The sequence below is a fragment of the Bradyrhizobium sp. SZCCHNS1050 genome, assembly GCF_032484785.1.
Lineage (GTDB): Bacteria > Pseudomonadota > Alphaproteobacteria > Rhizobiales > Xanthobacteraceae > Bradyrhizobium.
On record NZ_JAUETR010000001.1, the window covers coordinates 513509 to 626389 of the forward strand.

Below are 112881 nucleotides of genomic sequence, written 5' to 3' on the forward strand. Positions count from 1 at the left end.
TCAGCTTGACGCCGCGCTCATAGGCCTGGTGATAGGGTTTTGCGCCCTTGAAGCCCGGCAGGAACGAATGATGGATGTTGATGCAGCGGCCCGACAGGCTCGCCGACATCTCGTCCGACAGGATCTGCATATAGCGCGCCAGCACGACGAGATCGGTCTTCGTCTCATCGACCAGCTTCAGGATCGCCTGTTCCTGGTCGCGCTTGGTGTCCTTGGTCACCGGCATGTGGTGGAACGGGATGTCGCCGAAATCGAGCCCGGCATAGGTCTCGCGCGGATGGTTGGAGACGATGGCGGTCGGAATCATCGCGAGGTCGCGGGTGCGCCAGCGATAGAGGATGTCGACCAGACAATGGTCGAACTTCGACACCAGCAGCATCACCCGGCGCTGCCCGGCGCGGTCGCGCATCTGCCAGTCCATCGCAAAGCGCTCGGCGATCGCGGCGAAGCCGGTCTGCAGCGCCGGCAGGTTGACGGCGAGATCGGCGGCCGTGAACACCACCCGCATGAAGAAGTGACCCGTCTCGAAGTCGCCGAACTGCTGGGCATCGAGAATGTTCTGGCCATTGTGGGCGAGGAAGGTCGAAACGGCCGAGACGATCCCGGGACGATCCGGGCAGGACAGGGTCAGGACATATTGGTGGTCGGACATGGCGATGACGTACCGGGCGGATGATATGAGGGGAATGATGCGGCAGGCTTGGCGCCCGTTCGGGCCCTGCTCTACCACCCTCCGCGCGCTTGCGCCAACGCCCGGCGCGGGGGCAGGATGAACAAAACATCAACTCTCAAACTTCGAGCATCGCCATGGCTGACAGGCTGACCGGCAAGCGCATCCTGATCCTGGAAACCCGCGAGGAGGCGCAGTTCTCGCGACTGCTCGCCGAGCAGGGCGCCGACGTGCTGCAATGTCCGATGTTCACGATCGAGGATGCGCCGGACCCGGTGCCGATCGAGGCCTGGATCCGCCGCTGCATCGAGCGGCCGTTCGATGACGTGGTGCTGATGACCGGCGAAGGCCTGCGGCGGCTGATGACCGTGGTGCGCCGGATCGGCCTCCAAGCGGAGTTCATCGCCGCGCTCGGCAAAACACGCAAGTTCACCCGTGGCCCGAAGCCGGGTCGCGCTTTGCGCGAGCTCGGGCTCGAGCCGCAGGTCACGACCGAGAAGCCGACATCCGAAGGCGTGGCTGAGCTGCTGTCGCGCTACGATCTCCAGGGTCATCGGCTCGGCCTGCAGCTCTATCCCGACAAGGACCATTCGGCACTGATCGGCGCCATCAAGGCCGCGGGCGCCGAGGTCGATCCCGTGCTGCCCTACGTCTATGACGCCAAGGCGGCGGATGCGAACATCCTCACCGCGATCGACGAGATGATCGCCGGCAAGGTCGATGCGATCGCGCTGACGAGCTCCGGCCAGCCGCGGCGGCTGTTCGACGTGGCCAGGGCGCACGGCGTCGAGGCACGCCTGCGCGAGGGGCTGGCACGCACGCAGATCGCCTCGGTCGGGCCCGTGGTGACGGAGGAGCTGGCTGCGCATGGGCTGGCGCCGTCGATCACGCCGGCGGGCGAGGCCTATTTCATGAAGCCGCTGATTTCGGCGATGGCCACGGCGCTGGGCGTGAAAGTGCCACGCGCTTCACCAAACTAATGGTGTCGTCCCGGCGAACGCCGGGACCCGTACCGCGTGATGTCTGACATGGGCAAACGGCACATTCCGCGCGTCTCACAGCATTCGGTGGTTATGGGTCGCGGCTCAAGGCCGGGACGACAGCGGAGGGTTACGCTTGCGCGTGCCCCCTCTCCTGCAGGAACGCTTGATACGCGCGCGCGATGCCGTCCTTCAGCGACGTCGTCGCGCGCCAGCCGAGCGCGGCGAGGCGCGACACGTCGAGCAGCTTGCGCGGCGTGCCGTCTGGCCGCGAGGTGTCGAAGCTGATCCGTCCCTGATAGCCGACCGTTGCCGCGACCACACGGGCGAAATCGGCAATCGTGATGTCCTCGCCGGTGCCGATGTTGACCAGCCCGGCGTCGGAATAGGTCTTCATCAGGTGCACGCAGGCATCCGCCATGTCGTCGACATAGAGGAATTCGCGCCGCGGCGTTCCCGTGCCCCAGACGACCACCTCGGGCGCATCGGCGAGCCGGGCCTCGTGGAAACGGCGGATCAGCGCCGCGACGACGTGGCTGTATTCAGGATGGTAGTTGTCGCCGGGACCGTAGAGATTGGTCGGCATCACGTTGATGAAGTCGGCGCCGTACTGGCTGCGATAGGCCTCGACCATCTTGATGCCGGCGATCTTGGCGATCGCATAGGGCTCGTTGGTCGGCTCCAGCGGCCCGGTCAGCATGGCGTCCTCGCGCAGTGGCTGCGCGGCAAGCTTCGGATAGATGCAGGAGGAACCGAGAAACATCAGCTTCTCGGCGCCATTCACATGCGCGGCGTGGATGACATTGGCAGCAATGGCAATGTTGTCGTAGATGAACTCGGCGCGCAGCGTGTTGTTGGCGACGATGCCGCCGACCTTCGCCGCAGCAAGGAACACTACCTGCGGCCTGGCGCGCGCGAACCATGCGAACACCGCCGCCTGGTCGCGCAGATCGACCTCGCCACGCGGCACCGTGAGCAACTCGACGCCTTCGCTCGCCAACCGCCGCACCAGCGCGCTGCCGACCATCCCGCGATGGCCGGCGACGAAGACACGCTTGCCGCGGAGATCAAACGGCGTGGCCACTGCTCGCCTCCCGCCGCGCGGCGCACAGATCGCTGGCGACCATCTCCTTGACCAGTTGGGCGAAGCTCGTCCTTGGTTTCCATCCGAGCTTGTCGCGCGCCTTGCTGCAATCGCCGATCAAGAGGTCGACCTCGGTCGGTCGGAAATAGGTCGGGTCGATCCGCACCACCGCCTTGCCGGACTTGGCGTCGATCCCGGTCTCCTCGACCCCCTCGCCGCGCCATTCGATGCGGCGACCGACCTCGGCGAAGGCGAGTTCGACCAGTTCGCGCACCGAATGGGTCTCACCGGTCGCCAGCACGAAATCGTCGGGCGTATCGGCCTGCAGGATGCGATGCATGCCCTCGACATAGTCGCGCGCATGGCCCCAGTCGCGTTTGGCCTCGAGATTGCCGAGATAGATCGTCTCCTCCAGGCCGGTTTCGATGCGGGCGACGCCGCGGGTGATCTTGCGGGTCACGAAGGTCTCGCCACGGATCGGGCTCTCGTGGTTGAACAGGATGCCGTTGCAGGCGAACATCCCGTAGGCCTCGCGATAGTTCACCGTGATCCAGTAGCCGTAGAGCTTGGCGCAGCCATAGGGCGAGCGCGGATAGAACGGCGTGGTCTCCCGTTGCGGGATCTCCTGCACCAGGCCGTACAGCTCCGAGGTCGAGGCCTGGTAGAAGCGCGTCTGCTTCTCCATGCCGAGAATGCGAATGGCTTCCAACAAGCGCAGGACCCCGAGCGCGTCGGCATTGGCGGTGTATTCCGGACTCTCGAAGCTGACGCCGACGTGGCTCTGGGCGGCGAGATTGTAGATCTCGTCGGGGCGGATCTGCTGCACCAGCCGGATCAGGTTGGTGGAATCGGTCATGTCGCCGTAGTGCAGCAGGAACGGCACGTTGCCTTCGTGCGGATCCTGGTAGAGATGGTCGATCCGCGCGGTATTGAAGGACGATGACCGCCGCTTGATCCCGTGCACGGTGTAGCCGAGACCGAGCAGATATTCGGCCAGATACGCGCCGTCCTGGCCCGTGACGCCCGTGATCAGCGCCACGCGGCCGCTGCAATCCTTCCCCGCCATGCTCACTCCAACACCGTCGCGCCCCCTCGGGCCGAAGTTCCCGGCGAGCAGTCCACAGCCGAAGCCGCCGGTCAAGCTCAACGGAAAACAGGCGTTGGATCAATCCCGTATCGGCGCAACGAAAAGCAGGACCTAATCCCCGTAGCAGCGCAGGCGGTCGAGATCGAGCACCGTCACCCCGCCATACTCCACCCGCAGCAGGCCCTCGCGCTCCAGCGTCTTGAGACACTGATTGGCGTTCTGCCGCGACAGGCCCGACAGCGCGCCGATCTCCTCCTGGGTGATCTCCAGATGGCGGGTCGTATTCGGGTAGAGGATCGGATTGAACAGCGAGGCAATGCTGCGGGCGAGCCGCGCCGTCGCATCCAGCGTGCGGCCGACCTCGACGAGGCCAATGAACTGGCCGAGCCGCTCGTTGAGCTGGGTGACGAGGAAGCGGTTGAAGCCGACGCTGTTCTCGAACAGCCGCATGAAGGTCGGCCGCTCCATCAGCGCGACGCGCGTATCGCGCAGCGCCACGACGTCATAGCGGCGCAGCTCGTTCTTCAGCACGCTGCCCTCGCCGAACCAGGCGCCCGCCGACATGCCGGCGAATGTCGTCGCCTTGCCGCCGCGCGACACCGTGCTCATCCGCGCGAGACCGGTGACGATCCCGGTCCAGTAGTCGAATTGATCGCCGCGAAGGAAGATGTGCTCGTTGGCCGCAAACGACCGCTCGACGATGCCGGCCGCAGCCGTGTCGATTTCCTCGGGCTTCAGATGGCGGGACCAGGGCGCGATGCGCAGAAGGGTATCGGGAGAGATCAAGCCGGCATCTCGTCTCGTCGAAGCTCGCGGCGACCATATTGCATCGCAACAATCCTGCAGTGAATATTGCCTGGGAATTGTCAGGCGCAAGACAATTCCTGATAGCGCTTTCCCCTATCGAGGACCACCGTCTTCGACTCGCGCCTCTGGACACGGACGAGGCGCATCGAGATGCGGCAAAATGCGCCCGCCCGGGTGGCCCGTCATTCGTCGGATGGCGCGGAACCGATGCCCGGGATAGGATTGCACCCAATGCGACGAACTCAACGTCGCGCGACACGATGCCTTGAAGAGCGCGCCAAGCGCCGAAGACAGTTCGGGAGGACGACTTGGACTATACGTTGGAAGCGCGCGGAGTGTCGCTGCGTTTCGGTGGGGTGCGAGCCCTGACCGACGTCAGCTTCGGCGTGCGCGAGGGCGAGTTGTTCTCGATCATCGGCCCGAACGGCGCCGGCAAGACCTCGATCGTCAACTGCATCTCCGGCCGCTACAAGCCGACCGAGGGCCGCCTGTTCCATCGCGGCCGCGACATCACCGGCCTGCCACCGAGCGCGCGCGCCAACATCGGCATCGGCCGCACCTTCCAGAACCTCGCGCTGTTCCACCACATGAGCGTGCTCGACAATATCATGGTCGGGCGCCATCACCTGCTGAAGAACAATTTCCTCACCGGCTCTCTGTATTGGCTCACCGGCGCGCGGCGCGAGGAGCTGAAGCATCGCGAGAAGGTCGAGCAGATCATCGACTTCCTCGACCTGCAGTCGGTGCGCAAGGCGCCCGCCGGCACCCTCTCCTACGGTTTGCGCAAGCGCGTCGAACTGGCGCGCGCCATGGCGCTGGAGCCGCATCTGATCCTCCTCGACGAGCCGATGGCCGGCATGAACTTCGAGGAGAAAGAGGACATGGCGCGCTACATCGTCGACCTCAACGAGGAATTCGGCATGACGGTCGTGATGATCGAACACGACATGGGCGTGGTCATGGACATCTCCCATCGCGTCATGGTGCTCGATTTCGGCCGCAAGATCGCCGAGGGCGACCCGGCCGCCGTGCTCGCCGATCCTCACGTCAAGCGTGCCTATCTCGGCGAGGAGGACGAACTGCTGGTCGATCCCGACGAGGCGCCGTCCATCGCGGAGGACGCGGCATGATGGACTATGCGGGTCGCGTCAAGCAGGCCGACACCTATCCGAAGCTGCTACGGCTGAACGCGAAAGAGCACGGGACGGAGATCGCGCTGCGCGAGAAGAATCTCGGGCTGTGGCGCACCTTCACCTGGGCCGACTACCAGGCGCGCGTGCGCGATTTCGCGCTCGGCATGGTGGAGCTCGGCCTCGGCAAGGACGACGTGATCGGCATCATCGGCGACAACCGGCCGGACTGGGTTGCCGCGGAGGTCGCGACGCATGCGATCCGGGCCATGAGCCTCGGGCTCTATCGGGACGTGCTCGACGACGAGGCCGCCTACCTGCTCAATTACGGCGAGGCGCGACTGGTGTTCGCTGAGGATGAGGAGCAGGTCGACAAGCTGCTCAACCTCGCCGAGCGCGTGCCGGCGCTCAAGCACATCGTCTATTCCGATCCGCGCGGCATGCGCAAATATGACGATCCCAGGCTGCTGCCGGCGGACAAGCTCGCCGAGCTCGGCCGCAACCGGGCGGCGCGCGAGCCCGATCTCTACGACCGCATGGTCGATGCAACCGTCGGCGACGACGTCGCCATCCTCTGCACCACCTCGGGCACGACCTCGCATCCAAAGCTCGCGATGCTCTCGGCCGCGCGCGTGCTCAAGCATTGCGCCACCTATCTCGCCTTCGATCCCAAGGGACCGGAGGACGAATACGTCTCGGTGCTGCCGCTGCCCTGGATCATGGAACAGGTCTATGCGCTCGGCAAAGGTCTGCTCTGCCGGATGAAGGTCAACTTCGTCGAAGAGCCCGATACGATGATGAACGACTTCCGCGAGATCGCGCCGACCTTCGTGCTGTTCGCACCGAGGGTGTGGGAGCAGATCGCGGCCGACGTCCGTGCCGCCGCCATGGACGCCTCGCCGCTGAAGCAGCGGCTGTATCATCTGGGCATGTCGACCGGCCTTGCCGCGCTGGAGAGGGGCCAGCATTCGAGCCTTGCCGACATGCTGCTGTTCCGGGCACTGCGCGACCGGCTCGGCTTCACCCGGTTGCGCTCGGCCGCCACCGGCGGCGCCGCGCTCGGGCCCGACACGTTCAAGTTCTTCCGCGCCATGGGCGTGCCCTTGCGCACGCTCTACGGCCAGACCGAGCTGCTCGGGGCCTACACGCTGCACCCGGCCGACAAGGTCGATCCGGACACGACGGGCGTGCCGATGGCTGAGGACATCGAGATCAAGATCGACCAGCCCGACAGCCAGGGGATCGGCGAGATCCTGGTACGCCATCCGAACATGTTCCTGGGCTACTACAAGGCCCCGGAAGCCTCGGCCGCCGACGTCAAGGACGGCTGGATGCATTCGGGCGACGCCGGCTATTTCAACGAGGCGAAGCAGCTCGTCGTCATCGACCGCATCAAGGATCTCGCCGAGACCGCGCGCGGCGAACGCTTCTCGCCGCAATATATCGAGAACAAGCTGAAGTTCTCGCCGTATATTGCCGAGGCCGTCGTGCTCGGCGCCGGCCGCGAGCATCTCGCCGCGATGATCTGCATCCGCTACTCGATCATCTCGAAATGGGCGGAGAAGAACCGCATCGCGTTCACCACCTACTCCGATCTCGCCTCGCGCAACGAGGTCTACGCGCTGTTGCAGAAGGAGGTCGAGACCGTCAACGCCCACCTGCCGCCGGCGCAGCGCATCGCCCGCTTCCTCCTGCTCTACAAGGAGCTCGACGCCGACGACGGCGAGCTCACACGTACGCGCAAGGTGCGTCGCAGCGTCATCAACGAGAAGTACGCCGATATCATCGACGGCATCTATGGCGGCAAGCCTGCCATCCCCGTCGATACCGTCATCCGCTTCCAGGACGGCACCACCCAGCGCATCCGCACGACGCTGAAGGTGGTGGATCTGGGTGGACATGGCGCCATGGCGGAGGCCGCGGAGTGATGCGCCTTCTGCCACATGAGGTCGTCATGCGCGGGCTTGACCCGCGCATCCATCCTCTTCCGAAAATCTCCTTCGCGATGGATCGCCGGGTCAAGCCCGGCGGTGACGAGTGAGAACGATCATGAACACCGCCTTCCTCATCCAGCTCCTGGTCAACGGCCTCGTCGTCGGAACGCTCTATGGCGTGGTCGCGATGTCGTTCGTGCTGATCTACAAGGCGACCCAGGTCGTCAATTTCGCGCAAGGCGAGCTGCTGCTGATCGGCGCCTGGGTGTGCTGGGCATTGCTGACGAAATATCAGGTGCCGTTCTGGGTCGGCATGCCGCTGACGCTGGTCTTCATGTTCGCGTTCGGCATCGCGATCCAGGTCGTGATCCTCCGTCCGATGATCGGGGAGCCGATCATCTCCGTCATCATGGTCACGATCGGCCTTTCGACCGTGTTTCAGGCGGCGCTGAAATGGATGTTCGGCGTCAACCCCCAGCCGTTCCCGCCAGTGTTCGCCAGCACGTCCGTCGACCTGTTCGGACTTCAAATCCAGACGGTCTACGTCATGAGCCTCGTGGTATCGGTCCTGATGATGCTCGGCATGGCTTGGTTCTTCAAGGCCTCCAAATATGGCCTGGCGATGCGGGCGACCGCCTTCGACCAGCAGGTCGCGCAGTCGCTCGGCATCTCCGTCAAGAACGTGTTCGCGATGGCCTGGGCCATCTCGGCAACGGTCTCGGCCGTGGCCGGTGTTGTCGTCGCCGTGGTCAACGGCGTCTCCTCCGGCCTGTCGGCCTACGGCATCAAGGTTTTTCCGGCGGCGATCCTCGGCGGCCTCGACTCGGTCGGTGGCGCCGTGCTCGGCGGCATCATCATCGGCCTCCTCGAGAACATCGCGCAGTATGTCGACAGCCAGTATCTGCACTGGGGCAATCTGTACGAGATCGCGCCATTCTACGTGCTGATCATCATCCTGATGATCAAGCCCTACGGCCTGTTCGGCACCAAAGACATCGAGCGGATCTGAATCATGGTTGCGCGCTCCACGATACCCGCCGGCGACTTCCGCACCTCTTACGCGGCCGACACCACGATCTTCCCGACCAGAACCAGCCGCAATTTCGCGATCGCCGGCGTGATCCTCCTGTGCTTCGCGCCGCAGGTGTTCTCCGAATACTGGCTGTCGGTCTCGATCCAGATCGGCATCTTCGCCATCGCCGCACTAGGCCTCAACATCCTGGTCGGCTTCACCGGCCAGATCTCGATCGGACAGGCCGGCTTCTTCCTGCTCGGCGCCTTCACCTCGGCCTATATCAACAACACCTACGCGATCCCGGTGTTCTTCGCGATCCCGCTCGCCGGGGTGATCACAGCACTCGTCGGGCTGATTTTCGGACTTCCGGCGGCGCGGCTGAAGGGTCTCTATCTCGTCATCGCCACCCTCGCCGCGCAATACATCCTGCTCGACTTCTTCTCCCGCGCCGAGTGGTTCTCCGGCGGCTCGGTGCCGGCCTCCGCCAATCCGTTCTCGATCTTCGGCTATACGCTGCGCGGCGACCGGCAATATTTCTACGTCGTGCTGGCCTATGTCGTGGTGTGCTACCTCCTGGTCACCAACCTGATGCGCACCCGCGACGGCCGCGCGCTGATCGCAATCCGCGACCACTATCTCTCGGCCGAGATCATGGGCATCAACCTGACGAAGTACCGGACGCTGTCGTTCGGCCTCGCCGCGTTCTTCGCCGGCATTGCCGGCGCGCTCTACGCGCACTACCAGCTGGTGATCTCGCAGGAAGGCTTTGGCATCGAGCGCTCGATCCTGTTTCTCGCCATGATCATCATCGGCGGCACCGGTTCGATCATGGGCACCCTGATGGGGACAGCATTCGTCGTTCTGCTGCCGGAATCGATGGAATGGCTGAGCCACCACCTCAAGGGCGGCGCGATCGACAAGGCGCTCGCGCTCAACAACAACATCACTTTTTTGCGCGAGATTGCGATCGGCCTGATCATCATCGCCTTCCTGATGTTCGAGCCCGACGGGCTGGCGCATCGCTGGCGCCAGATCAAGACATACTGGAAGCTCTATCCGTTCTCACATTGAACTCAACCAACAGGGACCGGCGACAATCCGGCCCGAACGCATCACAGGAGGAAGCACTATGACGATGAAATCATTGCTCGGCTCGGCGGCGCTGGCGCTGCTCGCAGGCGCCTTCGCCTCAACGGCGCAGGCGCAGCAGATCGCAATCGGACATCTGCAGGATCTCTCGGGCGGCACGTCCGACGTCGGCACGCCCTATGGCCAGGCCGTGATGGACACCTTCGCCTGGGTCAACAAGAACGGCGGCATCGGCGGCAAGCAGCTCGCGGTCGACAGCAACGACTACGGCTACCAGGTGCCGCGCGCGATCGCGCTGTACAAGAAGTGGTCGGCCCCGGACAACAAGGTCGCGGCGATCATGGGCTGGGGCACCGCGGACACCGAGGCGCTGACCGGCTTCCTCGCCAACGACAAGATCCCTGACATGTCCGGCTCCTACGCCGCCGCGCTGACCGACCCTGAAGGCACCAGCGGCAAGGCCAAGGCCGCGCCGTACAACTTCTTCTACGGCCCAAGCTACTCGGACGCACTGCGCGCCGAGCTGACCTGGGCGGCCGAGGACTGGAAGTCGAAGGGCAAGCCCGGCAAGCCGAAATTCGTGCACATGGGCGCCAACCATCCCTATCCCAACGCGCCGAAGGCCGCGGGCGAAGCGCTCGCCACCGAGCTCGGCTTCGAGGTGCTGCCGCCGCTGGTGTTCGCGCTGGCGCCCGGCGACTACAGCGCGCAGTGCCTGAGCCTGAAGAGCTCCGGCGCCAACTACGCCTATCTGGGCAACACCGCGGCCTCCAACATCTCGGTGATGAAGGCCTGCAAGAATGCCGGCGTCGACGTCCAATTCCTGTCCAACGTCTGGGGCATGGACGAGAACGCCGCCAAGACCGCGGGCGATGCCGCCGACGGCGTCGTCTTTCCGCTGCGCACCTCGGTGGCCTGGGGCGGCGACGCGCCGGGCATGAAGACGGTGCAGGAGATCTCCAAGATGTCCGACCCGACCGGCAAGGTCTATCGACCAGTGCACTATGTCGCCGCGGTCTGCTCGTCGCTCTACATGAAGGAGGCGATCGAGTGGGCTGCGAAGAACGGCGGCGCCACCGGCGAGAACGTCGCCAAGGGCTTCTACCAGAAGAAGGACTGGGTGCCCGCAGGGATGGAAGGCGTCTGCAGCCCCTCGACCTGGACCGACAAGGATCATCGCGGCACGATGAAGGTCGACCTGTATCGCGCCAAGGTAACCGGCCCGACCGATGGCGACCTCAACGATCTCATGGCCAAGGGCGTGATCAAGCTCGAGAAGGTCAAGACCATCGAGCTGCCGCGCAAGGCGGAATGGGCGGGTTGGTAAGTTGCCAGGCGGCCGCTGAATCAACTCAGCAGCCGCTCCGCACGCCATCGTCATCCCCCGCGAAAGCGGGGGATCCAGTACGCCGCGGCTTCTCCACCGAGCATCGGCGGCTCTGGAATACTGGGTCCCCCGCCTCCCGCGGGGGACGACAGTGAGGTGAACGGATATGGTTGAGACCCTCGATAAGCCCAATGCAAATGCGACCGCGAGCGCAGCCCCCCTGCTCTCCGTCCGCAACATCGAGGTCGTCTATGACGACGTCATCCTGGTGCTGCGCGGCCTCAGCCTCGACGTGCCCAAGGGCGCGATCGTTGCGCTGCTCGGCGCCAACGGCGCCGGCAAGTCGACGACGCTGAAGGCGATCTCCGGCCTGTTGAAAACCGAGGACGGCGAGGTCACGCGCGGCGAGATCATGTTCGACGGCACGCGCATCGACGGCATCGATCCGGAGAAGATCGTCCGCCGCGGCATCTTCCAGGTCATGGAGGGCCGCCGCATCGTCTCCGACATGACGTCGCTGGAGAACCTCAAGCTCGGGGCGTTCACGCGATCCGATCGCGAGGTCAACAGTGACATCGAGATGGTGTTCAACTATTTCCCGCGGCTGAAGGAACGCACCGGCCTTGCGGGTTATCTTTCCGGCGGCGAACAGCAGATGCTGGCGATCGGACGGGCGCTGATGGCGCGGCCGAAGATGATCCTGATGGATGAGCCGTCGATGGGCCTGTCGCCGCTGCTGGTGAAGGAAGTGTTCGCGATCATCAAGGAGATCAACAGGGATCTCGGCGTCACCATCCTGCTGGTCGAGCAGAATGCGCGCGCGGCGCTGTCGGTGGCCAGCCACGGCTACATCATGGAACAGGGAAAGGTGGTGCTCGACGGCACCGCCGACAGCTTGCGCGACAACGAGGACGTCAAGGAATTCTACCTCGGCGGCGCCGGCGACCAGCGCAAGAGCTTCAAGAACCTGAAGAGCTTCAAGCGGCGGAAGCGGTGGCTGTAGCCGAACTCTCTCCTCGTCATGGCCGGGCTTGACCCGGCCATCCACGCACGAGCCGCAACGACGAACGACGTGGATGCCCGGGACAAGCCCGGGCATGACGACCGCAAGATTCAAGGACTGGGTACGATGACCCACTACGACGCCCTCGAAACCCGTGATCCCGCAGCCCGCGAGCAGGATCTGTTCGGGCGCCTGCCCGACGTGCTGCACGCGGCGATGAAGGCGCCGGCCTATGCCGCGCTGCTGCAGGGCATCGATCCCCAGGACATCACGACGCGCGCTAAGCTCGCGCAACTGCCGGTGCTGCGCAAATCCGAGCTGCCTGCCCTGCACAAGGCGGCCCCGCCATTCGGCGGCTTCGTCGCGCAGGCGCCCGGCGCGTTCTCGCGTCTGTTCACGTCGCCCGGGCCGATCTTCGAACCGGAGGCGGCGCACAGCGATCCCTGGCGCGGCGCCCGCGCCCTGTTCGCCTCGGGCTTCCGCAGCGGCGATGTCGTGCTCAACACCTTCAGCTATCACCTCACGCCCGGCGGCTTCATCTTCGACGCCTCGGCGCGCGCGCTCGGCTGCGCGGTGATCCCGGCTGGCCCGGGCAACACCGAGGCGCAGTTCGAGCTGATCGAGGCCTATCGCCCGATCGGCTACAGCGGCACGCCCGACTTCCTGAAGATCCTGCTCGACGGCGCCGCCAGCGCCGGCCGCGACGTGTCCTCGCTCAAGCGCGCGCTGGTGTCGGGCGCGGCGTTCCCGCCGTCGCTGCAGGCCGAGATCAAGGCGCGCGGCATCGATGCCTATCAGGCGTTCGGCACCGCCGATCTCGGCATCGTCGCCTATGAGACCGCAGCGCGCGACGGCATGGTCGTCAACGAGGACCTGATCTTGGAGATCGTCCGCCCCGGCACCGGCGATCCGGTGACGCCAGGCGATGTCGGCGAGATCGTCGTCACCTCGCTCGATCGCCACCATCCCTGGATTCGCCTTGCCCTCGGCGACCTCACCGCCACCCTGCCCGGCACCAGCGCCTGCGGCCGCACCAACATGCGCATCAAGGGCTGGATGGGCCGCGCCGACCAGACCACCAAGATCAAGGGCATGTTCGTGCGCCCCGAGCAGGTCGCCGAGATCGGCAAGCGCCACCCGGAGCTCGGCCGCCTCCGCCTGGTCGTCACCCGCGCCGGCGAGACCGATGCGATGACGCTGAAGGCGGAATGCGCCTCGCCATCAGATGGCCTGCAGGACGCGCTCGCCGCCAGCCTGCGCAACATCACCAAGCTCGGCGGCAGCATCGAGCTGATCACACCAGGCACGCTGCCCAACGACGGCAAGGTGATCGCCGACGAGCGGTGAAGTCCTCGCGTTGTTCCCGTATAGCAGGAAGCCCTGCGCCAGCGGCATGAGCGGGGCGGCCCGCACCGCCCGCACGCAATTGTCGCCTCCCGCGCGCTCTCCTATACAGCCATGTCACGTTCTCTCGGAGTTCGTCCGCATGGCCTTTCCGCGCGCGTCCAAAGCCCTGTCCCGCTTCACCGTCCTCGATTTGACGCGGGTGCGCGCCGGCCCGACCTGCGCGCGGCAGTTCGCCGATTGGGGCGCCAACGTCATCAAGATCGACGCCATGATGGAGGATGGTGGCGAGGCCCTGGGCGGCCCGCGCCGCGGTTCCGACTTCCAGAACCTGCATCGCAACAAGCGCGCGATGACGCTCAACTTGAAAGACCCAAAGGGCGTCGAGGTGTTCATGCGGCTGGCCAAGCGGGCCGATGTCGTCATCGAGAACTATCGCCCTGATGTGAAGACCAAGCTCGGCATCGACTACGAGGCCGTGCGCAACGTCAATCCGCGCATCGTCTATGGCAGCATCTCCGGTTTCGGCCAGGACGGCCCCTATGCGAAGCGGCCGGGCTTCGATCAGATCGCGCAGGGCATGGGCGGGCTGATGTCGATCACCGGCGCGCCTGGCGAGGGCCCGATGCGCGCGGGCATCCCGATCGCCGATCTCTCCGCAGGCCTGTCCTGCGCGATGGGCATCCTCACCGCGCTGCTCGAGCGCGAGGTCTCCGGTGAGGGCCAGTGGGTGCAGACGTCGTTGTTGCAGGCGCAGATCTTCATGCTCGACTTCCAGGCCGCACGCTGGCTGATGGAGAAGGAGGTCGCCCCTCAAGCCGGCAACAACCATCCGACCAGCATTCCGACCGGCGTGTTCAAGACTTCCGACGGCTACATCAACATCGCCGCCACGGGGGGGCGGATCTGGGAGCGGCTGTGCCAGACGCTCGGCGCGCCCGAATGGATCGACAATCCGGACTACGCGACCGCGCCGGCGCGCTCCAAGAACCGCGATGCGCTCAACGCCGAGATCAATGCGCGCACGCTGGCGAAGACGAGCGAGCAATGGGTCGCCGAGCTCAATGCCGCCGGCGTGCCCTGCGGGCCGATCTACGCGATCGATCAGATGTTCGAGGACCCGCAGGTGAAGCATCTCGGCATGGCGCAGCAGGTCGCCAGCGACGACGGCCGCGACATCACGCTGGTGGCGCAGCCCTTCACCTTGTCGCGCACGCCGAGCCGGATGGCGGCACGGCCGCCCGAGTTCGGCGAGCAGACTGAGGAGATCCTCTCCGAGTTCGGCTTCACCGATGGCGAGATCGCCGATCTCCGGCTGCACCGCGTCGTGTGAGCAGGTGCAATATGACCAAGCTGCGGCATCCCGCCGCTGTGGCCCAGATGTCACCACGTTGGAACTTCGACCTGGGCGGGATTGAGGCCAGAGGGAGACCGCGTTAATCTCTTCGCATCAGTTGATCGCGGACCCCTTCGGCCCGCGCGTGTGAGGAGTAGCCTTCCATGAGCGCGACGGAATTGAACGAGTTTCTGACGGCGATGGACATGGTGCGCGACGTCAACGCGGCCGCTCTGAATCACGTCGGCGTTCTGCCGTTCGACGAAACGATGCTCGACAATGAGTCCGACTGGTACCACATGCCGGTTGCGGAGAAGGCCCACTGAGGCTGACTCGCCTCGGGTCCGCGCGCCCGCTGACCTGCATCATCTTTGCTCGAAGCCTTCGTTCCGAAAGCCGGACGGAGGCTTTTTCTTTTCGAGGGCGACGGGATGAGCTGCGAACTCTGATCCACCGAACGCAAAAAAAAGCCCGACGCACGCGCCGGGCAAGGTGATCGTCTCGGGAGGAAACATCAGGGCGCGATGACCAGAGATCAGGCACCGCGCGTGAGCAGAACGATATCTGCCCATGAATGGAGCCTATCACCGCTCTGCCTAAAATGCTGTCATCGCAAAGACACAACCTCTGGAGAAGCACCGGACGGCTTCGAACATCGGTACGATTGTTTTGGTGTTCCCAGCCAAGTCCTATCCACCACAATCCGCGAACCAATTACGGCATGGTCCCAATCAGAAACTCGCAACTGATGCCGATGGTCGTGGGAGCCTCAGCGTGTGGCCTGTTCACCCGCCGCGTTTGGTCTGCTCGGTCCGCGAGGCTGACGCGCAGGGAGAATCTGGGCAATTCAGGTGCTCGTCGCGGTCTATCCGCAGCGTTTGAGGCAGGATCGCTGATGCCACAGCCCATGCTGCACAAGCCCGCCGCATGCGCGCCATTCGGTTGCGGAACGACCACGCACAACCGGAGGCGGAGGCTGGTTCGTATCGAATGTTGCACGACGGTCACAGGCAGCGACGAACTTAGGCCGTCTCGAAATCCACCCAAAAAATCACAGTACCCGCCGAGGCGATCTTGGCTGCGATATGCCGTCTGGCACGATTGGAGGCGCCTGACGGCGCCTGCACGACATGGATTCAATCGCGAAGATGCAAAGGCTGACGTGCTGATCGCAAACCGATCCGGTCCCCATACGGTCTCGCGCTCGAGGCGGTTGTGCTGGTTGTCAGCGGCCGCGCTGGTCACCCCGGTGCTTGCGGCGGCGCCAGCCGTTGCGCAGGCCACCAGAGGCGGCGCCGGCGGCAGCAGCCAGGACACCTTCGCCAATGGCGGTGCCAGCTCGGCCACGGCCGTTGGAAATGTCGGCGCCAATGCACCTATTCCTACCCGAGGCGGCGGCGGTGGCGGCGCCGGCACACTCGGCGGGGCCGGCGGCAGCGATTCGACCGGTGCCGCACCGGGTGGCAGCGGCGGGATCGGTCCGGGCGCCAACGGACTAAGCGGTCAAAGCGGCTTCTCGATTCACAGCGGAGGCGGAGGTGGCGGTGGCGCACATGGCGCCGTCGTAACCACGGACACGAGCAACTCCGCAGCGCTGTCCGGCGGCAATGGTGGACGTGGCGGCGCCACCACCGGGGATTTCGGCGGTGGCGGCGGCGGCGCCGGCGGATACGGGGTGGTCGTCGATGGCAACGGGCTCACCTACAGCAATGGCAGCAGCATCACGGGAGGCAAGGGCGGCAATGGCGGCGCGGCTGCCTCGCTAAATGTCGTCGTGAATGGCTGGGGCGGCAATGGCGGCCAGGGCGGTTACGGTATCTTTCTGACGGGAAGCAGCGTCGTGCTGAACAACGCCGGCACCATCAAAGGCGGTGGCGGCGGAAATGGTGGTGACGCGCCATCCAGCACCCAACCGAATGCGAGTGGCGACGGTGGTAGTGGTGCCGCCGGCGTCGCCTTCGCCGCGGGCGGCACGCTGATCAACTCCGGCACCATCACCGGCGGCGACGCAGGCGTGGCCGGCGCGACGGATACCAGTCACTCCGGCACGGCTGGAACGGCCGGTACGGGCGTCATCGGCGCCAATCTCGCGATCATCAACAGCGGCACGATCTCGCGCGGTAACGGCTTCGGATTGTTCGCGGCCCCCGCCGCCATCAGCTTCACCGGCGGCAGCAACGTGCTGGAGATCTGGGCGAGCTCGATCATCAATGGCAACGTCGTCGGCACCGGCACCGATACGTTCCGGCTCGGTGGCGCCGCGAACGGCAGCTTCGACGTTTCCACGATCGGCGCGACCGCACAATTCCAGGGCTTCTCGAGTTTCGTGAAGACGGGCACCGCGACCTGGACGCTGACCGGCACGACGACCGCGGTTACGCCGTGGAGCATCAACCAGGGCGCGCTCGCGGTGTCATCAGATGCCAATCTCGGCGATGCTTCCGGCAGCGTGTCGTTCGGTGGCGGCACGCTGCAATATCTCGCCGGCTTCAGCTCCAGCCGGACCGTGACCCTCAATGCCGGCGGCGGCACGTTCGATACCAACGGCAACAACGCGACACTCAGCGGGACGATTTCGGGCACGGGGGGGCTCACCAAGGTCGGCGTAGGCATCCTGACCTTGTCAGGCACCAGCAGCTACACCGGGGCGACGACCATCGACGGCGGCGTGCTCGACGTCGAAGGTGCGATCACGAACACCTCTGGGGTGACCGTGAATGCCGGCGGCACGCTGACGGGTGCGGGTCTCGTCGATCCGCCGATGACGGTCGGCATCAATGCCGGCGGCACGCTGGCGCCGGGCAATGGCACCGCCGGCTCGTCGATGACCATCGTCGGCAATCTCGCCTTCCAGTCCGGTGCGTACTATCTGGTGCAGCTCGATCCGACCACGGCCTCATTCGCGAGCGTCACCGGAACGGCCACCCTCGGCGGCGCCACCGTCAACGCCGTGTTCGGCACCGGCGGCGGTTATATCGACAAGCGCTACACCATCCTGACCACGAGCGGCGGCATCTCGGGCGGCTTCGGATCGGTGGTGAAGACCAACCTGCCCTCCGGCTTCAAGACCAGCCTGAGCTACGACGCCAACAACGTCTATCTCGATCTGATCCTCGCCTTCGCCGTGCCCGGCGGACTCAACGGCAATCAGAAGACGGTCGGCGATACGCTGTCGGCGTTCTTCGATCGCACCGGCGATATTCCCGTCGTGTTCGGCAAGTTGAACCAGGCGGGCCTCACGCAAGCGTCCGGCGAGAGCGCCACCGGCGTGCAACAGACCACGTTCAACGCCATGAGCCAGTTCGCCAGCCTGCTGACCGATCCCTTCGCACAAGGTCAAGCCAGCGGCGGGGGCGCGATCAGCTATGCTGACACATCCCGCAAGCGCACCGATGCTTTCGCGATGCTGACTGACGACAGGCCGGCCGAGTTTGCGCAGCGCTGGAATGTCTGGGCGGCGGGCTTCGGCGGCTCGCAAACGACCAGCGGCAATGCAGTCGTCGGCTCCAACGATACCACCAGCCGCATCGCCGGCACCGCCGTCGGCGCCGACTACCGGATCGCACCGCGCACGATTGCGGGCTTCGCGCTCGGCGGCGGCGGCACCAGCTTCAGCGTCAACGGCCTCGGCTCCGGCCGCTCCGATCTGTTCCAGGCCGGCGCCTATCTGCATCATCATATCGGCCCGAGCTATCTGAGAGCGGCCCTGGCCTATGGCTGGCAGGACGTCACCGCGGATCGCACCGTCACCATCTCCGGTGTCGACCGGCTGCGCGCGACCTATCAAGCCAATGCCTGGATCGGCCGCATCGAGGGCGGCACGCGCTTCGTCGCTCCCATAGGCGGCATCGGCCTGACGCCTTACGCGGCTGCGCAGGTGACGAGCCTGCGCCTACCGGCCTATGTGGAGCAGGCCATCTCCGGCACGTCGACCTTCGCACTGAGCTACACCGGCAAGACCGTCACCGACACACGCACCGAGTTCGGCCTGCGCACCGACAAGTCCTACGCGCTGGCAGACGGCGCGCTCACCTTGCGCGGCCGCCTCGCCTGGGCGCACGACTTCAATCCCGATCGTTCGGTCGCGGCGACGTTCCAGACGCTGCAGGGCGCAAGCTTCGTCGTCAACGGCGCCGCGCAGGCGCGCGACTCCGCGCTGACGACGACCTCGGTCGAGATGAGCTGGCAGAACGGCTGGAGCGCCATGGCGACGTTCGAAGGCGAGTTCTCGAGCGTCACCCGTTCCTATGCCGGCAAGGGCAGCGTGCGCTACTCGTGGTAGGAGCGGCGTAGCCGATCGAGCGCAGGCGTCCAGCTGGCAGGGGTGATCAGCGACAACCGTACTAAGCCTCGGCCTTCGCGGCCGGCGCTCCCGACTTGCTGAAGGTCGCGATCACACGATCGATCAGCGGCCAGAACAGCAGCACGATCGCCAGCGTCGTGATGGTGCCCACCAGCCCGTTCGCCCAGAACACCTTCATGTTGCCGCCGGAGATGATCATCGACTGCCGGAACGCGTCCTCGGCACGGCTGCCGAGCACCAGCGCCAAGGTGAACGGCGCCAGCGGGATCTTGATCTTCTTGAAGACATAGCCGACGACGCCGAAGCCGAGCATCAGCCAGACGTCGAACATCGCGTTCTGGATCGCGTAGGCGCCGATGGCGCAGGACACCACGATCATCGGCGCCACGGCCGCGAACGGCACGCGCAGGATCGAGGCGAAGATCGGCACGGTGGAAAGCACGAGCACGAGGCCGACGACATTGCCGAGATACATCGAGGCGATCAGGCCCCAGACGAAGTCCTTGTGCTCCACGAACAGCAGCGGGCCGGGATTGAGGCCCCACACCATCAGGCCGCCGAGCAGGATCGCCGCGGTGCCCGAGCCGGGGATGCCGAGCGCCAGCATCGGCAACAGCGCCGCCGTGCCTGAGGCATGCGCTGCGGTCTCAGGCGCGAACACGCCCTCAATGCGTCCCTTGCCAAAACTGTCCGGATTCTTGGAGAATCGCTTGGCGAGGTTGTAGCCCATGAAGGAGGCCGCGATCGCGCCGCCCGGCGTGATGCCGAGCCAGCAGCCGATCACCGAGGAACGCAGCAGGGTCATCCAGTATTTCGGCAGGTCCTTCCAGACGGCGAGCACCGTGCGCAAGGAGATCGCGGCGGCGTGACCGCGCAGCGCCAGGCGTTCCTCCATCGTCAGCAGGATCTCGCTGATGCCGAACAGGCCGATGACCGCGACCAGGAAGTTGATGCCGCGCAACAGATCGGTCGAGCCGAAGGTCATCCGCAACTGACCGGACACGGTGTCCATGCCGACGCCGGCAAGCAGCAGGCCGAGCGCCATCGCAATGACCGTCTTGTGCTTGTCCTCGCGTCCCAAGCCCACGAATGAGCAGAAGGTCAGGAGATACACGGCGAAGAATTCAGGCGGACCGAACTTCAACGCAAACGACGAGATCCAGGGCGCCAGGAAGGTGATCAGCATCACCGCGACCAGCGAGCCGATGAACGACGAGGTGAAGGCGGCCGTCAGCGCCTCCGCCGCCTTGCCCTGCTGCGCCATCGGATAGCCGTCGAAAGTGGTCGCCACCGACCACGCCTCGCCGGGAATGTTGAACAGGATCGAGGTGATGGCGCCGCCGAACAGCGCGCCCCAGTAGATGCAGGACAGCATCACGATGGCCGAGGTCGGGTCCATCGAGAAGGTCAGCGGCAGCAGGATGGCGACGCCGTTGGGCCCCCCCAGCCCGGGCAGCACGCCGACGAAGACGCCGAGCACGAGCCCAACCATCATCAGCAGCAGCGTCTTCCAGGTCAGGAGGACCGCGAACCCGTGCAGCAGCAGACCCAAGGCTTCCATGATTTCATTCCAACTGTTTCCTCGTCATTGCGAGCGCAGCGAAGCAATCCAGAGTCGAGTGCGCAGCCCTGGATTGCGTCGTCGCGTTGCTCCTCGCAATGACGGCGGAGAGACCGGTGTCAGTACCCGAACGCCGCTTCGAGCGGGCCCTTCGGCATGATCACGTCGAACACGACATCGAACGTCACGAACATCACGGCGCTGAACAGGAACGCCGTGAGCAGCGATTTCCAGATCGCGATCTTGCCGACGAGACGCATGAACCCGGCGATGAGCAGGAAGCTCGCGACATAGATGCCGAGAAACTGCATGGCGATGCAGAACAGCAGCGTCGGCACGAACACCGCCATCACACGGCGCAGCTGCGCGCGCGTCACGAAGGTCTCGACCGCTTCTTTGCTGGACAGAAACGCCGCGCCGATCCCGTAAAGGCTGGCGCCGCCGAGGATCACCGACAGATAGAACGGAAAGTAGCCGGGCTCCGGACCGGTCGAGTCCCAGGACGCGCCGGTCCGCCAATTGTCCCAGGCGAGTACGGCCGCGAGCGCGAGCAGCAGCAGCGAGACCGCGACGTCGACGGTCCGGGTGGAGGTGACGGCCGGAGAATTCTCCTCCGGCGCGGTCGGATCGTCGACGGCAATCTCGAGCTCAGCGTTGGACATCGATCCTCCTCATCCCCTCGCCCCGCCCAGCCTCACTTGGCGACGAAGCCGGCTTCCGTCATCAGCTGCTTGTTGAGCGAGCCGTCCTCTTCGAGGAACTGCAGCATGTCCTTGCCGGTGAGGAAGATCGGCTTCAGCGCCTGCTTCTCCATGTAGTCCTTGTACTCCGGTGTCTGCACCAGCTTGCTGAACAGGTCGACGTAGAACTCCTGCTGTTCCTGCGTCACCTTGCCCGGCAGGAACATCGCGCGCAGCATCAGGTATTGCACGTCCAGCCCCTCCTCCTTGCAGGTCGGAATGTCGTTCCAGGACTGCGTCTCCGTGACCTTGGTCGTGTAGGAGATGCGCTCCTTGTCGAACACGCAGAGCGGACGCACCTGGCCGGCGCGCCAGACTTCGAGATTCTCGGAAGGATTGTTGACGTTCGCTTCGGTGTGCCCGCCGACCAGTTGGGTCGCAGCCTCGCCGCCCGACTTGTAGGGCAGATAGGAGAACTTGGCTCCGGTCTTCTTCTCCATGAAGACCGTGAGCACGTGATCTTCGCGCTTGGAGCCGGTGCCGCCCAACTTGAACGGCGAGCTCGACGCCTTGGCAGCCTCGATGAACTCCTTCACCGTCTTGGGGCCGTTGACGTTGTCCCACAGCACGAACTGATCGAGTGCGATCACCGCGACCGGCGACAGCTCGTGCCAGTCGAACGGCAGCTTGGCCGACAGCGGCAGCATGTAGATCAGCGAATAGGCGATCAGGATCTTGTTCGGATCGCCGTCGCTGGACTTCATGTACATCAGGGCTTCGGCGCCCGACGCGCCGCCCTTCAGCGACACGACAACCGGCTGCTTCAGAAGATTGTTCTTCTGAATGGCAGCCTGCATCATCCGCGCCATCTGGTCTGATGCACCGCCAGCGCCTGCGGCGACGACAATCTCGACCGGCTTGGTCGGCTCCCAGCCGGCAAAGGCGGGCGCAGTTGCAAAAAAGGCCGCCGTTGCGGCCGCGATCTTGATGAGTTTGCGCACGTGTTTTCTTCCCCGTTCGAAGCGCCAGCTTGCATCCTACCAGGATACTGCTGGCTTATTGTGGTCAGTTCAAGAACACAAGCATGATGCGGCCTCATGTTCCTCGGCATAAGGTCGCAAGCACGGCATTGGACTACTTGCCTTTCCAATTCGGCGTCCGCTTGTTGAGGAACGCCTCCATCCCCTCGCGGAAATCCTCACTCATATAGGCGCGCAGGATCAAATCCTCGCCCTCGTCCCGCGACAGGGTCCGGCGAATGCGGCGCACCGCCTCCTTGGTCACCTCGAGGGTGATCGGCGCGTGCGAGGCGATGAGCCTCGCGGTCTCCAGCGCGCGTGTCTGCAGCGTCTCGACGTCAGGCACGATCTCGTTGAGCAGACCGAGCGCGAGCGCCTCCGGCGCCTCGACCAACCGTGCCTTGAAGATCAGATCCTTGGTGCGCGCCGGTCCGATCAAGGAGACCACGCGCGAGATGTTCGACATCGACAGGCAGTTGCCGAGCGTGCGCGCGATCGGAAAACCGATACGTGTCGTCTCGGTGCCGATGCGAATGTCGCAGCAGGCGGCAATGCCGGCGCCGCCGCCGGTGCAGGCGCCCGCGATCGCCGCAATCACCGGCACACGGCACAGCTCCAGGGTGCCGAGCACGCGGTCGATCCGCGCCTCGTAGTCGAGCGCATCCTGCGCCGTCTTGAAGGCGCGGAATTGCGAGATATCGGTGCCGGAGGCAAACGCCTTGTCGCCGGCCCCGGTCAGGATCAGCGCCTTGATCGACCGGTCGGCATTGATGGCCTCGCAGATCGAGGCCATCCGGTCGTACATCGCGAAGGTCATCGCGTTGCGCGCCTGCGGCCGGTTGAAGGTGATCTTGGCGATGCCGTCGTCGACGGCATAGATCAGATCGTCGGAGCCGGTCACAGGCGCGGTCATCAGGCCACCTTCGGGATTGGCGCCGCCTCGCGCGCCTTCAGGACGTCCATTGCCGCGAGCACGCCACCGGCACGATGCGGCACATTGGCGAGCGCAAGGCCCATCTCGACGCCGGCGAGCGTCCCCATCAGCATCAGGTCGTTGAAATGACCGATGTGGCCGATGCGGAAGACCTTGCCCTTGATCTTGTTGAGGCCGGTGCCGAGCGACATGTCGAAGTTTTCCAGCACCGTCTTGCGGAACTGATCGGCGTCGTGGCCTTCGGGCATGACCACGCCGGTCAGCGCCGGCGAATGCGCCTGCGGATCGGCGCATTGCGTGTCGAGGCCCCACGCCTTCACGGCGGCGCGCGTCGCAAGGCTGTGGCGGCGGTGGCGGGCGAACACGTTCTCGTGCCCCTCCTCCTCCAGCATCTTCAGCGCCTCGTTGAGGCCCATCAGCAGATTGCAGGCCGGCGTGTACGGGAAGGTGCCGAGCTTGTTGAAGGTGATGATCTCCTGCCAGTCCCAGTAGGAGCGCATGCCGGGATTGGCCTTGGCGGCGGCGAGCGCCTTCTCCGAGACGGCGTTGAAGCCGAGGCCCGGCGGCAGCATCAGGCCCTTCTGCGAGCCCGCGACGGAGACGTCGATGCCCCAGGCGTCGTGCTCATACTCCATCGAGCCGAGGCCGGAGATGGTGTCGACCATCAGGAGTGCCGGGTGGCCGGACCGGTCGAGCGCCTTGCGCACCTCGAGCGGCGGCGTCAGGCAGCCGGTCGAGGTCTCGTTGTGCACGACGCAGACGGCCTTGATCTTGTGCGCCTTGTCGTCGACCAGACGCTGCTCGATCGCCGCGATGTCGGCGCCATGACGCCAGTCGCCGGGGATGAAGTCGACGTCGAGCTTGAACTTGTCGGCGATGCCCCGCCACAGCACAGCGAACTGGCCGGTCTCAACCATCAGCACCCTGTCGCCGGGCGCGAGCGCGTTGACGATCGCGGCTTCCCACGCGCCGGTGCCCGACGACGGATAGATGATCACCGGCTGCTTGGTGCGGAAGATGCGCTGGCTGGCCGCCAGCACGGCGAAGCCGAGCTCGGCGAACTCGGGGCCGCGGTGGTCCAGCGTCGGCATGTCCATCGCGCGCAGCACGCGGTCGGGCACGTTGGTCGGCCCCGGAATCTGAAGAAAATGCCGTCCCGTGTGCACAGTCATTGGCGTCCATCCCCGGTCATTTGGTTGGTGCGCGGACGTGGCATGCCACGCGCTGGCCGCGCTTTTCTCCCGCCGGACCGCTGGCGTCAACAAAGAAGACGCAAGCACCGATCGCTTCGGGCCGACATCCCTCAGATGCACACAAACCCCCTTCTTCTGTGCAGTGCGGCATAGCGGGACGCCCCAGCTTGCTGCACGCGGTTTGGCCTCATTTCACCGCCGCAAGCTGGCGCGGCGCATTGCCCTGCGATGGCTCATCCAGCAGTACCATCGCGGCATCGACACCGCCCGCGCGATGCGGCACGCCGGCCGCACGCAGCCCCATCTCGACTCCGCTCAGCGCCGCCATCAGGGTCAGCGCATTGCACTCGCCGAGATGGCCGATGCGGAACACCTTGCCCGCGACCTTGGACAGGCCCGAGCCGAGCGACATGTTGTAATTGTCGAGCACGACCTGTCGGAACTGATCGGCGTCATGGCCCGGCGGCATCAGCACGGCGGTCAGCACCGGGGAAAAATCCTTCGGCTCCTGGCACAGCACCTCGAGACCCCAATGCTCGACCGCGGCGCGGGTCGCGGCCGCAAGCCGCTGGTGGCGCGCGAACACCTGGTCGAGCCCCTCCTCGAGCAGCATCGCAATCGCTTCGCGCAGGCCATAGAGCAGGTTCGTTGCCGGGGTATAGGGGAAGAAGCCGTTCGCGTTCAGCTTCAGCATGTCCTCCCAGTCCCAGAACGAGCGCGGCATCTTGTTGGCCTTGGCAACAAGGCGCGCCTTGTCCGAGACGGCGTTGAAGCCGAGCCCCGGCGGCAGCATGAAGCCCTTCTGCGAGCAGGATACGGCGACATCGACCTTCCACTCGTCGAAGCGGAAGTCGGCCGAGGCGAGACCGGAGATGGTGTCGACCATCAGCAGCGCCGGATGCCTGGCGCGGTCGATCGCGGCGCGCACCTCACCGATCCGGCTGGTCGCGCCGGTCGAGGTTTCGTTGTGCACGACCATCACCGCCTTGAGCCGATGACCGGCGTCGGCGACCAACGCCTCCTCGATGACGGCAGGGTCGACGCCACGGCGCCAGTCGCCGGGAATGAAGTCGACCTCGATTCCCCACCGCGCCGCCATCTGCCGCCACAGCGTGGCGAAGTGGCCGGTCTCGACCATCAGCACCTTGTCGCCCGGCGACAACGTGTTGACGATGGCAGCCTCCCATGCGCCGGTGCCCGAGGACGGATAGATGATCACCGGGCTCGTGGTCTTGAAGATCGCCTGCGAGCCGCCGAGCACGGCCTTGCCGAGTTCGGCGAACTCGGCGCTGCGGTGATCGATCACCGGCATATCCATCGCCCGCAGCACCCGCTCGGGCACCGGACTCGGGCCCGGAATATGCAAAAAATGACGGCCTTGGGGACGGGTCACGACAGAGCTCCGGGCAACGACGGCATTCTGGCACCCATGATTGCATTCAATCTTTCAGCATGCAAGAGCTTAACCGCATGCACGTATGAGGTCGACCACATCTGTAACTACCGCTACAATGCGTAAGATGAGTTCCACGATTCCCGATATCGAGACGCCACCCTTGGCAGGGCCAAGTGGTCGATCCGTGCCTGCGCGGGACGAGACCTCGCTGCATGACGAGATCCTGGCGCGGCTGCGCGACTACATCGTCGAGGGCCATGTCGCCGACGGCGGACGCCTGTCCGAGCGGCAGCTTTGCGAAATGCTGGGGGTGTCCCGCACCCCCTTGCGCGAAGCGCTCAAGGTGCTCGCAGCCGAGGGGCTGGTCGAGCTGCTGCCCAATCGCGGCGCCCGGGTGCGCCCGCTCAGCGCCGCCGACATCCACGAATTGTTCGACCTGATGGGAGGCCTGGAAGGCCTCGCCGGACGCCTCGCCTGCGAGAAGATTTCAGATGAAGCGATCGCGGAAATCGAGCAGTTTCATCATGATATGTACGGATTCTACATGCGGCAGGACATGCAGGGTTATTTCCGCATGAACCAGTTGATCCACCGGGCGATCGTCGACGCCGCCGCCAACGCCACCCTTCATGCGACCTATGAGAGCCTGGCGGGCCGCATCCGCCGGGTTCGCTTCTCCGCCAATTTCGCCCGCAAGCGCGAACGCTGGAGCGAGGCCATGCGCGAGCATGAGCTGATCCTCGATGCCCTGCGCCGGCGCGCCGGAAGCGAGCTGTCCGACATCCTGTTCCAGCATCTGCGCAACAAGGGCGCGGCTGCGATCGCGTACTTCGCCGAGAGCCAGCCGCCGCTGGCGGGAGCCAAGCCAGACAAGGTCGAATAACGCCGGGGATTGCCCAAATTTGCATGCAATCAGATTGACGCATTTGCGGAAATGAATGACACCGGGCGGAACAGCGCCCGCCGGACGACAGCCGGGCCCGACCAGGGATCACCATGCCGAACGCCAAAGCCGGTCCGTCCAGGCTCGAACAGAAGCTCCGCGCCGAGATGACGGGCGACGTCTTCTTCGACCGCTTCAACCGCGGCCGCTACGCCACCGACGCCTCGTTCTACCAAGTCATCCCGGCGGGCGTGGTCGTGCCGCGCACGATGGACGAGGCGCTGCGTGCGCTCGCCATCGCCCGCGACGACGGCCGCATCGTCACGCCCCGCGGCGGCGGCACCTCGCAATGCGGCCAGACCGTCAACGAGGGGATCGTCGTCGACTTCTCCAAGCACCTGAACCGCATCGTCTCGCTCGATGTCGAGGGGCGGACCTGCGTGGTCGAGCCCGGCATCGTGCTCGACGACCTCAATCGCCAGCTCAAGAAGCACGGCCTGTGGTTTCCGGTCGACGTCTCCACGGCGTCGCGCGCCACGATCGGCGGCATGGCCGGCAACAATTCCTGCGGCGGCCGCTCGCTGCGCTACGGCACGATGCGCGACAACACCATCGCCATCGACGCCGCGCTGGCCGACGGCACGCTGGCGCATTTCGGCGAGGTGGCGCGAGACCTTCGTGACGTCAGCGCGCCGGAGAGCGCGCGCACGCTGTTTCGCGACATGCTGGCGCTGGGCGAGCGCGAGGCCGCGGAGATCGCCGACAGATTTCCCAAGGTGCAGCGCCGCGTCGGCGGCTACAATCTCGACGCACTGACGCCGCGCAACGCCGCCAACAACCTGGCGCATCTGCTGGTCGGCTCCGAGGGCACGCTGGCCTTCTCCACCCGGATCGAGCTCAAGCTGTGGCCGCTGATCCGCACCAAGGTGCTCGGCGTCTGTCATTTCGGCAGCTTCTATCAGGCGATGGATGCGGCCCAGCATCTGGTCAAGCTGAAGCCGATCGCGGTCGAGCTGGTCGACCGCACCATGATCGGGCTGGGCCGCGACATCGCGATGTTCCAGCCGGTGATCGCGGCGGCGGTGCGCGGCGATCCCGACGCGATCCTGGTGGTCGAGTTCGCGGAGGAGACGAAGGACGAGAACCTCGCCAAGCTGAAGCAGCTCTCCGAGCTGATGGGTGATCTCGGCTTCTCCTGGAGCAACGAGATCAGCAAATGGGGCGGCGTCGTCGAGATATCAGACCCTGTGCTGCAGACCGCCGTCGCCGACTTCCGCGCCGCCGGCCTCAACGTGATGATGTCGATGAAGGAGGCCGGCAAGCCGGTGTCGTTCGTCGAGGACTGCGCCGTGCCGCTGCCCCACCTCGCCGACTACACCGCGCGGCTCAACGAGGTGTTCGCCAGGCACGGCACGCGCGGCACGATGTACGCGCACGCCTCCGAGGGCTGCCTGCATGTCCGCCCGGTGCTGAACCTGAAGCTGGAGAAGGACGTCAAGGCGATGCGCGCCATCGCCGAGGAAGCTTTCGCCATGGTGCGCGAGTACAAGGGTTCGCATTCCGGCGAGCATGGCGATGGCATCGTGCGCTCGGAATTCCATGAGCAGATGTTCGGCAGCCGCATCGTCGCCGACTTCAAGGAGGTCAAGCAGCGCTTCGATCCGGCGAACGTGCTCAATCCTGGCCGCATCGTCGATCCACCCAGGATGGACGACCGCTCGCTGTTCCGCTATCCGCCGGACTACCGCATCGACGACATCAAGCCGGTGCTCGACTGGTCGGCCTATCCGGGTGCCGCCGGCGGCTTCCAGGGCGCGGTCGAGATGTGCAACAACAACGGCGCCTGCCGCAAGCTCGACGGCGGCGTGATGTGCCCGTCCTATCGCGCCACCCGCGACGAGAAGGATGTCACGCGCGGCCGTGCCAATACCTTGCGGCTCGCGATCTCCGGCCAGCTCGGTCCCGGCGCGCTGTCGTCCGACGAGATGATGGAGACCTTGAAGCTCTGCGTCTCCTGCAAGGCCTGCCGCCGCGAGTGCCCGACCGGCGTTGACATGGCCAAGATGAAGATCGAGGTGCTGGCGGCCCGGGCGACGACGCATGGCCTCACGCTGCGCGACCGGCTCATCGCCTATCTGCCGCGCTATGCCGATATGGCTGCCCGCATCGCGCCGCTCGTGAACCTGCGCAATCATGTTGCGCCCCTGCGCGTGCTGATGGAGCGCGTTGCGGGCATCAGCGCCAAGCGCAAGCTTCCGGCCTTCCGCACCGACACCTTCCGCGTCGACGCCGACGCGTTCGGTCCGGCTGATGGCCCCGAGGTCGTGCTGTTCGGCGACACCTTCAACCGCGTCTATGAGCGCGAAAATCTCGACGCCGCGCTGCGCGTGCTGATCGCCGGCGGCTATCGCGTCTACGTGCCCAAGCCGGCCGATGGCGGCCGCGCCCTGTGCTGCGGCCGCACCTTCCTCTCCGCCGGCCTCGTGGACGAGGCCAAGTCCGAGCTGCAGCGCCTGGTCGAGACCTACGCGCCGTTCGCCTCGCGCGGCGTGCCGATCATCGGCCTCGAGCCAAGCTGTCTGCTGACGCTGCGCGACGAACTGCTGTCGCTGCGCAACGACGCCACCGCGAAAACAATCAGCGCACACGCGCTGCTGCTGGAAGAGTTTCTGGCGCGCGAGGCCGAGGGCGGCCGGCTGGCGCTGCCGCTCGCCCCCCTGCCCGGTAAGGCCTTGCTGCACGGCCATTGCCATCAGAAATCCTTCGCCGCCTTCAAGCCTGTCGAGCAGGTGCTGCGACTCATTCCGGAGCTCACGGTCGAGACCATCGAATCCTCCTGCTGCGGCATGGCCGGCGCGTTCGGCTATGGCGCGGAGACCTACGAGGTCTCGCTGCAGATGGCGGAGGCGTCGCTGCTGCCCGCCGTGCGCAACGCCGACGCCGCAACGTTCATCGTTGCCGACGGCACCTCCTGCCGCCACCAGATCCAGGACGGCGCCGCCCGCGGTGCCGTTCACGCCGCGCAGCTCCTGGCGATGAGCCTGGAGCGGGCGCAAGCATCAACGTAGGTCACGAGAGACCGGACGCCGCGGAGCGCGACCTCAATGTTCGTCATTGCGAGGAGCGAAGCGACGAAGCAATCCAGACCTTTTCTTACGTCCTGGATTGCTTCGCTTCGCTCGCAATGACGGATGATAGAGCCGACTTTTCATCACAAATCGCAAAGGACACGGACATGACCGATCTCAAGCTCGACGCCGCTCGCAAGATTCTGGATGCCACGCTCGCGAAGGGCATCGAGAATAAGCTCAAGCCGCTCGCCGTGATGGTGCTCGACGCCCGCGGCTGCCTGAAGGCGGCCGCCGCCCAGGACGGCACCAGCCTGATGCGGGCCGAGGTCGCGCATGGCAAGGCTTATGGCGCGCTGGCGCTCGGCCTCGGCTCCCGCGCCCTGTTCCAGCGCGCCCAGGAGCAGGCCTATTTCATCGACGCCGTGAACACGCTGGCCCAGGGCCGCATGGTCCCGGTGCCCGGCGGCGTGCTGATCATGGACGGCACGACGCTCGTCGGCGCCGTCGGCGTCTCCGGCGACAGCTCCGACAATGACGAGATCTGCGCCGTCGCCGGTATCGAGGCCGCCGGCCTCAAGGCCAATCCGGGCTGAGCTCCGGTCGCACCCGCAAAGCTCAGCGAGCTTTTCCGTCCCACAATCTCGAGGGGGCTGGCCGCCCTCTCGGAGCCTGATCGATCATGCGTCGAATTCCACGGCTCAGATCGCGGCTGACGGAGAATTCATTCGGCCGGCTTGACCGGCCCGAAACATTGCCGGCTGCAGCACGTTTGTATGACGGGGCGCGTGGAGAACCGGACATGCCTCGCAGACGAACTCGCACCATCATCATCACTGGCGCCTCCGCCGGCGTCGGCCGTGCCATCGCGAACCGCTTCGGCGAGGCCGGCGATCGCATCGGCCTGATCGCGCGCGATGAGCATGCGCTGCGCGACGTCCAGCGCGAGCTGCAGGCGCGGTTTGCCCATACCGAATACGAGGCCGTCGATGTCGCCGATGCGCAGGCCCTGTTCGACGCTGCCGAGCGGCTCGAGCAGCGCCTGGGTCCGGTCGACATCTGGATCAATGACGCCATGGAAACGGTGTTCTCGACCGTGGCCGACATCACGCCGGAGGAATTCCGCCGCGTCACCGAGGTGACCTATCTCGGTTTCGTGCACGGCACGATGGCGGCGCTGCGATCGATGCGCCGGCGCGGCGAAGGCCGCATCATCCAGATCGGTTCGGCGCTCGCCTATCGCGGCATTCCGCTGCAGGCGGCCTATTGCGGCGCCAAACATGCGATCCGGGGCTTCACCGACTCGCTGCGGGCCGAGCTGATGCACGAGCGCTCAGGCATCACGCTCTGCATCGTCGATCTGCCCGCGGTGAACACACCGCAATTCGACTGGGCTCGCGCGCATCTTGCGCATACGCCACGGCCAATGGGCCGGCCGGTGGAGCCTGAGGTGATCGCTGACGCCGTCTATCGCGTTGCCGATGGCGGCTTCCGCGAATATTGGATCGGCTGGCCGACGCTGCTGACGATCCTCGGCAACGCCGTCGCCCCGGCCTTGCTCGACCGCTACCTCGCCGCCAAGGCGATCGCCGGGCAGCAGACCGACGTGCCGCTGGTGCCCGACCGCACCGACAATCTCGATCACCCGGTTACACGCCTGCACCGCACACGCGGCTCGTTCAGCCGCGGCGCGGCCCTGCACGCGATGCTCGTGCCCGGCGATGTGGCCCGCGCCGCGACCGTCGCAATCGGGGCCGCTGTCTTCTTTGCGCTGGGAGCGACGCTGAGCCGGCGGGGGTGGCGCTAGGCCGCGCGTTGCAACGCGGTGCTTGCGTGACACCGGCGAGATGCGCTTCTCTGCTCCGCGCTATCCATTCCCATCCGGAGCGCCTGCATGACCATCGAAAGCATCAGCGCGATCACCATTGCCACCCACGATATGGCCCGCGCAGTCGCCTTCTATCGCGCGCTCGGCTTCGACGATATCCCATATGGCGGCGCCGACGGCCCGTTCACGACCTTCCGCATCGGCACTGGCTATCTCAACCTGATTGTCGTGCCCGAGGATAAGCAGTGGAGCTGGTGGGGCCGCATCATCTTCCATGTCTCGGACGTCGACGCCGTCTACGCCAAGGCGCTGGCTGCCGGCTTCTCGCCCTCCACCGCGCCGCGCGACGCCGAATGGGGCGAGCGCTACTTCCATCTCACCGATCCCGACGGTCACGAATTGAGCTTCGCGCGGCCGCTCGGCAAATGAGCTAGCCGAGTTCGAAAGTGGTGACGCCGAACAGCCGCTCGATGCGTAGTGGCGCGATCGGGCGGGTGTACATTCGCGCGGTCTCGAACACCGGCTTCAGTCCGAGACTCTCCGCCAGCGCCACCGCCTCCGGGTTGATCGCCGGCACATCGAGGAAGACCTCGGAGTCGCCGATCTCGCTCAGCAGCGCCGAGACGATGGCCTCGGCATCGGCCCGGCTGTGCGCGACCAGCGGACCGATCTTAGAGCCGGTGCGGCATGGCCGGATCACGCCCCAGGCGGCAAGCGCGCCATCGCGGATGACAGCGCGGCCGACATGGCCGGGGGCTCCGATCCAGGCCTGCAGGAACGCGCGGCGCGGCGCCGGAAACACAGCCGCATCGGAGGCCTCGATATCGGCCAGCGGCACGTCGCTCAGCGCAACGAAGTCCGATCGCGCAGCAGCCGGCAGCACCGTAGCGGCCTTCCCGCCGTAGCGGACATTGGCATAGGCATATTTGAAGCCGGACTTTCGATAATTGTCCTGCTGCGCGACGACACCGTCGAGGCCGACGACACGCGATCCCGCATGCGCCATCGCAGCCTGCCAGAGCCGCAGGCCATAGCCATGCCCGCGCAGATCAGGACGTACGATGTAGAAGCCCAGAAACGCGAAGCGTTCGTCGTAGTTGACGCAGGACACCGTCGCGACCGGCACACCGTCACGTTCGGCGATGAGAAATCCCTGCGGATCGACCGCGGAAAAGCACGCGGCGTCGGACAGGCCGGGATTCCAGCCCTCGGCCGCCGCCCAGTCGAGGACTAGTGGAATCTCGTCAGGCCGCATCGTTCGGATGAGGAGGCCGTCGGCTGCATGGGACGAGGTCATGTCCTCATCCTCATGCCTTGAACACAGCCCCGCATCAGCAACGAGGCCTTGACTGAGGCCATCTCCACTGCTCCTGCTTCACCGTCGGCATTGCCGCGCCGATGAGACGTCGTACCACCGAGGTCGATTTGACAGCCCTTCTTAGCAGAGACATCGCGCAAAGTCCGCCTCCCTCCGTCGCGACCACCGACCGTCTTGTCAGCCTCGACATCCTCCGCGGCCTCGCGTTGTTCGGGGTGATGGCCATCAACGTCGTATTTGAGTTCCGTATCTCGATCTTCCAGCAATTTCTGCCGGCAACGACAACGCATGAGACCGGCACAATCTTCTTCGGAGGTTCATTGTCGCCAAAGATGATCGATCTGCTGTGGACCATCATCGGCGACTCGCCCTTCAATCGCGCCATCGAAGATGGTCTCGCGCGCGCCGTCTCCATGAAGGCGTTTGCCCTGTTCTCGCTGCTGTTCGGCATCGGGCTGGCCATGCAGTTCGACCGGATCGCTCCGGAGCGACGTATCCCCCTGCTGCTCCGGCGGCTGCTCGTCCTGCTCGCGATCGGCATTTTGCACCTGACGCTGCTGTAGAATGGTGACATCCTGACCGAATATGCGCTTGCAGGACTGCTCGTGCTGCCGTTCCTGTTCGCGCCAAGCTGGCTGGTGATCGCGAGCAGCCTCACCCTGCTCGGGCTGTACTTCACCGGCTGGCTGATTCCCGTGCTGCCGCTACCAAGCTCCTCTTGGATGATGCAGCATGTCGTCGATGCCAATCGCACCTATGCCAACGGCAACTTCCCGCAGATCCTCGCCCTCCGGCTTTCCGAGATCAGCGCTATCGCGCCGCTGCATCTGTGGATCTTTCCGCGCACGCTCGGACTTTTCCTCGCCGGCATCGTCATCTGGCGATCCGGCCTTCTGCGCGATATGCCGCATCACCGCGTCATGCTGCTGCTGACGGCCCTGGCCGCACTCGCTGTCACGATCGACGCCGGCGCATCGCTTGCGACTGTGAGCCTGGCGCTTGCCTATGGCGCGCTGATCCTTTCGGCTGCAAGCACCATCTGGGGCGCCGGCCTGCTCGGCTGGGCGGCTCCCGTCGGCCGGATGGCGTTCACCAACTATCTCATGCAGTCCGTCATCTTCGGCGTCGTGTTCTACGGCTATGGCCTCGGCCTGTTCGGCCGGCTCAGCGTCTCGCTCGCACTCGGCATCGGCGTGGCTGTCTATGTGCTCCAGATGATCGCGAGCTGGTGCTGGCTGAGGCTGTTTCAGTTCGGCCCCATCGAATGGCTGTGGCGCAGCCTGATGTACAACAAGCTGCAGCCGATGCGGCTTCGGCCGCACTCCTGACGCGACTTTACCCGTCGGGTTACTATGTCGCACCCCGACGGGTGTTGCGCCGTCGGGCAAATCAGCTGCACATTTCCCGGCGTCACGGCCTACGAGAGGGGCGCCTCGCGATCGTCACGAGCGTTGGGCCGGTGATGCGATGGCCGTCGCGGCATCAGGCGCGTTTGCGCAAGACGACTGGTGGCGTGGCGGACGGCGAAGTCGTGTGGTCCTGACATCCCGACGCTGATGTCAACTCGCGACGAGGCTTTGCTTCGCGCGGGGATGGTGGCCAGAAAGCCCGGCGCACCAGGGAGACCACGTATAAGCCGTAAGCCCGTCGCGCAGGGAAGGCCGGTAGTTGCGGCCAAACCTGTGGTGACTGCCGCCTGCTTTTCTTCCTGCAGGCGGGCCATGGGGGCGGCGAGCTTCCGGCCTTCCCTGCGCCCTCTTCGTTCAGAGGGCGAAATCTGACGCAAGACTCGGACGCGAAGCGTCGCGAGATCGCGGATCCATGTATCACCCTATGTGGACAAATAGTGTTGGAGCAAAGAACCTTTCCACCCCTCCACTGTCATCGCCCGCGAAAGCCGGCTATCCAGTATTCCAGAGGCCGTGGTCATCGAACCGGGAGGCCTCGGCGTACTGGATGCTCCGCCTTCGCGGAGCATGACAGCGGCAACAACAGAGCCGCCGTCACACGCTCTACCCGCAGCGAGCTACTTCCCCGGCCACACCGGCTTGCGCTTCTCGGCAAACGCCCTCAGGCCCTCCTTGGCATCCTCGGTCATCGCCAGCAGCGCGATCTGGCTTTCGAGATAGGCGATGGACTCGTCGAACGACATCGAGGCGATAGCGCGCATGGCGTATTTGCCGCGGCGGATGGCGGTCGGCGACTTGTCGACGATGCGGCCGATCAGCCAGTCGATCTTGCCGTCGAGCTCGGCGGCGGGAACGACATGGTTGAGCAGCCCGGCAGCCTGTGCAGTCTTGGCGTCGAACGGCTCGCCCGTGAGCGCCCATTCGTTGACGAGACGCGGCGGCGCGATACTCTGCAAGAGGCTCAGGACCTGCATCGGGAACACGCCGACCTTCACCTCCGGCAGGCCGAAGACGACGTGATCGGCTGCGACCGCCATGTCGGTCATGCACAGCAAGCCCATGCCGCCGGCCATACAGACGCCGCCGACGCGCGCAATCGCCGGCTTGGTGGAATTCTGCGACAGCCGGAGCAAGTCCGCGTAATCGACATTCGGGCGGGAGAAATCCATCGCGAAGGCCGCGCCGGAGTTCTGCAGGTCGGCGCCGGCGCAGAACGCCTTGTCTCCTGCGCCGGTCAGCACGATCACGCGCACCTCGGGATCGTCATGTGCCGTGCGATAGCCGCGCGAGATCCCGGCGATCACGTCGCCATTCAGCGCGTTGCGCTTCTCCGGACGATTGATGGTGATCCAGAGGGCCTGCCCGCGCTTGTCGAGAATCACGCTGTCGTCGGTCATCGCCTTGCCTGTCGCTTGATGTCGGATGCGAGATTGTCGCGGGATAGCTGCCGCGGGCAAGGAAAACTTGCGTCAAGAGGCCGCGCGGCGGCCGATCTCGGCGATGACCCCGTGCAGCAGCGGACGCACCGGCTCGAACTGGCCAGTGCGCAGGAACGCGATGGTCTGCCGGAACGACGTCGGATGCACCAGCAGGCCCATGTGCGACGCCTTGATGGTGGTGTGGTCCGTCATCCCGGCGAGCTTGCAGCTCTCGACGGAGACGCGGCCGTCGTTCGGCCACGGCAGCAGGAACAGCCCGGCGATCGGATCGAGGAAGCGGTTGCCGGCGATCACGCCGATCTCGTAGTCGGCGGGTGGCAGAGAGGCGAGCGTGACGTCCTTCGTGGTCACCAATTGCAGGCCGGCTGGACCGAAATAAGCGCGATAGAGCCCGACGTTCTGCAGCCGGTCGGCAAGCTCGCTGCCGCCATTGGGCGTTCCCAACATGACGACACGGCCGAGCCGCGCCGGCCGATGCTTCGCAATCGCGACCCGTGCCAGCAGCCCGCCCATCGAGTGGGTGACGAAGTGGATCGGACCGTCGATCCTGGCTGTGAAATCGGCGATCGCCGGGCGGATGTCGTCGGCAAGAAACTCGAGCGGTTTCTTGCGGCTTTCATAGTCGAGGTTCAGCGTCGCAAAACCTGCGCGCTGCAACCGCTTTTCCAGTGGACGCAGCATCAATGATCGGCCGGCGATGCCATGCAGCAGCACAACCCCCGCGCCGCGGGGGCCACTGTGCTGAGAACGCCGGCGCAGCGATGCGATCACGCGACTTCCCGCTCCTCCGGCTCGCGCTCCGTCGTAGCGGTTGCCGCACTCGCCTCGGCAAGTGCCTTGGCGCCGACATAGTCGGTCTTGCCGGAACCGAGCAGCGGGATCTTGTCGACCACCATCACGACGGCCGGCACCGCAAGCTCCGGCGCACCTTGGCCTTTGGCCTGGCGCTGCATCGCGGAGCGTTCGGCATCCTTCTGCGTCGTGATCAGCACGATGCGCTCGCCCTTGCGCTGATCGGGGATCGACACCGCGACCGAAGCCGCCTGCGGCCACAAGGTCGCGGCGATCTGCTCGACCACCGTCAGCGACACCATCTCACCGGCGATCTTGGCAAAGCGCTTGGCGCGGCCCTTGATCGTGATGAAGCCCTGCGCGTCGATGGTGACGATGTCGCCGGTGTCGTGCCAGCCCTCCGGCAGCGCCTCGAGCACGCCGGGATTTTCGGCCCTGACATAGCCGAGCATGACATTGGGCCCCCGGACCGAAAGCCGCCCGCCCTCCTCGATGCCCGGCACCTTGTCGAGCCGGTACTCCATCAGCGGCGACAGGCGCCCGACGGTGCCGACCCGGTTGGCCATCGGCGTGTTCATCGCCAGCACCGGCGCGGTCTCGGTGACGCCATAGCCTTCGAGCAGGCGGATGCCATAACGCTCCATGTAGATCTGCCGTGTCCGATCCTTGACCGGCTCGGCGCCGGCGATGACCAGCCGCAGCGTGCGGAAATCATAGGCATGAGCGGAGCGTGCGTAACCAGTCAGGAAGGTGTCGGTGCCGAACAAGATCGTGGCGCCAGTCTGATAGATCAGTTCGGGCACGATCCGGTAATGCAGCGGCGACGGGTACATATAGATCGGAATGCCCGCCAACATGGGCATCATCATGCCGCCGGTGAGGCCGAAGGAGTGGAACACCGGCAAAACATTGAACACAAGATCGTTAGCGTTGGCATCGACCCTCGCCAATGCCTGGGCGGCGTTCGCGAGAATGTTGCGATGGGACAGGACGACGCCCTTTGGCGTGCCTTCGGAGCCGGACGTGAACAGAATCACGGCGGGGTGGTCGGCATTGCGGGCGACGCGCGGCCTGGTGCCGTCGATCATTCCCTTGATCTTGTCGGCCAGGCTGACCGAGGCCTTGACGTCCTCGAGATAGACCAGACGGGCCTGCCCCTCGATCGCCGCGATCAGCTTGTCGAGCTTGCCCTTCTCGATGAAGGCCCGCGACGTCAGAACGGTCGTGACCTGCGCCGCCTTCATCGCCGCCAGCACGTTCACCGGGCCGGCGGAGAAGTTCAGCATGGCCGGCACGCGGCCGATCGACTGCAGCGCCATGAAGACCACGGCGACGCCGGCGGAGTTCGGCAGCAACAGGCCGATGTTCTCGCCCACCATCGTGCCCTGCTCGAGCTTGCGGCTGAGCACCTGCGAGCCCAGCAGCAGCTTGCGATAGGTCAGCTTGGTGCCGAGCGGATCCTCGATCATCACCTTGCCGGTGTCGTGGTCGCGATGGGCATGGGCGAGCGCCTCGAACAGCGTTCGATCCAGCATTGCGTTCTTCACCATGGCTTCGATCATCACGTCCTGCAGCGCAGCGCCAGCTGCATTGCGGCGGGTCTTGCCCTTGAGAGCCGCATCGATGGTGAGCTTCACCGGCGGCAGGATCGTCACCGTCACCTTGGGAAACCACGAGCGCTTGATTTGGCCATCCTTGAGATAGCTGAGATGCGAGCGCTGCGCGCCCTCGATGCGGATCGGCACCACGACGGCGTCGGCCTTGTCGGCGATCATCGCGGTGCCGTCATAGACCTTCATCAGCGAGCCCGACACCGTGATGCGGCCCTCTGGGAAGATCACCACCGGTTCCTGGCTGGCGACCAGCTTGATCAGATCGCGAGCACCGAGCGGCTTGGTCGGGTCAATCGTGATGTGGCTTACAAGTTTCAGGAAGACCTTCGCCCACCAGGCCTTGGAGATCCCGGTGTCGACGGCAAAGGTGGCATCGATCGGCAGCACCGCGTGGAGCAGCGGACCGTCGATCAGGCTGACATGGTTCGGCGCGATCAGCATGCGGGTGCCGGCCGGCGGCAGGTTCTCCAGCCCACGCACCTCAGTGCGGAACAGCGCGCGGAACAGCATCGCGCCGAAGTCGCGCACGCCCTCCCTGCCCCATTTGTTGAGCACGAACCAAACGGCGCCGAAGCTCGCCAAAGCCAGACCGAAGAAGATCCAGGCGATCGAGAGGCCTGCGGCCTGCAGACCGGCCACGCCCAGCGAGCCGACCACCATGAAGGCTGCCTGCAGCACGTTGCCGGCAGCGATGACCCGGGCGCGCTCAGTCGGCTCCGACCAGGCCTGCACCGCGGCGAAGGCAGGAACCACGAACAGGCCGCCACCAAAGGCGAACACCGCGAAATCAATCAGCATGCGCGCTCCCGCCCAGGAGCCGACGAAGGCGAGCGGCGAGAGGTCCTTCGCGGTCGCTGTCGTCCCGATCGTCCAGGACAGATCGAGACCGAGCACGCCCATGAGGATTGCGCCGATCGGCACCAGCGCGAGATTCGGCCTGACGTGGCTGAGATGCGCCGCGAACAGCGAGCCGATGGCGATGCCGATCGCGAAGACGGCGAGGCACAAGGTGACCACCCCCTCGGTGCCGCCGACGACATCCTTGACCAGCGCGGGCAGCAGCGACAGCACGACGGCGCCGACCAGCCAGAACCACGACACGATCACCATGCCGTCCCACAGCCGGGGCATGGCATGCAACGACTTCAGAAGGTGCGAGGTCGATGTCCAAGGGTTGGCCGTGATGCGCAGATCCGGTGCCGACGGCGAAGTGTGCGGAATGCGCGACGCCGAAGCCCAGGAGATCACCGCGAGGCCGATGACGGCGAGAGCGACCCATCCCATATGCGACGAGCCGGAGACGAGCTGGCCGCCGGCGATGGTGCCGATCAGGATGGCCATGAAGGTCGCACCTTCTACCAGCGCGTTGCCAGTAGCAAGTTCACCGACCGTCAGTTGATCCGGCAGCATGGCGTATTTCACGGGGCCGAACAGCGCGGCGATGACACCGAACATGCCGAGGGCGACGAACAGAAGCGGGATCGAATGCAGAAAGAAGCCCAGCGCCGCGAAGCCTGCGGCGAAGATTTCCGCGAACTTGAGCCGGCGCGCCACGATTCCCTTGACGTATCGATCCGCCAGCTCGCCGCCGAGCCCGGACAGGATGAAGAATGGGAAGATGAAGACGGCGCCCGCCACGGTCACAAGCGCGTCGCCATGCGTTGCCACGGCGCCGTAGAGCAGCATGATGACCAGCGCATTCTTCAGAATGTTGTCGTTCAGCGCCGAGGAGAATTGGGCCCAGAACAGCGGGGCAAAACGACGCGACGACATCAACTGCTTGATCATGATCGATTCCTGGTGTGCTGCAGCGGCTTGGCCGCAAGGACCGCAAGAGCCTTGGTTGGTGATGAAATGAGGTGGTGCCGGTGATGCATCCCGTTAGACGCGGTCATGCGGTTTCGCGTTCTGCTGTTGGTCGCCGACCAGCACGAAGAGTAGCGCGTAGGTCGTGTGCAAAAGGCTTATCCAGACCTGTAGGAGCTGGAGGGGATGTATGGAACGCAAGGACATGGTGACCGCTTCGTTGCGCCTGAGATGGGGATTCGAGACAAGGTCAGGTCAGTTCGCTCAGGTAGCGGAAGCAGCCGAATAGGCCGCCACGGCGAAGCCGGCGCCCTTCGCGCCCGGCGGCACGAAAAAGACGTTGTCCGGCCAGCCGCCTCGCTCGTCGCGCAGCGAGCAGACCGGCAACATCACAGGCATTTGCGATGCGCTCGACGCGCGCCGTCAAAAGGTGAGACGCGGACCGCGCCAGACCGTTCAGCATCACCATGGGATTGATCGAAAAAAGTTGCGGAGCGCGAGAGCTGAGAACCTGCATGGGACTTCTCCACGTTTTGAGCGTTGCTCAAAATGCTTACAACAAATTTGAGCGACGCTCAAGCGGGGAATGCAAGAGGCCCGATAAAGGTAAAATAATCCTGTGAACGGCCCGCTCCTAGGCGTGAGAGGTGAATAACGCCTTGGAATCAAAAGGGATGTTGATAACTCGGCTTTTGCCGAGCTGGTCAGCCCGCCGATTTGCGCAGCCAGACCTTGTTGTCGTGGAAGGCAGCGCCCCCGATCGGAGCGACGGTGTCGGCTGCGGTGAGCACATTGATGCCCCGTCCACCGATATGGGCGCGATTGGGATGGATCGATTCGGCGATCAGCACCCCGCGTTGAACTCCGTCGAACAGCCGGGCGGCAAGCGAGGTCTGTCCGCGCTCATTGCCGAGCGTGACGATGTCGCCGTCGACAATGCCGAGCGGGGCTGCATCCAGTGGATGGATCATGACGGAGGGGCCCCCTTCCCGCGCCTGCGACGATGGCGTCTCGTTGAAGGAGGTGTTGAGGAACGAGCGAGCCGGACTTGTCGCAAGCCGGAACGGATGCTGCTGATCGACCTCTTCGGTCACCGCCCAATGGTCGGGCAATGACGGCATGCGCTCCGGATTGCCCATGACGCGGCCGAATGGCGGATGAGCCCAGTCGGCCTTGAAGTGGAATTTACCGTCCCTGTGCGCGAAACCGTCGAGATAGTGCGAGGTGCGAAAGTCCGGCTGAAGGTCACGCCAGACATCGGCCTCGAGCCCGGCGATATCGCCATGGCCGCTCTTCTTCAACGTCGCATCGATCAACTCGCGCGGCGACATCTCGAAGCCCGGATGCACCGCCCGCAACCGGCGCGCCAGGCCCTGCAGCACCTCATGATTGGACCGGCACTCGCCGGGCGGGTCGATCAGCTTCGGTCCGACCGAAATGTGCTGATGGCCGCCGCCGTAATAGAGATCGTCATGCTCCATGAACATCGTGGCGGGCAGCACGATGTCCGCCATCTGCGCCGTCTCGGTCATGAACTGCTCGTGGACGGCGACGAAAAGGTCTTCGCGCGCAAATCCGTTGCGAACCAGCTCCTGCTCGGGTGCCACCGTCATCGGATTGGTGTTCTGGATCAGCATCGCCTTGACTGGCGGGCCGCCACAGAGGGCCACCGCGTCTCCCGTCAGGATGCGCCCGATCTGGGACTGATCGAGAAAGCGAGTGGAATGATCCACGGCGTCGTGGCCCTCGATGATGGACTCGTCGAAATGCCACAGCGCCGCGTTGTTGAAGAAGGCACCGCCTCCTTCGTATTGCCAGGCGCCCGTCACCGCGGGAATGCAGGATGCCGCATGCATCTGCGTCGCGCCGTTCCTGCTGCGGGTGAAGCCATAACCCAGTCGGAAGAAGGTCCGCTTCGTCTCGCCGACCAGACGGGCGAACGCCTCGATCTCGGCCACGGGAACGCCAGAAATCTGCGATGCCCATTGCGGCGTCCGCGTCTGCAGATGCGCTTCGAGTTCCGCAGGACAGTCCGTGTACTTCTCCATATAGGCGCGGTCGGCAAAGCCATCGCGAAACAGCACGTGCATCACGCCGCAGGCAAAGGCGCCGTCGGTGCCCGGGCGCAGGATGATCTTGATGTCGGCCTGCTTCATCGTCTCATTGTCGTAGACATCGATCGCCGCGATCTTGGCGGCCCGCTCTTTTCGGGCGCGCGCGGCATGAGTCATGACATTGACCTGCGTGTTCACCGGGTTCGTGCCCCAAATCACGACCAGGTCCGAGAGCGCCATCTCCCGCGGATCGACGCCGGCGATCTTCCCAGTGCCGATGGCAAAGCCGATACGCGCGACATTGGCGCAGATCGTCGAGTAGAAGCGCGAATACTTCTTCACATGGGTGAGACGATTGAGGCCATCGCGCATCACGAGCCCCATCGTGCCCGCGTAATAATACGGCCAGACCGACTGAGCGCCAAAGTCGCGCTCCGCCTGGAGAAATCGCTCCGCGATCTCGTCCAATGCCTCGTCCCAGGAGATGCGTGCGAATTGCCCTGAGCCTTTCGGACCGATGCGACGCATCGGATGCATCAGCCTTTCAGGATGATGAATCCGCTCGGCATATCTCGCGACCTTGGCGCAAACCACGCCAGCCGTATAGGTCTGCCGTTTCGAGCCGCGAACGCGGCCGATCGTCTTCCGATCGAGCACTTCGACGTCGAGCGCGCAGGCCGACGGACAATCGTGCGGGCAGGTAGAATGGCGGATATCGACCCGAGTCTGCTGGTTCATGCCCGATTGGTAGCATCAAAGAATGCATCCGCCGAGAGCATTCGCGAGGCATTCGCACGAACGAGATTCGTGCATGTCTGCTCCACCGCAGATTTGCTTCTGGATGTGGACAAGTCGCCGCCGACAACGGCCGATCCGGCGTTAGGAGCGAGATGAAGACGGCAAGAAAAGACGATAGGCTCTGTCGCGTGCTCGTGGTTGCTGCCTGCGTACAGCGCAGTGCACCATCGCGAGTCCTCAGCTGACGGCAATTTCGATTGCAAAGCCAGTTTCATATATTAATATATCAGCTGAGGAAACGAAGATGTCCGGTCGACCCCCGAGGAAATTGGCCGCAGCGCCACGGCCCGTGGTCGCCCGCATGCGCCGCAATGGTCGCCCCCGCGGCGCGACAGCAGCGTCACGCATCTACACCGATCTCAGGTCCGAACTCGTGTCGCTCGTGCGCCTGCCGGGCGAACCGATTTCGGAAGCGCAGATCGCGACGGCCTATGGCGTCAGCAGGACACCGGTCCGCGAGGCCATTCTGAAACTCGCGGACGAAGGGCTGGTCGAGATCTTTCCGCAGTCCGGCATCTTCGTCTCGCGCATTCCGGTCGCAGCACTCCCCGAGACCATCATCATCCGAAAGTCTCTCGAAGAGACGACCGCACGGATGGCGGCCGAGCATGCGACATCGAGCCAGTTGCTCAACCTGCATGCGACCCTCGAACGTCAGCGCGAGGCCTGCGCCGCAAAGGATCGCGAAGCCTTCCACCAGGCGGACGAGATGTTTCACGCTGGCATCGCCGAGGTCGCCGGCTATCCCGGGATCTGGAAGCTGATCGTTCAGGTCAAGGTTCACGTCGACCGCTATCGTCGACTGACCCTGCCGCAGATCGGACGGATGGCCGAAGTGATCGCAGAGCACGAACCAATTCTCCAGGCCATCGAACGGCGCGATCCGGATCGTGCCAGGGCTGCCATGGCGAGTCATCTGGAACGCCTGCTCGACGACATCTCTGAAATTCAGACCAAGAATCCAGAGTATTTCGATCAACCAGGCTAACGAGATGATCGCATCGAACCTTGCGGCGACACGATCATTCCGTCGGAGAGACGCCATGAAAAGACGCGATTTCATCAGACTGAGCGTGGGCTTTGCGGGCGTTGCAACGCTGCCGCCGATCTCGGCCGCCCTTGCGCAATCGAAGGCGGTGTTCAAGGCATCCGACGTTCAGCCGCCGGGTTATCCGACGGTTGCAGCAACAGAAAACCTCGGCAAGAAGCTTGCAGCGGCAACCAACGGCAGGCTGTTGATCCAGATGTATCCCTCCGCTCAGCTCGGCGGCGAGAAAGAGACTATCGAGCAGACCCAGATCGGGGCGATCCAGATACTGCGGGTCAGCGCCGGCGCGCTCGGCCCGATCGTCGACGACGTCAACGTCGTCAACATGCCCTTCCTGTTCAAGAGCATCGAACATTCTGAAAAGATGATGGACGGTCCGATCGGTCAGGACCTTCTGGACCGCGTCAGCGCCAATGCCAGCGCAAATCTCGTCGCACTCTGCTGGATGAATTCTGGCGCGCGCAGCATCTACAACACCAAGAAGCCCATCAGGACGGTCGAGGACGTCAAGGGGCTCAAGATCCGCGTGATCGGCAATCCCATCTTCATCGACATGATGAACGCGCTCGGCGGCAACGGCGTCGCGATGGGCTACGATCAGGTCTTCAGCGCGCTGCAGACCGGCGTGATCGACGGGGCCGAAAACAATCCGCCGAGCTACGTCTCCAGCAATCATTACACGGCCGCGAAGTACTATTCGCTCACCCAGCATCTCGTCATTCCGGAAATCCTCGTATTCTCGAAGCGGTCCTGGGCAAACCTGTCGACCGACGACCAGACCTTGATCAAGAAGTTCGCGCGCGAAGCGCAGATGGAGGAGCGCGAACTCTGGAAGGCCTACGAGCGGGAAGCGATTGAGAAGGCCAAGGCCGGTGGCTCCGAGATCGTCGAAATCGCCAACAAGGCGCCGTTCCAGAAGGCCGTGAAGCCGGTCTGGGACAAATACGGTCCGAAGTACCAAGAAATGATCAAGCGCATTCAGGACATCGCATAGACCGCACGCTCGGTTCGGACGATCAGGAGGCTTACGATGGCCGGACTCTATCGCCGGGCGATGGATGCACTGTATCCCGCTTGCGTCATCGTGGGCGTAACGGCGCTCGTGCTGATCTCAGCCGTCATCCCTTGGGCGGTCTTCACCCGCTACGTCCTGAACGGCGCCGCTTCCTGGCCCGAGGCGATGGCCGTCCTGTTGTGCTGGTGCCACCAAGCCCTAACGCCGTCCTTCACGCGCTCGCGACCGGCGGGACGATCTCGATCAGCGCGCTGTTCATGGCGGGTGTATTCCCGGGGCCGCTGCTCGGCTTCTCGCTGATCCTGCTCTGCATCGTGATCGCCTATCGCGAGGGCCATCCCCCACGGCCAGCGGGTCCGGCCAAGGATTTGGTCGTCCGCCGCCCCCCCGAAATCCAGCTCGCCGCCGGCGAGATACGGCCATCATCGGCTAGGTAGGACGCCGGAAAATGCCTCGCCGCCCCTACTCGTCTTCGTCTTGACCAGCCTCCGCCAATCCGCGTAGCGGCTCGGGGTTCAGAAGCACGATCGCCCCGTGCTCGAGGCGGACCCAGTCCCGCGCGGCCCATGCACGCAACTGCTTGTTGATGCTCTCCCGCGTCATGCCGACCATTTCGCTGATCTCCTGCTGCGTGATGGCAATGGTGCGGCTCGCGGCATCCAGCTTGCGCTTGTCGGTCAGGCCGAGCAGCGCACTGGCAAGGCGGCGGGGAAGATCCTGAAGGATGACCTGCTCGACCTGGTCGCTGGTCCAGCGCAGCCGATCGCAAAGCAGCTCGATGAACTTCATTGCCAGCACCGGCTGGCTCTTTACGAACGGCAGGAATTCGCGCCGATCGATGACCAGGATCTCGCAGTTCGTATTGGCCGTTGCATCGGCTGTACGTTCTCGTCCGTCGAGCACGGCGACTTCGCCGAATATCTCGCCGGCGCTGATCAGGTTCAGGATAGCATTGCGGCCGTCGGGCGACGAGACACTGATTTTGACGGTGCCACTGATCACGGCATACAAGCTCGAGCCGGGATCGCCTTTTGAGAAGATGGTTGCACCGCGCTTGAGCGATGTCGGCTTGGCGTAGCGGCAGAGCTGATCGACCGCATCAGCCTCGAGTTCACGAAAAATCGGATGCTGACGCAGCACCGACAGCTTGCCGTTGTTGGTAGGTCGGACGCTCGCCCGCTTTTCCTCAGCCACACCGCATCTCCCAGGCGTCCGAATACCGCCGCCCAAGGGAGAGGTCCAAAGCCGGTGGCCAAAGCCCCGCGAATGTCAGGGGACTATGGACACGCCTACAGCCACCAGCAAAGACGATCCCTCAGACTTGCGACCACCGATCCTCGATTTCATTGCACCTCGGAATACGGCAGATCGGCGGATTGTCCAGGAAAATGCGGCGAACGCTCAACGGCAAAGCCATGTGCCAATCGACGCCGGAGGCGTTTCCGCCGCAGATACGGGCCCGGCATACATTGTGCAGCGCGTGGGAATCGTCCAGCCGCCCCGTCGGACCAGCAGCGCTACTCTTCTGAGCGCAAGATGCCGCAGTCCAAGGGCAGCCTGTACCTCACACCCGATGCCTTGTCTGTGAATCAGCCCAAAGCAGGACCGCGGCGAACCCGACAAAGACCCCCACAACTGCAAAGCTGACCAACATAGCGTCGAGCGGCATGTCTCTCTCCCCTGTTCGAGTTTGAGATACAGTTCCCTACCGGCTGCGCGACAGTCCTTGATCCAGATCAATGCAATGCGGATTTCGCCAACGATGTCAGGCAGCAGCCATTGCTTCGGCTCGTGCCGAGTCCCGAAGCGAGACGCCCCCGGGCAGGATCGCGATGATGCCCTCCCGTTCGAGCTTCGTGAACGTTCGACTGACGGTCTCGATGGTGAGCCCGAGATAGTCAGCGATATCCTGCCGACTCATCGGCAACGGTACCATGTTAGAGGGCCCCCGAAGCTCCACCAGCCGATCCCTCCAGCCAACGAGGAATGTCGCGACCTTCTCCTCGGCTGATCGGCGCCCAAGAAGTACCATGTGATCACGCGCCTGATTCAGCTCCTGCACGGCCAGTTCGTTCATCCGGCGCAGCAGATTCGGCTTGTCCTCGGCAAAGCGTCCGAACGGTCCCTTCGCGAACTGGCAGACGGTGACGGGACCGATCGCGTCAGCCGAAAATCCGTGCCGTTCCTCCGTCGTCATGCCGACGAAGTCACCGGGGAGCGCAAATCCGACGATCTGCCTGCGTCCGTCGGGGAGAAGCTTGTAGAGCCTCATTACCCCATCCAATAAATTGTAGAAGCAGGACGACGTGTCTTCCTGCGCGAAAACCGTCTCGCAGGTCGCAAAATGCGCTCGGCGGCTGAGGTGCTCGAATTCGCGCATTTCGAACTGGTCGAGCGACGCACAGACACTGAATCCCCGCACGGCACAATCGGCACAGGCCTGCCCGTGGAAATCGATTGCAACAAGAGACGTCTTCATACGGGGGCTCCGGTGGGCCAAGCGCAAAGAGAATGATTGCATTCTAACGGACGCTCGAAGTTCCGATTGATTCAAATCAAACGAACCAACAATCCGGGCCCTATCGTGGCCGCCACTCCCAACCAATGGATATCGTGAATGCAGCGGCTTGTTCTGTGCCACCTTCTCGCCGCGATTGCGTTGGCGACCCCGTCATACGCGACGTCGACGGCGCAGCAACGCGGACAGGCTTTCGCGAAGGCCCACTGCGCACGATGCCACGCCATTGGTCGAACGGGAGATAGCCCGTTCGAACCGGCTCCTCCGTTCCGAAGCCTCCATCTCCGCTACCCGATCGAATCTTTGGGCGAAGCGCTCGCGGAGGGGATCATGACTGGTCACCCGGCCATGCCCCAATTCCAGCTTGCGCCGCCGCAGATCCACGATCTGCTCTCGTATTTGAAGAGCTTGGAATAGCCCGATCGATTCAGAGCGCCTGTATCGTCCAGGTCAGAATCGATTTGGCAATCCGGCCGAAGGCCTCATCGAAGGCGGACACGGCATCAGCAGGATCAAGCCGGGCAACGGGCTGGCTTTCGCCAAACAGCCGAGACGCGATGGCCTTGCCGTTCTTGTCGACGAGGCGAGCCGACAGGCCAATTTCCACCGCGGCGGTATCGCCATTGATCCGGAAACGGCGGACATCGATCAGCAGCTGAAAATCCGGCTGGCCCAGATCGGATGTCCGCAGCGGAGCGTGGGCCACATCGTAGTTCTCGAAGGCATCGATCAGACGTGATTGCAACAACTTGGGGATGCTGTCAGCCCACAGGAAATCACCGAACCCGGGGTAGTCCTTTGTGGGCGTGAACAGCATGCGCTGAGTCTGCAGCATCGCCACGGCCGTGGGCTCAGGTATCGAGAGCTGACCCTTGATGGTCTTGTTGACCGGCCCCAGTTCTCTTGGCGCGCTCAGATCATAGGTGACTTTCTGTGCTGGAGCACCGCCTCCCGTCATTTTCTCCAGACCCGAGACGATTCCATCGAGCTTGCCGGTATTCCGCGCGAGGCCGTCCGAGAATGTCTTGAGGTTAGCGATCGTATCTTTGAGCGGCCCGGCATTCTCCGCAAGAACTGCGTCGACACGCCGCAGGGCGTCCCGGGCGGCCTGCGTCATGCTTTGTCCGGCGCCTGGTTCTGCAATCAAGGTCGATACGGCACTCGCCGCTCCTGCAGACGCGCCGCCCTCCAGCGCGATCACCGGCACTCCGGTCAGCCCCTGAAATTCCAACCCTACTTTGGTGTCGGCGCGCACCGGGGTCGTCGACGCCACGGAAATCGTTGCGTTGACCCGACGCGGATCGTTCGGCGCCAGACCGAGCTCAGTCACCTCGCCGACCCGGATTCCGTTGAACAGAACGGCAGCCCCGACCAGCAGGCCGGGCACCGAGCCCTCGAACTGCACGTGATAGGTCGTGCGAGGCCCGAGTCCTCCGGTGTTGTTGAGCCAGTAAACGAAGCCAAAGATCGCGACGATGGCCGCCAGCACGAAGCCGCCGATGACAGCGAAGGGCGCACGGGTTTCCATCTTTCAACTCGCTTTTGGTTGCAGCATCTGGGATCGCTTGCCGTGAAAATAGGCTTTGACCCATGGATGTTCTGATCGGAGGAGGTCGCTCATAGGACCAATCGCCACGATCCTGCCATCGGCCAACGCAGCGACACGGTCGCAGACCGTGTTGAGGCTGGCGAGGTCATGGGTCACCATGAACACCGTCAATCCCAACGTCAGCTGGAGCGTCTTGATCAGGGCGTCGAAGTCGCCGGCGGAGATCGGATCGAGGCCGGAGGTCGGCTCATCAAGAAATACGATCGCCGGATCGAGAGCGAGGGCGCGCGCCAGCGCGGCGCGCTTCGTCATGCCGCCGGATAGCTCGGCTGGGAATTTATCACCGTCCTCTGCGCGAAGGCCGACCATTTCGAGCTTGGCTATCGCGATCTCATCCATCAACTCCTGCGACATCTGCAGGCTCTCGCGCAGCGGAAACTGTACGTTCTGTTTGACCGTCAGTGACGAGAACAGAGCACCCTGCTGAAACAGAATTCCCCAGCGCTTCGCTGCAGCCTGCGTCGTCCGCTCCTCGGCGCCCCCAACGGTTGTCCCCATGACCTCAATGGTCCCGCTGCGCCGAGGAATGAGTCCGATGATCGTCCGCATCAGGACGGATTTTCCGCCGCCTGACGCGCCAACCAACCCGAGAATCTCACCGCGACGAACGTCGAGCGAAAGATTGTTCAGAACGAGCTGCCGGCCGAACCCGACAACGAGATCGGTCACGCGGATCGCGCTGGACACGCCAAGATCATCCATCGCTACATTCCAATGGACGCAAAAAACACGGCGAAAAGACCATCGAGCACGATGACCAGGAAAATGGATTTCACCACGGATGTCGTAGTCTGTTGCCCCAGCGATTCGGCACTACCTTTCACACGAAGTCCCTCACTGCAGGCAACAATGCCGATCACCAGGGCCATGAACGGCGCCTTCAATATTCCCACTTCGAAGTGCGTCACCGAGATGGCATCGTGTAGCCGGGCGATGAAGATTGCCGGTCCCATCCCGCCATAGAGCTGGGCCACCAGCCCTCCTCCATACAGGCCAGCCATCGAGCCGATGAAGGCGAGAATTGGCAAGGTCAAGATCAACGCAACGATACGGGGCAGAATCAGCACCTCGACAGGGTCAAGTCCCATCGTCACCAGCGCGTCGATCTCCTCGCGCATCTTCATCGATCCAAGCTCGGCCGTGTAGGCGCTTCCCGACCGCCCTGCCACCATGATCGCGACGATCAGAACGCCAAGCTCGCGCAGGACCAGAATTCCGACCATGTCGACGACGTAAGACTCGGCACCGAAACGTCGAAAATGGAAGATCCCCTGCTGGGCGATGATGGCGCCGATCAGGAATGTGATCAACACCACGATTGGAATGGCCTGCCACCCGATGCGGTACATCTGATAGACGAGGGAGGTCACGCGCAGAGATTGAGGCCGGCGCAGCGTGCGCAGCAGCGCAAAGAACAGCGCGGCCAACATGTCCAGAAACACCTTGATGTCCTGGGCGGCCCCCAGACTCGAACGACCGAGGTCGGTGAGTTTGGCGAGGATCGGGTTCAGTCTCGGTGCCGGCTCGACGACTCGTCGATTGACCTGCCGGACCTCCTCGACGAGGCCGATGTAGTTTTCTGCTACCCCGATCATCTCGACCCGACGATCGCCCGCAGCAGCCCGGCGGCCGAGCTTCTCAAGCAACCAAGCACCGACGGTATCGATTTCGCTGACGGCCCCAAGATCGAGCTTCACGGCGGTCGCGCTGTTGATGCTGTTGCCGACAGAGCTGGTCAAGCTCTCGAGCTCTGCCACGTTCAGGGACACCCATGATCCGCTCGGACGAAGCTCGAGCACATCCTCCGTCGTCGCCGCGGTCAGTCCCGGATGAGCACGCAATTGGATGTCTCCCTCAGTCGGCGTGCCGAGGCACACCCGTTCCTAAATCGCGCCGATCTGCCTCGCTTGATCTGCGTCAATCCCGTCAGCGCAACGGGTTGAGCGAAATCAAGCATCGTGCCGAGCTACGTTCTACAGTGATTTTGACGCAAGGACAAAACATGGCCATCGACCCGACGACCCTCCGGACCGAGCTGGAGAGCCTGACGCGAGAGCTAAGCCAGCTGTTGCGGGGCGCGGGTACGCCGCGTGACAACCCGGACGCGCAACCAGCCGCCGGAATGCTCGCTGCAGCGATCGAGGCGCTAGACATGCGTCTAAGCGAGACAGACGTTCAGGTGGAACGAATGATCAGGGATCGTCCGATCGTGGCGACGGCTTCGGCCTTCGCCCTCGGGCTTGCCGTTGGCCTCCTGCTGCGGAGAACTTAAGTGGATACCGAAAATGTCGTTAAACATTTACGCCTTCTCTGGCGGACGGACCGGGTCATTGCCGACATCAGGCTTCGGCACTTGCTCGTCGGGCTTGGCCTCCGGGCCTTTGCGGCGCTGATCGCCGTCTTTGGCCTCCTGATGTTCGAGCTGGCGGCTTATCTTGCATTGGTCCAGGTCACCTCCGCGGTCGTGGCAGCCGCGGCACTCGGAGCCTGCAATATCGCGATTGCGGCGATCCTGCTGATCATCGCATCCCGTGCACCGTCCGGCCGGGAACTCGAACTAGCCAACGAGATTCACTCCTCGGCGATGGACTCGCTGCAATTGGAAGCACGAGCTTTGCAGTCCCGAATCTCGAGCGTGGTCAACCATCCGCTCAACAGCCTCATTCCGCTGCTCATCGTTCCCATTGCGACGATGATCATCAGAACTCTCCGCTCGCATGGCGCTTCCGAAGGCGAGGCGGCGAGTCCGCCGTCCAATGACGACCACCATCCGACCTGAACCGATGGACCGGGTGAGAGGACACCGAAGATCTGAGCTTAGAGCCTGAGTTTGACATTGCAAAGGTCGCGCTCGGTTGGATCGGTTTTGACCTCGAAACCGAGATTCCTACACATCTCCAGCATGACGACATTCTCCTGCAGGACGTCGCCGGAGATCATCTTCAGGCCCTCCGACTTGGCGTATTCGATGATCAGCTGCATCAATGCCCAGCCGAGTCCGCGTCCCTTGAGATCCGACCGCAACAGGATCGCGTATTCCCCGCTCTCGTAGACCGAGTCGGAGTGAATCCTCACGACGCCGACCAGTTCGTTTGTCGCTTCATCGAGAGCCACAAAAGCCATCGCGCGCGCATAGTCGAGCTGCGTCAGGCGCGCGATGAACTCGTGCGTGAACTCCTTCATTGGAGCAAAGAATCGAAGACGCAGGTCTTCCGCAGTGACATGCTTGAGGAACTCATGAATGGTTGGCTCATCCTCGGGTCGGATCGGCCGCGCAAGGATCCGCCAGCCGTCCTTGACCTGGAGATGCCGTTCCCATTGGCTCGGATAGGGCCGAACGGCGAAATTCGACGGACCAGAGCCTTTGAATTTCGGCGGAACCCTGCCGACGGCGACGCGCGCATCGACGGCCATGACGCCGCTCTCGTCGGCGAGCAGCGGATTGATATCGAGTTCGCGAATCTCCGGAACGTCTGCTGCAAGCTGCGCAAGCTTGACCAGCACCAGTGCGACTGCATCGGGCTTGACCGCTGGGACATCACGATAGGCGCGCAGCAATCGTGAGACGCGCGTCCGCTCGATGAGGTTTCGCGCCAGATGGAGATCGAGCGGAGGCAGACCGAGCGCCTTGTCGTTGATGATCTCGACGGCGGTACCGCCCCTGCCGAACACGATCACGGTTCCAAAGGTCGGATCGTCGGCAATGCCCATGATCAGCTCCCTCGCCTTGGCGCGGACGATCATGGCTTGCACGATCACGCCGGAAATCCGTGCGTCGGGCCGAACGGCCTTCGCGCGGGCCATGATCTCGTTCGCGGCGTTACGCACGGCCTCGGCCGTAGTGAGATTGAGCACGACACCGCCGACGTCGGATTTGTGAATGATATCTCTCGACAAGATCTTGAGCACGACAGTTGTGCCTTGAGCGAACAACTGCTCCGCATATCCGACCGCCTCGTCGACCGAGGACGCAGCGAACGTCGGCACCATCGCAATATCATAGGCCTCCAGCAGGCGACTGATCTCGACCGGATCGAGCCAGGTCCGCCCGTCGGCGAGGGCTGTCGCTACAATTCTGCGGGCTGCCTCGACGTCGGGCGCAAAAGAGCTCGGCATGGCCGGCGGCACAGCGGCAAGCGATTCGACCACCTCCCGATGACGAACGAGATGCATGAAGCCGCGAACGGCATCATCCTCCGTTGGGTAGTTCGGAATTCCTGCCCCGCTCAAGGTCTCGATGACCGACTGCTCCGCACCGACCCATGCCGCCAGAACCGGCTTTGCCCAGCGCCGGTGTTGCTTTCGATAGGTACTGACGAACTCGGTGACAGCCGTGGCAATGGCGCTCGCGGATGCAATCGCGGTCTGAACGTTCATGACGAGAATTGCATCGTTCGCTCGATCGGCGAGCAGCGCCTCGAGCGCGAGCGTGTAGCGTGCGGCGTCGGCATCGCCGACAATGTCGACCGGGTTGGATCCGGACCAGGTCGGCGGCAGGATGGCGTCGAGTTTGTCGTGGATGACCGGCGAAAGTGCGGCAGGCACGCCTCCGAGCTCGACCAGTCGATCCACGGCGAGCACGCCGATCCCGCCGCCATTCGTGAGAATGGCGAGCCTCTTGCCCATGGGCGACTCCACCCGCCCCAGCGTTTCGGCGCAGTCGAACAACTCGCGCAGATCGGAGACCCGCAGAACGCCGGCCCGGCGAAAAGCCGCATCGTAGACGGCATCCGCTCCCGCCAGCGCGCCCGTATGTGTCGCCGCAGCTTGCGCACCGACGGCACCGCGGCCCGATTTCACAACCACAACCGGCTTGACCCTTGCCGCCGCTCGCGCCGCGGACATGAACTTTCGAGCGTCCTTGACGGCTTCGATGTAGAGCAGGATCGCGCGGGTCCCACCGTCCAGCGCGAAGTGGTCCAGTAGATCTGCGAGATCGACGTCCAACTGATCGCCGATCGAGACGATTCCAGAAAACCCAACACCGCGCTGAGCAGCCCAATCTACCATCCCCGCCGCGATAGCGCCGGACTGTGAAATGAGCGCCAGGCTGCCTGCAACCGGCATGTGCGCCGAAAAGCTCGCATTGAGCTTGATGGTCGGCATCATGATGCCGAGACAGTTCGGCCCAATGAGACGCATGCCGTATTTCTGCGCTGCCTTCTCGGCCTGGTCAGCGAGCGACCCCTCTCCATGCCCGAGACCCGAGGTAATGATCAGAGCCCCTGCCGTCCCCAACGCGCCTGCGCGATGAATGAGATCCGGGATCGAAGGGGGTGGCGTCGTGATCACCACAAGTTCCGGCACAAACGCCAATTCGGCGAGACTGCCAACGGCTGCGATGTTGGATATTTCCCGATAGCGGGAATTGACCAGGCCAAGCTTGCCCTCGAACCGCGCCTTGACGATATTGTCGAGAATGGCCTTCCCTACCGAGTTCGGTCGCGGACTCCCTCCGATCAGAGCGATGGAGCGAGGCAAAAGCAGGTTCCGCAATCGGTAGGTCGACATTTGCACGTCCAACATCAGTTGGTGAAAGGCGGGTGAATCCCGGAGATTGATCTTAGTTTCAATCCGCAGCGGGTCTAGCGCGACTTATCATCCCAGCATAGTGACGGATGCAATACCGCTCCGTTCCCCGACCGCACCTGCCGGCTCTGCTCGGTAGGCCGCAGTATTCGAACCAAGTCCTTGATGAGCATCAAACGATTGCCGGGCTGATTATCTTATTACCCTGCAAATTCGTCCGGGAGGCATCTCCGATGCGAGCGATGGTTCTGCGAAAGCCTGGAGCGCCTCTGCAGCCCGAGACACTCGCGGACCCCGATCCTGGTCCCGGTGAGATCCGCGTCAAGGTCAGGGCATGCGGTGTGTGTCGCACTGACCTGCATGTGTTCGACGGTGAGCTTCCCGACATCCGGTATCCGATCATCCCCGGACACGAGATCGTCGGTCATGTCGATCAGATTGGTCCTGGTGTGACGACGCACAGGCTCGGCGAGCGGGTCGGAATTCCATGGCTGGGGCATACATGCGGCCACTGCACGTTCTGCGCACTTGGTATGGAAAATCTCTGCGACCAGCCGACGTTTACCGGCTATACGCGCGATGGCGGCTATGCGACCCACACCGTCGTCGACGCAAATTATGCGTTCCCGCTCGGAGGTCTGGAGGACGACATCGCCACCGCACCGCTGTTGTGCGCCGGCCTGATCGGCTGGCGATCCCTGGTCATGGTAGGGAACGCCGAGAGGCTTGGCATCTACGGATTCGGCGCGGCCGGTCACATCGTTGCCCAGGTGGCCCGCTGGCAGGGGCGCCAGATCTATGCGTTCACCCGCGAGCACGACGAGGCTGCGCAGGATTTGGCGCGCCAACTTGGCGCCACATGGGCCGGAGCGGCGGGCCAGCGTCCCGATGTTGCTCTGGACGCGGCCGTCATCTACGCGCCGGCTGGCGAGCTTGTTCCGGCCGCTCTGCGGGCTGTTCGGAAGGGCGGCCGGGTGGTCTGCGCAGGTATCCATATGAGCGACATTCCGACGTTCCCGTATTCCCTCCTCTGGGGAGAACGCCAGGTGGTGTCCGTCGCCAACCTGACGCGGCAAGACGGTCTCGATTTCCTGCGAGTCGCGCAGCAGGCTCAAATACGGACCCATACGACGCCCTATCCGCTGTCCGACGCAAATGACGTTCTGGCTCGCCTGAGGCGGGGTGACGTCGTCGGCGCGGCGGTGCTCATCCCGGACTTTTGAATTGAACGCGGCAACACCGCCCATGGCATCACCATCCGATCAGGAACTGGTCTTCTCCTTCTTGGGCAATACCGCCCGACATCCAGGTGTCCGCCGGATCGACACGCACGCGGCTTCCGTGTTTCTGATCGGCGACCGCGCCCTGAAGATCAAGCGCGCCGTTCGGCTGCCATTTCTGGACTATTCGACGCTCGATCGGCGCAAGGCCGCGTGCGTAAAGGAAATGGAGATCAATCACCCGTTTGCTCCGGACATCTATCTGCGTGTCGTCGCCATCACCAAGGCGCCAGACGGGTCATTCGATGTCGGTGGATCCGGCACTCCGGTCGAATATGCCGTCGAGATGCGTCGCTTCGATGACAGCCAGACGCTTGATCATCTTTCTCGCCGCCAGCAGTTGGACGTCGGATTGGGCGAGCGTCTGGCAGAGACGATCGCGGCGTCGCATGCAGTCGCCGTTCGGAGCTCCTCCAATCTGTGGACGGACTCCATTCCAATCTGGATCGACGCATTCGTCGCCAGCTTTCGGACAGTCTCGCGATTTGGCGAAACGGAGGTCGAAGAACTCCGCGTCCTTTGCCACTCGGCCTTCGCGCGGCTCCGCCCCCTGCTCGAGCAACGTGCAAAGGACGGGCACGTGAAACGCTGCCATGGCGACCTCCATCTGGCCAACATTGTCCTCATTGACGACAAGCCGGTGCTGTTCGACGCCATCGAGTTCGACGACCGAATAGCCACGATCGACGTCCTGTACGACCTCGCCTTTCCACTGATGGACCTCTTGCACTTCGCGCAGCCGGTCGCTGCAAGCCACCTCTTGAACCGCTACCTCTCGACCGCGGCGCCCGACCAGACCGGAGGATTGGCTGCTCTGCCTCTGTTCATGGCGATCCGGGCCGCCATCCGTGCACAAGTCTTTGTCGCAAGGTTCGACCGCCTTGATGCTGAACACTCGGACGCAGATCGCTCCACAACGATCGAGACCGCAGAGAGCTACTTTCAACTTGCGCGCAGCCTGATTCGGCCGGCGGAGCCGAGGATGATCGCGGTCGGAGGCCTGTCGGGAACGGGGAAATCTGCGCTCGCCCGGGCTCTCGCTCCTCTCTTGGTTCCTCCACCGGGAGCAATCGTGTTGCGCAGCGATGTGCTGCGCAAGCAACTGTCTGGCGTGAAGGAAACCGAACGCCTCCCAGCTGAGGCCTATACGCCGGAATCGAGTGCACGAGTCTATCGAGAGTTGACGACGCGGGCCAGCCGCGTGCTCTCACAAGGTTTCACGGTGATCGTCGACGCCGTGTTTGCACGTTCGGATGAACGGCAGGATATCCATGATCTCGCGAAACGGCTGAAGGTGCCCTTTGCCGGCCTCTTCCTCGTTGCAGATTTGCGCAGCCGGCAGGAGCGGATTCACCATCGAGTCGCCGATGCGTCCGATGCAACGGTCGGGGTTGCCGAGGATCAGGAACACTACGATATCGGCGGTCTCGATTGGCTCCAGGTCGATGCGTCAGGCACGGCTGAGACGACATTGGACCGAAGCCTTTCATTGCTCCGGGCCAGCGCCTAAGCCCGACGGGATGGTGCTCCTTGGCCGCAACATGCGGCGATCACGTGTGCACGTAGTCGCCCGGCGCGTCTCCAAGATCATTCGAACGATCTGTCCCGACTTGCGGCGGCGCGCCCGGCGCTCCCGACTGCTGTCCGAGCCATGTTGTCCAGGCCGGCCACCACGATCCCTCCAGCTTTGGAGAGCTGCTCTGCCACTCGTCCGGCCCGAGATAAGGAGCGTCGGCAGCCTTGGTCCGCATCTGATGGGAGCGCCCCTGCTCGCCCGGCGGCGACACGATGCCGGCATTGTGGCCGCCGCTCGCGAGCACGAAAGTGACGTCAGCATCAACCTCGTAATGGACCTTGTACGTCGATTTCCAAGGCGCAACGTGATCACGCAGCGTCCCGACGACGAACATCGGCGTGTGGATATCGGAGAGCGAAACAGGCTTCCCCTCGACCCGATACCGCCCCTCGGCGAGATCGTTGTTCAGGAAGAGCTTGCGCAGATATTCGGAGTGCATCCGATACGGCAGCCGCGTCGCATCTGCGTTCCATGCCATCAAGTCGCTCGGGTTTGCGCGCTCGCCGAGAAGATAGTCGCGCGAGACACGAGACCAGATCAGATCGTTGGAGCGCAGCAATTGAAATGCGCCCGCCATCTGGGTGGTATCGAGATATCCACGCTCCCACATCATGTCTTCGAGAAAGGCGACCTGGCTTTCATTGATGAAGAGCGTCAGCTCTCCCGCTTCCGTGAAATCGGTCTGGGCCGCAAACAGCGTGATTGTCTTCAGACGCTGGTCGCCATCCCGTGCCATGGCTGCCGCCGTGATCGAAAGAAGCGTTCCCCCGAGACAATAGCCTGCGGCATGGACCGGCGTATTCGGAATGATCGTTCCGATCATGTCCAGGGCAGCCATGACGCCCAGCGAGCGGTAGTCGTCAAACGCAAGATCCCGGTCTTCCGCTCCGGGGTTTCGCCAGGAGATCATGAAAACCGTAAAGCCCTGGTCGGTCAGGTATCGGACCAGCGAATTGTGCGGCGACAGATCCAGGATGTAATACTTCATGATCCAAGCCGGTACGATCAGGACCGGCTCTGGTCGCACCTTCTCGGTCGTCGGCATGTATTGAATCAGCTCAATCAACTGATTGCGAAGCACAACCTTGCCCGGTGCGGTCGCGACAGTCTTGCCGACGACGAACTCACCATTGCTCGATATCTTTCCCGGCTGCATCACCTGCATGATATCGGCGAGCCAGTTCTGCCAGCCGAAGATCAGGTTCTCGCCACCGCTTTGAAACGTCCTTTCCAGAACTTCCGGGTTGGTCGCTGCAAAGTTCGATGGCGCTAAAATGTCGAGCAGTTGACGAATTGAAAAGTCAACGACGGCTTCGTTGGCGGGGTCGACACCACGAATGCCGGTGGTCGCCTTGTGCCACCAATCTTCTCCGAGCAGGAACGCCTGGGCGAACAAGTTGAACGGTTGGGCCGTCCATTGCGGCTTGGAAAAGCGATGATCGTTGGCCTGCGGCCTGATCAGATCCCAAGGACCGCGATTGGGATCCGCAAAATGCAATGACCGTTCGGCAACCAGCTTCGCGCCGTTCCAGGCGTCTCGGACGATCTCGATTTGACGCTGAGGCGCAGCCGCCAGATGGCAAACCCAATCCAGATACGCCATCGACAGAGCAGCCGGCGATATCCCCGCGGTGAGTCGAGCCAGCATCGCGCTGAACGCCTTGTCCAGCTCGTGGTCCTCGCGCCGAAATGCCCCGGAGCCCGCGTCGGCTTCCTGACAGAGCGACCTTGCGTTCGATGCAGCGAGCCCCCCCGCCGGCTTCAAAGAGGTCTCTACGGAGACAACGGCCTTGCTCCGGTCGTTGTCGGTTGTTCTCTCACGCTCCCGCGCCTCGAGACGCGACACACCCGCACTCTTCAGTTTCGCCACCGTTGCCCCATAAGATTCACGCTGGCATCAATCAGGCGTTGCCCGTGCTTGAAGAGTCGATCGCAATCCCGCCTGACGAAATCAATCTGATGCCGTCCACATTCCTGAACCATCGCCTGGATTCCCGTCACGGAATGCACGCCAGCCAGCTTCGACACGAACTCGGCCAGCAGATGCGTCTCCGTGCGCGCGCGATCCAGCACTTCGTTGCTGGCAAACAGAACCTCCTCCATGACGATCTGCTGCGAACCAACTAGCAGCTCAAGTGCGTGCTTGTTGGAGAGAGCGACACGTTCGGACAGTTCGGCCGTTTCGTCGGCCAGGATCTTGGTCCCGGAGAACTCGGACATAGGCACCTCTCCTCGCGCTGGATCAGATTGCCTTATAGCTGCAATTCAATGCCAAGACCTTGAGCTGCGTCAATGACGGCGGCGGCATCTCCTTTGACCTGCGTCAATTCAAGACCGTCGCAGCGGGTTACTTTTTCTTAGCTTTTGACATTGGAGTTCGCCATGCGCGCCCATCAGATCATGACCCGTCCCGTCATCACTGTCACCCCTGACACTTCCATCGTGGATGCGGCAAATATCATGCTTCAACGGCACGTCAGCGGCCTTCCAGTGGTCGACCCCGGCGGGAAGCTGGTGGGCGTCGTCTCGGAAGGCGATTTCATTCGCCGAACGGAGATCGGCACTGGGCGAAAGCGCGGCCGCTGGCTGCGATTCATTCTCGGGCCCGGAAAGTCGGCCGCCGACTTCGTCCACGAGCATGGTCGCAAAGTGTCAGAGGTGATGACCAAGTCTCCCTTGACGATCACCGAAGACGCCGCGCTGGCTGAGATCGTGGAACTGATGGAAAAGAACCACGTGAAGCGGTTGCCCGTGGTCAAGGGAGACCGGGTGATCGGCATCGTGTCACGGGCGAACCTGCTGCAAGCGGTTGCCGCGCTCGGGCGGCAGGTTCCAGATCCAACGGCCGACGACGATCACATCCGCAACCGCGTGATCGACGCCCTCGAGAAGAACGACTGGTGCCCGTTCGGATTGTCCGTCATCGTCAAGGACGGTATCGTTCATCTGAGCGGCGTCATTACCGAAGAGCGGTCGCGGCAGGCGGCGATCGTTGCCACCGAGAACATCTCTGGCGTCAAGAAGGTGCATGATCATCTGTGCTGGGTCGACACCATGTCGGGCATGTATCTGAACTCACCGGAAGACGATGAGATGGCCAAAGCCGGCTGATGGCTGCTGAGGACGCTGCCGCTCTTCTTCCGTGTCCGGCACCAGTGACGATGCCTTAGGCTCCCGGATCGTTGCGTCCGAACGCCCCTACCTGACGCAGGGCTTCGATCTCCTGCTCGGTGTACCGAAGCCTGTCGCGCAGAATTGCGGCCGTATGCTCTCCCAGCCGCGGCGCCGCCGTGGGCTCGACGGTCGGTGTGAGCTTCATGGTGATTGCCGGCTCGACGTTGGGTATCGAGCCTGCCGTCGGGTGCGGAATACGACAGGTGCGGTCGCGCATCCGGACCTCGGCCGCGTTGAACGCCTGCTCGACCGTTCGAACGTGTCCAACCGGAACTCCAGCCTGGTTCATCCGAGATATCCAGACATCCATCCGTTCCGCGGCAAGGATGTCGGCGATGAGGCCGCGCAGTTGCGCACGGTTGACCCATCTCGCTCTTCGCGTGGCAAAGCGAGGATCGCTCAGGAGATCCGGACGACCAAGTACCTCCGTTGCCAACCGGCGGTAGAGTCGATCGTTGGCACATGCGATGTAGAGCGGGCCATCTGACGCTTCAAAGACGCCGACCGTCGGAGAGTCGTTCGGCGAATTGCCCGTTCGCGTGGGGTTCACGCCGCTCATCAAATACGCCATTCCGGAGAAGCCCGTCATCGCCAAGGCGATGTCGAACAGCGCCACTTCGACGTGCTGCCCGCGACCGAGCCGCTGCCGGGCGGCAAGTGCCAGCAGGATGGCATTGCAGGCGGACATGCCGGTGGCCAGATCAACGATCGGAGGACCGGTCCGCACCGGCGGACCGTCGGCGAAACCGTTGAGGGACATGAACCCGCTTTCCGCCTGGGTGATTGGATCGAACCCTGATCGCCACGCGAATGGACCTGAGCGTCCGTAGGCCGAGATCGAGCAATAGATCAGCCCGGGATTGGTGCTGGACAGCGTTTGATAGTCCAGCCCGAACCTCTCCATGACGGACGACGAGAAATTCTCCACGACGATGTCGGCCTTGGCGATCAGCGCACGAGCGACGTCTCTGGCCTGCGGTATCGTGAGATCCAACACCATGCCGCGCTTGTTCCGATTGAGGCTGAGGAACGCCGCGCTCTCTCCGCCGAGCTCGGCGTGCTCGTATGCGCGGGTATCGTCTCCCGTGAGCGGCTGCTCGATCTTGATCACCTCGGCGCCGAAATCGGCCAGCGTCTGTGTGCACGCCGGCCCTGCGACAACGCGCGTGAAGTCGATCACCAGCAGACCCGCCAGCGCGGTTGGCGCGTCAGGCGGCCGTGGCGCACGCTCTGGCAGGGTGACCTCGGCCGGCATCCCAGAGTCCTTCCCGCTGCTTTGATCGTCTGAAGCGATCTTCCGTTAACTGCCGGGCGCGGCTTGTCTCCAACGTCCGACAACGCATGGTTAGCTCAACGACAGCCGCAAAAAAAGGCCCGGGTCGGAGCTGTCGGACCGGCTTAATTCTGCTGCAGCGCAATGCACTCCGCATAAGGCGTCGGTCGACAGCTCACCGGCCGATCATCTTGCGCCAATAGAGCGAGTTCCCCCAGGCCCAGGGCCGGCCCGGTTGGAACAACACATATCCGCACCGAATGAAATTGTTCGCGGAGACGATGTTGCAGGTCGTGTCCGAAACGATGCAATCCAGGCCCGAGCGACGCGCGCGCAGTTCGATCGCACGCATCAGCCGCCGCTGCAGGCCGTAACCACAGCGCTCTTGGAGAACACCAACCCTCGAAAGATAGGCTATGCCTTTGCCGAGGGATGACGGCACCATTCCGGCAAAGGCGACGGGCCGTCCGAGCTCGGTCGATATCCACCATTGTCCGCTCTCGAAATCGGGCAGAGGCGCGCAATCGAGGAATGTGCGCGCATGGAGCTCCTTCAAGGTGTCGAGGACGTCAGGCTCGCAAGCGTCGACCTCCCTGATGCGGAAGCGGCGGCCTCGCCGTGAGATCCTGGCTGGCACGGCATCACCTTCCGAGCACGACTTTGATGCCGAGCCAGATCGCACCGATCAGACCGGTCGCGATGACCGTGATGACGGCCTTGAACGTATAGCTCTGAGCCTGCTCCACGCTCTTGCGCCAGCGCCGCAGGTGCTGGAAATCGGCTCTCATTTCGGTGATCGTCTTCGACATGGTCAAGTCCGGTATCATGGATGGTGAATGCGAGGTTGGTGATCGTCACGAGATCGCATCGGCGGCTGCGATCATCACCAGGCCGATCAGGGCGAGCGCGATGAGATAGGCGGTCATCTTCCTCTCTCTCCTGGGCGAAGGAAAAGTGCGGCAGATCGCAGCCGAACGCGCGATCGTTTCAGGCGCGAACCCTATCCCTCGGCTCAAGCAAGGGACCGCTGCGGGCGGAGCGACGGTCGCCACGCCCACGCGCCGGCCCGTTCGCGCGGGCCAGCGAGTAACCGGATGTTCGAAGTTGTCTTCGCGCCGGCGCGGCGATGAATTGCCGGCGATCATGGTCGACAGCCGATGCCGGCCTGCGCTGCTCACGTCAAATGCCCGCGGACAACCCGGCATCAAATTTTCGGAAAATTCGATAATAACACTATGCCGGTGATTTGCCCGACGTGTCAAATTTGATCGAAATGCAGCAGTCAGGCCTTGCGATTTCGATAACCGCCGCTCCAAATCCGGTCCGAGCGAACAAAAAGCCCGCTGCCGAGTTCGCGGCGCGGGCTCTATGATTTCTTCGACGATGGCAAAATGCGCCTGATTTGCCCGACGTGTCAAGCGCAGATAGTTGCGCCGGCCGGCAACGCAACTTCAGCCCGTCGGGCGCGGCCGGCGGAGGAGATCTTCCGATGTATGTCGTTGCGGTCGTGCTCGCCGGCTTGTCCGCCCTGTTCTATGTGGCGAGCCAGCACCAGCTCGGAGCGGTCGGCGCCGATGTCTGTCAATATGGCAGCCTGTTCTGCGACAAGCCGCACTACATGATGACGGGCGCGTTGCTGGCCGCCCTCTGGGGCAAGTTCGTGAGCATGCGCTGACACGAGCCGGCGCGAAGCTTCGATCAACCCGTCAGTTCTTGATCGCGTAGAGCGGCGTTCTCACCGTCAGCTGGTAGACCGGCTTCGGCGCCCAGGCGATCTGCGCGGTGATGCCGAACAGCCGGTTGTCGTCATCGTCCATGCGGTCGAGATCCAGCCTGACCAGCGGCTGCGTGTAGGGCGCGATCGGCGTGACAGCAAGCAGCTGCGCACCGCCGAACGACTGGAGGCCGACGCGCGCGGAGACCTTCCAGTTGTTCTCCCACTGATAGAAGCTGCCGACATAGCCCGCCGTCGTGCTGCCGACATGCGCTAGCACTGAGTCGACCTCGACATGGGTATATTGAACGCCGGCGAGCCAGCCTTTCATCTCATCCGGATCGAGCGCGTATTTGGCTTCGATGACGGTGTTGAACGAGGTCGTCGCCAACGGCGCGTCCGGCACCGACCGGGTCAGCGTCGACTGCAAGGTGAGCGTCGGAAGCGCGCCGCCGTTCTGCTGATAGACATCGGCCTGGAAGCCGAGGAACCAGCTCGTGACCGCCACGTCGGACCAGCCGGACAGGCCGTTGTACGACGTGCTGCCGGTGAAGCCCGCGTAGAGCGACAACGCGTCGCCGAGATCGACCGTGAGCGGAACGTCGACGCCAAGGCCCTGGTTGGTCGGAGCCGACAGTTGCGGCCGTCCTGGCAAGGCTGGACGGTCGAGCAGCTTGCGCAAGGTCGCGAGCTGCGACAGAGTTCCGAACAGGGAGGTGTCGCCAAGGCCCGTCGACAATGCTCCGCCGGGCACATAGGCGTAGTTCGTGCGGAAATCGATGTAGACGTTGGCAAGGCCCGGCGCCGGCGCGTCCGCCTCATCGTCCTTGGCAAGGGCGCCGCCGCTCGTCACCAGCGCCGCGCCCGAGACAAGAGCGAATATCCGCCGCTGCGCCCGACCGCCACGCAGCCGCCATTTCTCGTCTGCCATGAGACTTCCCCCGGAGACCGAAAATACGCCGGTCCGGCGCGATCCTTCAAGTGCGGATCGCGCGAGGCCCACCATGGTCAGGGGAAAGCTGCCGCGGTTCTCATGCCGACGACGCCGGCTTCGCGCCTGCGGCTCGCGCGGCCATGACCTGCCGCAGCACGCGCGACAGCTCGTCGACCGAGTAAGGCTTCTGGATCAGGCTGAAACCGTGGCGGTCGCCGTCGGCGAGGACATGGCTGTAGCCGCTGTTGAGCACGATCGGGATCATCGGCAGCCGCCGGCGGATTTCCTGGCCGAGCGTCACCCCGTCCATGCCGGGCATCACGACGTCGCTGAGCACGAGATCGAAGCTCTCGGGATCCTCGTCGATCATCCGCAACGCATCCGTTCCGCTGCGCGCGAGCACCGTTCGGTAGCCGAGATCCTCGAGCAACTGCGTGGAGAACTCGCCGATTTCCGGATTGTCCTCGACGACCAGCACGTTCCAGCGCGCGGCGAGCTGTTCGAGACCCTGCTCGCTCCGCTCGCGCGGTCCCAGCGGCTTGTGCGTCAGCGGGAGCAACAATGTCAGCTTCGTGCCCTTGCCGAGCTCACTGTCGACCAGCACCCGTCCGCCGGACTGATGAACGAAGCCGTAGACCTGAGACAGGCCGAGGCCGGTGCCGCGCCCAACCCCTTTGGTGGTGAAAAACGGCTCGAAGATCCGGTCGATCTGATCTGGAGGAATGCCGGATCCGGTGTCGCTGACGGCAATGGAGACGAACGACGACTGCCCGGACCGACCGTCCTCTCGGACGATCTCGCCGCGAATGGTCAGGACGCCCTGCCCCTCCATCGCATCACGCGCATTGGCGACGAGGTTCACGAGCGCCGTCTCGAACTGATTGATGTCGACGTCGACCGGAAGCGGCCGCAATGCGAGGTCGAGTTCGATCACGGCCGGCGCTCCGAGGACGGTCTGCAGCATCTCTTCGATCCGCTCGATATGCCCCGCGGCATCGAAGACGCGGCGCTCCATCGGCGTCCGCCGCGCGAAAGCGAGCAACTGTCCGGTGAGCTTGGCGGCGCGATCCGCCGTGTCCGAGATCGCATCCACGTAGCGCCGCATGCGCTCCGGGGACAGCTGGCGCCGGCGCAACAGGTCGGCCGACGACCGGATCACGGTCAGCAGATTGTTGAAGTCGTGCGCGACGCCGCCGGTGAGCTGGCCGATCGCCTCCATCTTCTGGGCCTGGCGGAATGCCTCCTCCGCCTTGCGCCGTTCGGTCAGCTCGACCGCCTCGGGCACGATGGCGGCCACCTGTCCGGTCTCGTCCCGCACCGGCCGCATCTGGAAGTCGAACCAGCGCGAGCCGCCGACCGGCAGTTCGAGCTGCAGCTCCTGGCGCGCCCCGTCGCCGCGAGCGACGGCGTCGACCAGGGATCTGATCACCTCGGGCATGCCGGGCGTACCCGCAAACCACGGCGTCTCCCAGAATGGCAGCCCCGCGACCTCGTGCAGCGGCGCAGCGATCGCTTCGAGCGAGGTCGCATTGGCGTCCAGAAGCGTCCCATCGGACGAGAGCAGCGCTTGGAACGTGTAGCTCGCCTCGAAGATCGTCCGCAGCCGCGCCTCCTTGGCCTGCAGCTCCGCGGTACGCTCGGAGACCTGCGTTTCCAGACGCTCGTTCAGCTCACGCAGCGCGATCTCGGCCTCGTGCCGCACCCGCGACAGATCGATATTGGCGCGCACCCGCGCCAGCAGCTCGCGCGCGCTGAACGGCTTGGTGAGATAGTCGCTCGCCCCGGCATCAAGCCCCTCGACCTTGGCCTCCTCTCCGGCGCGCGCCGACAGCATGACCACAGGAATGTCGCGAAGCTGCGCATCGCTACGCAGCGCTTTCAGCAGGCCGAAGCCGTCGAGCCCCGGCATCATGACGTCGGTCAGCACGAGATCGGGGCGGCGCTGTCGGACGGCCTCCAGGGCCGCCATGCCATCGCTGACCGCCTCCACGTCATAATCCTCGCCGAGCAGACGGCGGACGTAGTCGCGCATATCAGGATTGTCGTCCGCGAGCACCACGCGATCACGGGCCGATGCCGTCGCGGAGCGAACTCCCAGGTCGTCGGATGATGACGGGTGAGGAAGCTCGAACGGCACACCGCCGTTCAACCACCCGAGCGCCTCCTCGATGTAGGCTTCGGCACGGACGTTGGTAACGGCCAGGACACGGGAAGGTCCGATCTGGCCCGCTGGCAGATGCGCCGAGCCTAGCGGAATTCGCACGGTGAAAACCGAGCCGCGACCGAGCTCGCTGTCTACAGCGATCTCCCCTCCATGAAGCCTCACCAGCTCCTGCACGAGAGCGAGACCGATGCCGCTGCCCTCGAAGGATCGGCCGCGCGCGCCTTCGATGCGACGGAACCGTTCGAACAGGTGCGGCAGTTCACTGGGCGGGATGCCGGTGCCGGTGTCGCGAACCCTGAGCTCGGCATGATTGCCGTCAGTGGACAAGCCGATCGACACCGCGATTTCACCTTCGAAGGTGAACTTGAACGCATTCGACACCAGATTGAGAACGATCTTCTCCCACATGTCGCGGTCGACATACACCGGCTCGGACAGGGGCGTTGGGTCGATGGTGAGGCGCAGGCCGGCAGGATCCGTCGCCGAGCGGAAGTTGGACACGAGCTCGGCCGTGAAAACCGCAAGATCGATCGGCTCGAAGTGCGCGGTCATGCGGCCGGCCTCGATGCGCGAAAAGTCGAGCAGAGTGTTCACGAGCTTCAACAGGCGAATGCCGTTGCGGTGGATCAGGCTGAGGACGGATCGCGCGTCGGAGGTGAGTTGGGCCTCGTCGCGGCCGAGCAGGTCTTCCAGCGGGCTCAACATCAGCGTCAGCGGCGTGCGAAACTCGTGGCTGATGTTGGAAAAGAACGTCGTCTTGGCGCGGTCGATTTCGGCCAGCGCTTCCGCCCGACGCCGCTCTGCCTGATAGGCCCCGCCATTGCTGACGGCCGCTGCAATCTGCCCCGCGACGAGGTTCAGGAAGCGGGCATAGCTCTCGTCGTAGAGACGGAACGGATTGAGACCTGCGATGAGGAATCCGCCCCGTCCGGCTTCCCCCGACGCGGGCAGCGGAAGCACAACGGCGTGCTGTGGCGGCTGACGCCATCCGCCGGTCGGAAAGCTGAGGCCGAACCGCCGCGGAAGGTCACGAACCAGCACCGCATCCTGCAGCTTCAGCGCTTCAGCCAGAGGCCACGTTTCTTCCGGCTGAATTCTCAGCCTCGGCTGAACGGCAGGATGATCGCGGTCGATGCCGGTCAGGGCCTCCAGTCGCGCCGCCTCGCCGTCCGGGTCGGTCATGTAGATCATTGCGAACGGCAGGTCGCGCGACTCCCGCGCCAAGGCGTCCGCGCAGCTTGCGCAGGCCTGATCGATGCTGCGGGCCCCGGCCCCGGCATTTGCCAGTTCGCGTAGCAACGAGAGCTGGCGCTCGCTGATCACGCGCTGAGTGTCATCGGTGTTCGCGCAGAAGATTCCTCCGGGTGATCCATCGTCGTCCGGAATGGGACTGTAGGAAAATGTGTAGTACGTCTCCTCGGGAAAGCCGTTGCGCTCCATGATCAGGAGTTGCGCCTCGACATAGGTGCCCTGATCACCGCCGCCGGCCTTGGCCAGCAACGGACCGATGTCCTCCCAGATCTCGTGCCAGACTGCAGAGATCGGTCGGCCGAGAGCCCACGGATGTTTGCCGCCGATGATGGTCTTGTAAGCATCGTTGTAGAGATAGATCAGCTCCCTGCCCCAACCGATCCAGATCGGCTGTTGGGATGTTAACATGATCCTGACGGCCGTCTTCAGGCTCTGCGGCCAACGCGCCGGCGGTCCGATCGAGGTGCTCTCCCAATCGAACCGCAACATCAGTCCGGCCAGCTCACTGCCTCCGGAAAAAAGCCTCTCGCGCTCGGCCATGCCGAGCTCCTGATCATGCCCTGTTTGCCGCTGGTCCGGCACGCGCTCCCCCTGGTCGAAATCCGACGTGATCTGGAACGCTGGTAATCTCCTCCGGTTCCGGAGCCGGGAACAAAAAGGGGTCGTGCGACTTCGAGAGACATACACCGCCGGGGGAGCGCTGCCATGGCCACGACCATTGCATCTGAACCGAACAAGCCGAAACGGTCGCTCTGGAGCGTATTCCGGCTGTTGGGTCCAGGTCTCGTGACCGGTGCCGCCGACGACGATCCGTCGGGAATAGCGACGTACTCCCAGGCCGGCGCGCAGTTCGGCTACGGGCTGTTGTGGACGGTCTTTCTGACAGCGCCTTTCATGATCGCGATCCAGCTGGTGAGCGCGCGCATTGGCCGTGTCACCGGCAAAGGGCTGGCGGCCAACATCACCGCGCTTGCGCCACGCGGCATCGTCTTCGGCCTCGTCGCGCTCCTGGTCGGCGCCAACACCTTCAACATCGCAGCCGACATTGCGGCGATGGCGGAGTCGCTGTCGCTGGTGATCGGCGGTCTCAATCATGAGCACGCGCTGATCTTCGCCGCCGGCTCGACGCTGCTCCAAGTATTCCTGCCCTACCGCCGCTACGCACCCTTCATCAAGGTGCTGACCCTCAGCCTGTTCGCCTACGTCGCGACCGCCTTGATGGTCAAAGTGCCCTGGAGCACGGCGCTGCTCGCGGCGGTTTGGCCCAGCTTCTCGACGGAGGCCAACTATCTGCTGACGGTGGTGGCTGTGCTCGGCACCACCATCAGCCCCTACCTGTTCTTCTGGCAGGCCTCGCAGGAGGTCGAGGAGATGAACCAGGGCAAGGTCGACCGTCCCTTGCGCGAGCTGTCGAAGAAGGACCACCCCGACCTCCGACGGATCAGGATCGACACCACGATCGGCATGATCTTATCGAACGCGATCGCGTTCTTCATCATCGTGACGACCGCCACGGTGCTGCACGCGCATGGCATCACCAGGATCGACTCGGCGACGCAGGCCGCCGAAGCCCTGCGCCCGCTCGCGGGCGACTTCACCTTCCTGTTGTTCGCGCTCGGCATCATCGGGACCGGTATGCTGGCGATCCCGGTGCTGGCGGGCTCGGCGGCATACGCCGTCGCCGAGATCTTCGGCTGGCACGCGACCCTGGAGGCCAAGCCAGACGAGGCGGTCGGCTTCTACAGCATCATCGCTGCCGCCACGATCATCGGCTTCGGGCTCGGCTTCACCGGCATCGACCCGATCCACATGCTGGTGTGGAGCGCCGTGCTCAACGGCATCGCCGCCGTGCCGATCATGGCGATGATGATGGTGATCGTGTCCAATCCCAGGCTGATGGGCCGCTTCCGCGGACGGACCTGGCTGATCGCCCTGGGGTGGATGGGGACAGGTATCATGGCCATCGCCGTGCTGGCGCTGCTTTGGTCATTCGTCACGGGCCGCGCCTAGCGGCCATCGCATTTTCCTCTGCGTGGGCTGCAACGCAGTTGCACAACGTCATTGGTGCAATGCGGAACGTAAACTGTGTTAACAGTCCCGTTCCCGCCATCCCGCCGCGATTGATGCCGATCAACGCCGGGCGCGCTCCGGTATGGCGGTGCTCGAACAAAGGACCTCGGAGACTGCCTTGACCCAGCCGCAACGCATGAGCGCATCGACGCTACCCCCCTATTCTCCGCGCGGACTTGCGCTGCTGCGCGATCCGCTGCTCAACAAGGGCACCGGCTTTACCGAGCAGGAGCGCGATGCGCTCGGCCTGCGCGGCTTCCTGCCCGCCGGGGTCATGTCGATGCAGGCCCAGGCCGAGCGGATCCTGGTCAATCTTCGCAGCCTGTCCAGCGACCTCGAGAAGTACGTGGCACTGAACGCACTGCATGACCGCAACGAAGCGCTGTTCTTCCGGGTGGTCTGCGACAACATCGACGAGATCCAGCCGCTGATCTACACGCCGACCGTCGGCCTCGCCTGCCAGAAATTCGGCCTGATCTTCCAGCGTCCGCGCGGCCTGTTCATCTCGGCCAATGACCGCGGCCGGATCGCGGAGATCCTCGCCAACTGGCCGTATCGCGCCAAGCTGATCGTCGTCACCGACGGTGAGCGCATTCTCGGGCTCGGCGATCTCGGCGCCAACGGCATGGGCATTCCGGTCGGCAAGCTGTCGCTGTACTCGGCCTGCGCCGGCATCCATCCGGAAGAGTGCCTGCCCGTCATGCTCGATGTCGGCACCAACAACGAAGAGCTTCTGGCCGACCCCTACTACATTGGGCTGCGCCAGAAGCGCCTTACGGGCGAAGCCTACGACACGTTCGTCGACGAGTTCATGACCGCGGCCCGCGCCGCCTTCCCGGGCGTGCTGATTCAGTTCGAGGACTTCGCCAATCACGCCGCATTCAAGCTGTTGCACAAATATCGCGACGACGCCTGCGTCTTCAACGACGACATCCAGGGCACGGCGGCGGTGGCGCTTGCCGGCTTGTTTTCGGCGCTGCGCATCACCGGCGGCAAGCTCCGCGACCAGACGGTGCTGTTCCTCGGGGCCGGCGAGGCGGCCACCGGCATCGCGGATCTCGTCGTCTCCGCCATGATGGCCGAGGGCCTGTCCGAAGCAGAGGCGCTGCGGCGCAACTGGCTGACGGACTCGCGCGGCCTCGTCATCAAGGGGCGAGAGAACCTGCACGGCCACAAGCTGCGCTATGCGCACGACCAGGCGCCGATCGCAGACTTCCTGACCGCGATCAGGACGCTGAAGCCGACCGCGATCATCGGCGTGGCGGCCGTCGGCGGCGCCTTCACGCCGGAAGTGCTGCAGGCCATGGCCGAGCTGAACGAGCGACCCATCATCTTCGCGCTCTCCAACCCGACCTCGAAGGCGGAATGCTCCGCGGAGTCGGCCTATCGCTATACCCAGGGCCGCGCGCTGTTCGCCTGCGGCAGCCCCTACGATCCGGTCAAGCTCGACGGCAAGACCTTCGTGCCGCGCCAGGGCAACAACTCCTACATCTTTCCCGGCGTCGGCCTGGGTGCCATCGCCAGCGGCGCGCGGCTGGTGACCGACGAGATGTTCATGGCCGCCGCGCATACCCTGGCGAACTGCGTCACCGGCGCCGATCTCGAGCAGGGCAGCCTTTACCCGGCGCTGCCGCGCATCCGCGAGGTGTCTGCCTATATCGGCGCCGCGGTGGCCGGCGTTGCCTATCAGAACGGGCTCGCCACAGGGCCTGCGCCGAACGATCTGCTCGGCTTCGTCGAGTCGAAGATGTACGACGCCCGCTACTGAGCCCGAGATCGCGGATGCCTCGGGCTCACCGAGGTCGAGTGAGGAGGCATCCGCTCTATTGATCCGGAACGATCGCATTGCTCGGCGTCGGCCGGTCCGTGATCTGCTGACCGAACAGGCTGGCGACCAGTTCGACGGCGACGCGCGCGGTCTTGCCGCGCTCGTCGAGGAACGGGTTGAGCTCGACGATGTCGACCGAACGGACCAGGCCGGAATCGTGCAGCATCTCCATGATGAGATGCGCCTCGCGATAGGTCGCGCCGCCCGGTACGGTCGTGCCGACGCCGGGGGCGACCTCGGGATCGAGGAAGTCGACATCGAAGCTCACATGCAGGACGCCGTTCCGCGCACGAACCTTGTCGAGGATCCGGCGCATCAGCACGCCGACGCCGAATTCGTCGATGGCGCGCATGTCGGCGATGCTGATACGCCGGAGACGCAGCAGTTCCTTTTCCGCTCTGTCGATCGAGCGGATGCCGAACAGCTCCAACTGATCTGGGGTGATGGACGTGCGTGCCTCGTCGCCGAGCAGACCATCGAGACCCGGCTCGCCGCACAAGAACGCGGCGGACATGCCGTGCATGTTCGCCGTGATGGTGGTTTCAGGCGTGTTGTAGTCGGCATGTGCGTCGAGCCAGAGCACGAACAGCTCCCGCCCGATCTCGCGGCAATGGCGCGCGATCCCGTTCACAGACCCCATCGACAGCGAATGGTCGCCGCCGAGGAACACCGGGATGGCGCCGGTCTGCGCCAGCTCTTGACTGCGACGCGCCAGCACCCGCGACCAGCGCTGGATCTGGCGATAGTGCTTGGCCTTCATCGGCGGCTCGTCAACCTGCTCCGTGATGTCGGCGATGCCGACGTCGCCGTAGTCGGTGACGTCGAGCCCGAGGCTTTCCAGCACGGTGACGAGACCTGCGGTGCGCAGCGCAGCAGGCCCCATCAGCGTACCGCGGACCGACGCGCCGAGATCGATCGGCGCACCAAGGACGGCGATGCGATGTGGCGCTGTAAGGTCTGGAGAAGCCAAGACGGAATCCTTTCATCGACGGCCGGTCGCCCAGCGTAGCGCGATTTTGCACCGCATGCTTCGCCAGCGACGTCTCGGTCCATGGGAACCAATCGCATCAGCCGGCATTTTCAGGAGCATTACATTCGCCCTCGGCCGAATCGCGTCGGCACGGGGGTGCCAATCCGACGAGCCGCGGCAAGAAGGCAACGACAGTGAACAGCGAAACGTTCGAAACACCTCCACAGCCGGGCGTTGCCGAACGCGCGCTCGACACCGCGACGGACATGTCACACACACTCGGCGAGGTGGTGGGCACGCTGGGAGCGGCCGTCGACCGACTGAGCGAAGCGGCAAGGGCCGCGCGGCGGCCGGGGACCGCCCTGTCGACCATCAGCGCGATCACCCGCGAGGCGCCGCTCGCGAGCCTGTTCGTCGCCTTCCTGCTCGGGGTCACCGTCGCACGCCGGCGTTGAGGAGCGGTGGTCAGAACAGCCGCGGCCCGCGCCGGTCGAGCTGTGATTCCCATGTCAGCAGCGTGGCCGCGATGGTCATGATCGCGATCCCGGCGACACTGATCAGCAGCTGCATCGCCAACCCGCTCGCCACGTCGGTCAGAATGACCTGGCCGAGGAAGGCCAGCAGCACACCCTGGCAATAGATCGGGAGCGAGTTCTCGCCGCACCTGATCATGGCCGTCATCAGCGGACGAATCGGCCCCTTCCAGTCCCGCGGCGCCAGCCGCGACACCACGAAGGCAAGCGCCAGGAAGTGCAAGAGCCGCACCGGCGCCAGGTGGCTCTTGTAGATCGGATAGATCAGGCCGTTGATGGCCGACGGGATCAGGTTCTCGAGACTCTTGAACTCCCAGCTGAGCGCCATCAACAGGCTGAACGCGAGATAGGTGATCGCCACGATCAACAGCGCTCGCGAGTCGAGGAGCGGACGCAGGCGCGTGGTGCCGGCACAGCCGTACCAGGCGCCGATCACGAACAGGAACTGCCAGGCGAACGGATTGAAATACAGTTCGCCGCTCGGCCACGCCGGCACCTGCCAGCTGAACAGCTGAACCATCATGTAGAGCAGGAATGAAAGCACCAGCGTCAACGTCGCGCTGGTGATCATCAGCCACAGGATGACGGGAAAGCAGATGTGCAGGATTGCGAACGTCAGCAGGATGTCGGTGTTGACGGGCGCGAATTGCAGCAGCGCCACATGCACCAGCGTGGGCCCGGGCTCGCGAAAGAAGAAGCCGGTGTTGGTCTCGTCGACGAAGCGCGTGCCGCCGCCGATCACCCAGACCAGCGCCGCATAGGCGAGCAGCAGCACCAGGAACGCCGCATAGATCTCCCAGGCGCGCCGCAGCGCCCGCACCACCGTGGTCGCCCAGCCCTGCTTCGGCAGCGCTCCGCCATAGGCGAGCATGCAGGTGTAGCCGGAGACGAAGACGAACACCTCGGAGGTGTCGCTGAAGCCGTAGTTGCGCAGCGTCAGCCACGCCAGCGAATTGTCCGGAACATGATCGATGAAGATGAACCAAAGGGCGAGCCCCCGGAACGCGTCGACCCGGAGGTCACGACCTCGGTTGCCGTTGCCGGCTGCCACGCTATCTGTCTTCGCCAGCTCTTGATCATCGGCAAGCAAGATGGACCTCGTCTCGGGATGGCGGACTAACATCGACTCCGGCATGTCGTGCCTTGATATCTCCTGCCGGCCATCGATCGGAACTCGAATCCGCCACACGCGTCGTCCGCCCTTCTGGCAGATTTCGGGCCCTTGAACGCAGCCCCCGTCTGCGTCTTCAGGCTGCCCCGCGATTTCCGCCGATTGTGCACGGCCGATATCCGCACCGGAAAAGTGTGCACGGAAGCCGGGCACCTGCGGAACATTGTCGGCATGGTGGTGTTAACCCTCTAACCACCGCGGAGCTGGCAATTGTTCCAGTCCCGTATTTGCCCGGATTGATTGTAGATTGGTTAGACATTGACTTTGAGTGGAAGTGTTGACAGGGGGGGTTCCGTGATCCACCGAGGTGTTCAATATACCGTCGTGGCGACTGCTGAACCGGACATTTGGGAATGGCGGTACGAGTTTGGCGATCAGATCAAGACCGGACGCACCCAGACCAGACTCGCTGCGCTCGCAGCGCGGCGCGTGAAGTCGAAGATCGATGCGGCCCTCCGTGCGGCCCAGACGGGTTCCGTGTCCACGGTAAACGTTGCCGAACGGATCGGCAGGGCGAAGGCCGCATCGCATAGCCTGACCTGACATTCTGTCCTCCGGCAGTCCGGCACGCGCCGGTCGCCTCATCGTCTGTTGAGACAGATCAAGGCATCGATGCCGGCATTTGTCATGTTCAGATGATGGAAACTCTCGTTTTTCGCTGCTCCCAGACGGGATCGAACGTTCAGATCGACTTGGCCGCACCGGTTCTTGCCGACCAGTTCGATGCCTATGAGGCGGCCGCATGCCCAGCATGTGGCGGTACGCATCTCGTCAACAGGCTGAGCGGAAAGATGCTGAGCGACAGGGAGGGCTCGACATGTCCTACGTTGCGGAAGAGTTGACGATCACCGCCTCGACCGACGTGTCTCGCCCGGCCGATATGTCTTGGCTGCGCCGCGCGACCGCGCTCCTGAAGGCAATCGTCAGCCGGATCGACCTGTCCCACTTTCCCAAATCATGCTGTAATTGACGTCGAGATTCATCGACGTGCCGCGCGTGCCTGCGAGACGGAGCCGCCAAGACGCTCCTCTCCGGGGGCGAAACATTCCTTCGTGAGCCACCCGCCGTCACTCCGGCGAGGTATGCCACCACTCGACAGACAAAGATCAGGAGTTCCTTGATGCACGCCTCGGTGATGAGAGTTATGGCGATCGCGATCGCAGCTGCGGCGTCGACACCGGCCTGGGCCGCCGATCCGGATCACGGCGGAGATCTGGCCCGTCGCTGGTGCGCCTCGTGCCACCTCATCGAGGGGACGCAGAAGCAGGCCAGCGCGGACGTTCCCTCCTTCGCCCAGATTGCTCAGAGAACGGATTTCACGCCGGAGAAGGTCGCGTTTTTCCTGCTCGACCCGCATCCGAAGATGCCAAGCTTCCCGCTCAACCGGCTGGAGGCAGCCGACATCGCCGCCTATATCGGCAGCCTGCGAAGATAGGGCTGGGCTCTTTTTCGCCCGTCTCGTCCGCTCGCATCCATTCGGCGGCAGCGCTGCCGCCGAGCTCCGTCCATGCAGACCGTCGCTCCTGCGACGGCGAGGCTCGCGCTTCAGCTCTTGGGCTCGGTCGCCTTGCTCGCGGCGGACATGATGCTCGCCGTGATCGTCTTCATGTGTTCACCGGCGTTGGTGAACTGGCTGCGCAGGAACTCGGACTGGATCCGCATCGCCTCCTCGAGCTCGGTGGCGTGAACCAGCTTTCGAGCGTGCTCGAAGGCCGTCTTGATGTTCTGCTCGGTAAGAGTGAGCGCCTGCTTGGACATGTCGGCGGCAGGCCCGGGAACTGTGCCGATCGACTTGCCGGCTGCGTCGAAGAACATCTCGAATGCTTTTTCAGCCTGCGAGATGGTCTTTTCGGCCAGGTCCCGCAGTTCAGCGGGCACTTCCAGTTTGGTTTGGGTCATCGTTGCTTCCTCCACGACAGATCCAACTACCACATCCGACTCCCTGCGTCGCCGTACAAATGGATGCGGAGGAAAGCCGCCAGCGGCTGTCAGAATGCGGCTATACGTTGACGCGCAATCTGCAAAGCGTATTCGATCGAAGCGAGGTGACGATCATAGATCCGTCGCGCGCGCTCGTCCGCAACAGGCCCGAGAGCTCTCGCGCATGCTGCAGGGCAAGATCGAGGAGGAGGACAGTTTTTCTCGCATCCTCCCTGACGCTGAATGCACCGACTCGCACGGTGTCCATGAGGCCAGCACCGGCCACCACAACCACCGCCTTCTGCTCAGCGCTCGCAAAGGCGGCCTCAGGAGAGAGTGTCCTCGTGCGAAAGGGAACGATGTTGGTCATTGGCCTTTCCCCTCGGCGGAGGCGGATCTGCATCAAATTTTCAGCATTATACACATGGCCTTTTACGGAAGGCTTTGAGCGCTCGCATAAGGCATGGCCGCACCGGCCTCAAAGCGAGCGGCGGGATTGACCCGAAAGCAAAGGAAAGGGCGCCGAGTCCGGCGAGTCTTGTCAGCCCCGGTTGCGGCAAGCGCCGCTCAGCCCGAGAAGCGGCGCCGATACTCCGACGGCGACACACCGAGATGCCGCAGGAACGCCCGCCGCATGCGCTCGTCGTCGCCAAAGCCCGCCCGTTTGGCGATTTCGACCACGTTTTCGATCTGGCGGCTTTCGAGTAGGAGGCGCGCCGTCTCGACCCTGAGCGCCTCGACTCCCTGTGCCGGGGTCATGCCGGTGCGGCTGACATAGGTGCGCGCAAAGGTGCGCGGCGTCATGCCGGCTCGCGCGGCCAGCGCCTCGACCCGCAAGTCGCTGGCGATGTTCTCGATGATCCAGGCATGCAGCGCACTGAACCGACCCTCGACGTCGGACGCCTGCGCCGCCAGGACGGTCGAAAACTGACTCTGGCCGCCAGGACGTTTCAGAAAGACGACGAGCCGGCGCGCCACGTCGAGCGCGATCGTATGGCCGAAATCCTCCTCGATCATCGCCAGCGCGAGATCGATGCCGGCGCTCACGCCTGCGGATGACCAGACCCGGCCATCCTGCACAAAGATCGCGTCGGGCTCGACCTTCACGTTCGGAAAACTGTCCTGCAGACGGGGGCAGTAGCGCCAATGTGTCGCGGCCCGCCTGCCCTCCAGCGCGCCGACCCAGGCCAGCGCAAAGGCGCCCAGGCAGACGGATGCGATGCGCCGGGCACCGGGGAGCACCTGGCCGATCCACTGCATCACCATCTCGTCCTGCCGCAGCTTCCAGATGCCGGGCCCCCCCGGGATCAGCAGCGTATCGACCTCCTCAGGCTTCAGGGACGAGAGTGGCGCAGTGTCGATCATCAGGCCGACATCGGTCGGCACCAGTCCGCCCTCCTTGGACACGTAGCTCAGCGCATAGCCCGGCCCTGGCAGCTCGATCTCGCTGAGTTCGGCGAACACCTGCGCCGGGCCGGAAACGTCGAGCAACGTCACTCCGGGAAAGGCAAAGATGGCGAGCCGCCTTTCGGCACTATCTCGACGCACCGCAGCACGCCGGGGAGAGTTGGCAGAATTCGAGGGCATATTGTCCTTTAAGCCATCGGAGGACCGCCTGTATAGCTCGACCTTGCAGTGGTGGAGTTCACGCGATGTCGCGCAATTTGGACGGTCGATACAGGACCATCGCCTCGCCCTGGGACGACTACACCGTCTACAGCTTTTCCGACGCGTCGGAGATCGAGCTGCCTGATCGGCAGCCGATCATGGATGCAATGAATTCGATCATTGCAATTAACTGGAAAGCAATCGAACCGCATTGGACCGCGGCCTCGTCGCCATTCACCGGCAAATACGGCCTCGTTCTGGTCTACGATCACGTCGGACTGGTCGCGTTCTCGGTCTATCGCGTGATGACCATCGCGCAGCGGCCGGCCATTTATCGCAGTGGGACCGAAGTATTACCCGCACATCAGGGTCGTGGCCTGTATGGGTTCTTTACGTCGCAGATCCTCAAGCATCCCGGCTCGGCCACACCCGGCGAAGAAATTCTTTACGGATGGCGTACGCGCAACCCGATCGTGTGGGCTGCCAACGCCAAGATCTGCGAGAGAGTCGCGCCGTCGCTGCTCGATGAGACGGCGGATGCCGAGTTGCAGGCCGCCTGCGTCGAGATGTGCGCGACGATCTATCCGGGCAAACCGCTCGAGGTGCCCCGCATGATCATGCGCGGCGCCTACGGACACATCCAGCACATCAGGCAGGACTATCACGGCAGGGCCTCGCTGGTTGAGACCGCGATGTCGCGGATCATCCCGGATTCCGCCGACGCCCTGTTCTCCGTCGGCTATGCGAGGGTGTGATGGCGGCGCTCGGACAACAAGCGGTCGCATCCTCTCCGCTCCGGTTCCTCGATCGCGCCTATGTTGCGTGGGGTACGGTCGCGCTCGCCTACGCCGTCGCCTTCCTGCAGCGGATGTCGCCGCAGACCGTGGGCCTCGACTTCATGCGCGACTTCGGCACCGACGCCTCCGGCGTCGCGATGCTCGCCTCCAGCTACTTCTGGGGCTACACCTTGATGCAGATCCCCGCGGGCGTTCTGGTCGACCGCTACGGTGTGAAGCGCGTCGTGCTGTGCAGCATGACGGCGTCGGTGCTCGGCAGTGCCGCCTTCGCCCTGTCGCCCACCCTGCTCGACGTCTTCGTCGCGCGCGTGGTCGTGGCCTGCGGCGACGCGCTGGTGTTCACGGCGCTGCTGAAGCTCGTCGCGCAGAGCTTTTCCGACCAGCGTTTCGGCTTGATGTCCGGCATCTCCCAGGTGTCGGGCTATGTCGGCGGCGTCCTCGCCACGACCCCGCTCGCCGCTGCGGTCAGCGGCTTCGGCTGGCGCGCCTGCTTTCTCTTCATCGCCTGCGTCGGCGTCGCGAACTTTGCCTGCGCGTTCGCGACCTTGAAATCGGCACCGGCGAACTACACCAGCCGGACGCTGAAGAGCGTCCTGGTCACAAGCTGGCATGCGCTCGGATCGGCCGCGACCTGGGGCTGCGCCATGAGCTTCGCTGCCCATTTCGCGGTCGTGACCACGCTCGCCGGGGTATGGGGCATCCCGATGGTCGCGCATTATTTCAGCATCTCGCCTTCGGCGGCCGGCGGTCCCCTGCTCGCTTTCATGGTCGGCAACGCCATCGGATCGGTCTTTCTCGGCCATGCCGCGGACCGGATGCAGTCGCTCAATGCAGCTCTGATCTCCATCACCTTGCTGCGCATGCTGCTCGTCGTGATGCTGTTGCCGGCACTGGCGCACAGCTTCGGCTTCTTCTATGTCGGCGCGGTGTTCGCCGTGCTCGGTCTGGTGGCCGGGGGCACCGTGCCGCTGATCCTGAAAAGCACCAAGCATCTCTACACGGCGGAGCGCATCGGCGTCGGCGCATCGATCAATACGACGGCCGCCGGCATTTTTGCCGGACTGGCTCAGCCGGTGATCGCCTTTGCCATGGTGAGTGCGAGCGGCCTCAACCCCGACATCGGATCAAGCCTGCGCAGTGCCGCCAGCGATTCCGGCTACGCAGCCCTGATCGAAATTCTCGTTCTGATGTCGCTTCCTGGACTCCTTGGGCCGCTGATGATGAGGCGCAAATTGATACTTCGTACTTAAGCATAAGAACAGAGAGGGTCAGTATGTCGCGTTTGTATTTGAGAAGGGACGAAGCCCGATCCGGCCATCAGGCCGGCACCTGGCAAAGTGTCCTGTTTTCGGAATTCGAGGCTCAGATGAGCAGCGAAGCAAGACCCTTTCCGTGCGTATTCGGCGTCGCGGGCTATCGTCACGATCAGCTTCGTTATCTGTTTCTCGACCCCATCGACATCGACGTGCTCGGCCAGCAGCTCGCCTTGTTCGTCTCGGAGAGCCGCTCGCACGGACCCAACACCTCGCTGGTGCTGTTCACGCGCCCGCGCCCGGTCCAGACCATCAACTCTTACTACAAGAAGTTCTGGCACATCCTCGATCAGCTGGCGCGCGTCGACAGCCAGCCGTGGCCCGCCGAAATTCCCGAGACCGTCGATCATCCGATGTGGGAGTTTTCGTTTGCCGGTGAGCCGATCTTCGTCGTCTGCAGCACGCCCGCGCATGTGATGCGGCAAAGCCGCCGCTCGAGCGCATTCATGCTGACCTTCCAGCCGCGCTGGGTGTTCGAACGGATGCTCGGCACGGAGGAGGCGGCCGCCAAGGCCTTCGGCGAGGTGCGCAAACGGCTGGTCCCGTTCGACACGACGGCGCCTTCGCCCCAGCTCGGACGCTACGGCAATCCGGAGGGCCGGGAGTTCAAACAGTACTTCCTCTACGACGACAACCAGCCGCCGCCGGCCTGTCCCTTCCACAAGCTGGCGCAGACCAAGCCATCGTCCATTGCAGACAAGGAGCAGGCCGCATGACCCAGATCATCGCTGGAACGAAGACCAGCTTCGCGATCGATCCCGACATCCTGGCGCTGTTGCCGACGCAGGGCTGCATCGAGCTGCAGCACGATGCGGCCGGCAAGGTTCACGCCTTCCATACCCACCCCGTCGACGAAATCCTCGTCGTGATCCAGGGACGACTCACGTTTCGTTGGGAAGGCGGCGAGCGCATCTGCACGGCCGGCGACAAGATTCTGCTGCCGGCCGGGACGCTGCACGAATCGGAAGCGCTGGATGATGCAATCTATGCGATTGCGACGCGACCTCCCGCAACCATTGCGGGTAGTCGGGAGGGATGAGCTCAGGACAGAGGGCGATCGGTCTCCGAAAGGGACTCCGCGGTCAACCGCTCGACCATCTCGATCACCTCGATGCGCTGGCCCGGAGCCAGCTTCAGGAATGCCTTCAGCAGACGAAGGCTTTCCAAGGCTTCGCTCGATGGGGCTCCGAGCTTCGTGTGCAGCTCCGCGATGAATGTTGAATTCTTCATCTCGCACCTTTGGCAGGAAACAGTAATGCCAGTCCTTAGCAAACGTGAAGGCCTTGCACGCAAGGTAGATACTGCAGCAATCGAGGCTGAAAGTCTCGGTCTGACGACTGCGACCCTGATCCTCAGGATGGCCCGCCTGGAAATCGACCGTGCGGAACCCGACGAGGTTGAAAGTATGCCAGCGAACAACTCTTGCAGCAAGCCGAACTGACCGGTTGGTTGATTTCGGCGTCGCAATTTGAGCCTTCTGGCAGTTTCTGGCTGACGATACCAGTGGAAACGGTCGTTTACCGAACGAGGCGGGGGGATTACGGCAGCGGTAAGCTTGTCCTCCACATTAGAGGTCTTCTATAGTTTGCTTGGGGGGAAGAATGGGTTGCGGATCTCGCTCGGGATCCGTGCCCACTCCCGCGACACAGCGGCTGCAGGAAGACCATGCGCACTTATTATTTCGATATGAAGGATGGCATTCCGACCAGAGACCGGACCGGCCTGGAATTTGCGACGAGTGCAGGGGCGATCGAGCACAGCCGGGATTTGGCCCGGCGCCTCCGGCACGACCCGCGCATCACCGACCGCAGGCTGTCCATCGTCGTCGTCGACGAATCTGGCGCGGAGGTTCACCGCGAGCCGGTTTATCCGGCTGCAGTGAAAGCCAGCCTGTCCTGATTTCTTCATAGGCGTGCCGGCAGTGACTGCGCGCTGACTGCTTTTTCTACTTTTCGTAGAGGAAACGAAAAGCCGAACAACTCTTGAGTGTGCATATCGGGCACGCGATCGGGCCGCTTCCGCAGCAAGAGCACCTTGAGGGCTAGACGCCCCGCCGGTCCACTCCACCGGCTCTCCCCTTCCCTCGGCCGCCAACGAACGCCGCCGCTGCGCCACCGAGGGCCTATTGCTGCTTCTCCCAGAACGAGAGCAGGCCCTGGGAGGCCGAGCCGCCGATCACGCAAGGGATGCCGACGGCGACCTGCCCCAGCGCGGCGGCCGAGACACAACCGAGCGCAAGGGCGCCGACGCCGAGCTGTCCCCAGAAATCCATGTTGCGCCGGGCGTCAGAGCCCCTGGTCTTCAGCTCCTCGACGGCGGCGACGGCATCCTTGCGGACGGCGCCGAGCTGCACCGTATCGGCGGCCTCAACCACCTCCCTGAGCGGCTCCTTGACCGGTCCCGACTGCCGCGCCAGCTCCTCCCGGAGATAGTCGCGCAGGCTGGCATCGCGCACCGAATAGCTGGCAAGCGTATAGCGCGCCATGCTGCCGATCGTCAGCTTGTCGACCGTGTCGCGGCTCTTCGACCACGGCAGCATCTGCACGATGCGCTGGATCGGTACGCGCGAGCCGGTTGCGAAGTAATAACCCCAGAGGATGTCGAGCAGATCCTGGTGGGTCGCGTAGCTGAGCCGCGTGTCGAGCTTGCGCTCCTCCTTCTTGAACGGATTCTGCGTCAATGCGCCACGCAGCTTGTCCATCACGCCAGGCTTCGTTTCCTCCAAGGGGATGTCCATCAAGGTCGGCTGTGCGCCGCTCAGATAGCCGTCGATCATCACGCGGCGGCCCGGCATCTTCGGCGCGACCCTGCGCATGAGATTGCGCCAATCCGGCAGACCCGAATAAGCGATGGCACGCACGACCACCCACTCCTCCTCGGGAGGCACGGGAAAGAAGCTGTTGACGAGTTGTTCGGCCTTGGCGGGATTGGAGCCGATCGCCCCCGCGATGAAGCCGAGATAGATGCCCGCGTTCTCCGGCTCCTTGAACGTCTGCGAATGAAACAGCACCCGGACCGCCGCCGGCACATGGGCGTAGTCGGGTTTGGTGCGATAGTTGTAGATCCAATTCTGGACGACACCGAGCGACGCGCGTGGGTCGATCTCTGGGACGACCGCAGCAGCAAGGGCTGATTGAACGAAAGTGCAAGCGATGAGGGCCAAGGCGATCGCGCGCATGGTCTGCTCCCGACAAACGTTCGCCGCATCAGCATCTGCTGGCGCGTACGGATGAGGACGATGCTGCACGTCGTTTGAATCGACTCTGCGTCGATTCTGCGGCCGCGCCCAGTTCCCTGCTGGCCACCCTTCGCAGGCGTGATCGCAGGCCCCCGAGTCTCCACGGCCTCGACATGATTTGGCCGCCCACCGGCTTTTGCATCCCGGCATGACGAGCAGGCAGATGCGCGCATGTTGACCCAAAACAGCCGTCACCGCGGAGACAGCAGATCGCGACACGTCGCATTGATCGTTGCGACGCTGTCGGTGCTGACGTCCGCGCCGCCGGCGGTGGCGGGCGAAGCCCTTGCAGTACAGGGCAATCGGCGCGTCGATGCCGACACCGTGCGATCCTATTTTCGCGCTGACGCCAACGGGCGCTACGACGCCGCCGCGCTCGACGCCGGCTTGAAGGCGCTGGTTGCGAGCGGACTGTTCGACGACGTGAAGATCAGCCGCGCCGACGGACGGACCGTGGTCCGCGTCTCGGAAGCAAAAGTGCTCGATCGCGTCGCCTTCGAAGGTAACAAGAAGGTGAAGGATGCGGAGCTTACGGGCGCGGTGCTATCAAAGCCGCGAGCCGGCCTGCAACGCGCAACTGTCCAGGGCGACGTCGCCCGCATCATCCAGGCGTATCATCGTGCGGGACGCGACGACGTCCGCGTCGTCCCGGAGATCATCGATCGCGGCAACGACCGCGTCGATCTCGTCTTCACCATCACCGAAGGCAGGAAGACGCCGGTCAGGGCGATCAACTTCACGGGCAACCGCGCCTATGGCGCCCGACAATTGCACGCGGTGATCAAGACCTCGGCCACCAACGTGCTGAGCTTCGTGACCGGCGGCAACGTCTACGACGCAGATCGCGTCAACGAGGACCGCGAGCTGCTGCGGCGATATTACCGTGACCACGGCTACGCCGATGCCGAGGTCACGAACGTGAGCGTCGACTATGACGCGGCAAATGGCGGCTACAACCTCACCTTTGCGATCGAGGAAGGCGGACTCTATAAATTCGCCGCAGTCGACGTCTCCTGCAACGTGCAGGGGCTGGCCTGCGACCGCCTGCGCACATTGTTGCTGACGCAGCAGGGCGACACATTCGACCAGAGCAAGATCGACAAGACCTCGGACGTCCTGGCGGCCGAACTTGGCAAGCTCGGCTTTCCGTTTGCGCAGGTCGAGCCCAGGATCGATCGGCATGCGCAGGATCGGCAGGCCGACGTCACCTTCCAGATCGAGCAGGGACGGCGCAGCTATGTCGAGCGCATCGAGATCCACGGCAACACGCGCACGCATGACGACGTGATTCGACGCGAGTTCGACGTCAGCGAAGGCGACGCCTACAACAGGACGCTGATCGACCGCGCCGAACGTCGCCTGCGCAACCTCAACTACTTCAAGACCGTCAAGATCTCGACGCGGCCGGGCTCGGCCAGGGATCGCGTGGTGCTGGATGTCGAGGCAGTCGATCAGGCCACCGGGGACTTCAACGTCTCCGGCGGCTATTCGTCCACGGACGGATTGCTCGCCGAGATGAAGATCGGTGACCGCAACGTACTCGGCACCGGCAACACTGCGCAGGCCACTTTCACCTACGGCCAGTTCGCGCGAGGCGCCAGCCTGTCCCTCACCTCGCCCTACGCCCTCGGCCGAACGACACCCGGCATGGAGCTGTTCGCGCGACAGAGCATGGTCAGCACATTCCAATCGTTCGGCAGCAACACCTATGGCGGTGCCCTCACCCTGGGCATGCCGGTCAGCGAGCAGACTGCCATGCTGTGGCGCTATTCGCTCTACGACCAAAGGGTGGTGCTCGCGCCGGGGATCTCGCCGGCGGCGGTGTCCCTGCCGGTTCGCCAGGCGGTCGCAGCCGGACGGCAGACGGTGTCCTCGCTCGGCAATACCGTCACCTACAGCTCGCTCGACAACAACAAGGTGCCGACCAGCGGCATTCGTTCGCAGTTGACGCAGGATCTCGCCGGTCTCGGCGGCGACGTTCGCTTCTTACGGACCACGGGCGACGTCCGCTATTATCGGTCGATCAACAGCGACCTGACCGGCATGGTGCGCGCGCAAGGCGGCTATATCACCGGATGGGGCGGCCAGCAGGCGCCGCTGCTCAACAGCTTCTTCGGCGGTCCCACCATGGTGCGCGGCTTCGCGCCGGGCGGCTTTGGGCCGCGCGATCTGACGCCAGGATCGACGATGGACAATGTCGGCGGCAGCCTGTTTTGGGCGACCACGGCGGAGCTGCAGGGCAACATTCCCGGATTGCCGCAGGAATACGGCCTGCGTGCATCGGCCTTCGTCGACGCCGGAACCGTGTTCGGCTATCGCGGCCCGACCCAGAATGTCCAGGTGGCGAACAGGAACGTGCTGCGCTCCTCGGTCGGCGTCGGCATGACCTGGGCATCACCGTTCGGACCGCTTACCGTCGACTACGCGGTCCCGATCAGCAAGGCGGCGCACGACGTCGTGCAGCCGCTCCGTTTCAGCGCCGGCGGCTTCTGAGCCGACACCACAACATGGACGGAGCGCCGCGTCACGTCAGTACGGACTGTAGTAGTAACCGGGCGGCCCGTAGTACGGACGAACATAATATGGCCGCGGTGCGTAGTACACCCGTGGCGGCCCGTAATAGCCGGGTCCGGGATAATAGCCGGGCCCATAGTAATAATAGTCGTCGTGCTGATGCGCGGCGATTGCGCCGATGGTGCCGATCATTGCACCCATGATGGCCAAGCCGGCGGCTGGATTGCCCCTGTAGACGCGGCGATAGCGCCGACGAGCGCTGAGATCGGTCAAATCGCCGGCTGTCGCCGTCGCGACCACCGGCTTGTTGGCCGGACCCGCCGCCCGCTCATGAGCTGACGCCGGCGCGCTTGCCACCACGGCGATGGCCGCGACGGCCGCAATCGCGATTTTTCCACCGGCCGAAGGAGATCGATATTTCCCGCTGAACATGGCATCACCCTTCACTTCACTCGTTCCCAAATACAACATGCCCGGGCGTGCAGCTTGACCTGTGTCAACTCAGGGACCACCCCGGCCGTCCGGCGGCACGTACGCATTCCGCAATCGTGCTTAGACGCGACGTCACGCCCCCTGGTTCAGCCCACCGCCGCATCGATTTCTTCGAACCGACGGCCCCCCGTCGGGAACCAATGGCTGCACACCGACGCCGTCCATCATGCCGTCGGCAACAGGAGTTCTCATGCCTTCCAGACTGACACGCCCATTCTTCAGCGCCGTCGCCGCGCTGGCGCTCACCGCTTCGATGGCGAGCGCCGGGGACAGCGCGACCTCGCTGTTCAAGGTGGTGACCGTCAAGGACGAGATCGTCATCGGTCTCAATAGCGAAGAGCTGGCAACGATCGGCGGGAACGATGCCAGCGCCGTTGCGCGCGCATTGGCGCAGAAAGGCGACCTCTCAGCCTGGCAGTACAACGTTCATCGCGGCCCGAACGGCGAGCTGCAGATGGCACCTTCGGCCAAGATCGGTCTGCTGTCGCATGCCTCGCTGCGCGTCGAGCCCTACAGCACCACTTATGTCGTGACGCCGCATCCCTGAGGGAAAACGATTGTCCGACCGGCGCTCGTACCCGTCGACGACGGAACGAGTGCCGGTCGTACCGGCCGTTAGCTCTCGCCCCGATGGCCCGATCGCACGGCCCCATCGCATTTCCTGGAGACCCTGTCGGTGGACAACCCGTAGACCACGGCCAGCCGGTCCAGGCACTCCTTGAAGCGCCGGGCAAAATAATCATTCCAGCGCTGGCTGGCGAGCCCCCGCTTGTGTCCGACCTGCTCCATGGTCAGGCCGTGCACCAGGACGTCATGGGTGATCGCCGCGCCGTCGGCGCCGAGCTCGCGCTCGGCGCGGTTGAGCCGCAGCACCGCCTGCCTCTGGCCTTCGGTGACCGGCTCACGCCCGCGGGCGCCGTCAACGTGCTCGCGCGAGGGATCGACCGCCTGCGGGCCTCGCTCGGCCCGCTCCCAATCGTTCTGGAACGCCCGTCCGGCCCGGTATTGGGCGTCATCCAGCTGCTTGTGCGCGTGCAGCCGGCCGAGCGGGTCGCTGCGGACCGATCGCAACGCGACGATCTTATCGCCGGGCTCGAGCGCCAGCGGATCGTCGATCTCCACGGGAATCACGTCTGCATTTCGCGGCAGGTCGTGAGCTCTGCGGTCGTGGGTCTTGGACATGCGATGGGGCTTGCTGCGTCTGGGGCGCGCCATGTCTCGTCTCCGGAAATTGGATGGGGTCGGTTCGGGTCGGGTTTGCCGCGCTCTACGCGGCCGCGACCAGCCGCAGGATCAAGGGGCCGGCGGGACGCACGGCGGCCTCCTCGGGCGGAAGCCGCGTGAGATGGTAATGCGGCGTGCAGTAGCAGGAGCCGGGCTGGCGCGGATGGCCACAAAAGGTGATGGGATCGTCGTCCCGGTCGCCGCCATAGGGATAGCGGCAATCGTTGCGCTTGAGCTGGTCCAGGGACAGCAGGCGCGGGCTGATGCCGACGCAACGCAGCTTGACGGCCGCGGCGGGCTTCGCCGGGGACGGCATCGGCCGCACCGCCGCGTCGGCGCCTCGCCGTCCGGTTCGGGGCGCCGCGGACATCGACCGGGGCGCGGATCGCGCGGCTTTCGGCCCGCCCGGCGCGGCCAGCCCGATCCGCTTGCCGCGGCCAAGCGTCGCGTTCCGCGTATAGGCGGTTCCGAACTGCGCATTGAGGGCGCGCGCGATCTCGGCATAGGACCGCCCCTGGGCATGAAGCTCGCACAGCATCTTGGAATGCTGGTCTGGCCAATCTGTGGATTGCATTCTCGCCTCTTCCTTCTGGGTCGGGGCCGCCGGATCCGCCGGCTCACCCGACGGCCAAATCTTCCGATATTCCGAAGAAAAAGTCAAGCTTGAGTTCTGATTATTCGAAACATATAATCCCTTCCGAGATTCGCAAAAGAGGTCAAAGCCATGTTGGACGTTGCCATGATCGAGCGTGCACTCGAGAAGCCGGGAAAGACGAAAGGAGGGTTGGCCCGCGCCATGGGCGTGCGGCCGGGCGCGGTCTCCGAGATCCTCGGCGGCCAGCGCCTGATCAAGGCGGCCGAGATTCCGCTCATCACGGAATATCTGGAGCTCAATTCCGTCCCCATCATGGGGCGGGTCGGCGCCGGCTCGGTGATCGAGCCGGATTACGAGCAGGTGCCCGTCGAGGGCCTCGGCGAGGTCGCCCTGCCCTTCCCGATCTCCGAGGAGACCATCGCCTTCGAGGTCACGGGCGATTCGATGCTGCCGAAATACGAGAATGGCGACGTGATCGTGGTCTACCGCGAGCAGCGGCACCCGCTGTCGAGCTTCTACGGCGAGGAGGCGGTGGTACGCCTCAAGTCCGGCGAGCGCTACCTGAAGACGATTGAACGCGGCAAATCGCCGTCCGTGGTCAATCTGAAGAGCTTCAACGCCAAGCCGATCGTGGGGGTCAAGCTGGACTGGATCGGCGAGATCTTCGTCACCCTGCCACGCGGCCAGATCTCGCGGATCCGCGCCAAGGCGGCCGCCAAGTCGCGCGCCCGCGCGGCGAACAAGTAAGACTCGACGCCGGATGCAGGGGGAACGCCGCGGCGTTCTCCCTGCATCCCGCCTCCAAGGGAGGGTAGGCCCCGCGCCTGTGGCGCCGTCGTGATCAACAATTCTGAGCGACATATGGGGATGTGCGTCCTTAGCCTCGCGGCGCCCAGGCGTCCGAGTGATACAGTGGTCTCACCCTCTTCAAACGAGAGGGTGCAGGGAAGGCCGGACCTCGACTGAGGCCCGTGGCCCGCCTGCTCAAAAAACGCAGGCGGCAGGTACCACAGGTCCAGCCGGAACGATCCGGCCCTCCCTGCGCGATGGTTTTCACGGCTGCTTCGCGTTCTCCCCGGTGCGCCGGGCTTGTTGGTCACCGTCACCCACGCGGCGCTGTCAGCGCCGGCGCAGGCTTGATACCGGCATCGGGGTATCAGGACCACGCGACTTGACCGTACGAGCCGGTGTTGTTCGTCGGCGCGAATGACCACGCTGCAAACCGGCTCGCCCATCACTCCCCGCCTCCACGTGTCGTGACGACCGCGATACGCCCCTCTCCATGAGGCGGGATGCGCGTAGACAATCATGAATTCTGAAAAAGAGAAAGAAGAATCTTTCGGCCCGGCGGGCCAGACCGGGGCAATGCGTTGAAGCCTCGCCCAAAACAAGCGTTTCCGCACACGTCGTCTGCAGGCGATCGAAGGCCATGAACGGACCATCGTGCGGGCGCATCGACCCTGATTCGCCCGACGGGCGTGACGCCTTGCCACCAGCCGCGCCCGGCGCCCGGATCAGTCCTCGACCCGCAGCTCATCGCGATGGACGTAGCAGTCGGCATTCGGAGGCGGCGGTGGGACAGGCTGGTCTTCCGCTATCTCGGCTCCAAGCGGTGACCCGCCCCGACGATCCACGGGCCGCCAGCGAGCGGACCCGCTGTGCCATCGCGTCATCGCCGACGTCCGGCCGGCGTTGACGACGTCGCGCAAGCGGATTGATCCCGATCAACGACCAGGCGCCGCGCCGGAGCAAACTCATCTTCAACCTGTGGCTGCACAGGCAGGACATGGGGGAAACGCCATCATGGGAAACGCCATGCGGAGATATCTTCTTGCCTTTACCTTGGTGATCGCCGCACTCGGCTTCACGTCGTCGGCGCGTGCGGGATGCTGGCCGAACGAAAACTTCCACCTCGTGTGCTGGCTGGATACCTATGGAACGGCGTGCGAAGCGCACCACGCGCTGACCAGCGTCAGAGCCGTGCTGTATCCAGAGCCGCGCTACTCGTACTATGAATTCGAGGTTTCGCACTGGTGGACGGCCCACAAGACCGTGGCCTGTCCGCCGAATCAAAAGACGACGTTCAGCGGTGTCTGGGACCGGGAAACCGGAAAGGCGGAGGAAACGGCAACCACCGGCATTTCGTCGGTGACGAGGCGAGTCTATTGCAGCAACAATCCCTGGACGGGCCAGGGGCCGCCGACGGTGCCGATCTGCTCATATCCGGCCGATGATCCGAACGTGGGACTGCCCGTCACCTCGGCGATGCTCACGCAAAGCCAGCGAGACGATCTGCTTCGCGTTCAGGAGCCGTTGCATACCCGTTGCCAGCAGATCAAGCCACTCGAGGACGAGGTGTCGTGGCTGAACGGTCGCCCCATCGTCGAGGTGGTCGCGTCCCATCATGAATATCAGAAGCTCGAATGGCATCTGTGGTTCATGGACTTCGGCGAGTTCGGACCGTGGCATGAGGTCGCGGCACCGAAGCCGAAGGGCCCTTTGATCTGGAAGGGCACGACCTATACCGAGCGCCGCATTGCGACATCGAGGCACAGATATTGGCTGAACAAGCCCGGCCGCTGGAAGGTGGTTGCGAAGCCGAAGCCGACCGCGGCGGCGGCGCAGGCGATCCCGATCAGCGTGACCACCGAATGTCCCGGCGCGACGTTCAACGTGCAGTGATGGGCGATGACGCGGTCTTCATGGCGTGCGGGAACATGCTTCCGCACGCCACGTCACATCGCCTGGACTATTTCTGCGGCTGATTCCGGTGTGGTCATGGCCGCGCAGGCTGGGGATGGAGTCGGTGAGGCGAGGATGGACCGAATCAGCCTTGACAAAATTCTGATTTAAAGAAATAATGGAGCGATCACAGTCAGCCGAAGGCGAACCGGCGCTCCATGCAGTATTTCGTCGTGATGATCGACTACGGCCGGCGCGGACGCGAGGCCGTGGTCGATCCCGAGATGACCCGGCGCGACGTCGTTGCGCGCATCGCGTCGGGGGAATATTCGAACGTCAGCTTCATCCACGAGATCGTCGACCGGTCGGTTGCGGACGTCACGGCCGATATCATGTCCGAAGCCGCCCTGCCCGAGATCGATGGGCGGGACGCCGACCTGCAGGCCGCCCGGTCCGATCACCTCCGCGACCTGCGCAAGCACGAGCGGGTTTGACCCGGCTGCGCCGGCCCTATCGGGATCTCGCGACCGGAGGACGCGCCAGATCAGACCAGAAAGACCGTCGAGCCGGTCGTCTTGCGTGCCGCGAGATCGGCGTGAGCCCGGGCCGCCTCCTTGAGCGGATAGGTCTGGTTGACCTCGATCTTTACCGCGCCAGATTTGACCACGTCGAACAGCTCGTTGGCCATCGCGACCAGACTCTCGCGCTTGGCGGCGTAGGTGAACAGCGTCGGCCGGGTCACGAATAGCGATCCCTTCTGGGCGAGCAGCCCGAGATTGAGCGGATCGACCGTGCCGGAGGACTGGCCGAACAGCACCGCGTAGCCGAGCGGCGCGAGGCAATCGAGCGATTTCAGGAACGTGTCCTTGCCGACGGAATCATAGACCACGGGCACCTTCTTGCCGCCGGTGATCTCGCCGACGCGCGCGACGAAGTCCTCCCGCGTATAGATGATGGTGTGCTCGCAGCCGTGGGCCTTGGCCAGCTGCGCCTTGTCATCGCTGGATACGGTGCCGATGACGTGAACGCCGAGATGCTTGGCCCACTGGCTGAGGATGAGGCCGACGCCGCCGGCGGCGGCATGCAGCAGGATGGTCTCGCCCGCCTTGACGCGGTAGGTCTGCCGGATCAGGTACTGGGCGGTCAGGCCCTTGAGCATCATGGCAGCGGCGGTCTTGTCGTCGATCTCGTCGGGCAGTTTCAACAGCAGCGCGGCCGGCATCAGCCGCGCCTCTGAATAGGCGCCGAGCGGCGACGAGCCGTAGGCGACCCGGTCGCCCACCTTCAGGTCCGTCACCCCTTCGCCCAGTTCCTCGATCACACCCGCGCCCTCGCTGCCCAGTCCGCTCGGAAGCTGGACCGGATAGAGCCCGGAACGATTGTAGATGTCGATGAAGTTGAGCCCGACCGCCGTGTGGCGGATACGCGCCTCGCCGGGGCCGGGCTTGCCGACCTCGATCTGCTCCCAAGCGAGAACCTCGGGACCGCCGGTCTTGTGGAAACGAATGGCGTTCGTCATGGGTTATCCTCCCTGTCGGATCGCGCGACGCTGCGCCGCTCGGCCGCGCGCCGGCCCCCCTTGCGGGCCGTTCGAGCTTTGTTTTTCCGCGACCGAACCTCGGTCATCCGTAGCCGCTGTCGGCTCGGTTTGGCAATCGGCTTTGCCAGCCGGCACAGGAACAACGTTCACCGTTCCAGCGTTCATCGGCCATAGCGTGGAGTCCGAGCCCATGCCGCCCAAACGACGCAGCGCAGTAGTCAATCCGGCCATGCTGATCGAGCTGGCCTGCCACACCTTGATGGGCATCGCCATGGGGCTCGGCTTCGCCTTCGGGCTGACCCAACTGGATGCGTTCGGCATCTCGACCCTGATCGCCCACAGTGTCGATCCGCACGCGACGCTCGTGATCTTCGTCGGTGTATTGACGCTGTCCTTTGCTGTCGGCGCAACGCTGACAGGATTCGTATTCACGATGATGGAGGAGAGATAGACCCGACGCGCGCCCAGCTTGTCATATGCGCGTCGCGCAAACCATGCAGATGGACGGCAGGTTCGACCGGCGCGGAGATGACGAAATGGCCGGACTGCTCGGTGCAAGCGATCCGCGGCTTCGCGAGGCCCGCCTCGGATCTGTGGGCGATGTTACACCGTTGGGCGCGCGGCCCTCATGAACGGCTGGCTAGCTCTGTTCGCGGCCGGAGCTCTCGAGATCATCTGGGCGCTTGGCCTGAAGCATTCCGACGGCCTGACGCGCTTCTGGCCCAGCGTCGCCACCGTGATCGCCATTCTGCTCAGCTTCGCGATGATGTCGCTCGCGCTGCGCTCACTGCCGTTTGGCACCGCCTATGCGGTATGGACCGGGATCGGCGCGGCCGGGAGCATCCTCGCCGGCATGATCCTCTACAGCGAGCCGGCGGACCCGACACGGCTGATCTGCCTCACGCTGATCATCACCGGCATGATCGGGTTGAAGCTGAACTCGCCGGTCTGACACCATCGACGACCTCCGGCAGGAGCGCGACAGCTCGACGCTGCCGAACACGACCAGGGCGAGCACAAACGGCAACAGGTGATAGAGCGCGCGGAAGATCAGCAGCGCCGCCAGCAGGCGCTCCTGGTCAACGCCGCCCAGGCCCAGCAGGATCGTTGCGTCGAACAGGCCGATGCCGGCTGGGGCATGGCTGGCAAATCCAAGCAAGGTCGCGGCAATGAAGACCGCCATCAGCCGCGCGAGGTCGATGCCGAGTTCCGGCGGCATGAGGACGTACATTGCCAGCGCCGCGGCGCTGAGCTCGAACAGGCCGACCACGATCTGCAGCAGCACGGCGGGCCCGGACGGCAGTCGAACGGGCCAGCGCGCACTTCGCCGCCCGGGCCAGCTCCACACGACGAAGGCGGCAACGGCGCAAAGCAGTGCCGCGGCAACGAGACGGTTGATCGCCGGCGGCCAATATTCCATCCATCCGAAGGCATCCGGATCGATCATCAAGCTCAGGCCGAGCGCGGTGAGATTTCCGAGCCAGAAGGTCAGGCCGGTCAGGAAGCTGATATTGGCAATGTCGATCGCACCGAGCCGGTACGGCGCGTAGATCCGATATCGCACCAGCGGCGAGACCAGCGCGACCGCACCGATGCCGTGCGCGATCGGGTAGCTCGTGAAGCTGCCGAGCGCGGCGGCGCGATAGGGAATGTCCCGGCGGCCGATCGTCCGCAACGCGAACAGGTCGTAGAGCGTGAGGCTGGCGTAGGAGAGGACGATGAACGCCAGCGCCATCGCGATCAGATGAAGGTCCGTGGCCTCGACGATCGACAGAACATGAGCAAGGTCGAGCTTCTTGACGGCGCGTGCCAGGACATACACGGCCGCAGCTGCAATCGAGAGGCTCAAGGCCAGTCCGCCCAGACTGCGCAACCAGATTCTGCGGTTCGATCGCAGCGGCGGAACGTCGGTCAGGTCAGCCATTCAACGTGTTTCGCTTCAAACATGCGCCGGCCGATTCGAGCAGGACGATGGCGCCGTTTGACACACCGATGTGACAGCGGCGTTACCGTTGTGCGCTGCCCACATGGCTTAATTATCTGTTAACGACGGACGATCGTTCACCGCTACCAACACGGCGAGCTGCAATGCAGCACCACATTCGCGATCATTCAAATTTGAATTAATCGCGGGCGGGTTCGAGCGTAATGACGTGGACCGTATCAGTACGGATGCATGAAGGTCGCATCTTCGTCACGCGGACTTTCTAAGACGAGTGCCGGACGTCAACATTCGAGGCAGCATGAACGCGGAATTCGAACACGAACTCACGCCGGACCAATGGGAGACGCTGAAGGCGCTTCGCATTCCCGCGCGTGAACGCCGCAGGCTGAACGGCATGATTGTCGACGAGCTCACTGCATTTGGACTCGCCTCCATCGACAATGGCGCGGCAACACTCACAATGGCCGGCCGCAAGGTGCTCGTCAGGGGATCCTCACGCCTGCTCGATGTCGCAGCCTGATCTTTAGGAGCGCGGCCTCCCCTTTTTTGAAGAGCCGCGCTCCGAATTCACCACATCGATTTCCGCGCACGCTCGGGCCACTCGCGATCGTACGCCGCGCCGTCGATGTCGTTGGCCGTCATCGCCGCAAGGATCTGTCCCGGCGTAGGCAGTTGCTGCGGGTCGACCCGCTTGTCCGGGTTCCAGAGATCGGCACGAACGATCGCGCGCGCACATTGGAAGTAGATCTCTTCCACCGTCATGACCAGGACGGAGCGCGGCAGCTTGCCTTCCATCCGGAACGACTCCAACAGATCGGGAGCGGTCGACAGGTGACCGTGCCCGTTCACACGCAGCGTGTTGCCAGATCCCGGAATCAGGAACAGCAGCGCGATCCGCGGATCGCGCACGACGTTGCGCAAGGAATCCACGCGATTGTTGCCGCGGCGATCCGGCATCATCAGCGTCTTGTCGTCATGGATGCGGATGAAGCCGGGAAGATCGCCGCGCGGCGAACAGTCGAGACCTTCGGGACCACACGTCGCCAGCGCCACGAAAGGCGACTTCTCGATCATGATCCGGTAGTGCGGCGTCACGCGATCAGCCACCTTCGCCGTCGATGCCAGCCCCGTCTCGCCATAGATCGCCTCGAGCTGCTCAATCGTGGTGATGATCGACATGGCCGCTTCCTCCCTCGGATCCGATCGGTTCTGCGTCGATCGGTCGCTTGATGATGTCCGCCAGCCTGTGACCGTGCGGCTCGGGATCGCCGACATTGACGATCGTGACGTCCGCCGCGGTGTCTTCGCTCACCGCCCGGTGAAGACGCTCACCGATATCGCCGTCACTCGGACGGTGCCGCTTGCCGAGCCGTTCGGCGAGAACATCCGCCGGCGCAGTGATGGCGACGACGATGACGTCGGCATAGTCCCGGCGCGCGGCGGGAATGATCGTTCGCGAGACGTTCACGACCACGATGCGGCCGGCCAGGATGTCATTCTTGATCGCGCGCGGCACGCCGTAGTCGTGTCCGTGGGCCTCCCAATGCAGCGCGAACTCACCGGCGCTGAGCGCCTCACGAAAAGCGGACGCGCTCATCTCGAGATTATCCTCGAAAGCCGAGGCCTCGCGCGTGACGATCCGCCGCGGAAAAACGATCCGGTCGTCGCCAGCGCATTCGCGGCGCGCCACATTGAGCAAGGTGTCCTTGCCCGCGCCGCTCGGCCCGACCACCAGGATCAGGCGGCCGGGACCGAGCTTCGCGGGCGTCTTCGCCGATGCAACCTCGGTTTCGCTCATGCCACCCGCTGTCCTTCCCGCCAGACGCTGCGCACGACCGACAACTGGCCCGCGACATGGACGCGGATCAGGTCCGCACGCTTGCCCACCGCGATCTCGCCGCGATCATGCAGGCCGACGGCGTCCGCAGGGGCCTTGGTGACGGTGCGGACGGCCGCCGCAAGACCGATGGACGGCACCCGCTGCGGCAATTGCAGCGCGCCCATCAGCAGGCTCGACGGGACGTAGTCCGACGACAGAATGTCGAGCAGGCCCTCGTGCGCCAGGTCCACGGCGGCGATATTGCCGGAGTGAGACCCGCCGCGCACCACGTTCGGAGCGCCCATCAGAATGCTGATGCCCGCCTGGTGAAGGCCCCGCGCGGCTTCCATCGTGGTTGGAAACTCCGCGACTGCGATGCCGTCCTTGATTGCATCGGCGACGTTCTCCTCCGTCGTGTCATCGTGACTGGCCAGGGGCACGTCATGGGTCTTCGCCAGTGCAACGATGTCGCGCATGTTCGGCGCCGCATAGGCCTGCTGATAGGCGAAGCGGCGTGCGAACATCACGTCGAGCTCCGCATCGGTCTTGCCGCCGCTCTTGCCGCGATAGTAGTCGCGCAGCTTGCCTTCGTCGCGAAACTGGCGCTGCCCGGGCGTATGATCCATCAGCGACATCAGCCGCACATCCGGACGCCCCGCCAGTTGCCGCGCCTCCTCGACCACGGTCGGCATCGGCACCTCGCAGCGCAGATGCAGGAAGTGATCGGACCGCAGCAGCCCGCCGTCGCGCGCCGTCGCGATCGCTTCCGCGAGCACATTGGCCTGGCCGTCGACGCCCTCGGCGCCCTCCTCGCTCCACACCCGCAGCGAATCCAGCACCGTCGTGATGCCCGCGGTCGCAAGTTGCCCGTCATAGGAAATGACCGCAGCAACGGGATCCCAATAGACCTTGGGGCGGGGCACGAAATGCGCCTCGAGGTGATCGGTGTGCAGTTCGACCAACCCGGGCATCAGCAGGTCGCCGCCGGCATCCAGGCTGCCGGCCGGCGCCGCCCCCTCGCCCAGTTCCGCGATCCGGCCTCCGGCGATCGCCACCCAGCCCTGCTCGACGACCCGGTCGGCGAGGACCAGCCTGGCATTGCCTATCACGAGATCGGACATGTTCGCGCTCATCTGCAATTTGTCCCTTTACGCCGCCGCGGCGAATGTCATGACGTCGACCATGCGATCCGCAATCTGCGCACGGATATCGTCATCATGCACGATCGCGAGCATCGCCACCCCGTCCTTCTTCTTCGCCGCAATCAGGTCGACCACGACCGCACGGTTCGCCGCATCGAGCGACGCGGTCGGCTCATCGAGCAGCAGCACCGGGACATCGGAGATGAAGCCGCGAGCGATGTTGACCCGCTGCTGCTCGCCGCCCGAGAAGGTCGATGGCGGCAGCGACCACAGCCGCTCGGGAATGTTCAGCCGCCGCAGCAGTCCCCCCGCCCGCACCCTCGCATCGTCGCGCGGCAGGCCGGCCGCGAGCAGCGGCTCGGCAACGACATCGAGCGCAGGGACGCGCGGCACCGCGCGCAGGAACTGACTGACATAACCGATGGTCTGCCGCCTCGCATGGAGGACAAGGCGCGGCTCGGCGCCGGCGAGATCGGTCATCTCGCCGAGGTGCCGGACGCCGATGCGTCCGCCATCGCAACGGTAGTTGCCGAAGATCATCTTCAGGATCGACGACTTGCCGGCACCCGACGGTCCCGACAACACGACGCATTCGCCGGCCTTGACCTGGAACGACACGCCGCGCACCACGGGCAGCGATATGCCGCCCTGCAGATGCATGGTGAAGGTCTTCTCTGCATTCTCGACATCGATCATCACGGTCATCGCATTGGGCCCAATTGCATCATGGCGGCAGGATCGAGGACACGAGGAGCTGTGTGTACGGCTCGCGCGGATCGTCGAGCACCTGGTCGGTGAGGCCGGTCTCGATCACCCGCCCCTCCTTCATGACCATCACACGATGAGACAGCAACCGCGCCACGGCCAGATCGTGGGTCACGACGATGGCGGCGAGGCCGAGCTCGTTGACGAGGCTGCGCATCAGATCGAGCAGGCGCGCCTGCACGGACACGTCGAGTCCTCCGGTCGGCTCATCCATGAACACGAGCCTGGGCTCGGTCACGAGATTGCGCGCGATCTGCAGCCTCTGCCGCATGCCGCCGGAATAGGTCCGCGGCGCATCGTCGATGCGGGCAACGTCGATCTCCACGCGCGCGAGCCAGGACGAGGCGGTCTGCCTGATCCGACCGTAGTGATTCCAGCCGACCGCCATCAGCCGCTCGCCGACATTGGCGCCGGCGGAGACCGCCATGCGCAGGCCTTGCGTCGGGTCCTGATGGACATAGCCCCAATCGGTGCGGAACAGAAAACGGCGCTCCGCCTCGCCAAGGCCGGCAAGATCGCGCAGCACCCCGTCCCGCATCCGATAGGACACGCGGCCCAACGTCGGCGCCAGTTGCGCCGACAGCATCTGCAGGAGTGTCGATTTGCCCGAGCCGGACTCGCCGACGATGGCGAGCACCTCGCCGGGATAGAGCACGAAGGAGACGTCGCGGCAGGCTGCCAACCGGCCGTAGCTCTTCGCAAGCCCTTCCGCGACGAGCAGCGGCTGATCGGATGCGCTGATCATCTCAGCCATGGGCGCTCTCCTTGTGCGGGGCGGCGCTCTGCTCGCCACGATGTCCGGACGCCTGGCGGCCCTCGCAGTAATCGGTGTCGGAGCAGACGAACATGCGGCTGCCCTTGTCGTCGGTCACGATCTCGTCCAGGTAGGAATCCTCCGCGCCGCACAGCGCGCAGGGGGCATCGAACTTGTAGCGCGTGAACGGATGGTCCTCGAAATCCAGCGAGACGACCGGCGTATAGGGCGGAATGGCATAGATTCGCTTCTCGCGTCCCGCACCGAACAATTGCAGCGCCGGGCAATTGTCCATCTTGGGATTGTCGAACTTCGGCGTCGGCGACGGATCCATCACGTAGCGCGCATTGACCTTGACCGGATAGGCGTAGGACGTCGCGATGTGGCCGAAGCGTGCGATGTCCTCATAGAGCTTGACGTGCATCAGGCCATATTCGGCCAGCGCATGCATGCGGCGGGTCTCGGTCTCGCGCGGCTCGAGAAAGCGCAGCGGCTCCGGGATCGGCACCTGATAGACCAGCACCTGCCCCTCGTGAAGCGGCGCCTCGGGAATGCGATGCCGGGTCTGGATCACGCTCGCCTCTTCCGTCGACGTCGTGGTCGCGACGCCCGCGGTCTTGGCGAAGAATTTGCGGATCGAGATCGCATTTGTCGTATCGTCCGATCCCTGATCGATGACCTTGAGCACGTCGTCGGGACCGAGAATGGCGGCGGTGACCTGCACACCGCCGGTGCCCCAGCCATAGGGCATCGGCATCTCGCGGCTCGCGAACGGCACCTGATAGCCGGGAATCGCGATCGCCTTCAGGATGGCGCGACGGATCATCCGCTTGGTCTGCTCGTCGAGATAGGCGAAATTGTAGGTCGGCGCGCTCATTCCGCAGCTTCCTTCAATTCGGGAACGGCATTGGCCTCGGCGAATTCCTGGCGCAGCTTGCGCAGCAGGCCGAGCTCGGACTGGAAGTCGACATAGTGCGGCAGCTTCAGATGCTCGACGAACCCGGTCGCCTGCACGTTGTCGGAGTGCGACATCACGAACTCCTCATCCTGCGCCGGCGCGACCGTATCCTCGCCCAGCTCGCGTGCCCGCAAGGCGCGGTCGACCAGCGCCATCGACATCGTCTTGCGCTCGCTCTGCCCGAAGGCGAGACCGTAACCGCGCGTGAAGCACGGCGGCTCGGTTGCCGATCCCTTGAACTGGTTCACCATCTGGCATTCGGTCAGCTCGATCGATCCGAGCGGCACCGCGAACCCGACCTCCTCGGCCACGAACTCGACCTCGACTTCGCCGAAGCGGATTTCGCCGGCAAAGGGATGGTTGCGGCCGTAGCCGCGCTGGGTCGAGTAGCCGAGCGCGAGCAGAAAGCCCTCATCACCGCGTGCGAGATTCTGCAACCGCAGATCACGATCGGCGGGAAAGCCTAGGGGATCGCGGGTGAGATCGCCGACCGGCGCGCCAACATCGGCTTGCGGCGACGGCTCGATCAGCCCGTCCTGGCCGAGAATATCGGTGACACGTGGCGTCGGCGCATTCGGCGCCTCGGCACGGGCCGGCGGCTCCGGCTCGGCGGCGGCCGCCAACTGCGGATCGAGCAGCCGATGCGTATAGTCGAAGGTCGGCCCGAGCACCTGGCCGCCCGGAATGTCCTTGAAGGTCGACGAGACGCGCCGCTGCACCCGCATCGCACCGGTGTCGACCGGCTCGGTCGCACCGAAGCGCGGCAGGGTCGCGCGGAAGGCACGCACCAGGAAGATCGCCTCGATCAGATCACCGCGTGCCTGCTTGATTGCGAGCGACGCGAGCTCGCGGTCGTACAGCGAGCCCTCGGCCATCACGCGATCGACGGCAAGCCCCAACTGCTCGGAGATCTGCGCCAGCGAAAGTTCGGGCACATCGCGATCACCCCGGCGTTCATGCGCCAGCAGCCGGTGCGCGTTCTCGATGGCGCGCTCGCCACCCTTGACGGCAACATACATGCCTCACTCTCCTGCGGAAACGAGTCGGGTCGTTCGCGAGATGGCGACGATGGACGAGCCATCGACCAGCACCACATCGACACCACGCGGAAACAGCTTCTCATTGATCGACAGCCGCTCGAACAGATCGGCGGGCGCGACCGTTGCACGGAACGATGTCGCCCCGTCGATGCCTGGACCGCGCAGCTTGAACGCCGGCCCCTCGGACAAGCTCGGCACCTGCAGGATCAGCGTCGTCGAGCGATCAGGGTATTCAGCACTGCCGAGCGCGAATGAATTCAGATCAGGCAGCGCTTCGGGGTCCGCCGCCACCGCAAAGCAGGCGAGCGCGGCATCGGCGACGATCGGCGCCCCGGTGTGAAACTTGAGCCAGGCGCCGACCTCGGGCGTGCCGGCGAGCGGCGCATCGAGCCAGATCGGCGTATCGTGATCGAACAAGGTCAACGCGATCGCGGCAGCACCAGGCATCAACGACGACGGCCGGCCGACATCGCCCTCGACCTGCCGCACATTGCCCGGACGCGCCATGGCCTCCATGACGGTACGGAAGGTCGATTGCGCGGACAGGACATTGTCGGCGAAACCAGGCTGCAGATCGGAAGCGGCAGCAGCCATCAGCCTTCTCCTCGCACCATCGTATAGAAATCGACACGCGTGGCCGCAGCCTCCTCCGCTCGATGCTCCCGCGATGCGCGCATCAGCTCCTGCAGCGGCGCGACCACCTGAGTCTCGATCGATCGCGCATGGCTCGACGACTGGATCATCGCGTCACACAGCGCCATCAGACGCGCCTTGCCGGCGTCTCGTCCGAGCACATAGCCGAACCCGACCTCGCCGCTCTCCAGCCGTACCGCGGCGCGCGACACCGTCGCTTCGCCGACATTGAACGGCGCACCATCACCGCCGATCCGGCCCCGCAGCATCACGAGACCATTCTCCGCCGGACGCAGGTCGCGATACTCAGGCAGCGCCAGTCCGTCGAGCCTGGCGCGGATGTCCGCATGCGAGGCATGCGCCAATACCCGCATCGCCGTCCTGCGCCGGTCCTGCATCGCGGTCTCGCCTTCCATCTTCACCCCGAACTTGCTATCGCGAAGTTGTCTATGTTAATAGACAACTTCGTAACGAAGCGCCATGACTGTTTGATGACATGGGCGTGATTTTCAGGTCGTGCAGCGGAGAACCGCAGATGAGCATGCAGGGCGCCGACTCGGGCGTGGCACTGTGGCGCCGGGTGGCCGACGGCATCGAGCGCGACATCGCCGACGGCCGCTTCGCGGCCGGCACCCGCCTGCCCGGCGAGACCGAGATCGCCGAAACCTACCGCGTCAACCGTCATACGGTGCGTCGCGCGCTCGCGACCTTGGCCGAGCGCGGCCTCGTGCGCGCCGAGCGCGGCAGCGGCACTTATGTCGAAGCGCCTCGTCTGTCATATCCCCTGAGATCGCGAACCAGGTTCTCCGAGATCGTGGGCGCCGGCGGGCGCGAGCCGCGCGGACAGTTGATCGCAGCGTCCGAAGAGTCGGCGACGCGCGAACTCGCGCACGCGCTCCGACTGAAGACGGGGGCGCCGCTGGTCCGAATCGAGGCACTGCGTCTTGCCGACAAGACCCCCATCTGCGTCAGCACGTCCTGGCTGTCGTCCGAGCGATTTCCCGAGGCCGGCCACATCTTCGCATCGCTCCGCTCGATGACGGCGCTGCTTGCGCATTACGGCATTCGCGACTATCGCCGCGGCGCGACCAGGATCACGGCGGCCATCGCCGACGCGAGCGACGCCGCACGGCTCGACCTCGCGCTGGGCCGTCCGGTGCTGGTGGTCGACAGCACCGACATCGATGCCGATGGGACGCCGCTGGTCAGCAAGCGCTCGCGCTTCGCGGCGGAGCGCGTGACGTTCGAGGTCGAGAGCTAGACCAGACCCCGCCGCCTCGCTTCGTTCTTGCGCCCTCAGTCGATGAGCGTGCCGTCCTGATTGAAGAACGGATGCGGCCCGTCGAAATCCCCGATCGGCACCTGATGCGTGACGACCGTTCCAAATCCCGGTCCTGGAAACCAGGCATGAAGGTGAAAGGCCGGTGGCTCGATCCGGAAGGATGGCGGACGAAGCTCGGCCAGGTCGAGCGCGACGGCATGGTTCGGTGCCGGGCAGATCGTGCAGGGGATGCCCGCAAACCGGGTCAGCGTCGCGCGATGAACGTGACCGCACCCGATCAGTTGCACCCGCGGATGGCGCGTGAGGACGGCCGCGAGATCGTCGGCGTTGCGCAGGTTCTGCCGGTCCATGTGCCAGATGCCAGTGGCGAACGGCGGGTGGTGCAGAAACAGCAGGGCCGGCCTTTCGCTGGATCCGGACAGCGCGGCGTCGAGCCATTGCAGACTCGCTTCATCGAGCTCGCCATGCGGATGGCCGGGCACGCTGGAATCGAGCAGAAGCAGATCGAGATCGGCCAACTCTACGCACCGGTTCAGCGGACTGGTGGGTTGACCATGCAGAGCGCCCGGAAACGCCGCGCGCATCAGCTCGCGTGAATCGTGATTGCCGGGCACGGCGACGAATGGAGTTTCGAGCTCGGCGAGAAGATCCTTGAGATGATCGTACTCGGCCGGCGACGGCGTATCGACGAGATCGCCCGAGATCACCACCAGATCGAGCTTCGGCTCGAACCGGTTGAGCTCCGTGATGCAACGGGTCAACGCGCGCGCCGTATCGACGCGGCGGTAGGCGAGCCGGCCGGGCGCCTTGATGTGCAGGTCGGATATCTGGGCGATGACGACGGGGCTCTTGGTCATCAGCAGATCAGCCTTTCTCCGGCAACAGCCGAATGGAGTCCGTTGCAATCCGCAGGCCGATCCGCTCTCCCGCAGCGACCCTGATCGAATTCGGCGCGTCCACGGTCAGTGCAATTGAGGCGGCGTCGCGGACGATGATCCGCTGCCGGTCGCCGACAAAGCGGACGCTGTCGACGACGCCAGTCAGACTCGATGCCGCGGCATCGACGATCCCGATCGTTTCCGGCCGAACCATCGCCACCGCCAGGTTACGTGGACCGGGATCGGCGATCGGCTGCCGACCTCCCGGCAGAACGAGCTGGGCTCCGTCGATCGGCGCCTCGATGATGTTGGCCGCGCCGACGAACTCCGCGACGAATCGATCGGCGGGCGAGAAATAGATCTCGCGCGGCGTCCCGATCTGCGCGATGGCGCCCTTGCGCATCACGACGATGCGGTCGCCGAGCTCCATGGCTTCGGCCTGGTCATGCGTGACGTAGATCGCCGTGATGCCGAGCGTGCGCAACAAGCCGTTGAGCTCGCCGCGCAGGCGCTCTCGCAAGGCCGCATCGAGCGCGGTGAGCGGCTCGTCGAGCAGCAGCACGCTCGGCCGTATCGCGACCGCGCGCGCCAGCGCGACGCGCTGGCGCTGGCCGCCCGAGAGCTGATCGATTCGCCGATCTTCGAGGCCGGCGAGGTTGGTCAACGTGACCAGCTCTGCGACCCGCGCGGCGCGCTCCGGCTTGGGCACGCCGCGGATCTTGAGCCCGTAGCCGATATTGTCCGCGACGGTCATGTTGGGGAACAGCGCGTAGGATTGAAACACCATGCCGACATTGCGCTTCTCGATCGGCTGCCTCGTCAGATCCTTGCCGCCGAACAGCACGCGCCCGCCCGCATCGGGTGTTTCGAGCCCGGCCACGATCCGCAGCAGCGTGGTCTTGCCGCAGCCGGACGGCCCCAAAAGCACCAGCGTCTCGCTCTGCGCGATGTCGAGCGTGGCGCGCGCAAGCGCGCAGGTCCCATCGGCAAAGGTCTTGCCGCAATTCTCCACCTTGAGGGCGGCTCCATGCCGGGTCATCGTGCTCACCTCAGGCTTCCTCTCTCGCCGATCCATTGCATGGCCACCAGCAGCGGGATGATCATGACGAAGAAGATCAGCGTGTAGGCGGACGCGACCTCGAGCCGCATCGATGCGTAGCTATCGGCAAGGCCGACCGGCAGTGTCTTGGTCAGCGGCGTATGCAACATCCAGGTCAGGTTGAATTCTCCGAGGGATAGCGTCACCACCATGAGGCTGCCCGCCAGGATCCCCGGCGCGGCATTAGGAACGATGACATCGATGAAGCGGCGCCATGGCGCGGCTCCGACCGATGCGGCACCTTCGTCGAGCGACTTCACGTCGATCGTCGAGAACACCGCCATGACGGACCGCACCATGAATGGCATCGTAAAGTTCACATGGCCGGCGAGGATGAACAGCCATGAGCGGCGGAAGCTTCCCGCCCCGCCATAGGTGAGCAACAGCGCGAGCGCGATGGCGAGCCCGGGAATCGCGAGCGGCAAGGTGATGATTTCCTCGACCAGCCGCGCCAGCCGTCCGCCGCGAACGTACAGCGCATAGGCAGCGGGAACACCGACCACGAGCGTGACCGCCAGCGTGCCCAGCGCGATCAGGATCGATGCCATGATCGTGCCCGCGTAGAGCTCCCAGACCTGGGCCACCCACTGCAGCGTCACGCCGGACTGAATGCCGCGGAAGTAGTTGACGGTCACGCCCGCGGCGATCGAAAGGCCGGCCGGCACGGCCAGGAAGGCGGCGACCAGCAGTGTGAACAGCAGTTGAAGGATGAAGATGGCCCTGTCGCGCACGTGCCTACCCTGCCGCTGCCACCGAGCTGCCGGCGAAGGAGCGCGCCAATGCGAGCATCAGCCAGGTCATCAGGCCAAGGCCGACCGAGAGCGCCGCCGAGGTGGCCAGGTTTCCGGCCAGCGTGAATTCCGTGTAGATCAGCATGGGCAACACGTCGATGTTCGTGGCCAAGGTGAATGCCGTTCCGAACGCGCCCATCGCCGTCGCGAACGCGATCGCGCCGGATGCGATCAGCGCCGGCGTCAGGGCCGGCAGGATCACGTCGCGCAGCACGGCCCAGGGGCCGGCACCGAGCGAGCGCGCGGCCTCCTCCAGCCCCGGGTCCAGCTTCTGCGCGGCAGCCATGATCGTGAGGATCACCCGCGGAATCGAGAAATAGAGATAGCCGAGGAACAGCCCGTAGATCGAATAGGCGAATACGAGCTTGTCGCCGGTGAGCCGGGACGAGACCTCGCCGATCAGCCCCTGACGGCCAGCCAGAAGGATGATCATGAAGCCGACCACAACGCCCGGAAAAGCGAGCGGAAACGTCAGGATCGCAACCAGGATCGCGCGGCCCGGAAACCGGTGACGCTGCAGAAACAGGCCGGCGATCGTCGCGATGATCAGGGTCGCGATCGTGGTGGCCGCCGCCAGCGCCAGCGTGTTGAGGAGAGTCGTGCGGTAGCGCGGTTCGAGAATGATCGCGAGATATTCGGTCAGACCGTGCGGTCCCTCAGCGCCGGTCGCGAGCAGCCTCGCCATCGGCAACAGGAAGAATGCCGCGGTGACGGCTGCCAGGGGCAGCAGGCAGAGCCGGACGAAGGATTTGTGCGACATGTGATCAAGTGCACCTCCGCCGGATCGTCTCCGGCGGAGGCGCGGTGCTCCTTCAGCGGACTTCGGACAGATAGCGATCGACGAAGCCCTTCTGCGCAGCTTCCATATCGCCCCAGTTCACGCTCTTGGCGCGGGCGTAGTCGCTGTCCGGCAGGAACTTGTTCTTCACCGAGTCCGGCAGCTCGATCGGGCGCGCCGGACGCAGATAGGCATTGGTCCAGATCGCCTGGCCCTTGTCGGAGAGCAGATAGTCGATCACCTTCTTCGCCTTGTCCTTGTCGGGCGCGTTCTTCACAAGGCCGACGACATAGGGAAAGACCACCGAGCCTTCGCAGGGAATCACGAACTCGAAATTGCCCTTCTCGGTATATTTCGCGCGGTAGGCGTTGAAGTCGTAGTCGAACAAGATCGGGATCTCGCCCGAGACGACACGCGCATAGGACGTCTGCTTCGGCACGATCGGATCGTTCTTGCGCAGATCCTTGAAGAACGTAAGGGCTGGCTCGAAATTGGCCTGCGAACCGCCGAGCGCGAGGTTGACGGCAACCGCGCCGACATAGCCGACGGCCGCAGAGCTCGGATCGAGGTAGCCCACCATGCCCTTGTAGTCGGGTTTGAGCAGGTCCTTCCAGCAGGCCGGAACGGGCTTGCCGCCGAGCGCGTCCTTGTTCACGAACAGACCGAGCGTGCCGGAGTGGATCGTGGTCCAGTAGCCGTCCGCATCCTTCAGGCCGGCGGGGACCTGATCCCAGTTTGCGGGCTTGTAGGCCTCCAGCGCGTCCTGCGTCTTCGCCTTCATGCCGAAGGTGACGCCGAAATAGCCGATGTCGCCGACCGGATTGCTCTTCTCGGCGAGGATCTGCGCCAGCGCCTGGCCGGAGTTCTTGTTGTCGTGTGGAATGTCGTAGCCGAGATCGGTCTTGATCGCCTTGAGCATCGAGGCCCAGTCGGCCCATTCCGGCGGGCAGTTGTAGCAGATGACGTCCGCGGCTTTGGCCGGCTGCCATGATGCGGCAACACATAGCGCGAGCAGCGCGAGAACGAGGCGAGTAAGCTTCATGAAGACGGACTCCGTATGTCCTGGCATGGCAGCCAGTTCCGGAGCTTCCCCTAAAGGCGGCACATGAAGGATTTGCGACAGTCGGTGCAGCACACACAGCCGGCACTGCATCCTGATCGTTCGTAGGCGAACGATCGCAACCTTCGGATGCCGCGTTGTTCAAGCAATGGCGCGGCGGCCGATGATCGCAAAGCGCAGCTTGCCTGAGATCCAGTCGATCACAGCCACCGCCACGAGGATCATCAGGATCAGGAACGACACCTTCTGCCATTCCAGCACGCGGATCTGCTCCGCCAGCTGCAGCCCGATGCCTCCCGCGCCGACGATGCCGATGATCGTCGCCGAGCGCGTGTTGGATTCGATGAAGTAGAGCACCTGGCCGGCAATCACGGGAAGAACCTGCGGCAGAAGGCCGAAGCGGATCTCATGCAGCGGGCTGCCGCCGGCAGCGCGAACGCCCTCGACCTGCCGCCGGTCGGCGCTCTCCATCGCCTCCGAGAACAGCTTGCCGAGCGCTCCGAAATCCGAGACCGCAATCGCCAGCACTCCGGCGAACGGCCCGAGGCCGACGACATTGATCCAGACCAGCGCCCAGATCAGTGTGTCGACGCCACGAATGGTGTCGAACAGGCGACGCACCGGAAAACGGAAGATCGCCGACGGGATGATATTCCTGGCTGCAAGCAGGCTGACCGGAAGAGCGAACACGGCCGCCAAGGTGGTGCCGAGCACCGCGATCGAGAGCGTCTCGCCGAGCGCCTTGAGATAAATCGGAAGCGATGAGCCGGGATCCGGCGGCAGCATCATCCGCGCGATCCAGCCGAGCTGGCCGAGGCCGGACAGCATCCGCGACGGCGAGAAGTCGAGATCGACCAGACCGAAGACGAAGATCGCCACGGCCAACGCCAGCACGAGCGGCGTTGCAAGGCGTGCGGACAACGGCCGATTGAAGATCTGCGGATAGCGCTCGGCGAGCTGCTTCGGGTCGGGTGAGCCGGAGATACTCATGTGCGGGCCTCCGAGCCGAACAGGCGGCCGCGCAGCCAGCCGGTACCGATGTCGATCAGGAACACGGTGACCACGATCATGACAAGAATGGCGCTGACGTCGGAATAGTAGAACTTGCGGATCGCGACCACGAGCTCCTGGCCGATGCCGCCGGCACCGACGAAGCCCATCACGGACGCCTCGCGCACGTTGATCTCGAACCGCAGCAGCGTGTAGCTGGAGAAGCCGGCGATGACCTGAGGCAGCACGGCAAAGCGCATGCAGGACAGCCAGCTCGCGCCGGTGGCGCGCACGCCCTCGACCGGCTTCATGTCGGCGTTTTCGACGACCTCGGAGAACAGCTTGCCGAGCGCACCGCTCGAATGAAGGGCGATGGCGAGGACGCCCGGGATCGGCCCAAGCCCGAAAGCAATGACGAAGATCAGGGCGAACACGACGCTCGGAACGGTGCGGGCGAATTCCAGGAGCCGGCGCACCGTGAAGCGGATCCACGGCGCGGGCGAGGTGTTCTCGGCGGCGAAGAAGTTGAGACCGAATGCGACGAGCATTCCGGCCATCGTGCCGACGTAGCTGATCAGCAGCGTCTCTGCCAACAGCTTGAGCCACTTCCTGAAGCCCCAGAACCATTCGGGCAGATTGGTCCAGACCCGCTGCCCGTCGTCGAGCGTGAAGATGCGATCGAAGTAGCTGATGAAGTTGCCGAAGTAGGTATAGAACGTCCGCGGATTGACCTCGGCACCGATGGCCGCGGCGAAGAGCACCGCCAGGAATACCATGGCGGACAGGGCAAGACGCAAACGGCGGCGCGAAACGGCCCGCCGATAGGTCTCGTTCAGAGCCGCAAGCTGCTGGCTCGGAAGGATCGAAACGGCAACAGCCATCGGCTTCGTGCTGCTCTTGGTTCGGACGTGCGAGGGATTCTTCAACGGACGAGCCGGGCCCCACGAGACCCGGCTCACCATCGATGGATCGTCGATCAGGACGCCTTCTTGCGCAGGCTGTCGACGAATTTGATCAGGTCGATCGTGCCATCCCAGTCCTTCGTCGTGGCAGGGTGGAAGCCCTTCTTCTGGCCGTCGGAGAGACGGTCGAAGGCGGCCTTGTCCTTGATCGGCGCATCGAAGAAGGCCTTGGCGATCGCCGATTTCAGATCGGCCGGCAGGTCGGTGTTGTAGGCGTAGGGGCCGTTGATGATCGGCGCCGACTTGTGAATGATGCGGAAGTCGTCCTTCTTCATCGGCGAACCGTCAGCGTTCTTCAGCATGCCCTTGGTCAGCATCTGCGCCAGCGTCGAGTCGTTGTCGCTCGTCCATTGGTTGGCCGCGATGTCGACAGTCCCCTGCGACAGGGCCAGCACCGCGTTCTCGTGGCTGCCGGTGAAGACAACCTTGCCAAAATACGTCTCGGCGTCGGTCACGCCCATCTTGTTGAGCTCGAAGCGGGGCACGTTGTTGCCCGACGTTGAGTTCGGATCGACGAGGCCGAGATTCTTGCCCTTGAGGTCTTCGACCTTCCGGTACGGGCTGCTCGCCTTGACGAAGAACACCGAATAGTAGCCGGTGCTGCCGTCGGAGTTGATGTCGTTGGCGAAGGCATCGGTCTTGACCCCGGTGAGCCGGGCGCGGGCGAACGAGGCCGAACCGTAGCTCGCGATGTGGATGTTGCCGGCGCGCTGGCCTTCGATCACGGCCGCATAATCGTTGGCGATGCGCAGCGTCACCTTCACGCCCAGCTCTTTCGAGAGATAGTTCACGAAAGGCGTCCAGCGCTCGGTGACACCCGAGGCGTTCTCTGCCGGGACCACGGCGAAGGTCAGCTCAGGATACTTCGCCTTCCAGTCCTCGGCTGACGCCGAGGCCGTGAAAGCCAGCGCAGCGACGCCCGCCAGAACGATGCGACGATTGATCATAACATGCCCTCTTGTTGCAGTAAGTAACAGGTCTCGCCCCCGCGCCATGCGGAAGCTCGAGCTTGCAGAAATCCGCGTCTCAGGCCACGGCCGCTTCGCCGAGTACCGGCACCGTTGCCGCCGGTGCCGGATGGATCGAACCCATCACCTCGTCCGCCTCGAGATCGTAGAGTTCACGTGCGATCTGCGCCGTCAGCGCCGACGGCACGTCGTCGAACACGATCCGTCCGGTCGCCATGCCGATCAGGCGATCGCAATAGCTGCGCGCCAGATCGAGCGAATGCAGATTGCAGACGACGGTGATGCCGAAATGCTTGTTGATGCGCAGCAACGCGTCCATCACGATCTTGGTGTTACGGGGATCGAGCGAGGCGATCGGCTCGTCTGCGAGAATGATCTCGGGGTTCTGCACCATCGCGCGCGCGATCGCGACGCGCTGCTGCTGCCCGCCCGAGAGCTGATCGGCGCGCTGCGCGGCGAGGGAGGCCATGTCGAACTGCTCGAGCGCCGACAGCGCCATGGCGACATCCTCCGCTGGCCAGAGCTGCGCCAGCGAGCGCCACGACGGGATTTCGGCCAGTCGCCCCATCAGCACGTTCGTCAGCACGTCCAATCGGCCGACCAGATTGAACTGCTGGAAGATCATCGCCGAGCGCGCGCGCCACTGCCGCAGGTCACGGCCGCGCAGCGCCGTCACGTCGAGATCCTTGAAGAGGATGCGGCCGCCGCTCACCGGGCTCAGGCGATTGATGGACCGCAGCAGGGTCGACTTGCCGGCGCCGGAACGCCCGATCACGCCGACGAAGCTGCCCGGTGCAACAGAGAAGGATGCATTGTCGACTGCGGCTTTCATGCCAAAACGGCACGTCAGGCCATCCACCACCAGCATTGAATTCTCCAGACGCCTCGCTTTGGCCTATCGCTAACGTCTGGATTCTACAGTTATGTGACAGCGACACTGCGGCGCCACATCCGTCCACACGCTGGCCGCAGTCATGCAGATGTCACGCCTCTGTCATAAGGGAGATCCAACACCCTCACAGGCGTAGAGACAGGACGCGAGATGGCCGGCAAGTCGCTTTCGATTGAACCTACCGTTGACCCTTCGGCCAAGCTCCAGGACGTGACGCTCGGCGCCTATTGCGAGATAGGCGCCCGCACCATCCTGCAGGAGGTGACGATGGGCGACTACTCCTATGTGGTCAACGATTCCCAGATCACCTACACGAGGATCGGGAAGTTCTGCTCGATCGCGGCGATGACCCGGATCAATCCGGGCAACCACCCGATGCAGCGGGCGACGCAGGCCCATTTCACCTATCGCGCCAGCGCCTATTTCCCAGGAGAGCCGGACGATGCGGAGTTCTTCGCCTGGCGGAGAGAGCATCATGTCCAGATCGGACACGATGTCTGGATCGGCCATGGCGCGATCGTGCTGCCGGGCCGCAACATCGGCACCGGCGCGGTCGTGGCGGCCGGCGCCATCGTCACCAAGGACGTTGCGGCCTATACCATCGTCGCCGGCAATCCGGCGCGCCCGATCAAGCGCCGGTTTCCGCGCGAGGTCGAGCAGCGGCTGCTGGATCTGGCGTGGTGGGATTGGAATCACGAGGCGCTGCGCGCGGCGCTGCCGGATTTCCGCAAGCTCGCGATCACCGCGTTTCTCGACAAATACGAGGCTGCCCTCGACGCACGCGTCTCGGTGCGGCAGAGTGCCGCCCCATGACCGATATCTCCATCTCGCGAGGCCGCTGCCTCGTCGATACCGACTTCGTCGACACCTCCTTGATCATATCCGGCGGCGTGATCGCCGGCATCGGGACACCGGGACGCCGGTCGGGTCTCGAACTCGATGCGGAGGGGCTCACCGTGCTTCCCGGCATCGTCGACATTCATGGTGATGCGTTCGAGCGCCAGATGATGCCGCGCGCCGGGGTCGATTTCCCGACAGACGTTGCGCTGATCGACAGCGACCGCCAGGCCATCAGCAATGGCATCACCACGGTCTTTCACGCGACGACCTGGTCATGGGAGCCGGGCCTGCGCAGCGCCGACAATGCGCGGCGCCTGCTCGAATCGATCGAAGCGCTGCGCCCGCGGCTCGCAGCCGACACGCGCTTTCATCTGCGTCACGAGACCTTCAATCTCGACGATGAGGAGGAGATCGGCCGGTGGCTCGCCGACCGGCGCGTTGACCTGTTCGCCTTCAACGATCACATGGATTCGACGGTGGCGAGTCTGGACAAGCCGCACAAGCGCCAGCGCATGGTCGACCGCACCGGCCTGCCCGGCGCGGAGTTCGACCGGTTGGTCGCGCGCATCGCCGCTCGCGCCGACGCCGTTCCGGCCTCGATCGCGCGGCTGGCCGAGATCGCACGCAAGGCTGGTGTCCGCATGCTGTCGCATGACGACAACAGCCCGGCCATGCGCAAGGCGTTTCGCAGCCAGGGAGTGACCATCGCAGAGTTTCCGGTCAATGAGGAGACCGCGCGCGAGGCCGCTCAAGGGGACGACGCGATCGTATTCGGCGCGCCCAACGTCGTCCGTGGCGGCAGCCA

At 64.3% G+C, this 112881-nt stretch carries 109 protein-coding genes (2 of these 109 only partly in view); 50 read left to right on the forward strand and 59 right to left on the reverse strand.

Annotated features, from left to right (window positions below):
- Positions 1-652, reverse strand: partial view of a formyltetrahydrofolate deformylase gene (purU, locus tag QX094_RS02325; RefSeq protein WP_315738990.1) — the 5' portion only. The gene continues 212 nt to the left of window position 1, outside the view; only the first 652 of its 864 coding nucleotides appear in the window; the start codon lies at positions 650-652; its stop codon lies off the left edge, out of view.
- Between the two features lie 155 nt (positions 653-807).
- On the opposite strand from purU, the gene QX094_RS02330 reads away from it, so the two are divergent.
- Positions 808-1650 (forward strand): uroporphyrinogen-III synthase, encoded by an 843-nt coding sequence (locus tag QX094_RS02330; RefSeq protein ID WP_316187625.1) that lies wholly within the window; start codon positions 808-810, stop codon positions 1648-1650.
- Between the two features lie 130 nt (positions 1651-1780).
- Here the strand turns inward: QX094_RS02330 and QX094_RS02335 are convergent, their stop codons facing one another.
- The 3 genes from QX094_RS02335 to QX094_RS02345 form a co-directional block, all read right to left on the reverse strand.
- Positions 1781-2734 carry a GDP-L-fucose synthase gene (locus QX094_RS02335; RefSeq protein WP_315753578.1) on the reverse strand — a complete coding sequence of 318 codons (954 nt, stop codon included), beginning with the start codon at positions 2732-2734 and terminating at the stop codon, positions 1781-1783.
- A complete protein-coding gene (gene gmd, locus QX094_RS02340; protein WP_315768775.1) occupies positions 2718-3800 on the reverse strand; it encodes a GDP-mannose 4,6-dehydratase in 1083 nt (360 codons plus the stop codon). The genes QX094_RS02335 and gmd overlap by 17 nt, the downstream gene beginning before the upstream one ends.
- A 132-nt stretch (positions 3801-3932) precedes the next feature.
- Positions 3933-4607, reverse strand: coding sequence for a Crp/Fnr family transcriptional regulator (locus tag QX094_RS02345; protein WP_315753574.1), 675 nt, complete (start codon positions 4605-4607; stop codon positions 3933-3935).
- A 329-nt stretch (positions 4608-4936) separates the two neighbouring features.
- Between QX094_RS02345 and QX094_RS02350 the strand changes: the two genes are divergently transcribed.
- The 10 genes from QX094_RS02350 to QX094_RS02395 all read left to right on the forward strand — a co-directional run bounded on the left by QX094_RS02350 (position 4937) and on the right by QX094_RS02395 (position 19088).
- Positions 4937-5758 carry an ABC transporter ATP-binding protein gene (locus QX094_RS02350; protein WP_315712912.1) on the forward strand — a complete coding sequence of 274 codons (822 nt, stop codon included), beginning with the start codon at positions 4937-4939 and terminating at the stop codon, positions 5756-5758.
- Complete coding sequence (locus QX094_RS02355) at positions 5755-7686, forward strand: long-chain fatty acid--CoA ligase (protein ID WP_316187626.1); 1932 nt, start codon at positions 5755-5757, stop codon at positions 7684-7686. Before QX094_RS02350 ends, QX094_RS02355 begins: the two co-directional genes overlap by 4 nt.
- Positions 7687-7807: 121 nt before the next feature.
- Positions 7808-8701: a branched-chain amino acid ABC transporter permease gene (locus QX094_RS02360; RefSeq protein ID WP_316169711.1), complete on the forward strand. Its 894-nt coding sequence runs from the start codon at positions 7808-7810 to the stop codon at positions 8699-8701.
- Between the two features lie 3 nt (positions 8702-8704).
- Positions 8705-9778, forward strand: a complete 1074-nt coding sequence (locus QX094_RS02365) for a branched-chain amino acid ABC transporter permease (protein ID WP_315712915.1) — start codon at positions 8705-8707, stop codon at positions 9776-9778.
- A gap of 58 nt (positions 9779-9836) precedes the next feature.
- The gene (locus QX094_RS02370) at positions 9837-11123 is read left to right on the forward strand and encodes an ABC transporter substrate-binding protein (RefSeq protein ID WP_316187627.1); all 1287 of its coding nucleotides are present in this window, start codon (positions 9837-9839) and stop codon (positions 11121-11123) included.
- A 166-nt stretch (positions 11124-11289) separates the two neighbouring features.
- Positions 11290-12126 carry an ABC transporter ATP-binding protein gene (locus QX094_RS02375; RefSeq protein WP_315712917.1) on the forward strand — a complete coding sequence of 279 codons (837 nt, stop codon included), beginning with the start codon at positions 11290-11292 and terminating at the stop codon, positions 12124-12126.
- A gap of 126 nt (positions 12127-12252) precedes the next feature.
- Positions 12253-13473, forward strand: a complete 1221-nt coding sequence (locus QX094_RS02380; RefSeq protein WP_316187628.1) for a phenylacetate--CoA ligase family protein — start codon at positions 12253-12255, stop codon at positions 13471-13473.
- 139 nt (positions 13474-13612) lie between these two features.
- A complete protein-coding gene (locus QX094_RS02385; RefSeq protein ID WP_315753562.1) occupies positions 13613-14803 on the forward strand; it encodes a CaiB/BaiF CoA-transferase family protein in 1191 nt (396 codons plus the stop codon).
- A gap of 167 nt (positions 14804-14970) precedes the next feature.
- Entirely contained in the window at positions 14971-15132 is a 162-nt protein-coding gene (locus tag QX094_RS02390) for a hypothetical protein (RefSeq protein WP_315712919.1), read from the forward strand.
- 896 nt (positions 15133-16028) lie between these two features.
- Entirely contained in the window at positions 16029-19088 is a 3060-nt protein-coding gene (locus QX094_RS02395; RefSeq protein ID WP_316187629.1) for an autotransporter domain-containing protein, read from the forward strand.
- 61 nt (positions 19089-19149) lie between these two features.
- On the opposite strand, the gene QX094_RS02400 is transcribed toward QX094_RS02395, so the two are convergent.
- The 6 genes from QX094_RS02400 to QX094_RS02425 all read right to left on the reverse strand — a co-directional run bounded on the left by QX094_RS02400 (position 19150) and on the right by QX094_RS02425 (position 25889).
- The gene (locus QX094_RS02400; RefSeq protein ID WP_315712921.1) at positions 19150-20670 is read right to left on the reverse strand and encodes a tripartite tricarboxylate transporter permease; all 1521 of its coding nucleotides are present in this window, start codon (positions 20668-20670) and stop codon (positions 19150-19152) included.
- Between the two features lie 119 nt (positions 20671-20789).
- The gene (locus QX094_RS02405; RefSeq protein ID WP_315712922.1) at positions 20790-21332 is read right to left on the reverse strand and encodes a tripartite tricarboxylate transporter TctB family protein; all 543 of its coding nucleotides are present in this window, start codon (positions 21330-21332) and stop codon (positions 20790-20792) included.
- Between the two features lie 32 nt (positions 21333-21364).
- On the reverse strand, positions 21365-22351 hold the full coding sequence (locus QX094_RS02410) for a tripartite tricarboxylate transporter substrate binding protein (protein WP_315825115.1): 987 nt from the start codon (positions 22349-22351) through the stop codon (positions 21365-21367).
- 133 nt (positions 22352-22484) lie between these two features.
- Positions 22485-23282 carry an enoyl-CoA hydratase/isomerase family protein gene (locus QX094_RS02415; RefSeq protein ID WP_316166149.1) on the reverse strand — a complete coding sequence of 266 codons (798 nt, stop codon included), beginning with the start codon at positions 23280-23282 and terminating at the stop codon, positions 22485-22487.
- On the reverse strand, positions 23282-24475 hold the full coding sequence (locus QX094_RS02420; RefSeq protein WP_315753552.1) for a pyridoxal-phosphate-dependent aminotransferase family protein: 1194 nt from the start codon (positions 24473-24475) through the stop codon (positions 23282-23284). Before QX094_RS02420 ends, QX094_RS02415 begins: the two co-directional genes overlap by 1 nt.
- Positions 24476-24683: 208 nt before the next feature.
- Positions 24684-25889 (reverse strand): alanine--glyoxylate aminotransferase family protein, encoded by a 1206-nt coding sequence (locus tag QX094_RS02425; RefSeq protein WP_316187630.1) that lies wholly within the window; start codon positions 25887-25889, stop codon positions 24684-24686.
- A gap of 127 nt (positions 25890-26016) precedes the next feature.
- Between QX094_RS02425 and QX094_RS02430 the strand changes: the two genes are divergently transcribed.
- From QX094_RS02430 to QX094_RS02450, 5 genes are all read left to right on the forward strand, one after another.
- Entirely contained in the window at positions 26017-26775 is a 759-nt protein-coding gene (locus tag QX094_RS02430) for a GntR family transcriptional regulator (protein ID WP_316166147.1), read from the forward strand.
- A gap of 113 nt (positions 26776-26888) precedes the next feature.
- Entirely contained in the window at positions 26889-29843 is a 2955-nt protein-coding gene (locus QX094_RS02435) for an FAD-binding and (Fe-S)-binding domain-containing protein (RefSeq protein ID WP_316187631.1), read from the forward strand.
- Between the two features lie 167 nt (positions 29844-30010).
- The gene (locus QX094_RS02440; protein ID WP_316174092.1) at positions 30011-30439 is read left to right on the forward strand and encodes a GlcG/HbpS family heme-binding protein; all 429 of its coding nucleotides are present in this window, start codon (positions 30011-30013) and stop codon (positions 30437-30439) included.
- Between the two features lie 206 nt (positions 30440-30645).
- On the forward strand, positions 30646-31650 hold the full coding sequence (locus QX094_RS02445; protein WP_316187632.1) for an SDR family oxidoreductase: 1005 nt from the start codon (positions 30646-30648) through the stop codon (positions 31648-31650).
- 87 nt (positions 31651-31737) lie between these two features.
- The gene (locus QX094_RS02450; protein WP_316174093.1) at positions 31738-32100 is read left to right on the forward strand and encodes a VOC family protein; all 363 of its coding nucleotides are present in this window, start codon (positions 31738-31740) and stop codon (positions 32098-32100) included.
- A gap of 1 nt (position 32101) precedes the next feature.
- On the opposite strand, the gene QX094_RS02455 is transcribed toward QX094_RS02450, so the two are convergent.
- The gene (locus QX094_RS02455) at positions 32102-32968 is read right to left on the reverse strand and encodes a GNAT family N-acetyltransferase (RefSeq protein ID WP_316174095.1); all 867 of its coding nucleotides are present in this window, start codon (positions 32966-32968) and stop codon (positions 32102-32104) included.
- A 101-nt stretch (positions 32969-33069) separates the two neighbouring features.
- On the opposite strand from QX094_RS02455, the gene QX094_RS02460 reads away from it, so the two are divergent.
- Together QX094_RS02460 and QX094_RS02465 are read left to right on the forward strand one after the other, a co-directional pair.
- Positions 33070-33552 (forward strand): hypothetical protein, encoded by a 483-nt coding sequence (locus QX094_RS02460; RefSeq protein ID WP_316187633.1) that lies wholly within the window; start codon positions 33070-33072, stop codon positions 33550-33552.
- A 42-nt stretch (positions 33553-33594) separates the two neighbouring features.
- Positions 33595-34317: a DUF418 domain-containing protein gene (locus QX094_RS02465; protein ID WP_316187634.1), complete on the forward strand. Its 723-nt coding sequence runs from the start codon at positions 33595-33597 to the stop codon at positions 34315-34317.
- Between the two features lie 698 nt (positions 34318-35015).
- On the opposite strand, the gene QX094_RS02470 is transcribed toward QX094_RS02465, so the two are convergent.
- From QX094_RS02470 to QX094_RS02490, 5 genes are all read right to left on the reverse strand, one after another.
- The gene (locus tag QX094_RS02470) at positions 35016-35795 is read right to left on the reverse strand and encodes an enoyl-CoA hydratase/isomerase family protein (RefSeq protein WP_316174099.1); all 780 of its coding nucleotides are present in this window, start codon (positions 35793-35795) and stop codon (positions 35016-35018) included.
- 72 nt (positions 35796-35867) lie between these two features.
- Positions 35868-36605, reverse strand: a complete 738-nt coding sequence (locus QX094_RS02475; protein ID WP_315753624.1) for an esterase/lipase family protein — start codon at positions 36603-36605, stop codon at positions 35868-35870.
- The gene (locus tag QX094_RS02480; protein WP_316169721.1) at positions 36605-40030 is read right to left on the reverse strand and encodes an acyl-[ACP]--phospholipid O-acyltransferase; all 3426 of its coding nucleotides are present in this window, start codon (positions 40028-40030) and stop codon (positions 36605-36607) included. Before QX094_RS02480 ends, QX094_RS02475 begins: the two co-directional genes overlap by 1 nt.
- Before the next feature lie 268 nt (positions 40031-40298).
- Positions 40299-40565: a hypothetical protein gene (locus tag QX094_RS02485; RefSeq protein WP_315753528.1), complete on the reverse strand. Its 267-nt coding sequence runs from the start codon at positions 40563-40565 to the stop codon at positions 40299-40301.
- Positions 40566-40752: 187 nt separating this feature from the next.
- Entirely contained in the window at positions 40753-42840 is a 2088-nt protein-coding gene (locus tag QX094_RS02490) for a molybdopterin oxidoreductase family protein (protein WP_316169722.1), read from the reverse strand.
- Positions 42841-43201: 361 nt separating this feature from the next.
- Between QX094_RS02490 and QX094_RS02495 the strand changes: the two genes are divergently transcribed.
- From QX094_RS02495 to QX094_RS02505, 3 genes are all read left to right on the forward strand, one after another.
- Positions 43202-43888 (forward strand): GntR family transcriptional regulator, encoded by a 687-nt coding sequence (locus tag QX094_RS02495; RefSeq protein ID WP_315713634.1) that lies wholly within the window; start codon positions 43202-43204, stop codon positions 43886-43888.
- Between the two features lie 55 nt (positions 43889-43943).
- Positions 43944-44942 (forward strand): TRAP transporter substrate-binding protein, encoded by a 999-nt coding sequence (locus QX094_RS02500; protein WP_315825123.1) that lies wholly within the window; start codon positions 43944-43946, stop codon positions 44940-44942.
- Between the two features lie 206 nt (positions 44943-45148).
- Positions 45149-45400, forward strand: a complete 252-nt coding sequence (locus QX094_RS02505) for a TRAP transporter large permease subunit (protein WP_316169723.1) — start codon at positions 45149-45151, stop codon at positions 45398-45400.
- 25 nt (positions 45401-45425) lie between these two features.
- Here QX094_RS02505 and QX094_RS02510 read toward each other — a convergent pair whose 3' ends face one another.
- On the reverse strand, positions 45426-46157 hold the full coding sequence (locus QX094_RS02510; RefSeq protein WP_315712940.1) for a Crp/Fnr family transcriptional regulator: 732 nt from the start codon (positions 46155-46157) through the stop codon (positions 45426-45428).
- A gap of 571 nt (positions 46158-46728) precedes the next feature.
- Complete coding sequence (locus QX094_RS02515) at positions 46729-47442, reverse strand: helix-turn-helix domain-containing protein (protein WP_315712941.1); 714 nt, start codon at positions 47440-47442, stop codon at positions 46729-46731.
- 138 nt (positions 47443-47580) lie between these two features.
- Here QX094_RS02515 and QX094_RS02520 point away from each other — a divergent pair, with 138 nt between their 5' ends.
- The gene (locus QX094_RS02520) at positions 47581-47898 is read left to right on the forward strand and encodes a cytochrome c (RefSeq protein ID WP_315825125.1); all 318 of its coding nucleotides are present in this window, start codon (positions 47581-47583) and stop codon (positions 47896-47898) included.
- Positions 47899-47908: 10 nt separating this feature from the next.
- Here QX094_RS02520 and QX094_RS02525 read toward each other — a convergent pair whose 3' ends face one another.
- Genes QX094_RS02525 through QX094_RS02535 form a run of 3 tightly spaced genes read right to left on the reverse strand, consistent with a single transcriptional unit; the run spans position 47909 to position 50931 of the window.
- Positions 47909-49009 carry an ABC-type transport auxiliary lipoprotein family protein gene (locus tag QX094_RS02525; protein WP_316159259.1) on the reverse strand — a complete coding sequence of 367 codons (1101 nt, stop codon included), beginning with the start codon at positions 49007-49009 and terminating at the stop codon, positions 47909-47911.
- A gap of 3 nt (positions 49010-49012) precedes the next feature.
- Positions 49013-49792 (reverse strand): ABC transporter ATP-binding protein, encoded by a 780-nt coding sequence (locus QX094_RS02530; RefSeq protein WP_315712944.1) that lies wholly within the window; start codon positions 49790-49792, stop codon positions 49013-49015.
- A 2-nt stretch (positions 49793-49794) separates the two neighbouring features.
- Complete coding sequence (locus QX094_RS02535; RefSeq protein WP_316169724.1) at positions 49795-50931, reverse strand: ABC transporter permease; 1137 nt, start codon at positions 50929-50931, stop codon at positions 49795-49797.
- 161 nt (positions 50932-51092) lie between these two features.
- Between QX094_RS02535 and QX094_RS02540 the strand changes: the two genes are divergently transcribed.
- Positions 51093-51362, forward strand: coding sequence for a hypothetical protein (locus tag QX094_RS02540; protein ID WP_316169725.1), 270 nt, complete (start codon positions 51093-51095; stop codon positions 51360-51362).
- A complete protein-coding gene (locus QX094_RS02545; RefSeq protein WP_315712946.1) occupies positions 51363-51869 on the forward strand; it encodes a phage holin family protein in 507 nt (168 codons plus the stop codon).
- Positions 51870-51907: 38 nt separating this feature from the next.
- On the opposite strand, the gene QX094_RS02550 is transcribed toward QX094_RS02545, so the two are convergent.
- A complete protein-coding gene (locus QX094_RS02550) occupies positions 51908-54601 on the reverse strand; it encodes a bifunctional acetate--CoA ligase family protein/GNAT family N-acetyltransferase (protein WP_316169726.1) in 2694 nt (897 codons plus the stop codon).
- 251 nt (positions 54602-54852) lie between these two features.
- Here QX094_RS02550 and QX094_RS02555 point away from each other — a divergent pair, with 251 nt between their 5' ends.
- On the forward strand, positions 54853-55842 hold the full coding sequence (locus tag QX094_RS02555; protein WP_316169865.1) for a zinc-dependent alcohol dehydrogenase family protein: 990 nt from the start codon (positions 54853-54855) through the stop codon (positions 55840-55842).
- Between the two features lie 22 nt (positions 55843-55864).
- The gene (locus QX094_RS02560; protein ID WP_315712951.1) at positions 55865-57409 is read left to right on the forward strand and encodes an AAA family ATPase; all 1545 of its coding nucleotides are present in this window, start codon (positions 55865-55867) and stop codon (positions 57407-57409) included.
- 40 nt (positions 57410-57449) lie between these two features.
- Here QX094_RS02560 and QX094_RS02565 read toward each other — a convergent pair whose 3' ends face one another.
- Positions 57450-59123, reverse strand: a complete 1674-nt coding sequence (locus QX094_RS02565) for a PHA/PHB synthase family protein (RefSeq protein ID WP_409998682.1) — start codon at positions 59121-59123, stop codon at positions 57450-57452.
- A gap of 209 nt (positions 59124-59332) precedes the next feature.
- Positions 59333-59695: a hypothetical protein gene (locus QX094_RS02570; protein WP_315712955.1), complete on the reverse strand. Its 363-nt coding sequence runs from the start codon at positions 59693-59695 to the stop codon at positions 59333-59335.
- A 162-nt stretch (positions 59696-59857) separates the two neighbouring features.
- On the opposite strand from QX094_RS02570, the gene QX094_RS02575 reads away from it, so the two are divergent.
- Positions 59858-60586: a CBS domain-containing protein gene (locus QX094_RS02575; protein WP_315753506.1), complete on the forward strand. Its 729-nt coding sequence runs from the start codon at positions 59858-59860 to the stop codon at positions 60584-60586.
- Between the two features lie 55 nt (positions 60587-60641).
- Here the strand turns inward: QX094_RS02575 and QX094_RS02580 are convergent, their stop codons facing one another.
- The 4 genes from QX094_RS02580 to QX094_RS02595 form a co-directional block, all read right to left on the reverse strand.
- Entirely contained in the window at positions 60642-61904 is a 1263-nt protein-coding gene (locus QX094_RS02580; protein ID WP_315712958.1) for a CoA transferase, read from the reverse strand.
- Positions 61905-62097: 193 nt separating this feature from the next.
- Positions 62098-62559, reverse strand: coding sequence for a GNAT family N-acetyltransferase (locus tag QX094_RS02585; RefSeq protein WP_315712959.1), 462 nt, complete (start codon positions 62557-62559; stop codon positions 62098-62100).
- A 4-nt stretch (positions 62560-62563) separates the two neighbouring features.
- The gene (locus tag QX094_RS02590) at positions 62564-62731 is read right to left on the reverse strand and encodes a hypothetical protein (RefSeq protein WP_315713663.1); all 168 of its coding nucleotides are present in this window, start codon (positions 62729-62731) and stop codon (positions 62564-62566) included.
- A gap of 45 nt (positions 62732-62776) precedes the next feature.
- The gene (locus tag QX094_RS02595; protein ID WP_316186991.1) at positions 62777-63340 is read right to left on the reverse strand and encodes a hypothetical protein; all 564 of its coding nucleotides are present in this window, start codon (positions 63338-63340) and stop codon (positions 62777-62779) included.
- Between the two features lie 71 nt (positions 63341-63411).
- Here QX094_RS02595 and QX094_RS02600 point away from each other — a divergent pair, with 71 nt between their 5' ends.
- Positions 63412-63597, forward strand: a complete 186-nt coding sequence (locus QX094_RS02600; protein ID WP_315753501.1) for a hypothetical protein — start codon at positions 63412-63414, stop codon at positions 63595-63597.
- 31 nt (positions 63598-63628) lie between these two features.
- Here QX094_RS02600 and QX094_RS02605 read toward each other — a convergent pair whose 3' ends face one another.
- Together QX094_RS02605 and QX094_RS02610 are read right to left on the reverse strand one after the other, a co-directional pair.
- Complete coding sequence (locus QX094_RS02605) at positions 63629-64567, reverse strand: hypothetical protein (RefSeq protein ID WP_316187635.1); 939 nt, start codon at positions 64565-64567, stop codon at positions 63629-63631.
- Positions 64568-64667: 100 nt separating this feature from the next.
- On the reverse strand, positions 64668-68525 hold the full coding sequence (locus QX094_RS02610) for an ATP-binding protein (protein WP_316187636.1): 3858 nt from the start codon (positions 68523-68525) through the stop codon (positions 64668-64670).
- A 165-nt stretch (positions 68526-68690) separates the two neighbouring features.
- On the opposite strand from QX094_RS02610, the gene QX094_RS02615 reads away from it, so the two are divergent.
- A complete protein-coding gene (locus tag QX094_RS02615) occupies positions 68691-69995 on the forward strand; it encodes a divalent metal cation transporter (RefSeq protein WP_316187637.1) in 1305 nt (434 codons plus the stop codon).
- Positions 69996-70191: 196 nt separating this feature from the next.
- Positions 70192-71823 (forward strand): NAD-dependent malic enzyme, encoded by a 1632-nt coding sequence (locus QX094_RS02620; RefSeq protein ID WP_315713635.1) that lies wholly within the window; start codon positions 70192-70194, stop codon positions 71821-71823.
- Between the two features lie 55 nt (positions 71824-71878).
- On the opposite strand, the gene rocF is transcribed toward QX094_RS02620, so the two are convergent.
- Entirely contained in the window at positions 71879-72853 is a 975-nt protein-coding gene (gene rocF / locus QX094_RS02625) for an arginase (protein ID WP_315825134.1), read from the reverse strand.
- 194 nt (positions 72854-73047) lie between these two features.
- On the opposite strand from rocF, the gene QX094_RS02630 reads away from it, so the two are divergent.
- The gene (locus tag QX094_RS02630; protein WP_315712969.1) at positions 73048-73308 is read left to right on the forward strand and encodes a hypothetical protein; all 261 of its coding nucleotides are present in this window, start codon (positions 73048-73050) and stop codon (positions 73306-73308) included.
- Between the two features lie 10 nt (positions 73309-73318).
- Here QX094_RS02630 and QX094_RS02635 read toward each other — a convergent pair whose 3' ends face one another.
- Complete coding sequence (locus tag QX094_RS02635; RefSeq protein ID WP_410051240.1) at positions 73319-74509, reverse strand: OpgC domain-containing protein; 1191 nt, start codon at positions 74507-74509, stop codon at positions 73319-73321.
- A gap of 865 nt (positions 74510-75374) precedes the next feature.
- On the opposite strand from QX094_RS02635, the gene QX094_RS02640 reads away from it, so the two are divergent.
- Together QX094_RS02640 and QX094_RS02645 are read left to right on the forward strand one after the other, a co-directional pair.
- Positions 75375-75527 carry a hypothetical protein gene (locus tag QX094_RS02640; RefSeq protein WP_315712972.1) on the forward strand — a complete coding sequence of 51 codons (153 nt, stop codon included), beginning with the start codon at positions 75375-75377 and terminating at the stop codon, positions 75525-75527.
- A 150-nt stretch (positions 75528-75677) separates the two neighbouring features.
- Complete coding sequence (locus tag QX094_RS02645) at positions 75678-75992, forward strand: c-type cytochrome (RefSeq protein ID WP_316169735.1); 315 nt, start codon at positions 75678-75680, stop codon at positions 75990-75992.
- A gap of 110 nt (positions 75993-76102) precedes the next feature.
- On the opposite strand, the gene QX094_RS02650 is transcribed toward QX094_RS02645, so the two are convergent.
- The 3 genes from QX094_RS02650 to QX094_RS02660 all read right to left on the reverse strand — a co-directional run bounded on the left by QX094_RS02650 (position 76103) and on the right by QX094_RS02660 (position 78064).
- Complete coding sequence (locus tag QX094_RS02650) at positions 76103-76456, reverse strand: phasin (protein ID WP_315713636.1); 354 nt, start codon at positions 76454-76456, stop codon at positions 76103-76105.
- Positions 76457-76556: 100 nt separating this feature from the next.
- Positions 76557-76847 carry a hypothetical protein gene (locus tag QX094_RS02655; RefSeq protein WP_315712976.1) on the reverse strand — a complete coding sequence of 97 codons (291 nt, stop codon included), beginning with the start codon at positions 76845-76847 and terminating at the stop codon, positions 76557-76559.
- 197 nt (positions 76848-77044) lie between these two features.
- Entirely contained in the window at positions 77045-78064 is a 1020-nt protein-coding gene (locus QX094_RS02660) for a GlxA family transcriptional regulator (protein WP_315753489.1), read from the reverse strand.
- Between the two features lie 65 nt (positions 78065-78129).
- Between QX094_RS02660 and QX094_RS02665 the strand changes: the two genes are divergently transcribed.
- From QX094_RS02665 to QX094_RS02680, 4 genes are all read left to right on the forward strand, one after another.
- Positions 78130-78840, forward strand: coding sequence for a hypothetical protein (locus QX094_RS02665; RefSeq protein ID WP_316169736.1), 711 nt, complete (start codon positions 78130-78132; stop codon positions 78838-78840).
- On the forward strand, positions 78840-80132 hold the full coding sequence (locus QX094_RS02670; protein WP_316169737.1) for an MFS transporter: 1293 nt from the start codon (positions 78840-78842) through the stop codon (positions 80130-80132). Before QX094_RS02665 ends, QX094_RS02670 begins: the two co-directional genes overlap by 1 nt.
- A 116-nt stretch (positions 80133-80248) precedes the next feature.
- Positions 80249-80911 (forward strand): YqcI/YcgG family protein, encoded by a 663-nt coding sequence (locus QX094_RS02675; RefSeq protein ID WP_409977957.1) that lies wholly within the window; start codon positions 80249-80251, stop codon positions 80909-80911.
- Positions 80908-81234 carry a cupin domain-containing protein gene (locus QX094_RS02680; protein WP_315753483.1) on the forward strand — a complete coding sequence of 109 codons (327 nt, stop codon included), beginning with the start codon at positions 80908-80910 and terminating at the stop codon, positions 81232-81234. Before QX094_RS02675 ends, QX094_RS02680 begins: the two co-directional genes overlap by 4 nt.
- Positions 81235-81236: 2 nt before the next feature.
- Here the strand turns inward: QX094_RS02680 and QX094_RS02685 are convergent, their stop codons facing one another.
- Complete coding sequence (locus tag QX094_RS02685; RefSeq protein ID WP_315753481.1) at positions 81237-81425, reverse strand: hypothetical protein; 189 nt, start codon at positions 81423-81425, stop codon at positions 81237-81239.
- Between QX094_RS02685 and QX094_RS02690 the strand changes: the two genes are divergently transcribed.
- Both QX094_RS02690 and QX094_RS02695 read left to right on the forward strand, forming a co-directional pair.
- Positions 81406-81636 (forward strand): hypothetical protein, encoded by a 231-nt coding sequence (locus tag QX094_RS02690; protein ID WP_315712990.1) that lies wholly within the window; start codon positions 81406-81408, stop codon positions 81634-81636. The genes QX094_RS02685 and QX094_RS02690 overlap by 20 nt on opposite strands.
- Positions 81637-81860: 224 nt before the next feature.
- On the forward strand, positions 81861-82094 hold the full coding sequence (locus QX094_RS02695; protein ID WP_315712992.1) for a DUF6894 family protein: 234 nt from the start codon (positions 81861-81863) through the stop codon (positions 82092-82094).
- Positions 82095-82317: 223 nt separating this feature from the next.
- Here QX094_RS02695 and QX094_RS02700 read toward each other — a convergent pair whose 3' ends face one another.
- On the reverse strand, positions 82318-83373 hold the full coding sequence (locus QX094_RS02700) for a hypothetical protein (RefSeq protein WP_315825140.1): 1056 nt from the start codon (positions 83371-83373) through the stop codon (positions 82318-82320).
- Between the two features lie 231 nt (positions 83374-83604).
- Here QX094_RS02700 and bamA point away from each other — a divergent pair, with 231 nt between their 5' ends.
- Entirely contained in the window at positions 83605-85926 is a 2322-nt protein-coding gene (gene bamA / locus QX094_RS02705) for an outer membrane protein assembly factor BamA (RefSeq protein WP_316187638.1), read from the forward strand.
- Between the two features lie 36 nt (positions 85927-85962).
- Here bamA and QX094_RS02710 read toward each other — a convergent pair whose 3' ends face one another.
- Entirely contained in the window at positions 85963-86379 is a 417-nt protein-coding gene (locus tag QX094_RS02710) for a hypothetical protein (RefSeq protein WP_316166112.1), read from the reverse strand.
- Positions 86380-86629: 250 nt separating this feature from the next.
- On the opposite strand from QX094_RS02710, the gene QX094_RS02715 reads away from it, so the two are divergent.
- Positions 86630-86986 (forward strand): hypothetical protein, encoded by a 357-nt coding sequence (locus tag QX094_RS02715; protein ID WP_316166111.1) that lies wholly within the window; start codon positions 86630-86632, stop codon positions 86984-86986.
- A gap of 68 nt (positions 86987-87054) precedes the next feature.
- Here the strand turns inward: QX094_RS02715 and QX094_RS02720 are convergent, their stop codons facing one another.
- Entirely contained in the window at positions 87055-87654 is a 600-nt protein-coding gene (locus tag QX094_RS02720) for a DUF6456 domain-containing protein (protein ID WP_316166110.1), read from the reverse strand.
- 52 nt (positions 87655-87706) lie between these two features.
- Positions 87707-88237 (reverse strand): GcrA family cell cycle regulator, encoded by a 531-nt coding sequence (locus QX094_RS02725; protein ID WP_316183872.1) that lies wholly within the window; start codon positions 88235-88237, stop codon positions 87707-87709.
- A gap of 150 nt (positions 88238-88387) precedes the next feature.
- On the opposite strand from QX094_RS02725, the gene QX094_RS02730 reads away from it, so the two are divergent.
- The 3 genes from QX094_RS02730 to QX094_RS02740 all read left to right on the forward strand — a co-directional run bounded on the left by QX094_RS02730 (position 88388) and on the right by QX094_RS02740 (position 91434).
- Positions 88388-89005 carry a helix-turn-helix transcriptional regulator gene (locus QX094_RS02730; protein ID WP_315713004.1) on the forward strand — a complete coding sequence of 206 codons (618 nt, stop codon included), beginning with the start codon at positions 88388-88390 and terminating at the stop codon, positions 89003-89005.
- A 945-nt stretch (positions 89006-89950) separates the two neighbouring features.
- Entirely contained in the window at positions 89951-90940 is a 990-nt protein-coding gene (locus tag QX094_RS02735; RefSeq protein ID WP_316166108.1) for a hypothetical protein, read from the forward strand.
- Positions 90941-91158: 218 nt separating this feature from the next.
- The gene (locus QX094_RS02740; protein ID WP_315713008.1) at positions 91159-91434 is read left to right on the forward strand and encodes a hypothetical protein; all 276 of its coding nucleotides are present in this window, start codon (positions 91159-91161) and stop codon (positions 91432-91434) included.
- A 50-nt stretch (positions 91435-91484) separates the two neighbouring features.
- Here the strand turns inward: QX094_RS02740 and QX094_RS02745 are convergent, their stop codons facing one another.
- A complete protein-coding gene (locus QX094_RS02745; RefSeq protein WP_315752890.1) occupies positions 91485-92459 on the reverse strand; it encodes a quinone oxidoreductase in 975 nt (324 codons plus the stop codon).
- Positions 92460-92670: 211 nt separating this feature from the next.
- On the opposite strand from QX094_RS02745, the gene QX094_RS02750 reads away from it, so the two are divergent.
- The 3 genes from QX094_RS02750 to QX094_RS02760 all read left to right on the forward strand — a co-directional run bounded on the left by QX094_RS02750 (position 92671) and on the right by QX094_RS02760 (position 94945).
- Positions 92671-92931, forward strand: coding sequence for a hypothetical protein (locus tag QX094_RS02750; protein ID WP_315825146.1), 261 nt, complete (start codon positions 92671-92673; stop codon positions 92929-92931).
- Positions 92932-93108: 177 nt separating this feature from the next.
- Positions 93109-93432: a multidrug efflux SMR transporter gene (locus QX094_RS02755; protein WP_315713012.1), complete on the forward strand. Its 324-nt coding sequence runs from the start codon at positions 93109-93111 to the stop codon at positions 93430-93432.
- A gap of 1291 nt (positions 93433-94723) precedes the next feature.
- Entirely contained in the window at positions 94724-94945 is a 222-nt protein-coding gene (locus tag QX094_RS02760) for a hypothetical protein (RefSeq protein ID WP_315713638.1), read from the forward strand.
- Between the two features lie 47 nt (positions 94946-94992).
- Here the strand turns inward: QX094_RS02760 and QX094_RS02765 are convergent, their stop codons facing one another.
- The 9 genes from QX094_RS02765 to phnG are packed head-to-tail and all read right to left on the reverse strand — an operon-like array spanning position 94993 to position 101952.
- On the reverse strand, positions 94993-95604 hold the full coding sequence (locus QX094_RS02765) for a pyridoxamine 5'-phosphate oxidase family protein (RefSeq protein WP_315713014.1): 612 nt from the start codon (positions 95602-95604) through the stop codon (positions 94993-94995).
- Positions 95582-96223, reverse strand: a complete 642-nt coding sequence (gene phnN / locus QX094_RS02770) for a phosphonate metabolism protein/1,5-bisphosphokinase (PRPP-forming) PhnN (RefSeq protein ID WP_315825147.1) — start codon at positions 96221-96223, stop codon at positions 95582-95584. Before phnN ends, QX094_RS02765 begins: the two co-directional genes overlap by 23 nt.
- Positions 96220-97377, reverse strand: a complete 1158-nt coding sequence (locus tag QX094_RS02775) for an alpha-D-ribose 1-methylphosphonate 5-triphosphate diphosphatase (protein ID WP_316166107.1) — start codon at positions 97375-97377, stop codon at positions 96220-96222. The genes phnN and QX094_RS02775 overlap by 4 nt, the downstream gene beginning before the upstream one ends.
- 15 nt (positions 97378-97392) lie before the next feature.
- Complete coding sequence (gene phnL, locus QX094_RS02780) at positions 97393-98091, reverse strand: phosphonate C-P lyase system protein PhnL (protein WP_316166106.1); 699 nt, start codon at positions 98089-98091, stop codon at positions 97393-97395.
- Between the two features lie 19 nt (positions 98092-98110).
- Positions 98111-98905, reverse strand: coding sequence for a phosphonate C-P lyase system protein PhnK (gene phnK / locus QX094_RS02785; protein ID WP_315810527.1), 795 nt, complete (start codon positions 98903-98905; stop codon positions 98111-98113).
- Positions 98898-99782, reverse strand: coding sequence for an alpha-D-ribose 1-methylphosphonate 5-phosphate C-P-lyase PhnJ (locus QX094_RS02790; RefSeq protein WP_316166105.1), 885 nt, complete (start codon positions 99780-99782; stop codon positions 98898-98900). The genes phnK and QX094_RS02790 overlap by 8 nt, the downstream gene beginning before the upstream one ends.
- Positions 99779-100882, reverse strand: a complete 1104-nt coding sequence (locus tag QX094_RS02795; RefSeq protein ID WP_316166104.1) for a carbon-phosphorus lyase complex subunit PhnI — start codon at positions 100880-100882, stop codon at positions 99779-99781. Before QX094_RS02795 ends, QX094_RS02790 begins: the two co-directional genes overlap by 4 nt.
- Positions 100883-100885: 3 nt before the next feature.
- A complete protein-coding gene (gene phnH, locus QX094_RS02800; protein ID WP_316166103.1) occupies positions 100886-101497 on the reverse strand; it encodes a phosphonate C-P lyase system protein PhnH in 612 nt (203 codons plus the stop codon).
- Positions 101497-101952, reverse strand: coding sequence for a phosphonate C-P lyase system protein PhnG (gene phnG, locus QX094_RS02805; RefSeq protein ID WP_316166194.1), 456 nt, complete (start codon positions 101950-101952; stop codon positions 101497-101499). Before phnG ends, phnH begins: the two co-directional genes overlap by 1 nt.
- Before the next feature lie 119 nt (positions 101953-102071).
- Between phnG and phnF the strand changes: the two genes are divergently transcribed.
- Positions 102072-102797, forward strand: a complete 726-nt coding sequence (gene phnF / locus QX094_RS02810) for a phosphonate metabolism transcriptional regulator PhnF (protein ID WP_315752880.1) — start codon at positions 102072-102074, stop codon at positions 102795-102797.
- 35 nt (positions 102798-102832) lie between these two features.
- Here phnF and QX094_RS02815 read toward each other — a convergent pair whose 3' ends face one another.
- The 9 genes from QX094_RS02815 to phnC all read right to left on the reverse strand — a co-directional run bounded on the left by QX094_RS02815 (position 102833) and on the right by phnC (position 111212).
- Positions 102833-103675, reverse strand: coding sequence for a phosphodiesterase (locus QX094_RS02815; protein ID WP_316166101.1), 843 nt, complete (start codon positions 103673-103675; stop codon positions 102833-102835).
- Positions 103676-103682: 7 nt separating this feature from the next.
- Positions 103683-104735 (reverse strand): ABC transporter ATP-binding protein, encoded by a 1053-nt coding sequence (locus QX094_RS02820; protein WP_316166100.1) that lies wholly within the window; start codon positions 104733-104735, stop codon positions 103683-103685.
- Positions 104736-104740: 5 nt separating this feature from the next.
- Positions 104741-105526, reverse strand: coding sequence for an ABC transporter permease (locus tag QX094_RS02825; RefSeq protein WP_316166099.1), 786 nt, complete (start codon positions 105524-105526; stop codon positions 104741-104743).
- 4 nt (positions 105527-105530) lie between these two features.
- Positions 105531-106346, reverse strand: coding sequence for an ABC transporter permease (locus tag QX094_RS02830; protein WP_316166098.1), 816 nt, complete (start codon positions 106344-106346; stop codon positions 105531-105533).
- A gap of 52 nt (positions 106347-106398) precedes the next feature.
- The gene (locus QX094_RS02835; RefSeq protein ID WP_315752875.1) at positions 106399-107406 is read right to left on the reverse strand and encodes an ABC transporter substrate-binding protein; all 1008 of its coding nucleotides are present in this window, start codon (positions 107404-107406) and stop codon (positions 106399-106401) included.
- A 159-nt stretch (positions 107407-107565) separates the two neighbouring features.
- Positions 107566-108414: a phosphonate ABC transporter, permease protein PhnE gene (phnE, locus tag QX094_RS02840; RefSeq protein ID WP_315713042.1), complete on the reverse strand. Its 849-nt coding sequence runs from the start codon at positions 108412-108414 to the stop codon at positions 107566-107568.
- On the reverse strand, positions 108411-109295 hold the full coding sequence (gene phnE, locus QX094_RS02845; protein ID WP_316166097.1) for a phosphonate ABC transporter, permease protein PhnE: 885 nt from the start codon (positions 109293-109295) through the stop codon (positions 108411-108413). Before phnE (QX094_RS02845) ends, phnE (QX094_RS02840) begins: the two co-directional genes overlap by 4 nt.
- Positions 109296-109390: 95 nt before the next feature.
- The gene (gene phnD / locus QX094_RS02850) at positions 109391-110323 is read right to left on the reverse strand and encodes a phosphonate ABC transporter substrate-binding protein (protein WP_315713046.1); all 933 of its coding nucleotides are present in this window, start codon (positions 110321-110323) and stop codon (positions 109391-109393) included.
- A 79-nt stretch (positions 110324-110402) separates the two neighbouring features.
- The gene (phnC, locus tag QX094_RS02855; RefSeq protein ID WP_315713048.1) at positions 110403-111212 is read right to left on the reverse strand and encodes a phosphonate ABC transporter ATP-binding protein; all 810 of its coding nucleotides are present in this window, start codon (positions 111210-111212) and stop codon (positions 110403-110405) included.
- A gap of 174 nt (positions 111213-111386) precedes the next feature.
- Between phnC and QX094_RS02860 the strand changes: the two genes are divergently transcribed.
- Both QX094_RS02860 and QX094_RS02865 read left to right on the forward strand, forming a co-directional pair.
- A complete protein-coding gene (locus QX094_RS02860) occupies positions 111387-112049 on the forward strand; it encodes a DapH/DapD/GlmU-related protein (protein ID WP_315713050.1) in 663 nt (220 codons plus the stop codon).
- Positions 112046-112881, forward strand: the 5' portion of a protein-coding gene (locus QX094_RS02865) for an alpha-D-ribose 1-methylphosphonate 5-triphosphate diphosphatase (RefSeq protein WP_315810539.1). It continues 349 nt past the right edge of the window; 836 of the gene's 1185 nt are visible here — the first part of the coding sequence; its start codon is at positions 112046-112048; the stop codon falls past the right edge of the window. Before QX094_RS02860 ends, QX094_RS02865 begins: the two co-directional genes overlap by 4 nt.

Excerpts from the sequence above, each read along its gene's own strand:
- QX094_RS02525 (WP_316159259.1), bottom strand. The coding sequence starts at position 49,009 with ATGGAAACCCGTGCGCCCTTCGCTGTCATCGGCGGCTTCGTGCTGGCG.
- QX094_RS02440 (WP_316174092.1), top strand. The coding sequence starts at position 30,011 with ATGACCGATCTCAAGCTCGACGCCGCTCGCAAGATTCTGGATGCCACG.
- phnH (WP_316166103.1), bottom strand. The coding sequence starts at position 101,497 with ATGGCTGCTGCCGCTTCCGATCTGCAGCCTGGTTTCGCCGACAATGTC.
- QX094_RS02745 (WP_315752890.1), bottom strand. The coding sequence starts at position 92,459 with ATGACGAACGCCATTCGTTTCCACAAGACCGGCGGTCCCGAGGTTCTC.
- QX094_RS02645 (WP_316169735.1), top strand. The coding sequence starts at position 75,678 with ATGCACGCCTCGGTGATGAGAGTTATGGCGATCGCGATCGCAGCTGCG.
- QX094_RS02715 (WP_316166111.1), top strand. The coding sequence starts at position 86,630 with ATGCCTTCCAGACTGACACGCCCATTCTTCAGCGCCGTCGCCGCGCTG.
- QX094_RS02700 (WP_315825140.1), bottom strand. The coding sequence starts at position 83,373 with ATGCGCGCGATCGCCTTGGCCCTCATCGCTTGCACTTTCGTTCAATCA.
- QX094_RS02660 (WP_315753489.1), bottom strand. The coding sequence starts at position 78,064 with ATGCCCTCGAATTCTGCCAACTCTCCCCGGCGTGCTGCGGTGCGTCGA.
- QX094_RS02435 (WP_316187631.1), top strand. The coding sequence starts at position 26,889 with ATGCCGAACGCCAAAGCCGGTCCGTCCAGGCTCGAACAGAAGCTCCGC.
- QX094_RS02485 (WP_315753528.1), bottom strand. The coding sequence starts at position 40,565 with ATGCAGGTTCTCAGCTCTCGCGCTCCGCAACTTTTTTCGATCAATCCC.
- QX094_RS02725 (WP_316183872.1), bottom strand. The coding sequence starts at position 88,237 with ATGCAATCCACAGATTGGCCAGACCAGCATTCCAAGATGCTGTGCGAG.
- QX094_RS02650 (WP_315713636.1), bottom strand. The coding sequence starts at position 76,456 with ATGACCCAAACCAAACTGGAAGTGCCCGCTGAACTGCGGGACCTGGCC.
- QX094_RS02460 (WP_316187633.1), top strand. The coding sequence starts at position 33,070 with ATGAGACGTCGTACCACCGAGGTCGATTTGACAGCCCTTCTTAGCAGA.
- QX094_RS02470 (WP_316174099.1), bottom strand. The coding sequence starts at position 35,795 with ATGACCGACGACAGCGTGATTCTCGACAAGCGCGGGCAGGCCCTCTGG.
- QX094_RS02480 (WP_316169721.1), bottom strand. The coding sequence starts at position 40,030 with ATGATCAAGCAGTTGATGTCGTCGCGTCGTTTTGCCCCGCTGTTCTGG.
- QX094_RS02370 (WP_316187627.1), top strand. The coding sequence starts at position 9,837 with ATGACGATGAAATCATTGCTCGGCTCGGCGGCGCTGGCGCTGCTCGCA.
- QX094_RS02795 (WP_316166104.1), bottom strand. The coding sequence starts at position 100,882 with ATGTATGTTGCCGTCAAGGGTGGCGAGCGCGCCATCGAGAACGCGCAC.
- QX094_RS02710 (WP_316166112.1), bottom strand. The coding sequence starts at position 86,379 with ATGTTCAGCGGGAAATATCGATCTCCTTCGGCCGGTGGAAAAATCGCG.
- QX094_RS02680 (WP_315753483.1), top strand. The coding sequence starts at position 80,908 with ATGACCCAGATCATCGCTGGAACGAAGACCAGCTTCGCGATCGATCCC.
- phnF (WP_315752880.1), top strand. The coding sequence starts at position 102,072 with ATGAGCATGCAGGGCGCCGACTCGGGCGTGGCACTGTGGCGCCGGGTG.
- QX094_RS02355 (WP_316187626.1), top strand. The coding sequence starts at position 5,755 with ATGATGGACTATGCGGGTCGCGTCAAGCAGGCCGACACCTATCCGAAG.
- QX094_RS02490 (WP_316169722.1), bottom strand. The coding sequence starts at position 42,840 with ATGAACCAGCAGACTCGGGTCGATATCCGCCATTCTACCTGCCCGCAC.
- QX094_RS02675 (WP_409977957.1), top strand. The coding sequence starts at position 80,249 with ATGAGCAGCGAAGCAAGACCCTTTCCGTGCGTATTCGGCGTCGCGGGC.
- QX094_RS02365 (WP_315712915.1), top strand. The coding sequence starts at position 8,705 with ATGGTTGCGCGCTCCACGATACCCGCCGGCGACTTCCGCACCTCTTAC.
- QX094_RS02690 (WP_315712990.1), top strand. The coding sequence starts at position 81,406 with ATGAATGTTGAATTCTTCATCTCGCACCTTTGGCAGGAAACAGTAATG.
- phnE (WP_316166097.1), bottom strand. The coding sequence starts at position 109,295 with ATGGCTGTTGCCGTTTCGATCCTTCCGAGCCAGCAGCTTGCGGCTCTG.
- QX094_RS02530 (WP_315712944.1), bottom strand. The coding sequence starts at position 49,792 with ATGGATGATCTTGGCGTGTCCAGCGCGATCCGCGTGACCGATCTCGTT.
- QX094_RS02420 (WP_315753552.1), bottom strand. The coding sequence starts at position 24,475 with ATGACTGTGCACACGGGACGGCATTTTCTTCAGATTCCGGGGCCGACC.
- phnE (WP_315713042.1), bottom strand. The coding sequence starts at position 108,414 with ATGAGTATCTCCGGCTCACCCGACCCGAAGCAGCTCGCCGAGCGCTAT.
- QX094_RS02610 (WP_316187636.1), bottom strand. The coding sequence starts at position 68,525 with ATGGCCGAGCGCGAGAGGCTTTTTTCCGGAGGCAGTGAGCTGGCCGGA.
- QX094_RS02815 (WP_316166101.1), bottom strand. The coding sequence starts at position 103,675 with ATGACCAAGAGCCCCGTCGTCATCGCCCAGATATCCGACCTGCACATC.
- QX094_RS02740 (WP_315713008.1), top strand. The coding sequence starts at position 91,159 with ATGCAGTATTTCGTCGTGATGATCGACTACGGCCGGCGCGGACGCGAG.
- QX094_RS02560 (WP_315712951.1), top strand. The coding sequence starts at position 55,865 with ATGGCATCACCATCCGATCAGGAACTGGTCTTCTCCTTCTTGGGCAAT.
- QX094_RS02640 (WP_315712972.1), top strand. The coding sequence starts at position 75,375 with ATGTCCTACGTTGCGGAAGAGTTGACGATCACCGCCTCGACCGACGTG.
- QX094_RS02520 (WP_315825125.1), top strand. The coding sequence starts at position 47,581 with ATGCAGCGGCTTGTTCTGTGCCACCTTCTCGCCGCGATTGCGTTGGCG.
- QX094_RS02620 (WP_315713635.1), top strand. The coding sequence starts at position 70,192 with ATGAGCGCATCGACGCTACCCCCCTATTCTCCGCGCGGACTTGCGCTG.
- QX094_RS02575 (WP_315753506.1), top strand. The coding sequence starts at position 59,858 with ATGCGCGCCCATCAGATCATGACCCGTCCCGTCATCACTGTCACCCCT.
- QX094_RS02835 (WP_315752875.1), bottom strand. The coding sequence starts at position 107,406 with ATGAAGCTTACTCGCCTCGTTCTCGCGCTGCTCGCGCTATGTGTTGCC.
- phnN (WP_315825147.1), bottom strand. The coding sequence starts at position 96,223 with ATGAGCGAAACCGAGGTTGCATCGGCGAAGACGCCCGCGAAGCTCGGT.
- QX094_RS02830 (WP_316166098.1), bottom strand. The coding sequence starts at position 106,346 with ATGTCGCACAAATCCTTCGTCCGGCTCTGCCTGCTGCCCCTGGCAGCC.
- QX094_RS02655 (WP_315712976.1), bottom strand. The coding sequence starts at position 76,847 with ATGACCAACATCGTTCCCTTTCGCACGAGGACACTCTCTCCTGAGGCC.
- QX094_RS02550 (WP_316169726.1), bottom strand. The coding sequence starts at position 54,601 with ATGTCGACCTACCGATTGCGGAACCTGCTTTTGCCTCGCTCCATCGCT.
- QX094_RS02685 (WP_315753481.1), bottom strand. The coding sequence starts at position 81,425 with ATGAAGAATTCAACATTCATCGCGGAGCTGCACACGAAGCTCGGAGCC.
- QX094_RS02750 (WP_315825146.1), top strand. The coding sequence starts at position 92,671 with ATGCCGCCCAAACGACGCAGCGCAGTAGTCAATCCGGCCATGCTGATC.
- QX094_RS02695 (WP_315712992.1), top strand. The coding sequence starts at position 81,861 with ATGCGCACTTATTATTTCGATATGAAGGATGGCATTCCGACCAGAGAC.
- gmd (WP_315768775.1), bottom strand. The coding sequence starts at position 3,800 with ATGGCGGGGAAGGATTGCAGCGGCCGCGTGGCGCTGATCACGGGCGTC.
- bamA (WP_316187638.1), top strand. The coding sequence starts at position 83,605 with ATGTTGACCCAAAACAGCCGTCACCGCGGAGACAGCAGATCGCGACAC.
- QX094_RS02730 (WP_315713004.1), top strand. The coding sequence starts at position 88,388 with ATGTTGGACGTTGCCATGATCGAGCGTGCACTCGAGAAGCCGGGAAAG.
- phnK (WP_315810527.1), bottom strand. The coding sequence starts at position 98,905 with ATGGCTGAGATGATCAGCGCATCCGATCAGCCGCTGCTCGTCGCGGAA.
- QX094_RS02405 (WP_315712922.1), bottom strand. The coding sequence starts at position 21,332 with ATGTCCAACGCTGAGCTCGAGATTGCCGTCGACGATCCGACCGCGCCG.
- QX094_RS02605 (WP_316187635.1), bottom strand. The coding sequence starts at position 64,567 with ATGGCAGACGAGAAATGGCGGCTGCGTGGCGGTCGGGCGCAGCGGCGG.
- QX094_RS02430 (WP_316166147.1), top strand. The coding sequence starts at position 26,017 with ATGAGTTCCACGATTCCCGATATCGAGACGCCACCCTTGGCAGGGCCA.
- QX094_RS02495 (WP_315713634.1), top strand. The coding sequence starts at position 43,202 with ATGCGCCGCAATGGTCGCCCCCGCGGCGCGACAGCAGCGTCACGCATC.
- QX094_RS02860 (WP_315713050.1), top strand. The coding sequence starts at position 111,387 with ATGGCCGGCAAGTCGCTTTCGATTGAACCTACCGTTGACCCTTCGGCC.
- QX094_RS02615 (WP_316187637.1), top strand. The coding sequence starts at position 68,691 with ATGGCCACGACCATTGCATCTGAACCGAACAAGCCGAAACGGTCGCTC.
- QX094_RS02500 (WP_315825123.1), top strand. The coding sequence starts at position 43,944 with ATGAAAAGACGCGATTTCATCAGACTGAGCGTGGGCTTTGCGGGCGTT.
- QX094_RS02455 (WP_316174095.1), bottom strand. The coding sequence starts at position 32,968 with ATGACCTCGTCCCATGCAGCCGACGGCCTCCTCATCCGAACGATGCGG.
- QX094_RS02635 (WP_410051240.1), bottom strand. The coding sequence starts at position 74,509 with ATGTTAGTCCGCCATCCCGAGACGAGGTCCATCTTGCTTGCCGATGAT.
- QX094_RS02415 (WP_316166149.1), bottom strand. The coding sequence starts at position 23,282 with ATGACCGCGCCTGTGACCGGCTCCGACGATCTGATCTATGCCGTCGAC.
- phnD (WP_315713046.1), bottom strand. The coding sequence starts at position 110,323 with ATGATCAATCGTCGCATCGTTCTGGCGGGCGTCGCTGCGCTGGCTTTC.
- QX094_RS02820 (WP_316166100.1), bottom strand. The coding sequence starts at position 104,735 with ATGACCCGGCATGGAGCCGCCCTCAAGGTGGAGAATTGCGGCAAGACC.
- QX094_RS02445 (WP_316187632.1), top strand. The coding sequence starts at position 30,646 with ATGCCTCGCAGACGAACTCGCACCATCATCATCACTGGCGCCTCCGCC.
- QX094_RS02380 (WP_316187628.1), top strand. The coding sequence starts at position 12,253 with ATGACCCACTACGACGCCCTCGAAACCCGTGATCCCGCAGCCCGCGAG.
- QX094_RS02665 (WP_316169736.1), top strand. The coding sequence starts at position 78,130 with ATGTCGCGCAATTTGGACGGTCGATACAGGACCATCGCCTCGCCCTGG.
- QX094_RS02555 (WP_316169865.1), top strand. The coding sequence starts at position 54,853 with ATGCGAGCGATGGTTCTGCGAAAGCCTGGAGCGCCTCTGCAGCCCGAG.
- QX094_RS02375 (WP_315712917.1), top strand. The coding sequence starts at position 11,290 with ATGGTTGAGACCCTCGATAAGCCCAATGCAAATGCGACCGCGAGCGCA.
- QX094_RS02330 (WP_316187625.1), top strand. The coding sequence starts at position 808 with ATGGCTGACAGGCTGACCGGCAAGCGCATCCTGATCCTGGAAACCCGC.
- QX094_RS02450 (WP_316174093.1), top strand. The coding sequence starts at position 31,738 with ATGACCATCGAAAGCATCAGCGCGATCACCATTGCCACCCACGATATG.
- QX094_RS02590 (WP_315713663.1), bottom strand. The coding sequence starts at position 62,731 with ATGTCGAAGACGATCACCGAAATGAGAGCCGATTTCCAGCACCTGCGG.
- QX094_RS02765 (WP_315713014.1), bottom strand. The coding sequence starts at position 95,604 with ATGTCGATCATCACCACGATTGAGCAGCTCGAGGCGATCTATGGCGAG.
- QX094_RS02580 (WP_315712958.1), bottom strand. The coding sequence starts at position 61,904 with ATGCCGGCCGAGGTCACCCTGCCAGAGCGTGCGCCACGGCCGCCTGAC.
- QX094_RS02385 (WP_315753562.1), top strand. The coding sequence starts at position 13,613 with ATGGCCTTTCCGCGCGCGTCCAAAGCCCTGTCCCGCTTCACCGTCCTC.
- QX094_RS02790 (WP_316166105.1), bottom strand. The coding sequence starts at position 99,782 with ATGAGCGCGCCGACCTACAATTTCGCCTATCTCGACGAGCAGACCAAG.
- QX094_RS02570 (WP_315712955.1), bottom strand. The coding sequence starts at position 59,695 with ATGTCCGAGTTCTCCGGGACCAAGATCCTGGCCGACGAAACGGCCGAA.
- QX094_RS02400 (WP_315712921.1), bottom strand. The coding sequence starts at position 20,670 with ATGGAAGCCTTGGGTCTGCTGCTGCACGGGTTCGCGGTCCTCCTGACC.
- QX094_RS02565 (WP_409998682.1), bottom strand. The coding sequence starts at position 59,123 with ATGCTGGCTCGACTCACCGCGGGGATATCGCCGGCTGCTCTGTCGATG.
- QX094_RS02360 (WP_316169711.1), top strand. The coding sequence starts at position 7,808 with ATGAACACCGCCTTCCTCATCCAGCTCCTGGTCAACGGCCTCGTCGTC.
- phnL (WP_316166106.1), bottom strand. The coding sequence starts at position 98,091 with ATGACCGTGATGATCGATGTCGAGAATGCAGAGAAGACCTTCACCATG.
- QX094_RS02515 (WP_315712941.1), bottom strand. The coding sequence starts at position 47,442 with ATGAAGACGTCTCTTGTTGCAATCGATTTCCACGGGCAGGCCTGTGCC.
- QX094_RS02670 (WP_316169737.1), top strand. The coding sequence starts at position 78,840 with ATGGCGGCGCTCGGACAACAAGCGGTCGCATCCTCTCCGCTCCGGTTC.
- QX094_RS02755 (WP_315713012.1), top strand. The coding sequence starts at position 93,109 with ATGAACGGCTGGCTAGCTCTGTTCGCGGCCGGAGCTCTCGAGATCATC.
- phnG (WP_316166194.1), bottom strand. The coding sequence starts at position 101,952 with ATGGAAGGCGAGACCGCGATGCAGGACCGGCGCAGGACGGCGATGCGG.
- QX094_RS02390 (WP_315712919.1), top strand. The coding sequence starts at position 14,971 with ATGAGCGCGACGGAATTGAACGAGTTTCTGACGGCGATGGACATGGTG.
- QX094_RS02775 (WP_316166107.1), bottom strand. The coding sequence starts at position 97,377 with ATGAGCGCGAACATGTCCGATCTCGTGATAGGCAATGCCAGGCTGGTC.
- QX094_RS02600 (WP_315753501.1), top strand. The coding sequence starts at position 63,412 with ATGTATGTCGTTGCGGTCGTGCTCGCCGGCTTGTCCGCCCTGTTCTAT.
- phnC (WP_315713048.1), bottom strand. The coding sequence starts at position 111,212 with ATGCTGGTGGTGGATGGCCTGACGTGCCGTTTTGGCATGAAAGCCGCA.
- QX094_RS02540 (WP_316169725.1), top strand. The coding sequence starts at position 51,093 with ATGGCCATCGACCCGACGACCCTCCGGACCGAGCTGGAGAGCCTGACG.
- QX094_RS02720 (WP_316166110.1), bottom strand. The coding sequence starts at position 87,654 with ATGGCGCGCCCCAGACGCAGCAAGCCCCATCGCATGTCCAAGACCCAC.
- QX094_RS02760 (WP_315713638.1), top strand. The coding sequence starts at position 94,724 with ATGAACGCGGAATTCGAACACGAACTCACGCCGGACCAATGGGAGACG.